Annotated in this window: 97 protein-coding genes and 1 pseudogene (1 of these 98 running past the window's edge); 42 read left to right on the plus strand and 56 right to left on the minus strand. The window is 71.0% G+C overall.

Annotation, left to right across the window (positions count from 1 at the left end):
• The first annotated feature begins 48 nt into the window (after positions 1-48).
• The 8 genes from VFV67_RS08405 (at position 49) to VFV67_RS08440 (ending at position 7,194) form a co-directional block, all read left to right on the plus strand.
• Positions 49-975, plus strand: a complete 927-nt coding sequence (locus VFV67_RS08405; protein ID WP_326468565.1) for a hypothetical protein — start codon at positions 49-51, stop codon at positions 973-975.
• Complete coding sequence (locus VFV67_RS08410; protein ID WP_326468566.1) at positions 975-2,102, plus strand: hypothetical protein; 1,128 nt, start codon at positions 975-977, stop codon at positions 2,100-2,102. The genes VFV67_RS08405 and VFV67_RS08410 overlap by 1 nt, the downstream gene beginning before the upstream one ends.
• Before the next feature lies 1 nt (position 2,103).
• Positions 2,104-2,772: an ABC transporter ATP-binding protein gene (locus VFV67_RS08415; protein WP_326468568.1), complete on the plus strand. Its 669-nt coding sequence runs from the start codon at positions 2,104-2,106 to the stop codon at positions 2,770-2,772.
• Positions 2,769-3,986 (plus strand): ABC transporter permease, encoded by a 1,218-nt coding sequence (locus tag VFV67_RS08420; protein ID WP_326468569.1) that lies wholly within the window; start codon positions 2,769-2,771, stop codon positions 3,984-3,986. The genes VFV67_RS08415 and VFV67_RS08420 overlap by 4 nt, the downstream gene beginning before the upstream one ends.
• Positions 3,987-4,736: 750 nt before the next feature.
• Complete coding sequence (locus tag VFV67_RS36740) at positions 4,737-5,936, plus strand: S8 family serine peptidase (RefSeq protein ID WP_414636207.1); 1,200 nt, start codon at positions 4,737-4,739, stop codon at positions 5,934-5,936.
• Positions 5,937-6,067: 131 nt separating this feature from the next.
• Entirely contained in the window at positions 6,068-6,394 is a 327-nt protein-coding gene (locus tag VFV67_RS08430; RefSeq protein ID WP_326468687.1) for a metalloregulator ArsR/SmtB family transcription factor, read from the plus strand.
• A complete protein-coding gene (locus VFV67_RS08435) occupies positions 6,391-6,828 on the plus strand; it encodes an SRPBCC family protein (protein WP_326468571.1) in 438 nt (145 codons plus the stop codon). Before VFV67_RS08430 ends, VFV67_RS08435 begins: the two co-directional genes overlap by 4 nt.
• Positions 6,829-6,846: 18 nt before the next feature.
• A complete protein-coding gene (locus VFV67_RS08440) occupies positions 6,847-7,194 on the plus strand; it encodes a VOC family protein (RefSeq protein ID WP_326468572.1) in 348 nt (115 codons plus the stop codon).
• Positions 7,195-7,200: 6 nt separating this feature from the next.
• Here the strand turns inward: VFV67_RS08440 and VFV67_RS08445 are convergent, their stop codons facing one another.
• The 3 genes from VFV67_RS08445 to VFV67_RS08455 form a co-directional block, all read right to left on the minus strand.
• The gene (locus VFV67_RS08445; RefSeq protein WP_326468574.1) at positions 7,201-7,509 is read right to left on the minus strand and encodes a hypothetical protein; all 309 of its coding nucleotides are present in this window, start codon (positions 7,507-7,509) and stop codon (positions 7,201-7,203) included.
• A gap of 76 nt (positions 7,510-7,585) precedes the next feature.
• On the minus strand, positions 7,586-8,236 hold the full coding sequence (locus VFV67_RS08450; protein ID WP_326468576.1) for an RraA family protein: 651 nt from the start codon (positions 8,234-8,236) through the stop codon (positions 7,586-7,588).
• Between the two features lie 10 nt (positions 8,237-8,246).
• A complete protein-coding gene (locus VFV67_RS08455) occupies positions 8,247-8,831 on the minus strand; it encodes a TetR/AcrR family transcriptional regulator (protein WP_326468577.1) in 585 nt (194 codons plus the stop codon).
• Positions 8,832-8,851: 20 nt separating this feature from the next.
• Here VFV67_RS08455 and VFV67_RS08460 point away from each other — a divergent pair, with 20 nt between their 5' ends.
• A complete protein-coding gene (locus tag VFV67_RS08460) occupies positions 8,852-9,493 on the plus strand; it encodes a class I SAM-dependent methyltransferase (protein ID WP_326468578.1) in 642 nt (213 codons plus the stop codon).
• 6 nt (positions 9,494-9,499) lie between these two features.
• Here VFV67_RS08460 and VFV67_RS08465 read toward each other — a convergent pair whose 3' ends face one another.
• From VFV67_RS08465 to VFV67_RS08480, 4 genes are read right to left on the minus strand one after another with little or no spacing between them, the layout of a single operon-like run.
• Positions 9,500-11,731 (minus strand): heavy metal translocating P-type ATPase, encoded by a 2,232-nt coding sequence (locus tag VFV67_RS08465; protein ID WP_326468579.1) that lies wholly within the window; start codon positions 11,729-11,731, stop codon positions 9,500-9,502.
• Positions 11,728-12,591, minus strand: a complete 864-nt coding sequence (locus VFV67_RS08470) for a hypothetical protein (RefSeq protein WP_326468580.1) — start codon at positions 12,589-12,591, stop codon at positions 11,728-11,730. Before VFV67_RS08470 ends, VFV67_RS08465 begins: the two co-directional genes overlap by 4 nt.
• Entirely contained in the window at positions 12,588-12,803 is a 216-nt protein-coding gene (locus tag VFV67_RS08475) for a heavy-metal-associated domain-containing protein (protein ID WP_326468581.1), read from the minus strand. Before VFV67_RS08475 ends, VFV67_RS08470 begins: the two co-directional genes overlap by 4 nt.
• Before the next feature lie 27 nt (positions 12,804-12,830).
• On the minus strand, positions 12,831-13,112 hold the full coding sequence (locus tag VFV67_RS08480) for a metal-sensitive transcriptional regulator (RefSeq protein ID WP_326468582.1): 282 nt from the start codon (positions 13,110-13,112) through the stop codon (positions 12,831-12,833).
• A gap of 107 nt (positions 13,113-13,219) precedes the next feature.
• On the opposite strand from VFV67_RS08480, the gene VFV67_RS08485 reads away from it, so the two are divergent.
• The gene (locus VFV67_RS08485) at positions 13,220-13,759 is read left to right on the plus strand and encodes a DUF2218 domain-containing protein (RefSeq protein WP_326468583.1); all 540 of its coding nucleotides are present in this window, start codon (positions 13,220-13,222) and stop codon (positions 13,757-13,759) included.
• Here VFV67_RS08485 and VFV67_RS08490 read toward each other — a convergent pair.
• Complete coding sequence (locus VFV67_RS08490; protein WP_326468584.1) at positions 13,749-15,227, minus strand: ABC transporter substrate-binding protein; 1,479 nt, start codon at positions 15,225-15,227, stop codon at positions 13,749-13,751. The two genes, VFV67_RS08485 and VFV67_RS08490, sit on opposite strands and share 11 nt — an antisense overlap.
• 44 nt (positions 15,228-15,271) lie before the next feature.
• On the opposite strand from VFV67_RS08490, the gene VFV67_RS08495 reads away from it, so the two are divergent.
• The 3 genes from VFV67_RS08495 (at position 15,272) to VFV67_RS08505 (ending at position 18,570) form a co-directional block, all read left to right on the plus strand.
• Entirely contained in the window at positions 15,272-16,642 is a 1,371-nt protein-coding gene (locus VFV67_RS08495; protein WP_326468585.1) for a hypothetical protein, read from the plus strand.
• A gap of 308 nt (positions 16,643-16,950) precedes the next feature.
• The gene (locus VFV67_RS08500; RefSeq protein ID WP_326468586.1) at positions 16,951-17,175 is read left to right on the plus strand and encodes a hypothetical protein; all 225 of its coding nucleotides are present in this window, start codon (positions 16,951-16,953) and stop codon (positions 17,173-17,175) included.
• A gap of 147 nt (positions 17,176-17,322) precedes the next feature.
• On the plus strand, positions 17,323-18,570 hold the full coding sequence (locus tag VFV67_RS08505) for a pectate lyase (RefSeq protein WP_326468587.1): 1,248 nt from the start codon (positions 17,323-17,325) through the stop codon (positions 18,568-18,570).
• A gap of 651 nt (positions 18,571-19,221) precedes the next feature.
• On the opposite strand, the gene VFV67_RS08510 is transcribed toward VFV67_RS08505, so the two are convergent.
• From VFV67_RS08510 to VFV67_RS08525, 4 genes are read right to left on the minus strand one after another with little or no spacing between them, the layout of a single operon-like run.
• The gene (locus VFV67_RS08510) at positions 19,222-20,997 is read right to left on the minus strand and encodes a beta-galactosidase family protein (protein WP_326468588.1); all 1,776 of its coding nucleotides are present in this window, start codon (positions 20,995-20,997) and stop codon (positions 19,222-19,224) included.
• Between the two features lie 5 nt (positions 20,998-21,002).
• Complete coding sequence (locus VFV67_RS08515; protein ID WP_326468589.1) at positions 21,003-22,349, minus strand: sugar ABC transporter substrate-binding protein; 1,347 nt, start codon at positions 22,347-22,349, stop codon at positions 21,003-21,005.
• Positions 22,350-22,377: 28 nt separating this feature from the next.
• Positions 22,378-23,235, minus strand: coding sequence for a carbohydrate ABC transporter permease (locus tag VFV67_RS08520; protein WP_326468688.1), 858 nt, complete (start codon positions 23,233-23,235; stop codon positions 22,378-22,380).
• A gap of 4 nt (positions 23,236-23,239) precedes the next feature.
• Entirely contained in the window at positions 23,240-24,187 is a 948-nt protein-coding gene (locus tag VFV67_RS08525; protein WP_326468590.1) for a sugar ABC transporter permease, read from the minus strand.
• A 133-nt stretch (positions 24,188-24,320) separates the two neighbouring features.
• On the opposite strand from VFV67_RS08525, the gene VFV67_RS08530 reads away from it, so the two are divergent.
• A complete protein-coding gene (locus VFV67_RS08530; RefSeq protein WP_326468689.1) occupies positions 24,321-25,304 on the plus strand; it encodes a LacI family DNA-binding transcriptional regulator in 984 nt (327 codons plus the stop codon).
• On the plus strand, positions 25,301-27,379 hold the full coding sequence (locus VFV67_RS08535; RefSeq protein WP_326468591.1) for an alpha-galactosidase: 2,079 nt from the start codon (positions 25,301-25,303) through the stop codon (positions 27,377-27,379). The genes VFV67_RS08530 and VFV67_RS08535 overlap by 4 nt, the downstream gene beginning before the upstream one ends.
• A gap of 7 nt (positions 27,380-27,386) precedes the next feature.
• On the opposite strand, the gene VFV67_RS08540 is transcribed toward VFV67_RS08535, so the two are convergent.
• From VFV67_RS08540 to VFV67_RS08550, 3 genes are all read right to left on the minus strand, one after another.
• Positions 27,387-29,246: a peptidoglycan-binding domain-containing protein gene (locus VFV67_RS08540; protein ID WP_326468593.1), complete on the minus strand. Its 1,860-nt coding sequence runs from the start codon at positions 29,244-29,246 to the stop codon at positions 27,387-27,389.
• A gap of 161 nt (positions 29,247-29,407) precedes the next feature.
• A complete protein-coding gene (locus VFV67_RS08545) occupies positions 29,408-29,791 on the minus strand; it encodes a CPCC family cysteine-rich protein (protein ID WP_326468594.1) in 384 nt (127 codons plus the stop codon).
• 3 nt (positions 29,792-29,794) lie between these two features.
• Positions 29,795-30,985 carry an esterase-like activity of phytase family protein gene (locus tag VFV67_RS08550; RefSeq protein ID WP_326468595.1) on the minus strand — a complete coding sequence of 397 codons (1,191 nt, stop codon included), beginning with the start codon at positions 30,983-30,985 and terminating at the stop codon, positions 29,795-29,797.
• A gap of 148 nt (positions 30,986-31,133) precedes the next feature.
• Here VFV67_RS08550 and VFV67_RS08555 point away from each other — a divergent pair, with 148 nt between their 5' ends.
• Together VFV67_RS08555 and VFV67_RS08560 are read left to right on the plus strand one after the other, a co-directional pair.
• The gene (locus tag VFV67_RS08555; protein ID WP_326468596.1) at positions 31,134-32,252 is read left to right on the plus strand and encodes a hypothetical protein; all 1,119 of its coding nucleotides are present in this window, start codon (positions 31,134-31,136) and stop codon (positions 32,250-32,252) included.
• Entirely contained in the window at positions 32,203-33,459 is a 1,257-nt protein-coding gene (locus VFV67_RS08560) for an MFS transporter (RefSeq protein WP_326468597.1), read from the plus strand. The genes VFV67_RS08555 and VFV67_RS08560 overlap by 50 nt, the downstream gene beginning before the upstream one ends.
• Here the strand turns inward: VFV67_RS08560 and VFV67_RS08565 are convergent.
• The 6 genes from VFV67_RS08565 to VFV67_RS08590 all read right to left on the minus strand — a co-directional run bounded on the left by VFV67_RS08565 (position 33,438) and on the right by VFV67_RS08590 (position 37,542).
• Positions 33,438-34,202, minus strand: coding sequence for an ABC transporter permease (locus VFV67_RS08565; protein ID WP_326468598.1), 765 nt, complete (start codon positions 34,200-34,202; stop codon positions 33,438-33,440). The two genes, VFV67_RS08560 and VFV67_RS08565, sit on opposite strands and share 22 nt — an antisense overlap.
• Before the next feature lie 9 nt (positions 34,203-34,211).
• The gene (locus tag VFV67_RS08570; RefSeq protein ID WP_326468599.1) at positions 34,212-35,000 is read right to left on the minus strand and encodes an ABC transporter ATP-binding protein; all 789 of its coding nucleotides are present in this window, start codon (positions 34,998-35,000) and stop codon (positions 34,212-34,214) included.
• Positions 35,000-35,332, minus strand: coding sequence for a DUF1048 domain-containing protein (locus tag VFV67_RS08575; protein ID WP_326468600.1), 333 nt, complete (start codon positions 35,330-35,332; stop codon positions 35,000-35,002). The genes VFV67_RS08570 and VFV67_RS08575 overlap by 1 nt, the downstream gene beginning before the upstream one ends.
• Before the next feature lie 38 nt (positions 35,333-35,370).
• Positions 35,371-35,700, minus strand: a complete 330-nt coding sequence (locus VFV67_RS08580; RefSeq protein ID WP_326468602.1) for a PadR family transcriptional regulator — start codon at positions 35,698-35,700, stop codon at positions 35,371-35,373.
• Positions 35,701-35,936: 236 nt separating this feature from the next.
• Positions 35,937-36,389: a peptidase inhibitor family I36 protein gene (locus VFV67_RS08585; RefSeq protein WP_326468604.1), complete on the minus strand. Its 453-nt coding sequence runs from the start codon at positions 36,387-36,389 to the stop codon at positions 35,937-35,939.
• Between the two features lie 157 nt (positions 36,390-36,546).
• Complete coding sequence (locus tag VFV67_RS08590) at positions 36,547-37,542, minus strand: winged helix-turn-helix domain-containing protein (RefSeq protein ID WP_326468605.1); 996 nt, start codon at positions 37,540-37,542, stop codon at positions 36,547-36,549.
• 280 nt (positions 37,543-37,822) lie between these two features.
• On the opposite strand from VFV67_RS08590, the gene VFV67_RS08595 reads away from it, so the two are divergent.
• A complete protein-coding gene (locus VFV67_RS08595; protein ID WP_326468606.1) occupies positions 37,823-38,698 on the plus strand; it encodes a hypothetical protein in 876 nt (291 codons plus the stop codon).
• Here the strand turns inward: VFV67_RS08595 and VFV67_RS08600 are convergent.
• Both VFV67_RS08600 and serS read right to left on the minus strand, forming a co-directional pair.
• Positions 38,616-39,383 (minus strand): hypothetical protein, encoded by a 768-nt coding sequence (locus VFV67_RS08600; RefSeq protein ID WP_326468608.1) that lies wholly within the window; start codon positions 39,381-39,383, stop codon positions 38,616-38,618. The two genes, VFV67_RS08595 and VFV67_RS08600, sit on opposite strands and share 83 nt — an antisense overlap.
• Positions 39,384-39,480: 97 nt before the next feature.
• Positions 39,481-40,752 (minus strand): serine--tRNA ligase, encoded by a 1,272-nt coding sequence (serS, locus tag VFV67_RS08605; RefSeq protein WP_326468610.1) that lies wholly within the window; start codon positions 40,750-40,752, stop codon positions 39,481-39,483.
• 108 nt (positions 40,753-40,860) lie between these two features.
• Between serS and VFV67_RS08610 the strand changes: the two genes are divergently transcribed.
• Entirely contained in the window at positions 40,861-41,712 is an 852-nt protein-coding gene (locus VFV67_RS08610; protein ID WP_326468611.1) for an alpha/beta fold hydrolase, read from the plus strand.
• On the opposite strand, the gene VFV67_RS08615 is transcribed toward VFV67_RS08610, so the two are convergent.
• On the minus strand, positions 41,649-42,269 hold the full coding sequence (locus VFV67_RS08615; RefSeq protein WP_326468612.1) for a TetR/AcrR family transcriptional regulator: 621 nt from the start codon (positions 42,267-42,269) through the stop codon (positions 41,649-41,651). The two genes, VFV67_RS08610 and VFV67_RS08615, sit on opposite strands and share 64 nt — an antisense overlap.
• Before the next feature lie 89 nt (positions 42,270-42,358).
• On the opposite strand from VFV67_RS08615, the gene VFV67_RS08620 reads away from it, so the two are divergent.
• Entirely contained in the window at positions 42,359-44,092 is a 1,734-nt protein-coding gene (locus VFV67_RS08620; protein ID WP_326468613.1) for an ABC transporter ATP-binding protein, read from the plus strand.
• Between the two features lie 97 nt (positions 44,093-44,189).
• Positions 44,190-46,040, plus strand: a complete 1,851-nt coding sequence (locus tag VFV67_RS08625; protein ID WP_326468615.1) for an ABC transporter ATP-binding protein — start codon at positions 44,190-44,192, stop codon at positions 46,038-46,040.
• A 10-nt stretch (positions 46,041-46,050) separates the two neighbouring features.
• Here VFV67_RS08625 and VFV67_RS08630 read toward each other — a convergent pair whose 3' ends face one another.
• Complete coding sequence (locus tag VFV67_RS08630) at positions 46,051-47,559, minus strand: amidase (protein WP_326468616.1); 1,509 nt, start codon at positions 47,557-47,559, stop codon at positions 46,051-46,053.
• Positions 47,560-47,636: 77 nt separating this feature from the next.
• Positions 47,637-48,866: a YncE family protein gene (locus tag VFV67_RS08635; RefSeq protein ID WP_326468618.1), complete on the minus strand. Its 1,230-nt coding sequence runs from the start codon at positions 48,864-48,866 to the stop codon at positions 47,637-47,639.
• Between the two features lie 126 nt (positions 48,867-48,992).
• Between VFV67_RS08635 and VFV67_RS08640 the strand changes: the two genes are divergently transcribed.
• The gene (locus VFV67_RS08640; RefSeq protein ID WP_326468619.1) at positions 48,993-50,255 is read left to right on the plus strand and encodes a helix-turn-helix domain-containing protein; all 1,263 of its coding nucleotides are present in this window, start codon (positions 48,993-48,995) and stop codon (positions 50,253-50,255) included.
• Between the two features lie 30 nt (positions 50,256-50,285).
• On the opposite strand, the gene VFV67_RS08645 is transcribed toward VFV67_RS08640, so the two are convergent.
• From VFV67_RS08645 to VFV67_RS08660, 4 genes and pseudogenes are all read right to left on the minus strand, one after another.
• A complete protein-coding gene (locus tag VFV67_RS08645) occupies positions 50,286-51,035 on the minus strand; it encodes an STAS domain-containing protein (protein WP_326468621.1) in 750 nt (249 codons plus the stop codon).
• An 83-nt stretch (positions 51,036-51,118) separates the two neighbouring features.
• Positions 51,119-51,997: a sugar phosphate isomerase/epimerase gene (locus VFV67_RS08650; protein ID WP_326468690.1), complete on the minus strand. Its 879-nt coding sequence runs from the start codon at positions 51,995-51,997 to the stop codon at positions 51,119-51,121.
• Positions 51,971-53,818 (minus strand): annotated as a pseudogene (locus VFV67_RS08655) (bifunctional sugar phosphate isomerase/epimerase/4-hydroxyphenylpyruvate dioxygenase family protein); the annotation flags it as partial. The gene VFV67_RS08650 and the pseudogene VFV67_RS08655, both read right to left, overlap by 27 nt.
• On the minus strand, positions 53,805-54,695 hold the full coding sequence (locus VFV67_RS08660) for a shikimate dehydrogenase (protein ID WP_414636208.1): 891 nt from the start codon (positions 54,693-54,695) through the stop codon (positions 53,805-53,807). The pseudogene VFV67_RS08655 and the gene VFV67_RS08660, both read right to left, overlap by 14 nt.
• A gap of 290 nt (positions 54,696-54,985) precedes the next feature.
• Between VFV67_RS08660 and VFV67_RS08665 the strand changes: the two genes are divergently transcribed.
• Positions 54,986-55,633 (plus strand): TetR/AcrR family transcriptional regulator, encoded by a 648-nt coding sequence (locus tag VFV67_RS08665; protein ID WP_326468622.1) that lies wholly within the window; start codon positions 54,986-54,988, stop codon positions 55,631-55,633.
• A gap of 111 nt (positions 55,634-55,744) precedes the next feature.
• Here the strand turns inward: VFV67_RS08665 and VFV67_RS08670 are convergent, their stop codons facing one another.
• Positions 55,745-57,838 carry a PQQ-binding-like beta-propeller repeat protein gene (locus VFV67_RS08670; protein WP_326468623.1) on the minus strand — a complete coding sequence of 698 codons (2,094 nt, stop codon included), beginning with the start codon at positions 57,836-57,838 and terminating at the stop codon, positions 55,745-55,747.
• 118 nt (positions 57,839-57,956) lie between these two features.
• On the opposite strand from VFV67_RS08670, the gene VFV67_RS08675 reads away from it, so the two are divergent.
• Complete coding sequence (locus VFV67_RS08675) at positions 57,957-58,925, plus strand: ThuA domain-containing protein (protein WP_326468624.1); 969 nt, start codon at positions 57,957-57,959, stop codon at positions 58,923-58,925.
• Between the two features lie 7 nt (positions 58,926-58,932).
• Here VFV67_RS08675 and VFV67_RS08680 read toward each other — a convergent pair whose 3' ends face one another.
• The 3 genes from VFV67_RS08680 to VFV67_RS08690 all read right to left on the minus strand — a co-directional run bounded on the left by VFV67_RS08680 (position 58,933) and on the right by VFV67_RS08690 (position 60,945).
• The gene (locus tag VFV67_RS08680) at positions 58,933-59,250 is read right to left on the minus strand and encodes a hypothetical protein (protein ID WP_326468626.1); all 318 of its coding nucleotides are present in this window, start codon (positions 59,248-59,250) and stop codon (positions 58,933-58,935) included.
• A 640-nt stretch (positions 59,251-59,890) separates the two neighbouring features.
• The gene (locus tag VFV67_RS08685) at positions 59,891-60,079 is read right to left on the minus strand and encodes a DUF397 domain-containing protein (protein WP_326468627.1); all 189 of its coding nucleotides are present in this window, start codon (positions 60,077-60,079) and stop codon (positions 59,891-59,893) included.
• Positions 60,076-60,945, minus strand: coding sequence for a helix-turn-helix transcriptional regulator (locus VFV67_RS08690; protein WP_326468628.1), 870 nt, complete (start codon positions 60,943-60,945; stop codon positions 60,076-60,078). Before VFV67_RS08690 ends, VFV67_RS08685 begins: the two co-directional genes overlap by 4 nt.
• Positions 60,946-61,121: 176 nt before the next feature.
• On the opposite strand from VFV67_RS08690, the gene VFV67_RS08695 reads away from it, so the two are divergent.
• The 4 genes from VFV67_RS08695 (at position 61,122) to VFV67_RS08710 (ending at position 62,908) form a co-directional block, all read left to right on the plus strand.
• Positions 61,122-61,589: a hypothetical protein gene (locus VFV67_RS08695; protein ID WP_326468629.1), complete on the plus strand. Its 468-nt coding sequence runs from the start codon at positions 61,122-61,124 to the stop codon at positions 61,587-61,589.
• Positions 61,590-61,665: 76 nt separating this feature from the next.
• Complete coding sequence (locus VFV67_RS08700; protein WP_326468630.1) at positions 61,666-62,118, plus strand: SRPBCC family protein; 453 nt, start codon at positions 61,666-61,668, stop codon at positions 62,116-62,118.
• Complete coding sequence (locus tag VFV67_RS08705) at positions 62,115-62,462, plus strand: metalloregulator ArsR/SmtB family transcription factor (protein ID WP_326468631.1); 348 nt, start codon at positions 62,115-62,117, stop codon at positions 62,460-62,462. Before VFV67_RS08700 ends, VFV67_RS08705 begins: the two co-directional genes overlap by 4 nt.
• Positions 62,463-62,464: 2 nt before the next feature.
• Positions 62,465-62,908 carry an SRPBCC domain-containing protein gene (locus VFV67_RS08710; RefSeq protein WP_326468633.1) on the plus strand — a complete coding sequence of 148 codons (444 nt, stop codon included), beginning with the start codon at positions 62,465-62,467 and terminating at the stop codon, positions 62,906-62,908.
• An 89-nt stretch (positions 62,909-62,997) separates the two neighbouring features.
• Here the strand turns inward: VFV67_RS08710 and VFV67_RS08715 are convergent, their stop codons facing one another.
• The 6 genes from VFV67_RS08715 to VFV67_RS08740 are packed head-to-tail and all read right to left on the minus strand — an operon-like array spanning position 62,998 to position 70,848.
• Positions 62,998-63,777 carry an ABC transporter ATP-binding protein gene (locus VFV67_RS08715; RefSeq protein WP_326468635.1) on the minus strand — a complete coding sequence of 260 codons (780 nt, stop codon included), beginning with the start codon at positions 63,775-63,777 and terminating at the stop codon, positions 62,998-63,000.
• A complete protein-coding gene (locus tag VFV67_RS08720) occupies positions 63,774-65,579 on the minus strand; it encodes a branched-chain amino acid ABC transporter ATP-binding protein/permease (protein ID WP_326468636.1) in 1,806 nt (601 codons plus the stop codon). The genes VFV67_RS08715 and VFV67_RS08720 overlap by 4 nt, the downstream gene beginning before the upstream one ends.
• Positions 65,576-66,445 (minus strand): branched-chain amino acid ABC transporter permease, encoded by an 870-nt coding sequence (locus VFV67_RS08725; RefSeq protein WP_326468637.1) that lies wholly within the window; start codon positions 66,443-66,445, stop codon positions 65,576-65,578. Before VFV67_RS08725 ends, VFV67_RS08720 begins: the two co-directional genes overlap by 4 nt.
• A gap of 5 nt (positions 66,446-66,450) precedes the next feature.
• Positions 66,451-67,599 (minus strand): ABC transporter substrate-binding protein, encoded by a 1,149-nt coding sequence (locus VFV67_RS08730; protein ID WP_326468639.1) that lies wholly within the window; start codon positions 67,597-67,599, stop codon positions 66,451-66,453.
• A gap of 37 nt (positions 67,600-67,636) precedes the next feature.
• Complete coding sequence (locus VFV67_RS08735) at positions 67,637-69,367, minus strand: thiamine pyrophosphate-binding protein (RefSeq protein WP_326468641.1); 1,731 nt, start codon at positions 69,365-69,367, stop codon at positions 67,637-67,639.
• 5 nt (positions 69,368-69,372) lie between these two features.
• Entirely contained in the window at positions 69,373-70,848 is a 1,476-nt protein-coding gene (locus VFV67_RS08740) for an aldehyde dehydrogenase family protein (protein ID WP_326468642.1), read from the minus strand.
• A gap of 137 nt (positions 70,849-70,985) precedes the next feature.
• Here VFV67_RS08740 and VFV67_RS08745 point away from each other — a divergent pair, with 137 nt between their 5' ends.
• The 4 genes from VFV67_RS08745 (at position 70,986) to htpG (ending at position 75,712) form a co-directional block, all read left to right on the plus strand.
• Entirely contained in the window at positions 70,986-71,789 is an 804-nt protein-coding gene (locus VFV67_RS08745; protein WP_326468643.1) for an IclR family transcriptional regulator, read from the plus strand.
• A gap of 4 nt (positions 71,790-71,793) precedes the next feature.
• The gene (locus tag VFV67_RS08750; RefSeq protein ID WP_326468644.1) at positions 71,794-72,990 is read left to right on the plus strand and encodes a CoA transferase; all 1,197 of its coding nucleotides are present in this window, start codon (positions 71,794-71,796) and stop codon (positions 72,988-72,990) included.
• Positions 72,990-73,772: a citryl-CoA lyase gene (locus tag VFV67_RS08755; RefSeq protein WP_326468646.1), complete on the plus strand. Its 783-nt coding sequence runs from the start codon at positions 72,990-72,992 to the stop codon at positions 73,770-73,772. Before VFV67_RS08750 ends, VFV67_RS08755 begins: the two co-directional genes overlap by 1 nt.
• A gap of 77 nt (positions 73,773-73,849) precedes the next feature.
• A complete protein-coding gene (gene htpG / locus VFV67_RS08760; RefSeq protein WP_326468647.1) occupies positions 73,850-75,712 on the plus strand; it encodes a molecular chaperone HtpG in 1,863 nt (620 codons plus the stop codon).
• Here the strand turns inward: htpG and VFV67_RS08765 are convergent.
• The 5 genes from VFV67_RS08765 to VFV67_RS08785 all read right to left on the minus strand — a co-directional run bounded on the left by VFV67_RS08765 (position 75,675) and on the right by VFV67_RS08785 (position 79,291).
• Positions 75,675-76,211 (minus strand): hypothetical protein, encoded by a 537-nt coding sequence (locus VFV67_RS08765; protein WP_326468649.1) that lies wholly within the window; start codon positions 76,209-76,211, stop codon positions 75,675-75,677. The two genes, htpG and VFV67_RS08765, sit on opposite strands and share 38 nt — an antisense overlap.
• An 809-nt stretch (positions 76,212-77,020) precedes the next feature.
• Complete coding sequence (locus VFV67_RS08770) at positions 77,021-77,800, minus strand: alpha/beta hydrolase (protein ID WP_326468651.1); 780 nt, start codon at positions 77,798-77,800, stop codon at positions 77,021-77,023.
• Between the two features lie 11 nt (positions 77,801-77,811).
• Complete coding sequence (locus VFV67_RS08775) at positions 77,812-78,246, minus strand: SRPBCC domain-containing protein (RefSeq protein WP_326468652.1); 435 nt, start codon at positions 78,244-78,246, stop codon at positions 77,812-77,814.
• The gene (locus tag VFV67_RS08780) at positions 78,236-78,574 is read right to left on the minus strand and encodes a metalloregulator ArsR/SmtB family transcription factor (RefSeq protein WP_326468692.1); all 339 of its coding nucleotides are present in this window, start codon (positions 78,572-78,574) and stop codon (positions 78,236-78,238) included. The genes VFV67_RS08775 and VFV67_RS08780 overlap by 11 nt, the downstream gene beginning before the upstream one ends.
• A gap of 60 nt (positions 78,575-78,634) precedes the next feature.
• Entirely contained in the window at positions 78,635-79,291 is a 657-nt protein-coding gene (locus VFV67_RS08785) for a TetR/AcrR family transcriptional regulator (protein WP_326468654.1), read from the minus strand.
• A gap of 124 nt (positions 79,292-79,415) precedes the next feature.
• Here VFV67_RS08785 and VFV67_RS08790 point away from each other — a divergent pair, with 124 nt between their 5' ends.
• The 3 genes from VFV67_RS08790 to VFV67_RS08800 are packed head-to-tail and all read left to right on the plus strand — an operon-like array spanning position 79,416 to position 82,549.
• On the plus strand, positions 79,416-80,207 hold the full coding sequence (locus VFV67_RS08790; protein ID WP_326468656.1) for an enoyl-CoA hydratase-related protein: 792 nt from the start codon (positions 79,416-79,418) through the stop codon (positions 80,205-80,207).
• Positions 80,208-80,219: 12 nt separating this feature from the next.
• Positions 80,220-81,434, plus strand: a complete 1,215-nt coding sequence (locus VFV67_RS08795) for an acyl-CoA dehydrogenase family protein (protein ID WP_326468658.1) — start codon at positions 80,220-80,222, stop codon at positions 81,432-81,434.
• Positions 81,431-82,549: an acyl-CoA dehydrogenase family protein gene (locus VFV67_RS08800; protein ID WP_326468659.1), complete on the plus strand. Its 1,119-nt coding sequence runs from the start codon at positions 81,431-81,433 to the stop codon at positions 82,547-82,549. The genes VFV67_RS08795 and VFV67_RS08800 overlap by 4 nt, the downstream gene beginning before the upstream one ends.
• 41 nt (positions 82,550-82,590) lie before the next feature.
• On the opposite strand, the gene VFV67_RS08805 is transcribed toward VFV67_RS08800, so the two are convergent.
• The 4 genes from VFV67_RS08805 to VFV67_RS08820 are packed head-to-tail and all read right to left on the minus strand — an operon-like array spanning position 82,591 to position 86,071.
• Entirely contained in the window at positions 82,591-83,610 is a 1,020-nt protein-coding gene (locus VFV67_RS08805; RefSeq protein WP_326468661.1) for an FAD-binding oxidoreductase, read from the minus strand.
• 57 nt (positions 83,611-83,667) lie between these two features.
• On the minus strand, positions 83,668-84,714 hold the full coding sequence (locus VFV67_RS08810) for an HAD-IIIC family phosphatase (protein ID WP_326468662.1): 1,047 nt from the start codon (positions 84,712-84,714) through the stop codon (positions 83,668-83,670).
• A complete protein-coding gene (locus tag VFV67_RS08815; RefSeq protein ID WP_326468663.1) occupies positions 84,711-85,805 on the minus strand; it encodes an acyl-CoA dehydrogenase family protein in 1,095 nt (364 codons plus the stop codon). Before VFV67_RS08815 ends, VFV67_RS08810 begins: the two co-directional genes overlap by 4 nt.
• A gap of 5 nt (positions 85,806-85,810) precedes the next feature.
• Positions 85,811-86,071 (minus strand): acyl carrier protein, encoded by a 261-nt coding sequence (locus VFV67_RS08820; RefSeq protein ID WP_326468664.1) that lies wholly within the window; start codon positions 86,069-86,071, stop codon positions 85,811-85,813.
• Positions 86,072-86,276: 205 nt separating this feature from the next.
• On the opposite strand from VFV67_RS08820, the gene VFV67_RS08825 reads away from it, so the two are divergent.
• From VFV67_RS08825 to VFV67_RS08835, 3 genes are read left to right on the plus strand one after another with little or no spacing between them, the layout of a single operon-like run.
• Positions 86,277-93,977 (plus strand): non-ribosomal peptide synthetase, encoded by a 7,701-nt coding sequence (locus VFV67_RS08825; RefSeq protein WP_326468666.1) that lies wholly within the window; start codon positions 86,277-86,279, stop codon positions 93,975-93,977.
• A gap of 12 nt (positions 93,978-93,989) precedes the next feature.
• Positions 93,990-100,766, plus strand: a complete 6,777-nt coding sequence (locus VFV67_RS08830) for a non-ribosomal peptide synthetase (RefSeq protein WP_326468668.1) — start codon at positions 93,990-93,992, stop codon at positions 100,764-100,766.
• On the plus strand, positions 100,763-101,755 hold the full coding sequence (locus tag VFV67_RS08835) for a 3-oxoacyl-[acyl-carrier-protein] synthase III C-terminal domain-containing protein (RefSeq protein ID WP_326468669.1): 993 nt from the start codon (positions 100,763-100,765) through the stop codon (positions 101,753-101,755). The genes VFV67_RS08830 and VFV67_RS08835 overlap by 4 nt, the downstream gene beginning before the upstream one ends.
• A 263-nt stretch (positions 101,756-102,018) precedes the next feature.
• Here VFV67_RS08835 and VFV67_RS08840 read toward each other — a convergent pair whose 3' ends face one another.
• Together VFV67_RS08840 and VFV67_RS08845 are read right to left on the minus strand one after the other, a co-directional pair.
• Positions 102,019-103,719 (minus strand): sulfatase, encoded by a 1,701-nt coding sequence (locus tag VFV67_RS08840; protein ID WP_326468670.1) that lies wholly within the window; start codon positions 103,717-103,719, stop codon positions 102,019-102,021.
• Positions 103,716-104,480 (minus strand): CDP-alcohol phosphatidyltransferase family protein, encoded by a 765-nt coding sequence (locus tag VFV67_RS08845; protein ID WP_326468671.1) that lies wholly within the window; start codon positions 104,478-104,480, stop codon positions 103,716-103,718. The genes VFV67_RS08840 and VFV67_RS08845 overlap by 4 nt, the downstream gene beginning before the upstream one ends.
• A gap of 147 nt (positions 104,481-104,627) precedes the next feature.
• On the opposite strand from VFV67_RS08845, the gene VFV67_RS08850 reads away from it, so the two are divergent.
• Together VFV67_RS08850 and VFV67_RS08855 are read left to right on the plus strand one after the other, a co-directional pair.
• Complete coding sequence (locus VFV67_RS08850; protein WP_326468693.1) at positions 104,628-105,416, plus strand: SAM-dependent methyltransferase; 789 nt, start codon at positions 104,628-104,630, stop codon at positions 105,414-105,416.
• Between the two features lie 385 nt (positions 105,417-105,801).
• Positions 105,802-106,752 carry a hypothetical protein gene (locus tag VFV67_RS08855; protein ID WP_326468672.1) on the plus strand — a complete coding sequence of 317 codons (951 nt, stop codon included), beginning with the start codon at positions 105,802-105,804 and terminating at the stop codon, positions 106,750-106,752.
• Between the two features lie 97 nt (positions 106,753-106,849).
• Here VFV67_RS08855 and VFV67_RS08860 read toward each other — a convergent pair whose 3' ends face one another.
• The 5 genes from VFV67_RS08860 to VFV67_RS08880 are packed head-to-tail and all read right to left on the minus strand — an operon-like array spanning position 106,850 to position 111,750.
• Entirely contained in the window at positions 106,850-108,046 is a 1,197-nt protein-coding gene (locus VFV67_RS08860; RefSeq protein WP_326468674.1) for a cytochrome P450, read from the minus strand.
• 7 nt (positions 108,047-108,053) lie between these two features.
• Entirely contained in the window at positions 108,054-108,263 is a 210-nt protein-coding gene (locus VFV67_RS08865) for a DUF5988 family protein (protein ID WP_326468675.1), read from the minus strand.
• Positions 108,264-108,287: 24 nt separating this feature from the next.
• Entirely contained in the window at positions 108,288-109,511 is a 1,224-nt protein-coding gene (locus tag VFV67_RS08870; RefSeq protein WP_326468676.1) for a nucleotide disphospho-sugar-binding domain-containing protein, read from the minus strand.
• A gap of 19 nt (positions 109,512-109,530) precedes the next feature.
• On the minus strand, positions 109,531-110,283 hold the full coding sequence (locus tag VFV67_RS08875) for a thioesterase II family protein (protein WP_326468677.1): 753 nt from the start codon (positions 110,281-110,283) through the stop codon (positions 109,531-109,533).
• Positions 110,284-110,307: 24 nt separating this feature from the next.
• A complete protein-coding gene (locus VFV67_RS08880; protein ID WP_326468678.1) occupies positions 110,308-111,750 on the minus strand; it encodes an acyl-CoA carboxylase subunit beta in 1,443 nt (480 codons plus the stop codon).
• Positions 111,751-111,934: 184 nt separating this feature from the next.
• On the opposite strand from VFV67_RS08880, the gene VFV67_RS08885 reads away from it, so the two are divergent.
• Entirely contained in the window at positions 111,935-113,161 is a 1,227-nt protein-coding gene (locus VFV67_RS08885) for a cytochrome P450 (protein ID WP_326468679.1), read from the plus strand.
• A 20-nt stretch (positions 113,162-113,181) separates the two neighbouring features.
• A protein-coding gene (locus VFV67_RS08890; RefSeq protein WP_326468680.1) for a type I polyketide synthase crosses the window boundary here: on the plus strand, positions 113,182-115,343 show its beginning. Its footprint extends 8,152 nt past the window's final position; 2,162 of the gene's 10,314 nt are visible here — the first part of the coding sequence; it begins with the start codon at positions 113,182-113,184; the stop codon falls past the right edge of the window.

The raw sequence follows: 115,343 nt of genomic DNA on the forward strand, positions 1-115,343 counted from the left end.
CCCCCCCCCCCCCCCCCCCCCCCACGGCCAGGGGGAAGGAACGTCCTCATGCGACACCGAACGGTGGCCGGCCGGTTGCTGCTCGCGCTGTGCGGCCTGGTATTCACGATGACCGGCTGTAGCACGGATCCCGCCGCACCCGGTCAGGGGCAACCGGACGGGCCGGACGCCAAGCAGCCCTTCGACATCGTGCGCAGCGAGCAGGTGGGCCTGATCGACCATGCGCAGCAACGCATCCGGAACACCTGCCTGGCCGATGCCGGCTACCCGCACGACCGCGACCATCACCTGGCCCGGCCGCAGGACCCGTTCGGGTTCCTCACCGTCTCCGCCCGCGACTTCGGACCCACCAGCGAGGACGAGGCCCGGCGTACCGGGTTCGGCCGGGACTTCGGCGGCGAGCCCGCTCGGGTGGTGAGCACCGACCCGAACTACGACGCCGCGTCCGAGCGCTGCGCCCAGCTCGCCTGGGATCGCCTCGGCCCGGCCGCGCGGGAGGTCCGCACCGCCTACAGCGACCTGGTCAACGCGCTGGCCCCGTACCGGCGGGACGTGGACGCCGAGCTGCCGGCCGACCTCCCGGGCAAGCTGATGAACTGCATGGCCGGGCGCGGCTACGCCGTACCGGACCAGGACGCGTTCCGCAAGACGCCCAGCCACCGGCTGTTCGGGATCGCCTACGGCCACCTGGAAACCGGGGCCGAGGAGACCTGGGAACCGGTGCGCAGGCCGGGAACCGTTGAGGTGGGTCCGGCCATCCCGCCGCGAAGGTACATCCCGACGCCCGCGGAGTCCGAGCTGGCCGTCGCCTGGTTCCACTGCGGCCGGGAGACCGGCCGGGTGGACGCGCAACTGGCCGGGGTGCAACGGGTCCAGGCGCGCTACGTGGAGAAGTACCGGACCTGGATCGACGAGCTGAACCCGAAGGTCGAGGAGATGGCCCGCCACGCGGCCGGGATCGCGAGCGGATCCTGATGGCGCGCCGCCGCTTCCTGGTGACGGCCGGGGTCACCGCCGTCACGCTGGCCGCGCTGGTGCTGGCCGGTACCGTGCTGGGGCCCCGGCTCCGGTCGCCGGAGCAGGCCGCCGCCGACGCGGCGCCACCGCCAGCGTCGCCGGTCACCGCCACCGCCGAGCGGCGGGTGCTGGCCGAGCCGATCGTGCTGCGCGGGCAGGTGACCGCCGGTGCGAGCACCCCGCTGCCGCCACCGGCCGCCGCGGTCGGCGAGGACAGCGTGGTGACCAAGGTGTCCGTCCAGAGTGGACGGACGCTGGCCGAGGGAGACGTGGTGATCGCCCGGGCCGACCAGCCGATGTTCGCGCTGGTGCTGCCGTTCCCGCTCTACCGCGACATCGCGCCGGGGGACCGGGGCGCCGACGTGGTCGCGGTGCAGGCGGCGCTGCGCCGGCTCGGGCACGGCGCACCGCGCACCGGAGTCCTTGACGCCGCCACCCAGGAGGCCATCCACCGGCTGTACGCCGGCAGCGGGTGGGTCCCGCCGGCGGCCGGTCCCGACCCGGCCGCCGGCACGGGCCTGAAGCGCTCCGCCGTGCTGCTGATCGACCGGCCGGGCCGCACGGTCAGCGCGGTGCACGTGCGGGTGGGCAGCGTGCTGACCGACCCGAAGGCGCCGATCGTCTCGCTGGACGGGCAGCCCGACTTCGTCGCCGCGCGCACCACGGCGGAGCAGGCGAAGCTGCTCACCGCCGGGCAGCAGGCGACCGTGTTCGACGACGCCACCGGCCGGCGGGCCCCGGCCACGGTCGCCGCGGTGGGCACGGAGGTGGCGACCGGCCCGGACGGAACCGCCGGGGTCGAGGTGACCCTGGCGTTCGCCGGCGAACCGCTGCCCGGCACCGCCGGCCGCGCGGTCCGGGTGGACATCGCCGCGGCGGTCGGGACCGAGCCGGTGTTGGCCGTTCCGCTCACCGCCGTGCTGTCCCGGCCGGACGGAACCACGTTCGTCACCGCACTCCGTCCAAACGGGACGACCGCGGATCTCACCGTCACCACCGGCCGGATCGCCGGCGGTTGGGTGGAGGTCGCCGGCCCCGCCGAGCTGACCGCCGGTACCGCGGTGATCGTGGGGAAGGGCGGCTGACATGCTCGAGCTGACCGGCATCGACCGCACCTATGACGACGGGCATCCGGTTTCCGCGCTGCGCAAGGCGAACCTGACGCTCACCGAAGGGGAGTACGTCACGGTCACCGGGCCGTCCGGGTCCGGAAAGTCCACGCTGCTCAACGTGATCGGGCTGCTGGACCGGCCGGACGGCGGCTCGTACCGGGTATGCGGCGTGGAGACCGCCGGGCTCGGCGAGCGGGTCCGGGTCGGCATTCGCGGCCAGCTGTTCGGGTTCGTGTTCCAGGCGTTCCACCTGCTTGCCGGGCGCAGCACGGTGGAGAACGTCGAACTGGGCATGCTCTACGGCCGGCACGCCCGGCGGACCCGCAGGCGGCTGGCGGTGGCCGCGCTGGACCGGGTCGGGCTCGGCCATCGCCGGCATGCCGATCCACGCACACTCTCCGGGGGGGAACGCCAGCGGGTGGCGATCGCCCGCGCGGTGGCCGGCCGGCCCCGGGTGCTGCTGTGCGACGAGCCGACCGGCAACCTGGACAGCGCCACCACCGCGACCGTGCTCGCCCTGCTGCGCGAGCTGAACACCGCCGGCCTCACCGTCGTCGTGGTCACGCACGACGAGCGGGTGGCGGCCGAGGGCGACCGGGGCCTGCGGGTGGTCGACGGCACCGTCACCGAGGTCGTCCGGTGAGGGCCGGGCGGGCGGACCGGGCCCGGTTGGGCATCGCGGCGCCGCGGTTGCGCCCCGGCGACCTCGCCCGGGAGTCGTGGTTGTCGGTGACCCGCTTTCCCGGCCGGTCGCTGCTGACCGCGCTCGGCACGCTGCTCGCCGCCGCGGCGTTCGTCAGCACCCTGGGACTGGTTTCCACGCTGAGCCAACAGGTCTCCTCCGCGTTCGACCTCCGCCGGGCGACCGAGGTGGTGGTCAAGGCCGAGGATCCGGGGCTGGACAACGGTTGGCAGCACGCCGAACCGGTGGACCGGCTGCGCCGACTGGCCGGTGTGGTCGCCGCCGGGCCCCGGGTGACGCTGGCCGAGCGCCCGGTGACCCGGCTTGCCGGCGGGTCGGGTGGTCCGGCCGCGCGGATCATGGGTGCCGACCCGGAGGCGCTGCGGGTGCTCGCCCCGAACCTGGTGCAGGGCCGGCTGTTCACCGCGTTCGACGAGTCCGCCGCGGCCCGGCTGGTGCTGCTGCCCCGCGCGCTGGCCGGCGAACTCGGCCTGCACCGGACGCAGGCGGCCGTGTTCATCGACGACCGCGCCTACACCGTGGCCGGCATCTACGACGACGTGCGCCGCCGGCCGGAGGCCCTGCACTCGGTGATCATGCCGTTCAGCACCGCGAACCGGCTCGCCGACGCAACCCCGGACGCCGAACGCGACATCGTCGTCGAGACCGCGCCCGGCGCCGCGCAACTGATCGGTCACCAGGCGCCGCTGGCCCTGCACCCGGCGGCACCCGACGCGCTGCGGGCCATCGCCCCGCCGGATCCGCGCACGCTGCGCCGCGAGGTCGAGTCCGACCTGGCCCGGTCCACCCTGCTGATCAGCGCCATCTCCCTGGTGATCGGCACGGTGTCGATCGGCAACGCGGCCACCGCGAGCATCGCCGCCCGCCGGGCCGAGATCGGTCTGCGCCGGGCCGTCGGCGCCCGCCGCCGGCACATCTTCACCCAGTTGCTCTGTGAGACCACGGTTCTCGGGGCGCTCAGCGGTACGGCCGGTGCGTTCCTCGGCCTCGCCGTCACCGCGGGCGTCTCGTTGTGGAACGGCTGGCTGCCGGTGATCGATCCCGGTACCGCGCTGCGCGCCGCCGGCTGCTGCGCGGCCGCCGGTCTCCTCGCCGGCCTGCTCCCGGCGTTGCGGGCCACCCGGGTGCAGCCGGTGACCGCGTTGCAGCGCTGAGCGAACCCACCGTTTGCCCATCGGGTTCCCACCGCTCCTGGTCAGGGTTTGCGACCGCAGCAACAACGCGGACTGGGAGGGCAGCAGATGAGCAGACGTTCACTTGTTCGCACCGTGGCCGTGGTGGCGGCGGCAGCCGGGCTGGTCGCCTCCGGGCAACCGGTCGCGATCGGCGCGCCGGAGCCGGCGGGAGCCACGACGACCGTGCTGGGCTACCGGGTCGACATGCGCCCGGACGGAACGGTGGTGCGGACCAGGGTGGAGCGTTCGGTGCCGGTGTTCGCCGCGGAGCCGTACGCCAAGCCGGCGCAGGCCGAGCCGAAGCCCCCTGGCAAGATCGATCCGATGCTGGCCACGGCGCTGGCCGATCCCAAGGGCGGCGACCGGATCAAGCTGATCGTCGGGTTCACCGACGACGTGGTGATGCCCCGGTTCCCCGACGCCGATCCCGCGCTGGCCCGGGATTCCGGTGCCAACGCGCAGAAGCAACGGGACGCGGACGCGCTGGTGTCCGGCATCCGGAGCCGCCGGCAGGCGGAATACCAGGCGCTGGGCGCCGACCTGGCGCGCATGGACATCCACACGCTGAGCAGCTACTGGCTGGTCAAGGGCATGGTGGTGGACGCGCCGCGGTCGGCGGTGGCCGGGCTGGCCAAGCGCGCCGACGTGACCTACATCGAGCCGGTGCACACCGGCGAGGCGCCGCCGGACAGCGACCCGGCCAACGACGAGATCGAGGCCCGGATCCGGATGGGCACCGACCCGTTCTTCAACACCGGCGCGCTGAACCGCGGTTTCGCCGGGATCCTGGACACCGGGGTGCGCAGCACGCACACCATGTTCAACCCGCCGCGGCCGTGGCTGCTGCGCGACGAGACCGGCAGCGGCAGCATCAGCGACACCTGCGGCAACCACGGCACGTCCACGATGGCGATCATGACCGGCAACGCCAACCTCGGCGACCGGCTGCGCGGCATCTCCGCGATCACCACCGACAGCATCAAGGTCTACGACTGCATCGTCGATCCGGTGACCGGTCAGCTGCGGGCCGGACTGAACCGGGACGCCGCCATCCGCGGGTTCCAGACCGCGGTGAACATCATGGACCGGACGATCGTGGCCGAGATGCAGGCGGTGGAGAACGAGAACGGCCTGATCGCCGCCGCGGCGGACCGGGCCTTCGACGCCGGCGCGGTGGTGATCGCCGCGAACGGCAACTTCGGCGCGGACCAGAACGGCAACCCGATCCCGGGGTCGGTCCGGTCGCCCGCGGTGGCGCAGAAGGTGATCGGGATCGGCGCGTTCGACGTTCGCACCGGCATTACGTCGCTCAGCCAGGGCCGAGGCCCGGCGCCGGACGGCCGGACCAAGCCGGACATCCAGACCCCGACCAACACCGAGACCGCGAGCAATGTCAGCGACACCTCGACCCAGGTGTTCGGCGGGACCAGTTGCGCGACCGCGCAGGCCGGCGGTGCGGCGGCCTACCTGCGCAGCTTCCTGTTCGCTGCCAACGAAGCGCCGCCGGGGTTCGTCTACGCCCAGCTGATCGCGCGCGGCACGAGCACCTCGTTCCTGGACAACACGACCGGGGCGGGCCCGATCAGGCTGCCGGTGCCCGGCCAGAGCTCCAGCTTCCCGCAGCAGGTCACGATCGCCGGCGGCCAGTCGGTGGACATCCCGGTGTTCAACTCGACGGTGTTCTTCAACGGCCCGCTGCGCGCCGCGATCTGGTGGCCCGAGGCTCCGGCCACGCACAACGACATCGACCTGCGGCTGATCGCTCCCAACGGGGCGGTCGTGGGCAGCAGCCTCTCGATCGGCAGCGTCTACGAGAAGGTGTCGGTCACCGGACTGACCCCGGGTGAATGGAAGATCCGGGTCTCCGGGTTCAGCGTGCCCGGCGGATCCCAGACGGTGTTCGCGGGCGTGACGATAGACAACATCTGAGGATGGGGGAACCTGGCCGGCCCCAAGCCGCCGCTCCGGGCCGGCCAGGTGCATCCCAGGAACAATACTTAAGCACTTACTTGACTATGGGCATGGGACCGCCTATAGTCAAGTAAGTGCTTAACCATCAGCTGGACCGGGTGCTGCACGCGTTGGCCGATCCGACGCGGCGGGCGATCGTGGAACGGCTCGCCCGCGGTCCGGCCTCGGTGAGCGAACTGGCCCGGCCGTTGCCCATGTCGCTCGCGGCGGTCGTACAGCACCTGCAGGTGCTCGAGGCCAGTGGCCTGGTCAACTCCACCAAGGTCGGGCGGGTCCGAACCTGTCGACTGGAGCCCGCCGGGCTGCGTGCGGCCGAGGACTGGCTGCACGGCCAGCGCACCGCATGGGAGCGCGGCCTCGACCGGCTCGGCGACCTGCTCACCGGCGACGATCACCAAGGAGGAGAACCACGATGACCGTCCTGCACACCACGTTCACCCTCGAACGCGACTACCCCTGCACGCCCGAGCGGGTGTTCGCCGCCTGGGCCGACCCGGCGACCAAGGCGCGCTGGTTCACCGCGCTCACCGGCGAGCATCGACTCGACTTCCGGGTCGGCGGCACGGAAAGCGTGCTCGCGCCCGCGATCGAGGACCGTCCGGCGCTGCGGTTCGAGGCGGTGTACCACGACATCGTGCCCAACGAGCGGATCGTCTACACCGGTGTGCTGTACCAGGAAGCGGTCCCGGCCACCGTCTCGCTCACCACCGTCCAACTCGCCCCGACCGAGGCCGGCACCCGCCTGCTGCTCACCGAGCAGGGCACCTTCCTGGACGACCTCGAGCAACCCCGCTGGCGCGAACAGGGCACCGGCGACCAGCTCAAGGCACTCGCCGCCGAACTCTCCTGACCAGCAAAGGAAACCGCCATGTCCATCAGCAAGCTGCTCGGCGTCGTCCCGGTCGGCGACCACGCCGCCGGCACCGCCTGGTACCAGCGACTTCTCGGCCGCGCGCCGGACGCCCGGCCGATGCCCGGGCTCGCCGACTGGCACCTCACCGACACCGCATGGGTTTCGGTCTTCCACGACCCGGCCCGCGCCGGCCACACCGCGCTGAACTTCGCCGTGGCCGATCTGGCCGCACACACGTCGGAGTTGGCCACCCGCGGCATCACCCTCGGACCGGTCACCGCCACCGACAAGAACGCCCACCTCGCCTCGGTCACCGACCCCGACGGCAACGTGATCACCTTCATCGAGAACCCGTCCGTTTGACCGCGGTCAAGCGCGGTTCACCCGGATCGTGTAGCCACCGGCGGTGGTCCGGGCGAGCAGGTCGAACCGTGGGCCCGCGGCGCTGTAGCTGGATACCTCGCCGGTGCCGAGGTCGAAGGTGACGTCGTTGAAGGGACCTCCGCAGACGGTGCTGGCCGGGTGGGCGTCGATGATCCGGACCGGGCCGGAGCCGGAGTTGATCGCGGAGTCGATCTGGTAGATCAGCACACCGGTGTCGCTGTCCAGCCACCCGAGCTTCCACTTCTGCCAGACCAGGAAGTCCGGCGCCGGGCACGAGTGGGGATCGCATGGCACCCTCGCGGTTGTTCGATATACCGAACCATGTTCCAGATCCTGTACATCGCACCCTCGCCGGCCCGGCGCGGAAGTCCTAGTGCGCGAGGAAGGTGAGCGCGGACTGCTCGCCCCGGGTGCGCGCGGCGACGTGGTCGGCCAGGTTGAGCCCGTCGCTGAGGGTGCCGCCGGAGTCGAGCAGCGCGATCAGGCGGTGCTCCACCTCCTTGACGGCCGTGGCCGCGTCGAGCAGGGCGTCCACCCGGGCCGGGTCCACCACGACGATGCCCTCGTCATCGGCCATGATCAGGTCGCCGGGATGCACGGTGACGCCGCCGCAGGTGACCGGAACACCCAGCTCGCCGAGCGCGGACGCGGTGCCCGCCATCGGCGTGAGATAGCGGCTGTACACCGGGAGCGGGCAGCCCGACACGTACCCGGTGTCCCGGTAGCCGCCGTCCACGATGATCCCGCCGAGCCGCCGCACCAGGGCACCCCTTGCGAACAGCTCGCCGCCGAGCGCGACCTCCCTGGCGCCGCCGTCCACGACGATCACGGCACCGGGGGCGGCCGTCTCCACCGCGCGCAGCACCGGCAGGAAGTCGGCGTCGCAGCGCACCGTGTAGGCCGGGCCGCACACCCGGGTCTGCGCCGACCGGGGCCGGATCGCCGAGGTCATCACCCGCGTCGTCTTGTCGGCGTCGCACATCGCGGTCGTGTCCACCGCGCGGAACCGTTCCATCAGCATGCGCACCACCCTAGGAAGGGCGCAGACCGGCGAGCGTCAGGGTGACCAGGCGGCGCACCGCGGCCTTGGACGGCAGCGTGGCGGCCGCACCGAGCGCGTGCAGGCAGTACCCGGCCAGCTCGTCGGCACCGATGTCGGTGCGCACGTGGCCGGCCGCCGCGGCGTCGGCGAGCAGGTCACGGACCAGCGTCCGCAGCCGCTGCCCGACCGGCTCGAGGTGCTCGTCCCGATGCAGGAACGCGACCAGCTCCGCGGTCTGGTGCTCCTGGTGCCGGGCCCGCTCCTGCGTGCCGGCCGCGAACGCTTCGAGCACCGCCGCCAGCCGCCGGCCGGGATCCTCGGTCCGGTCCCGGATCCGGGCGAGCTGTTCGAGGTGGGCCCCGGCGTGCCGGTCGTGCCAGGCGAGCAGGATGGCTTCCACGTCGGGGAAGTACTTGTACAGGGTGGCCCGGCCGATGCCGGTGCGTTCGGCGATCTGCGACATGGTCACCCCGCGCAGCCCGTGCTCGGCCACCAAGGCCGCCGCGGTGTCCAGTGTGGCGTCGACGACCGCACGGCGGTGCGCTTCGATCGTCCCGGTCCACAGCTTGGGCACCAGCGGAGTTTACTGGGGCCATGAGCGATCTCTCCGGATTCCAGAATCCGCGGTTCGCGCGGATGTACGAACGGCTCAGCGCCGAGGCGGAGCGGCGGGGGACCGCCGAACACCGCGACCAGCTGCTGGCCGGGCTGTCCGGACGGGTGATCGAGGTGGGCGCCGGCAACGGCATGAACTTCGGCCACTACCCGGCCACGGTGGCCGAGGTGGTTGCGGTCGAGCCGGAGAACCAGTTGCGGGCGCTGGGGGAGCGGGCCGCGGCGACGGCACCGGTCCGGGTGCGGGTGGTGGCCGGACACGCCGACGCGCTTCCGGCCGAGGACGGTACGTTCGACGCGGCGGTGGTCTCGTTGGTGTTGTGCTCGGTGCCCGATGTCGGCACCGCACTGGCGGAGATCCGCCGGGTGCTGCGGCCGGGCGGCGAGCTGCGGTTCCTCGAGCACGTGCGGTCCGACCGGCGGGTCTTCGGCCTGCTGCAGGACGTGATCACGCCGCTGTGGAAGCGGATGGGCGCCGGGTGCCACCCGAACCGGGACACCAGCGCGGAGATCAGGGCCGCCGGCTTCGAGATCAACCAGCTGGACCGGGTCTACTACGCCCCGGTGCGCGGAATGCCGAAGCACGCGCACATCCTCGGCAGCGCCCGGCAGGTGGCCTGACCGGGTCTACAGTGGACGGTCCGGCTGCGCCCGGAACCGGCGCAGCCGCAGGCTGTTGCCGACCACGAACAACGAGGAGCAGGCCATCGCCGCGCCGGCGATCATCGGGTTGAGCAGTCCGAGCGCGGCCAGCGGCAGCGCGGCGACGTTGTAGCCGAACGCCCAGAACAGGTTGCCCTTGATCGTGGCAAGGGTGCGCCGGGACAGCCGGATGGCGTCGGCCGCGGCGCGCAGGTCGCCGCGGACCAGGGTCAGGTCGCTGGCCTCGATGGCGACGTCGGTGCCGGTGCCCATGGCCAGACCGAGGTCGGCCTGGGCGAGCGCGGCGGCGTCGTTGACCCCGTCGCCGACCATGGCGACCACCCGGCCCTGATCCTGCAACCGCTTCACCTCGTCGACCTTTCCGGCCGGCAGCACCTCGGCGATCACCTCGTCGATGCCCACCTCGGCGGCCACCGCCCGGGCCGTCGCGGCGTTGTCCCCGGTCAGCAGCACCGGCCGCAGCCCGAGGTCGCGCAGTTCGCGCACCGCCCGCGCCGACGTGGGTTTGACCGTGTCGGCGACGGTGAGCACGGCCAGCGCCACGCCGTCGGCGGCCAGCAGCACCGCGGTCCGACCGGCCGCTTCGGCCTCCCGGACGGCGGCGCGGAGCCGCTCCCCGGTGTCGACGCCGTCCAGCAGCGCGGCCCGGCCGGCGAGCAGGGTGCGGCCGGCCACCGTGCCGCGCACACCGAGCCCGGCCTCGTTGCGGAAGTCGGTCACCGGCGGCAGGGTGCCGAACCGGTCGGCCGCCGCACCGGCGATCGCCCTGGCGATCGGATGCTCCGAGGCGTGCTCGAGAGCACCGGCCAGGCGCAGCGCCTCGTCCCGGTCCACCCCGTCCGCCGGCCGCACGTCCACAAGGGACATTCGGCCGGTGGTGACCGTGCCGGTCTTGTCCAGCACCACGGTGTCCACCCGGCGGGTGGACTCGAGCACCTCGGGTCCCTTGATCAGGATGCCCAGTTGGGCGCCGCGCCCGGTGCCGACCAGCAGCGCGGTCGGCGGGGCCAGGCCGAGCGCGCACGGGCAGGCGATGATCAGCACGCCGACCGCGGCGGTGAACGCGGCGCCCGGGCCGGCGCCCGCGCCGAGCCAGAACGCCAGCGTGCCGACCGAAAGCGCGATCACCACCGGCACGAACACCGCCGAGACCCGATCGGCCAGCCGCTGCACGGCGGCCTTTCCGCTCTGCGCCTGGACCACCAGCCGGGCCATCTGCGCGAGCTGGGTGTCGGCGCCGACCCGGGTGGCCCGCACCAGCAGCTTTCCGCCACTGTTGACCGTGGCGCCCACCACCGGGTCGTCCGGGCCGACCTCGACCGGAACCGGCTCACCGGTGAGCATGCTGGCGTCGACCGCCGAGGAGCCCTCGGCCACGACGCCGTCGGTGGCGATCTTCTCGCCCGGGCGCACCACGAACAGGTCGCCGACCGCGAGCGCGTCGACCGGAACCCGGTGCTCGACACCGTCGCGGAGCACGGCCACGTCCCGGGCGCCCAACTCGAGCAGCGCCCGCAGTGCCGCACCGGCCCGGCGCTTGGCCCGGGCCTCGAAGTACCGGCCGGCCAACAGGAACGTGGTCACGCCGGTGGCCACCTCGAGGTAGATGGCATCGCCCGCGGACATTCGCTCGATGGTCAGCTCGAACCCGTGCCGCAGCCCGGGAACCCCGGCCGTGCCGAAGAACAGCGCGTACAGCGACCAGCCGAACGCCGCGGCGACCCCGACCGAGATCAGCGTGTCCATCGTGGCCGCGCCGTGCCGCAGGTTGGTCAGCGTGGCCCGGTGGAACGGCCAGGCGCCCCAGACCACGACCGGTCCGGCCAGTGCCAGCGAGAGCCACTGCCAGTAGGTGAACTGCAGTGCCGGAACCATGGCCAGCACGACCACCGGCACGGTCAGGACCGCCGAGACGACCAGCCGCTGCCGCCAGGACCGGACCGGATCGTCGGCACCGGTGTCGGCGTCCGGCTCCGGCTCCGGCTCGGTGACCGGAAGCCGGGCGGTGTAGCCGGTTTGCTCCACCACCCGCACCAGGTCCTCGGGCGACACCGACTCCGGGTAGCGCACCGTTGCGGTCTCGGTGGCCAGGTTGACCGTCGCGGTCACGCCCTCGACCTTGTTCAGCTTGCGCTCGATCCGCGCCGCGCACGACGCGCAGGTCATGCCGCCGATGGCCAGCTCCACCTGGCTCATGACCGGGCCTCCACGGTGAACTCGGCGGTGTGCACGGTATCCCGGTGCTGGAAGTCCAGGAACATCCGGTATCGGCCGGGTGTGGGGACCTCGACGGCGAACCGGGTGTCCGGCCCGCCAGGGGTGCCGCCGAGCGGATGGACGTGCAGGTAGCCCAGGTCGGCCGCGCGCAGCGTGACCAGATGGCCATAGGCGCCGAGGTACCGCTGCAGGTCGGTGACCGGCTGGCCGTCCTTGGTCACGGTCGCGGTCACAGTGGACTCCGCGCCGGCGACCAACTCGCCGTCCAACCGCACCTGGTACCCGGCCACCGTGAACGTCCGTTGTGGACTGTCGAAGGAGCGGGGCAGGTACTCGCCGGTGACGTGCAGGTCGGTGCCCAGCGTGGTGTCCGCCCCGCCGGCCGGCTTGAAGTCGGCGAACATCCGGTAGCTGCCCGGTTCCGGCAGGTTCAGGGCGATGCTCCAGGTGCCGTCCGGGGCCAGTTCCGGGTGCACGTGCCGGTAGTTCGAGCCATCCCGGCGCACCGTCACCAGGTGCATCAGCTTGTCCTGCTCCACCTCGAACCGGGTCACCGGCGCGCCGTCCGGCCCGAGGATCCGGTACCGCAGCGGCAGCACCTCGCCGACCGCGACCCGGTCCTGGCCCAGTTCGAGGCGGTAGCCGCCCGCGGCCACGGCCAGCCCGGGCAGCGCCTCCTCCGCGTGCGGGGCCGGGTCGCCGTGTGCCTGCTCGGTCATCGGGTGCCCGGCCTCGGCCGCGCCGTCCACCGGCCCGACCGCGGTGCCCACCGCCCAGGCCCCGGCCGCCACGACCGCCACGGCCAGCCCGTACGCGGTGAGCTTGGTCGCCGTCCTCATACCGGGTCGTCCCCAAGCGTGTAGCCGGCCTCGGTCACCGCGTCCCGGATCTCGGCGCGGGCCAGGGGCGCCTCGCTGGTCACCGTGACCGTGCCGGCCGCCACGTCGACCTCGACGGTGCGCACGCCGGACAGCCGGCCGACCTCCTCGGTCACCGCGTTCGCGCAGTGCCCGCAGGTCATGCCGGTAACGGAGTAGGTGGCCTGAGCCATCGAGCTTCCTCCCTGTCGTCGGGTCGGTCAGGAGCGGACCAGCCGGGCGATCGCGTCGCTCGCCTCGGTGATCTTTTCCTGCGCCGCGGCGCCGCCCTCGGCGATCGCCTCGGTCACGCAGTGCCGCAGATGCTCGTCGAGCAGCGCGATCGACACCGCTTGCAGCGCCCTGGTGGCCGCCGACACCTGGGTGAGGATGTCGATGCAGTACTCGTCGTTCTCGACCATCCGGGCCAGGCCGCGGATCTGTCCCTCGATCCGCCGCAGCCGCCGCAGGTGGGCGTCCTTGTTCTCCGTGTAACCCCGCATGCCTCCTTTATACCTATAGGGGGTATAGGTGTGCAACTCTTGCCCAACTCTCGCCTTTGCGATACACAGTGTCTGTATCAAGACGACCTGTCTCGCAAAGGGGAGCCATGCCGATCGCCGAAGCCCGGGTCCACACCGACCGGTCCAGCCGTTACCTGGTCCAACTCTGCCGCCACGCCGGCAAAATGGGCCGGCACGGCCGGGTCGACGTGCAGTGGTCCGACACCCGGGGCACCCTCACCATCGACGGCGACACCTGCACCCTGCTCGCCCTGCCGGACGCCCTCCTGCTCCGCGCCGAAGCCGCCGACGAACCCGGCCTGGCCCGCATCCAGGAGCTGATCACCGCCAACCTGCGCAGGTTCAGCACCCGCGACCCGCTCACGGTGCGCTGGCACCGCGGCGACACCCCCGCCGAGGCCGCCCCGACCCCCACCCGCCGCCACCGGCGCCCCTGGACGGTCCCGCTCGTGGTCCTCGCCGTCCTCGCCGTCGCCGCGCACGTGCTGCTGGGCAGCGCCGCCCTGGCCGCCCCGGCCTGGGCCGGCTGGCTCGCCGACGCCGTGCTGGTCCTCCTCCTGCTCAAGGCCGCCCTGGTCGGCCTCGGCTACCTCACCCACCGCCTGCGGACCAGAGCTACCCGGTGACCTCGACGGCGGCGAGTTCGAGGGCGCGCGCCGGGTCCGGCCGGCTGACCCGGAGCCGCTCGCTCCACACCGTGTGCGCGTGCCGGGAGAACAGCGGGACGACCGGCAGGTCACGCAGGATCTGGTTCTCGGCGACCCGGTAGAGCTGGTCGCGGCCGGCCGGGTCGGCGGCCGCGTCGGCGGTGGCGAGCAGCTCGGCGAAACCGTCGGGTGCGTAACCCGCGATGCCGGTCATCGGCTCGCGCGGGCTGGGGGAGAACAGTGGGCGGGACCCCACGAACGGACCGTCCAGGGTGTCCGGGGCCCGGCCGTCCGGCACCGGCCGGGCGTCCACGTCCAGCGCGAGCGTGCCGCCGAGCTGCTCGGCCACCGCCCGGGCCAGGGTCTCCTGCCCGGCGGCGTGGTAGACGTGCACCGGACCGGTGAACCCCTCGACCTGGCGCAGCAACGACTTCGCCGCCTCCGGGTCGTGGTTGCACGGTCGGCACACCCCCGACCGCGCGGGCAGCGCCACCGACGGCGGCAGCAGCGAGCGGGCCGGATCCACCTGGCGGTCGAGCGGTCCGGCCTCCAGCGCCGCCCGGTCCACGGCCAGCGCGAACGCATGGCGCACCACGGGGTCGCGGAACCGCTGGTCCGCCAACGGAAAGCTCAGGTAGGTCAGTTCGGGCAGCGGCCATTCGGCGTGCCGGTCGGCGAACTCGGTGCCCATCGCCTCGTGCCGGCCGCCGGGCACCGCGGTGGCCAGGTCCACGGTCCCGGCGCGGACCTGGTCGTACTGGTCGTCCAGCACCCGCACGATGATCTCGCGGGCCTTTCCCGGCGCGTCGCCGAGGTAGCCGTCGAACCGGACCAGCCGCACCCCGTCCTGCCACGGGCCGGACAGCCGGTACGGACCGGTGCCGACCGGTTCCCGGCCGAACCCGGCCCAGTCCCGCGTCGCCAGAACCTTGTCCGGCAGCGGAAACAGTGCGGTCGCGCCGAGCACCATGGGCACCTGGGTGAACGGCCGGGCAAGGAACAGCTCGATGGTGAGGTCGTCGACCGCGCGCATGTCCTTGGCGGCCAACACATCGGTGAGCACCGCCGCGCCCGGCCAGCGCTCCGCGACGGCCGCCTGCCAGGCGCCGGTGTAGGAGCGGGCGGTGACCGCCGACCCGTCGTGGAACCGCATTCCCGGCTGCAGCTTGACGGTCCAGGTCACCTGGTCGGGGCTGGTGACCGAGACCGCCGCGGCCGGCTTGACCTCCTGCGCGCCCGGATCCCGCACGGTCAGCGGCGTCCACAGCGCGGCGGTGACCAACTGCCCCGGCACGTCCACCACCCGTGCCGGCAGCAGGCTGACCGGCTCGCGCACGCCCACCACGAACGTTCCCGGCTCGGGCTCGGGCGCGGCGGCGTCGGTGCACGCCGCCGCCGTCAGCACCAGGGTGACAGCCAGCAGGCGAACCTTGAGTGTGCGGATCACCCCGGATACGGTAGGTGCCGTAGCCCGGCCATGGGGAGGCAATGGTGCGTACCTGGTTGCTCCGGTCCGGTGTCGTCGTCTCCGCCGTGATCGCCATGGCGCTCACCACCATCCCGGCGAACGCCTGCAACGAGGCCAGTCCCGCCGCGGCCGAGGCCGGGCACGTGCACGCCGCGACGGCAGCGGCCGCCGCGGGCGCGACCTCGGCCAACCGCAACGTGCGCCATCTGGCCAACCTGCCGGAGGCGGCCGGCGCGATCGCGATCAACTTCATCCGCTACGGGCACCGTGACGTCATGTTCGTCGCCGGCCAGTTCGGGCTGAAGTCCTACGACATCACCAGGGATCCGGCCCGGCCGCGGTTCCTGTCCGAGGTGTCGATGCCCGGCATGTGGCAGATGGAGGACGTCGACGTCGACCCGGTGCGCAAGCTGGTGTTCATGGCCAGGGACCCGCGGGCGTTCGGCGGCAACGTGCTCACCGGTGAGTCCGGCATCTACACGGTGGACGCGTCCCGCCCCGAGGCATTGGCCGTGATCAGCTACATCCAGGTGCCGGCCGGTCACACTTCCAGCTGTATCAACGGCTGCCAGTACCTGTGGACCGGCGGCCCGGCCAAGTCCGCCACCATGCCGGCGGAATGGGGCGGCCGCCCGATCTGGGTGACCGACATGCGCAACCCGCGCAACCCCGTCCTGTTCCCGGACCCGATCGACCTCGGCCGCAACGACGGCAAGACCGACTACTCGCACGACGTGCAGGTCGACGCCATGGGCATCGCCTGGGTGTCCGGCCGGGGGGGCACCCGCGGCTACTGGACCGAGGGCTGGCACCGCGACCCGCTGACCGACCGGATCCGCCGGGCCACCGCGCTCAACCCGATTCCCTATGCGGGCGGCGGAATCGACGAGTTGGCCGCGCCGTCCCGGTTCATGCACAACAGCTACCGGCCGGTCGGGAACCGCGCCGGCGACGGTGGCGGGCACGAGCGCTGGGGCCGGGGCGGCAACCTGATCTACGTCACCGAAGAGAACTTCGCCGACGGCTGCGCGAACGACGGCGTGCTGGTGATCGCCTCGCTGCGCGGCTCGTTCGACGGCGAGGGCTGGCGGTCCACCCCCGAGCAGCCGTTCCGGCTGCAGCCGGTCGGCACCTGGGGCGTGGCCGGCCAGGAGGGCAGCGACCCGGCAAGCGCCGACTGCTCCGCGCACTACTTCCAGGTCAAGGGCAACATTCTGGCGCAGGCGTTCTACGCACAGGGCACCCGGTTCCTGGACATCAGCGATCCCACCAACCCCACCCAGATCGCCTACTTCCGGCCCGCCGACGGCCGCGCCTGGGCCCCCTACTTCCACCGCGGCGTCGTCTACGTCGCCGACAACGTCCGCGGCGTCGACATCCTCAAGCTCCGCTGATCGGCGAAGATCGTCAGGTCGCTCGGCGCTGCCCGTTGCGGTGCGCTTTCGGGCGATCGGAACCGCCCGTCGGAATCGATGTTGAAGGGTGTTTGCTTCCTCCATTGAAAGGGATCTTGAATGCACCCGACCACCAACCCCGATTCCGTGTGGGCCACGCTGCCGGACGACGTGAAGTACCACCTGCTTGCCATGCTCGACCAGCAAGGACTGGGGCACATGGCCCAGGTGAACCAGGAGGGCCACCACCTGGTCGACACGATGAGGTCCGGGGCTACTGCGACAGCCTCGACGAGCACGTCCCGTACGTGCGCCAGTTCGTGGACATGCACATGGGCGACCAGAACAACGCCGCAGCGGCGCAGGCGGCCTTCGTGGCGCTCGGGGAGGTCCTCGCGCAGATCGAGCAGGAGTCCGGCGTCGACACCGCGAACTGGGACCAGTGGCAGAACGACGCCCACTACGACCCGGTGTACCAGCGCTGGGTGAACATGCAGGACATCTTCACCTGGTACCACAACACCTTCGACTGATCAGGCGGGGCACCTCCTCGGTCAGCACCGGGCAGTGCGCGGGAAAGTCCACGTGTTGGGCGCGATTGTCCACGTCTGCGTCGTCAGTCTGAAGATCGCGATACCCGGCTGTGCGCGTTCTCCCCCAAGAGATCGAGGAGACACTGCATGAAGCTGCTCACCAGAACCGGCCGGCGGACAGTGTTGTTGGCCGGCATCCTGGCCCTCGGGTCGAGCGTGGTCGGGGTCGGGACCCAGACCGCGTCCGCGGCCACCGTCGACCCCAACGCCACCTACGTCTTCGTCTCCCGGCACAGCGGCAAGGCGATGGACCTGTTCAACTTCGCCACCAACGACGGTGCCCCGATCGTGCAGTTCGCCCGCAACAACCTGGCCGTCCAGCAGTGGCGGTTCGTCGACGCCGGCGGCGGGTACTACAAGATCCGCTCGGTGCACAGCGGCAAGGTGCTCGAACTGCCCAACGCCACCGACGGCACCGGGCTGGTCCAGATGACCGACAACGGCAACACCCGGCAGCACTTCCGGCTGGCCGACTCGGACAGCGGATACGTGCGGTTCATCAACCGGCACAGCAGCAAGGCGCTGGACGTGTGGGAGTGGTCGACCGCCGACGGCGGCCGGATCGCCCAGTTCGCCGACCTCAACGGCTGGAACCAGCAGTGGCAGTTGGCCATCGTCGGCGGCAGCAACCCGCCACCGCCGCCGCCACCGCCGCCGGGCTCCTGGCCGACTCCGACCGGGCAGGTGTCGGTGAACGGCACCATCTCGGTGTCCGGCACGCTGGACGGCGGGATGCGCCGGTACTGCTGCATCGGTGACGGCGGTCAGGAGGAGGACCAGGACCCGATGTTCGAGCTGTCCTCCGGCGCCACCCTGCAGAACGTGATCATCGGCGGGCCGGCCGGCGACGGCGTGCACTGCTCCGGCCCGTGCACCCTGCGCAATGTCTGGTGGGAGGACGTCGGCGAGGACGCCGCCACCTTCCGCGGCTCCGGATCACCCGCGTTCCTGGTCGACGGCGGCGGCGCACGCAGCGCCTCGGACAAGGTCTTCCAGCACAACGGCCCCGGCACCGTCACCATCCAGAACTTCCAGGCGCAGAACTTCGGCACGTTCTACCGTTCGTGCGGCAACTGCTCCACCCAGACCCGCCGCAACGTCGTCGTCCGCAACGTCACCCTCACCCGCCCCGGCAACACCGTCGCGGGCATCAACACCAACTTCGGTGACACCGCCCGCTTCACCGGCATCACCATCATCAACGACGCCAGCCGCGCCATGGTGATCTGCCGCAAGTACACCGGCAACAACACCGGCGACGAACCCACCCAGATCGGCACCGGCGCCGACGGGGTGAACTGCATCTACAGCGCGTCGGACCTCACCTATCGTTAGTGTCGCAACCCACGAAGGAGCGCAACGAACCCGTTGCGCTCCTTCACTTTCTGTCTCGCGAGTTGCCGGTTCGGGCACCTGAGTCGTTGGTTCGGGCAGGCGAACTCGCTGATCATGTTCCGTTCGGGGTGGGCCGCGGAGCGGCCACCCCGAACGGAACATGGCTTGTGGGTGCCGCCACTTTCGGCGGCTGCGCCGCCCTGCGGCTCCGCACTGGCAATTCGGTTACCCGCAACCGGCAACTCGCCGACCCCGAACCGGCAACTCGCCGGACCGCAATCGGGAACTCGCCGAGGATCGCGGCCACGTTCGGCGAGTCGCCAGCTCGGGCAACCCGAATTGCCGGCGCGGCGCGTATGAGTTGCCGGTTCAAGCGCCGGATCGCCGGCCACGGCCGGGCCGGGCCCCGCCGCCGCCGCGCCTGCGACAGACCCGGCGCCTGCGGCAGGCCCGGCGCCGCAGGCGTCGGGTCCGCCGCCCGGCCCATCGGTCCGGACGCGGCAACTCGCCGACCCCGACCCAGCAACTCCTTGCCCCTCACTGGCGACTCGCCGGCTCGGAGTCGGCGATTCGCGGGGCTGGAACTGGCGATTCGCGGGGCTGGAACTGGCGACTCGCGGGGCTGGAACTGGCGACTCGCCGATGTCGTGGCTACTTTTCGGTGGGGCCGAGGTCGGGGTGGGGGAGGAAGCGGGCGGTGGGGGTGAGCATGGTGTCGGTTTCGAAGATGACGAGGTGGTTGGGGCCCGGGGTGGTGACCGGGGCGGGGATGTAGAGGGTTCGCTGGGGACCCCGGCGCCAGTAGCGGCCGAGGTGGAAGCCGTTGAGCCAGGCCATTCCCTTGCCCCAGGTGCTGGTGTCCAGGTGGAGGTCGGTGGGGGTGGCCAGGTCGAAGGTGGTGTGCAGCAGGGCGGGGCCGGCGACGGGGCCGGTCGGTTGGGGGAGCGGGATGGATGGGGTGGGCCAGGGGTTGGGTGGGGCGGACAGGTCGAGCGGCATGAGGTCCCAGCCGGTGACCGGTTGGCCGTGCAGCCAGGCACCGCCGATGATGCCCTTGGCTTCGCCGATGCGTGGGCCGTAGTTGACCCGGCCGAGGTCTTCCAGGAGCAGGGTGAGCTCACCGTCGGTGTGCGGCAACGGAAGGGCGCGTTCGTGGTGTTCGCGGTGCAGGACGCCGGCCGGTGCGCCGTCGAGGAAAACCGCCACGCGGTCGCGCAGCTCGCCGAACACCAGGACGCCGGGGCCGGTGCCGCGCAGCCGGGTGCGCAGCAGGGCGAGGCGGGGTGGGGGATCCAGGTCGTCGAGGGTGGGCAGTTGTTCGTGGTGCTGCCAGGTTCCCCATCGTTGCGGGGCGTCCAGCAGGAGCACCGGATCGCGGAGCGGCGCCAGGAGTTCGGGAGCCGGCGGCGCGGGCGGCGGCACCGGGCCGGGCACCTCCCGGTACCGGGCGATCACCTCGCGGAACGCGTGGTACTTGGCGGTGGGATGGCCGGCTTCGTTCAGCGGGGCGTCGTAGTCGTACGAGGTGATCAGCGGCCGGTAGACGCCCTTGTCGTTGGCGCCGTTGGTGAGGCCGAAGTTGGTGCCGCCGTGGAACACGTACAGGTTCACCGAGGCACCGGCGGCGAGCAGCACGTCGAGGTCGGCGGCGGCCCGGTCGGTGGGCGTGGTGTGGTGCTCCTCGCCCCAGTGGTCGAACCAGCCGTCCCAGAACTCCGAGCACATCAGCGGCCCGGTCGGCTGGTGGGCGCGCAGGGTGGCGAGGCGGTCGGCGGGGCGGCGGGTTCCGGTCGAACCGAACGACGCGGTCCGGTGCACGCCGTCCAGGCCACCGGCGGCGAGCATCTCGTCGTTGGGCTGGTCCACGGTGGTCAGCGGCACGGTGATCCCGGCGGCGCGGATGTAGTCCACCAACGCCGCCAGGTACCGCTTGTCGTCACCGAACGCGCCGTACTCGTTTTCCACCTGCACCAGCAGAACCGGGCCGCCGCGGTCGATCTGGTGCGGGGCGACCACCCCGAGCGCCTGCGCGAGGTAGTCCTGCACGGCCGCGAGGTAGCGCGGTTCGTACCGGCGCACACCGACCTCCGGATCGCGGAACAGCCATGCCGGCAGGCCGCCGTTGTCCCACTCGGCGCAGATGTACGGGCCGGGCCGGACGATGGCGTGCATCCCGGCCGCGGCGACCAGGCGCAGGAACCGGTCCAGGTCCAGACCGCCGGTTAGGTCGAACATGCCCGGTTTCGGCGAGTGCGCGTTCCAGGCGACGTAGGTCTCGATCGTGTTCAGCCCCATCCGCCGCGCCATGTCGATGCGGTCGGCCCACTGGTCCGGATGCACCCGGAAGTAGTGCAGCGCGCCGGAGATGAGCTGGATCGGACGGCCGTCGAGCAGGAAGTCGCGCTCGCCGATGATGAACCGCGCCACCGGGGCTAGCCGGCCTTGACCGAGAAGCCCTGCTGGTTTCCGTAGTCCACCAGCGCTTTCTGCCAGTCCATCAACCCGGAGTTGATGTCCGTGCCGGCCAGGTACGCCTTGCCGACGGTGTCGTTGTAGATGCTGTCGGCGTAGAGCTGGTACGGCAGGTAGGTCCAACCCTTCGCGACCTGATCCGCGGCGGCGGTGAGCACCTGGTTGATCTGCTGGCCGGCGAAGTACTCCGAGGGCTTGTCCCGGAACTCGGCTGAACCCAGGTCGGCCGTCGTGGCCGGGAAGCCGCCGGTGTCCAGGAAGATCTTGATGCTGGATCGGCTGTTGTTGAGCCAGCGCACGAACGCGGCGCCAAGGGCCGGGTTCTTGCTCTGCTTGAGCACCGACTGCGCGCTGCCGCCGCTCTCCGCCGTCACCGGCTGCCCGTCGTAGGTCGGCATCGGCGCCACGGCCCACTGGCCAGCACCCTCGGCGACCGAGGACGCCAGCACGCCCGGCCACCACGCGCCGGTGGGCGCGGAGGCGATGGTGCCGTTGCCCAGTGCCCGGTACCACTCCTCGTTCCATGGCGGGATCTGCGCGAGCAGCTTCTCGCTGAGCATCTGGTTCCACACGGCGGTCCACTTCTTGACCCCGGGGTCGGCCAGGTTGATCGAGACCGACTTGCCCTCCGTGTTGAACGGCCGGCCGCCGGCCTGCCAGATCATGCTCGTGGTGAAACCGGAGTCGCCGTTGTCGGCGGCCAGGTACTTGGTCGGGTCGGCGGCGTGCAGCTTCCTGGCCGCGGCCAGGTATTCGTCCCAGGTCTTGGGCACGGTGATCCCGTACTGGTCGAACACCTTCTTGTTGTAGAACAGGGCCATCGGGCCGGAGTCCTGCGGCAGGCCGTAGAGCCCGTCGCCGACCTTCGACGAGGCCCAGGTGGACGCCGTGTAGTCCTTCTCGAACGCCCCGAAGCCGTACTGGTTGAGGTCGACCAGCGCGTCGGTGAGGGCGAACTGGGGCATCGCCTTGTACTCGACCTGTGCCACGTCCGGCGCGCCGGAGCCGGCCTTGATCACGTTCTGCAGCTTGGTGTAGTGGTCGTTGCCGGTGCCGACGTTCTCCAGCTTCACCTTGACGTTCGGATGCTCCTGCTGGAACGCGGCGACCTGCTCCTCGGCCTGCGGGGTCCAGGTCCAGTAGGTGATCTCACCGCCCTGCTGCAGCGCCGCGTCGACCGCGTCCTGTGTTCCGTTGGCGGCCGGCGTGGATCCGTCCGACGACGAGCCGGACGAGCAGCCGGAGATCCCGAGCGCGAGGGCCGCGGCAAGCGCGACCGCCACCTTCCCGTGGCGCCTTGTTGTCATGTCTGTCCTTTCGCGACGGCCGGTCCGGCTACTGCTTGACGCTGCCCGCGGCCAAGCCTGATTGCCAGAATCGTTGCAGGAGAAGGAATGCGGCGATCAATGGGATGATCATGAGGAGCGAGCCGGTGATCACGAGGTCGTAGATCGGCCGGGCGTTCACCCCTTGGGCCTGTGCGCTCCACTGGCTCAGGCCCACGGTCAGCGGGAACAGCTTCTGGTCGCTGAGCATGATCAGCGGCAGGAAGTAGTTGTTCCAGGTGGCCACCGTGGTGAACAGCGCCACCGTGGCGATTCCCGGAGCCAGCAGGCGAAGCGCGACGGTGCGGAAGATCCGGATCTCGCCCGCGCCGTCGATCCGGGCCGACTCGAGCAGGTCGTCGGGGATCCCGTCGACGGCGTAGACCCAGATCAGGTAGAGGCCGAACGGATGGATCAGGGACGGGATGATCACCGCCCACGGGGTGTTGGTCAGGCCGAGCTCGGTGAACATCAGGAAGGTCGGGACGGCCAGCGCGGACGGTGGGATCGCGATCGCGCCGAGGACGACGGCGAACACCGCGCGGCGCCCGGTGAACCGGAACTTGGCCAGCCCGTACCCCGCGGCGGTGGCCAGCAGGGTCGCCCCGCCCGCGCCGAGCACCACGTACAGCACCGTGTTCCCGACCCAGCGCAGGAAGATCCCGTCGTTGTAGGACAACGTCTCGGCGATGTTGGCGAACAGCGCGAACTGGTCGCCGAACCACAGGCCCGGCGTGCTGAACAGCGCCTCCCGGGTCTTGCTCGCGTTGATCACCAGCCAGAGCAGCGGGATGAGCGTGTATAGCAGGTAGAGGCTCATCACGCCGGTGAGCAGCACCGACCGGCGCGGCCGTAGGAAGGTCGCCACCATGTCAGGCCTCCCTTCGTGCGCCGCGCAGCTGCACGAGGTAGGCGATGACGGCGGTGAGCACACCCATCACGATGGCGACCGTGGCCGAGTAGTTGTACTGCTGCCCCTCGAAGGACAGGTTGTAGGCGTACACGTTGGGCGTGTAGTGGCTGGTGATCACGTTGGGCGCCAACGGTCGCAGCAGGTTCGGCTCATTGAACAGCTGGAAGCTGCCGATGATCGAGAAGATCGTGGCGATCACCAGTGCCCCGCGCAGCGCCGGCAGCTTGATGCTGTGGATGATCCGGAACTGCCCGGCACCGTCGATCGCCGCCGCCTCGTACCGCTCGTGCGGGACGACCCGCAGCGCGGAGTAGAAGATCAGCATGTTGTAGCCGATGTACTCCCAGGTCACGATGTTGGCGATCGAGGTGAGCATCCAGCTGTCGGACAGCGGCTGGATGACCTCGGTGCCGAACAGCTTGTTCAGGTCGGCGGCCAGGCCGAACAGGTCGCCGTACATGAACCCCCACATCAGCGTCGCCACGACGCCGGGCACCGCGTACGGCAGGAAGATCACGATCCGGAACATGCCGGCGGCGTGCAGCCGGGCGCTGTCGATCGCCAGGGCGGCGAGCAGCGCGAGCAGGAGCATGATCGGCACCTGGACGGCGAGGAAGCGCAGCACCCGGCCGAACGCCTCCCAGAACTTGGCGTCGCCGAAGACCACGGCGTAGTTGTCCAGCCCGACGAACGCGGTGCCACCGAAGAACAACTGCTCGCGGAACAGGCTGAGCTGGATGCTGTAGACGATCGGCGCGATGAAGGCCAGCGCGAACACGAGCAGGAACGGCGCGACGAAGATCCAGCCGCGTTGGTCCCAGTGCCGGCGCGGCGTGCCGGGACGGCGGGCGCCTGGCATGCCGCTGGCCGGGGCGGGTGCGGACAGCACGGTCGCAGCGGACGCCATCGTCCCTCCGCTACCTCATGGGGACCGGGTATGCGGTGATCGATGTTAACGTCAACATCGACGAGCCGAAGGCTAGTGTGCTGACGTCAACATGTCCAGAACCGAGGAGAGCCCGGTGGAACGCGGCCCATCCATGGCGGACGTGGCGCGGGAGGCAGGCGTGTCCGGCCAGACCGTGTCCCGCGTGCTGAACGGCCGCGCCAACGTCGACGCGACGACCAGGCAGCGGGTGCTCGAGGCGATGCGGCTGGTCGGCTACCGACCCAACAGCGCGGCCCGGGCGCTGCGCAACGGCAAGTTCCGCAGCATCGGCGTGATCATGTCCGGGCTGTCCACGTTCGGCAACAGCCGTACCCTCGACGCGGTCGCCTCCGCCGCCGTGGCCCGGGGTTACTCGATCACGCTGATGCACGTCGGCCAGCCGACCCAGGGCGAGGTAGCCGGCGCGTTCAGCAAGCTCAACGAGCACGCGGTGGACGGCGTGGTGGTCCTGATCGAGCAGTACGAGCTGGACCAGAGCGAGATCGAGCTGCCAAGCCGGCTGCCGGTGGTGGTGATCGACTCCAACCCGCGCACCGACCACACCATGGTCAACATCGATCAGGCGCAGGGTGCCGTGCTGGCCACCAGCCACCTGCTCGAGCTTGGCCACGAGACGGTCTGGCACATCGCCGGGCCGGCGCACTCCTACGCGGCCGAGCGCCGCGAGCAGGCCTGGCGGGCCACGCTGCGCCGGCATGGCCGCCGGATCCCCCCGGTGGTCACCGGCGACTGGACGGCCGAGTCCGGCCACGCCCAGGGCGGCGCGCTGTGCCGCGACCCGGAGGTGACGGCGGTCTTCGCCGCCAACGACCAGATGGCCCTCGGGCTGCTGCGCGCACTGCACGAGCACGGCCGGGCGGTACCGGGCGAGGTCAGCGTCGTCGGCTATGACGACATGGCCGAGGCGGCGCACTTCTGGCCGCCGCTGACCACGGTCTGCCAGGACTTCGCCGCGATGGGCAGCCGGGCCGTGGACACCCTGGTCGCCGAGATCGGCTCCGGCGAACGCACGGTCACCTCGATCATCGTGCCGACCAGCCTGGCCGTCCGGGCGAGCACCGCGCCGCCGCCGTGATCGCCTTCGACGAGCCGACCGGCACCTGGGTCCTCAGCACACCGGCCAGCAGCTACGCGCTGCGCCGGGGCGAGGACGGACCGCGGCATGTCTACTGGGGACCGCGGCTTCCGCCGGAGCGGATCGCGCGGCTGCCGGTTCGGGCCCGGGCCCGGGACGAGATCATCGGCGACGAGCTGCCCGGTGAGGGCGGCGAGCGGTTCGGCCTGGCGGCGCTGCGGCTGGCGTTCGCCGACGGCACCCGGGCGGTCGACTGGGTCCACAGTGGACATGAGATCGACGGCGGGCACCTGGTGATCCGGCTGTCCGACCGGCACCATCCGGTGCGGCTCGAGCTGCACTACCGGGTGCACGAGGACACCGACGTGCTGGAGCGCTGGGCCGTGCTGCGGCACACCGGCACCGACGAACCCGTTGCGGTGGAACGGTTCGACGCCGCCGCGTGGACCCTGCCGCCGCGGCCGGACTACCGGCGCAGCCACGTGACGGGGGAGTGGTCGGCCGAGTTCCAACTGCACCGGGCGCCCGTGGCGCACGGCGAGACCACCATCGTCACCCGGCAGGGCACCGCCCGGCACCAGTCCAACCCGTGGCTGATGGTGGACACCGGCGAGGCGACCGAGGAGCACGGCGAGGTCTGGTCCGTCGCCCTCGCCTGGAGCGGCACCTGGCGGATCACCACCCGGCGCACCCCGGGCGACGACCTGGTGATCACCGCCGGGGCCGGGCACGACGGCACGGTGCGGCGCCTGGATCCCGGCACCGAGATCCGGACTCCGCCCTGTCTCGGCCTGTACTCCCGCGGCGGCTTCGGCGAGACCAGCCGACGCTGGCACTCCTTCGTCCGGCAACACATCCTGCCCCGGCCCGACGAGCCGCGCCCGGTGCTCTACAACTCGTGGGAGGGAACCTGGTTCGATGTCAACGAGGCCACCGTCCGCGAACTGGCAACGGCCGCCGCCTCGCTCGGCGTCGAGCTGTTCGTCCTGGACGACGGCTGGTTCGCCGGCCGCACCACGGACGCGGCCGGCCTCGGCGACTGGTGGCCGGACCCGGACCGGTTCCCGCACGGTCTCGGCCCGCTGATCGCCGAGGTGCACCGGCTGGGCATGCGGTTCGGGCTGTGGGTCGAGCCGGAGATGGTCAACCCGGACAGCGATCTGTACCGCGCACATCCCGACTGGGTGCTGCACATGCCGCATCGCCCGCGCACCGAGATCCGCAACCAGCTCGTCCTCAACTTCGCCCGCCCGGACGTGGTCACCTGGGCGCACACCTGGCTCGACCGCCTGCTCCGGGACAACGCGGTCGATTTCCTCAAATGGGACATGAACCGCCCGTTCACCGAGGCGGGCTGGCCCGCCGGCCCCGACCCGCAACGACTGTGGTTCGCCCACACCGAAGGCGTCTACACGATCCTCGACCGGCTCCGGGCCGACCACCCCCGCCTGCGCATGGAAACCTGTGCCAGCGGCGGCGGCCGCGTCGACCTCGGCATCCTGCGCCGCACCGACCAGGCATGGACATCGGACAACACCGACCCGGTCGACCGGATCGCCATCCAGCACGGCTTCTCCCAGCTCTACCCCGCCCTGATCATGGGGTCCTGGGCCAGCCAAAGCCCCAACCCCCTCAACAACCGCCCCACCCCGTTGCGATTTCGGATGCACGTCGCCATGGCCGGTGTCCTCGGCATCAGCGGGGACCTCCGCACTTGGTCCACAGTGGACATCGCGGAGGCCGCCACGCTCATCGCCCAGTACAAGCAGATCCGCCCCATCGTCCAGCACGGGCACTTGTACCGGCTGACCCCCACGGACCACGATGTGACCGCCGTCCAGTACGTCACCGACGACCGTGCCGAAAGCGTCGTGCTGATCTGGCGCCGATTCTCCCGGCCGAGCCGCGCCACGCGCCCGCTACGCCTGGCCGGCCTCGACCCGGCCGCCACCTACACCACGCCCGACGGCAGCCACCACGGTGGCGACGTGCTGCTGCATCACGGCATCGACCCCGACCTACCCCCTGGGGACCACGCAAGCACGCTGGTCCGCCTGCGCCGGTCAGGTTCGTGAGCCGGGTTTACCGCACCACCACCTCGCGGGCGGTTTGGTCGCCGCCGAGTTCGGCGGGGAGGTAGGCCTCGATGAGGTAGCTGCCGGGATCGAGGCGGCGGCCCAGGGAGGTCTCGAAGAAGACCAGGTTGCCGGGGAGGGACGGCTGGCCGCCGTTGGTCAGCGGCACGGCGAAGGTGTGCTGCTCACCGTCGGGGAAGGTGATCCGGGCGGTGACCTCGAACTGGCCGGGGTGCAGCGGTTCGTCGCCGGTGTTGGCCGCGGTGATCAGCAACTGGTCCTGCTCGGCGAAGTAGTCGATCGCCGAGTCCTCGGTGAAGAACCGCGCCTCCGCGCCCTGCTCGACGTAGGTGTGCGGCTCCCGGCCGTCGGTGCTCGGCGGGCGCGGATCCTCCTCGCGCAGCGCCGCCCAGGTCTGGTTGCCGACCACCCCGTCCACCAGCAGTGGCGGCCGCTGGTCCCCCTGGAAGGCCACCACGGCCGCGCGCACCGCGTTGTCGAAGTTGCCGTCCACCGGGAGCGGGCCATACCCCAGGGTGTTCAGCCGCATCTGCAGGTACTCGACCCAGCCGTCCACGCTCTGATCGCCCAGTCGCAGCGTCGGTTCGTCCGTCTCGCCCGGCGGGGCGAACTCCGGCTCGTCGGTGCCACCGCCGGTGATGGTGAACAGCGCCGCCGCCGCGTGCTTGTCCGGGGTGATCTCGCTCGCGGAGCTGAACGACCCGGCCGCCGGCCCGTCCAGCGAGGCGCTGCTGGTGTTCTCGCCCTCCTCGGGGTTGTCCCACAGCAGGGTCCAGAGCGCGCCACCGGCTTCGCCCACGTGGTAGCGCACGAATCCGGAGCAGCCGGTCCTCTTGTCCTCGGTCTCCGAACTGGTGAACGCGAAGGCCTCGCCGGGCGGGATCTGCTGGGCCACCTCGGACTGGAACCTTCCGGTGAAGCTGCCGCTGTCCAGCAGGAACAACGGCTCGCTGCTCTGGTTGCTGATGGCGACATCGACGAAGTCCTCAGCGGTCTCCGGCTTTCTGCCACCGCCGCGCCGCCGGGAGATCGTGTAGACCGCCGGCACGTTCTCCTCGCCAGCACCGATCTGGTCCAGTGCGAGGAAACCAGCCGCACCCGCACCGTCCAGTGTGGACTCGCTGGTGTTGTCCGCACTTTCCGGGTTGTCCCACCCGATGGTCCACTCGCAGTCGTCGCCGACCTGGTACTTCAGGAACCCCTTGGAGCCGGGCGCGCCGCGGTCGGTCTCGAACGAGGCGAACGAGTCCGAGTCGCCGGCCGGGATCTCCAGCGCCGGCTGGGTGACGAAGCCGCCGTGGTCGTGACCCTGGTCGAGCAGGGTCAGCGGCACGTCGGTGCGGTTGCGGACCTCGATCAGCACGGTGCTCTTGAGGCCGGCGTCCGGGGTCTCCTTCTTCTTGGTGCCTCCGCCGCCCCCCGGGCCCTCCAACTCGAACTTCGCCTCGGTCTCGTTGCCGTCGCCGATCCTGGCGCGGGAGACGAACGTCGCCGGGTCGAGGCCCGCCATGTCCCCGCTGCTGCTCGGGGTGCCGACCTCCGGGATGCTCCACTTGATCGTCCACGTGCCCTGCGGGGTCGTCGCGCCCTCCGGGAACACGCCGTAGGTCACCTGCCCGACCGCGCCGCGCAGGAAACCCGTGTCGTGCGAGACGAAAGCGTCGGCGCGGTTCGGCGCGATCTCGTCCTCGGGCAGCGTGGCGAACCCGCCGCTGGAGTGCTCGTCGCTCATCCGCTTGAGCGTGCTGCCGGTGTCGTTGATGACCTCGACCAGGCACTTCTGCTTGGAGTCCAGGCTGGTGAAGACCTCGAACACCTTGCCGGCGATGTCGGTCGGGCTGCCCATGGGCACCTCCCTGCGCACACGTTCCCGAACCTGGAGTCTCGTGCGTGCCCGCCGGCCGCCCGAGGTCCGAGAGGGCAGCCAATCGGGCGGGATGTCAGGCGATTCCGCCGCCGGGCCAACCGGGGTGCGGGTGACCAGCCCGGATCAACCACATCAGCGGTTCAGGATCGAGCACGCCAATAGGTTGCTCGCCACCAGTAAAGTACGGTCCGGTCAGCCGGCCACGGTGCGTCTTTCCCACCCTCCGCTTCAAAGTTGTCTATTTCTGGATCGGCCGGTCGAAAGCCGGTATCGAACGGCTCGTCCTGACTCGGCTGCCGCACCGATTCGCGGAAGCGCAGATCGCTCGCTCCATGCTTGACATAGTTCGCTTGCGCCGCCAGAAGTGACGCCTTGTTGGCGCCTCCTGAATACGACGGCCAGCGAAGCTGAACTACGTCATCCTCCCAGAAACATATGGCACATACCCGGTGCGATCCCGGTGGATCACTATGCACCATATGGCCGCAGCAAGGGCATGGAAACCGACTGATCTGGCGGTTCATGTCTCAGCGGGTGGCGCGGGGATCGGCGTGTAGGGAGCCGTCCAGGCGGATGGTGATGAACTCGTTGTCGTCCGGCTGACCGGGGGTACGGCCGGAGGAGAACGGGAAGTTGTTGTCGTTGAGGACGCCGAGGGTGCGGTCGTCGAGGATCACGATGTCCTCGATGGTGGTGAACGGGAAGCGGAACGGGTCGCCGAACCCGCCGATGCCACGCGGGTTGGCCAGGTTGAGCAGGTCGGCTACCGGCGTCTTGTCGAGTTTGCCGTCGCGGTCGCGATCGCGCTTGTCGGCCAGGTAGATCTTCTTGACCCGGGCGTCGGCACCCTGCCCGCCGTCCCGCTCGATCACCAGCAGGCGGTGCCGGTCCACGGTGACCGCGTCGCCGACCGCGAACGCCGGGTCGTCGAGCCGGTAGGACCAGCGGCGGCCGGTGTAGCGGCCGGTGGCCAGGTCGAACTCGTTCAGGCGCAGGCTGCCCGGCTCGTCCCCGGCCACCGTGCCCTCAAGCAACGCGTCCAGGGTGCGCCCGTCGACCGACCGGGCGAGGCCCTCGAATCCCTTGCTGCTGGCCAGGTTCGGCGGTCCGGCCGGATTCTCCGGCGCGATCACCCCGGGCAGCGGCACGGGCGGGGCGAGCAGCCGGCCGGCCCGGTCGAAGTGCAGCAGGTACGGCCCGAACTCGTCGCCGATCCAGTAGCTGCCGTCGGCCAGCCGCACGATCGACTCGGGGTCGAGGTCCGCTCCGGTGAGCACCCGGTCCGGCCGGGTCAGCGGGAACGGGACGTGGCCGTGCGGGTCGGTCAGGTTGATCCCGCCGAGTACATCGACGCTGCCGGAGCCGAAGTTCGGCCCGATCCGGTGGATCCGCAGCACGAAGTCGGCGCTGTTGGCCCGGTTGCCGTAGCCGTTGTCGGACAGCACCTCGAACGTGCCGTCGGCGTTGCGCACGACACCGCTGAAGCCCTGCACGGGCTGGTCGGCGAACGGCAGGGGCACACCGTTGACCGGGGCCGTGCCCAGCGCGGCGCCGGACGGCTCGCTGGCCGGTACGAAGGTCGTGGCGGGCAGCGCGGCGAACTGGGTGAGGACGGCCCGGCCGAACCCGCCGTGATCCGTTGGGGCGGCGGCCGACCCGGGCGTGGTCAGGAGCACCGATGCGAGCGCTACGAGCCCGATGACCAGCGGCTTCCTCATGATGATCTCCCTACTGCGATCGGCTGCGCGACACGGTAGGCCAGCCGGGTGAACGCGGAGTGGACGCGACGTTCGACCCGGATGACGTCATACCCCTGGTGGTGAAACAATCTCGACATATACATACATCGGGTGAAAGGGTGACGACATGCGCCGGTTGCTCGCCCTGTTCCTGATCCTGGCCGGCCTCGCGGTCGCGGTGCCGGCCTCCGCCGATGTCGACGCCGTGGCGTACGGGGCGTTCCGGATCGTCCGGTCCGTCCCGGGCACACCGGCGACGCCGGAGATCATGCTGCCCGAGGGGTACACGTTCGTCGCCGGCTCCCAGTATCGGGTGGCCAGCCGCGCCGAGTACTACGCCTTCATCCAGGGTCCGCCGAGCGGCGTAGTGCCGATCTCCGTGCGCTGGCCCGGAGTCGACGTCGGCACCGTGGTCTCCGGCAAGAACCGGCTCATCCCGACCCCGGATCCGAACGACCCCGGGCTGCTCGGCTTCACCGTCCCGGTCACCGCCAGCACCATCAACGCGTTGCAGCCGACCCTGCAGGTGTTCAGCTATCCCAGCGCATCCACCGAAAGCGGGATGTACTGGCGGATCGAGCACAACGACCCGGACCGGGCTGCCGGCGTGTGGACCCAGGTGCGCTGGCCGGCCGCCGAGGCCCGCACGTTCCTCAACCACCAGGTCGCCGTGGCCGAGGTGCTGCGCGACGCCGGCCTCGCCGCGGAAGCCGCCCGGCGCGGGCACTTCTACGCGCTGATGGGCTTCGAGACCAACAACACGCTGCACCAGGACAATCCCCCGCACTGGCACCTGTCCTACTACCCGGGCCGGGACTTCAGCGCCCCCCGCGCGCACGTGCCGCACTTCTGGATGGATGCCGCCGGTCGCACCTTCTACAACGGCATGGACATCCAGGGGCAGGGCCGAAGCCGTTACTACGCCGGAGATCCGGCGCCCATCCGGGACGTCGAGGGCAGCACCCTGGTCACCCTCACCATCCGCGCGGACGGGGGCCTGGACATCGACCCGCCGGCCGGTCCGCGCTACTCGCTGTCCACCGGTGCCGGGTTCCCGACCGAGGTCGTGGTGTCCCGGGCCGGGGTGCCGTGGCTGTCGGTGCGCGCCAACGACGATGTGCGGACCGGCATCCTGGTCATCCGCACCACCGGGTTGGTGCCCGGCGCCGAGTTCCGGCAGAGCACGATCTACACCTATGACCCACTCACCGGCGCCATCCTCGGCAGCACCACGAAGCGCGACTGACCGCGACTTCACCGTTTTCTGGTTCGGTCAGACGCTTTCCGAACTGGGCAACGCGTTCGCGCTGGTGGCGTTGCCGCTGCTGGTGTTGCACGCCACCGGTTCCGTGGCGCAGATGGGTCTGCTGACCGCGGTCGCCGGAGCCGCCTCGATCGTCACCGGCGTGTTCGCCGGCTCGGTGGTCGACCGGCTGGACCGCAGGCGGCTGATGATCGGTTGCGATCTGGCCAGGATGGCGCTGTTCGGCCTGATCCCGGTGGTATGGGCGGTCAGCCCGCAGGTGTGGCTGCTGTTCGTGGTGATGGCGTTCAACTCGGTGTTCGAGATGACGTTCAGGATCGCGTACGTGACCGCGGTGGCGAGCCTGGTCGACGCCGACCGTCTGGTTGCCGCCAACGGCCGGTTGGAGACGACCAACGCGGTCGCCTTCATCGCCGGTCCGGTGCTGGCCGGAGCGGTGTCCGGCTGGTGGGGCCCGACCGTGGCGATCGCGGTGAACGCCGGGAGTTTCGCGGTGTCGGCGCTCGCGCTGGCGGCGATCCGGTTGCGCCGCGGCCAGCCGGCTCCGGCACCGGATGCGGGGTCTGTCCGGGAGGGTTTCCTTGTGGGCTTCAGGTTTCTGTGGCGCACGCCGGTGCTGCGCGCGGTGACGCTGCTGCTGACCATGATCAGCTTCGTCAGCCTCGGCCTGATCGACGTGGTGATCTACCACCTGCGCACCGGGCTCGGCGGCACCGACGGGGTGGTCGGCCTCGCGCTCGGCGCCGCGGGCGCGGGCACCGTGGTCGCCGCCGTGCTGGTGCCGGGACTACGCCGCAGGCTCGGGTTCGGCCCGTGCTGGCTGGGTTCCTATGTACTGTGCGGAATCTCGGTGGCGCTGCTGGGGTTGTCGGGCAGCGTGCCGGCGGTGGCCGTGCTCGTCCTGCTCTACACGGTGGGCATGGGGGTGGCCGGGATCTGCTCGATGTCGCTGCGCCAGGCGATCACCCCGGACCACCTGCTCGGCCGGGTCACCTCGGCGTTCTGGACCCTGCACACCGCGCTCGCCCCACTCGGGGCCGCCGCGCTGACCGCACTGGTCGGCGCGGTGGGCGTACGCGGCCCCCTCCTTGCGGTCGGCGGCGTGTTCCTCGCCGTCGTGGTGATCGGCCTGGCCACCCCGATCCGCCGGCGGTTCCCCGAGCACGGTCAGGAGATCCTGCGGCGGTAGAGGACCATGGCGACGAGGTAGGCGACGATGAGGATGGCGACGCACCAGGTGAGGGCGATCCAGATGTCGGTGCCGACCGGTCGTTGGGCGAACAGGTCGCGGATGGCGTTGACGATGGATGTGACCGGTTGGTGTTCGGCGAATGCGCGGACCGGGCCGGGCATGGTGCCGGTGGGCACGAAGGCCGAGCTGATGAACGGCAGGAGGATGAGCGGGTAGGAGAACGCGGTCGCGCCGTCCGCGGATTTCGCCACGAGGCCGGGGATGACGGCGATCCAGGTCAATGCCAGGGTGAACAGGACCAGGATGCCGGTGACCGCGAGCCAGGCCAGGAATCCCGCTCCGGTGCGGAAACCCATGAGGAAGGCGACGCCCACGACGATCACGAGCGAGATCAGATTGGCGACCAGCGAGGTCAGCACGTGCCCCCACAGCACGCCCGACCGGGCGATCGGCAGGGACTGGAAGCGCTCGAAGATGCCGCTCTTCATGTCGTTGAAAAGTCGGAAAGCGGTGTAGGAGACGCCCGACGCGATCGTGATGAGCAGGATGCCGGGCAGCATGTAGTTCACATACGAAACCGAGTCCGTGTTGATCGCGCCGCCGAAGACGTAGACGAACAGCACCATGATGGCGATCGGCATGATCGCGGTGGTGATGATGGTGTCCGGGCTGCGCGTGACGTGGCGCAGGGATCGTCCCAGCAGGACGGCGGTGTCGCCGGTGAAATGCGTGGTGGCCATCGTCGGTCCTCAGTTCTCGGCGCTGCCGTTGCTGTCTTCGCCGACGAGGGCGAGGAAGACGTCCTCCAAGGTCGGCTGCTTCTCGATGTACTCCACCTTGGCGGGTGGGAGCAGTTTCTTGAGTTCGGCGAGGGTGTCGTTGACGATGATCCGGCCCTTGTGGAGGATCGCGATCCGGTCGGCGAGTTGTTCGGCCTCGTCCAGGTACTGCGTCGTGAGCAGCACCGTCGTGCCCTGCCCGGCCAGCTTCTTGACGCTGTTCCACACCTCGATGCGCGCCTGCGGGTCTAGCCCGGTGGTCGGCTCGTCGAGGAAGATCACCGGCGGGTTCCCGATGAGGCTCATCGCGATGTCCAGGCGGCGGCGCATCCCACCCGAGTACGTCGACACCCGCCGCGCGGCCGCGTCGGTCAGCCCGAACCGCTCCAGCAGGTCATCGGCGATCCGGCCGGGATCCTTGAGATGCCGCAGCTGGGCGATGAGCACGAGGTTCTCCCGCCCACTGAGGATTTCGTCGACGGCGGCGAACTGCCCGGTCAGGCTGATGGACTCGCGCACGTCCGCCGGTTGCCTTGCGACGTCGAAGCCATCGACGCTGGCCATCCCCGCGTCGGCCTTGAGCAACGTGGCCAGGATCTTCACGACCGTGGTCTTGCCGGCCCCGTTGGAGCCGAGCAGCGCGAAGATGCTGCCCCGCGCCACGTCGAAATCCACGCCGCGCAGGACATGCAGCTTCTGATACGACTTTTCCAGGCCCTGCACCTGGATCGCCGGCTCGGAGGTCGGGCGCGCGGTCATCAGGGCCGCTCCTCCGCTGCGCGCGCGATGGCGTCGGTCAGCCGCTTGCGCTCCCGGTTGGTGACGTAGCCGCCCGTGGTGTAGTTCTGGACGAACGCCTCGACGAACTCCACCGGGTCGTTGCCGACGATCTCGCGGATCGGTGTTCCGTTCGCCGCGGCCTGTTCGAACAGGTCGGCGAGGTCTTCGAACATCGACCCGACGCTGCCGGCATCGGTCGGCACGAAGTGCATCAGGTACCGCTCGATCGCTTCGACCGCCGCGCCGTAGTTCGGCGGAAGTCGCTTCACCCGAGCCTTGTACTCTCGCCATTGCCGCTTGGGCCCGATCACCCGGGAGATGAAGCCGCCATTTTCGACACCGGACAGGGTTACTTTCCTCCTTCGCGGAGCTGTTCCAGACGTTCCGTGAGGAAGCTCCACGTCCTCCAGAACTCATCGAGGTATTCCCGTCCCGCGGCGTTGAGCGAATACACCTTGCGCGGCGGTCCCTTCTCCGACGGCACCTTCTCCACGTCGACGAAGCCGCGCTGCTCGATCCGGACCAGCAGCGCGTAGATCGTGCCCTCGGCGATGTCGGAGAAACCCTGATCCCGCAGCCACGCCGTGATCTCGTAGCCGTAGGCGGCCCGGCCGGACAGGATCGCCAGGACGATGCCCTCCAGCACGCCCTTGAGCATCTCCGTCGCCTGCTTGCCCACCGAACACGCTCCTCGGACTACTCAGTTGCATTGAGTACCGGTAGATAGTATCACCGAATAGCGAGGGCGCAAGCCAGCCTGGCCACCCGTCACGAACGCGCGACTGGTCACCACTCCGCCGTGGCCCGCCACGCGGTGCCCCTGAGGCCGGGTGTGGCAGCGGCGAGCCACCGCATTGATCAGCCAGCGGTCGCTGGCCAGGGTGGTTTCCCGGCCAGCGACCGCCGTTGATGGAGCTAGCCGCAGCTTCCACTGATCCATTTGTGTGAGCGGAGTTGATATGTTCCGGCGAGGTTGCCCCCGTGCTGGTTACGGGTGCAACCGATACGGGAGTTGTAGTTGGTCTGTGTGTAGTAGGCCACGCCGGTGGATCCGTCGCTGCTGGTGCCGAGGTTCATGACCGACGCCACGTTCTTGGTTTTCGCCCAGGAACACACGACGCCCCCGCTGGTCCAGTCCGGGTCGGCGATGTCCCAGATGCACCGAGAACCGGTCCCGTTCCTTCCGGTCCAGAAACAGATGTGGAACTCGCTGCATTCCCACGCTTGCAGCCCCGCGCCGGTCTGGTCATCCCAAGCCACCAGTTGGCTGCCGGGTGCGGCCGGGGCGGCGGCGGCCTGGGTGACCGGCGCGATAACGGCAGCCATGACGATGACCGCCGCCATGATCCCCCTTCGCAAGATGTTCATGTGAATTTTCCTTTCCTTCCAGTACGAACAGCATTCTCATGGTGCTCAATATCGCGGCCCTCCGGCGCGGAGGCCTGCCACGGTATTGGCGCCGCTCAGCCTGTCCGTCGCCCGTGGTTTGGCCCGATACCTTTGCCCTGCAGGGAAAACGGTCCGATTAGGAGCAGGGAAGGGCACCCACCAGCAGCGCGCGGCCCAGTGCGGTCGTAGCGTGCAGAACACTGCTACCGGTCCGGGTGCTGGTGATCAGGCCGGCTTCCCGCAACACTGTTGCCTGTTTGCTCGCCGTACCGACGGACGTGCCCAGCAGTTGGGCGAGATCGCTTGTGCTGCGAGCTTCAAGCAGGGCTCTGAGACATTCCGCGCGAGTACGCCCGAGCAGGGAGACCACGGCGGGCGGCACATCCACGTCGTGAGCCAGGTCGCCACGCTGCCATGCCTGATATACCAACACCGGAGGAAGTGCCGGATCAATCCAGGTAATGGGATTACCCCAACAGAAATAGGACGGCACCAGGATGATGCCCCGTCCGTTGAGCTGCACGGTACGCATCTCTGGATACCGGGTCCGCAACACCGCACCGTCCCAACCGAGTACTCCGGGAAGTCCGGCTAACAGCGCGCCGACCCCCTGGGTGGAGAGCACGTTGGCCCGCCGCGCCCGCTCGGTGGCCACCCGTTCGCGCACCTGCATCCATACTGGCTCAAGCAGTAGGTGATGGGTCGCCCGAACTCCGCCGACCAGCTCAAGGAGCGCGCTGCGGTCGGCACGCATCAACGAGCGTGTCCACGACGTTGGCCCGCGGTGGGTGAAAGCGGCCGCCACGTCCGCACCGACCCGGGCGGGCGACACGCTCGACAGGAGTTCGCAAGCCGTATCGAGGTCAGTGACGCTTTGGTGCGGAGTAAGGAAATCCGGGAAGTCGCCAGCTGCGGCTACCAGCGACCGCAGCGGTGTCGTCGCACGCCACCGGCTATCGGCTACCGCCGTGGCGAACCACCCGAGGCGTTGGCGCCAGGCCATGAACGGAACAGGGACCCGGACCTCCTGCGCCAGTTGCAGGCTCAATATCAGTTCCCACATGAGGTCGACGTCGTCGGCAAGCCGAACCCGCTGCAGATCCTCACGGCCGAACACCAACCGCAGCGTCACCCGATCCCTCTCGTCGCCACGACCACGTAGTGATTAGGGAGCTGCCAACGTGGGCACGTTTCCTCGATGGCTAACCCCGCCCCCGCAGAACGGCACACGGTTTGTCGGAGGTGACCAGCCAACGTTACCGGACACCGTGTGACTTCACCGGCATGGAGTAGCGACAATCATTTGGCCAGGCGCGCTGCCGGGTGTGCGGGCCTTGTCGGGCTTATCGTGGTTCGGGTGGAGGCTCGTGATCGCGGTGCAGCGGGTCGTCCTCGGCTGAGGAATGCTGGTCATGTCCGCGGTGTCCGAGCCGTCGCTGTGCCGGAAGCAGTTCCTGGTGGCGTGGGTCGAGCGGCAGCGCCGGATCGTCCTGCGGGGCATTCTGCTGCTGGTTTGTGCGAACATCCTCGGCTTTACGTCACGACTCTTGTATCTGGTGCCGCGACCGGAGCTGCGGGATCAGGTGCAGGCGGCCGACTGGGTGGTTGTGGGGCTGGCGTTGCCGGCGGCCCTGGTGATCGTGTGGGTGCGCTTCGGCCGGTCAGGATCGGTGCTGCGACCGCGGTTGCTGGGGTATGCGGGCTTGTTGGTGGTGGCGTGCGCCGGTGCCGGATTCGTGACGGCTCCGCCGAGCGGGGACGGCGCCGTGCTGGGGTCCGCCGCCGTGGTGGCGGCGTTGTGGCTGCCGCCGGTGCTGTCGTGGCTGTTCGGGCGCCGGGCGAAACCGGCGGCGCCGTCGCGTCCCGCGCCCGGTTCGTTCCGGGGGAGGGCGGAGCCGGCGCCGGGTCATGTGTGGTTCGCCGAGGTTCCGTTTGATGACGTTCCCGGGGCCAAGGACCGTCCCTGTCTGGTTGTGCGGACCTTCGCCCATCACGCCGAGGTACTCAAGATCACTAGCGTCGACAAGCGGGGACGGTCGGAGTACGTGCGCATCCCGACCGCGACCTGGGACCGGCGAGCCGATCGGGACAGCTGGCTGGAGCTACCCCGTTGCGCACACTTCCCTACACCGTCTTCCGCCGCCCCGCGGGACGCTGTGACACCCGGCTCCGGCGCAAGGTCCGCCAGTTGTACGGCGTATCGCTCTAGCGCCGGCCTGATCGGCGCGGGCGCCGGGCGGGCGGCATCTGCCGGCGCGGCGGCAACGCCGGCCGCTTGCGGGGGGTGATCGAGGTGGGCGGTGGTGGCGCCGGCCGAACCGGGACCGACCGGACCGGGATGGGCGGCGGAACCATGCGCGGCGACTCGGGCGGCGGCGGGCTCGGCCGGGCGCGGCGGCGGCGCGGCTCGGGTGCGAGCAACCGGCTGGTCACCGGTACCGACGGCGCGAACTGTTCGACCACCGTCCGGAGCTGCGTGACATCCCGGTCGTCGTCCAGCCACCGCCGGGCCTTGCCCCGGGCGAACCGGAACTCGACGGAGTGGGCGGAGCGCCACCGCAACACCCGCCGGTCCCGGAACCGGAGCCGGGTGACCAGCGTGACCCCGGTGATCTCCGCCCAGTCGTACCGGCGCGGCCGGAGCCGGACCAGGTAGACCCCGGCCTCGTCGACGATCAGCGAGATCCCTTCCCGGTCGCTGCGCCGCCGGGAAAGCAGCCTCGGCACCAGCCACGAGGCGGCGATCGCCGCTCCGAGGGCCACGGCGGCGGACGCGACCCAGACGATCGCCGACCACCGGTTGACGAGCATGTCGACGACGCCGAACCGAATCGTGCCGCCGATGATCACCAGCGTCGAATTGACCGCCGCAAGGGCAGCGCAGAAGACGAACAGCCAGCCCCAGTCGTTGGGCCGCACCTGCCTGGCCCGCTGCACGAACACCTCGCGGCGAACCGGTGTTCCGCCTGCCATGCCTCCGCCCTCGATGCCGGACCGTCGAAGCCATGCTGGCTCGGCCCGGCCGGCCGCACAACCGCGACGGACCGGAAACCTCCGGCAGCCGACCGGACTATCGCCGGTTGGGCTCCAAGATTCCCTTGCCCAGATAGCGATGCAGCACCTCGGGCAGCTCCACCGTGCCGTCCGGGCGCTGGCCGTGCTCGACCAGCGCGGCCCACACCCGCGGGGTGGCCACGGCCGAGCCGTTGAGCGTGCAGACCGCGGCGGTGCGCCCACTCTCCGGGCGGTAGCGGATGTTGCCGCGCCGGGCCTGGAAGTCGGAGCAGCTGCTGACCGAGGAGACCTCGAGCCACTTGTCCAGGCCGGGGGAGTAGACCTCGAGGTCGAAGGTCCGGGCCGAGGAGAACGTGAGGTCGGCCGTGCACAGATCGACCACTCGGTAGGGAAGCCCCAGCGCCTGCAGCGATTTCTCCGCGTTGGCCAGGATCTGGTCGAACTGCTCGCCGAGCTGTTCGGGCCGGCACAGGTGCACCAGCTCCACCTTGTGGAACTCGTGCAGCCGCTGCATGCCCCGGGTGTCCTTGCCGGCGCTGCCCGCCTCACGCCGGTAGCACGCGGTGGCGGTCACGTACTTCAGCGGCAGGGCGTCGAGCAGCTCGTCGCGGTGCAGGCCCATGAGCGGAACCTCACCGGTGGGAATCGCCCACAGGTTGTCCAGCGTGGTGTTGTAGGCGTCGTCCTGGAACTTGGGCAGGTGTCCGGTGCCCACCATGATGTCCTGCCGGACGAAGTGCGGGACGATCAGCTCCTCGTACTCGTCGCGGTGCAGGTCGAGCCCGAAGTTCACCAGGGCGCGCAGCAGCCGGGCGCCGTCGCCGCGCAGCACCGAGAATCCGGAGCCGCTCAGCTTGGCCGCCCGGTCCGGGTCGAAGAGGCCCAGCTCGCCGGCGATCTCCCAGTGCGGGCGGGCGTTCGGGTTCGGCACCGCCTCCGGGCCGCGGTAGCCGACGATGACGTTGGCGCTCTCGTCGGTCCCGACCGGGGCGTCCGGCGAGGGCAGGTTGGGCAGCAGCAGCAACAGGTCCCGCTCGTGCTGCTCGGCCTCCCGGGACGCGGTCTCCATGGTGGTCAACCGGCTCTTCAGGTCGGCGACCTCGGCCCGGGCCCGCTGGCCGGCCTCCGGGTCGGTGCTCATCAGCCGGCCGACCTCTTTGGACCGGCGGTTCATCTCCGCGCGCAGGTCGTCAAGTTCCTTGCGCAGCGAACGCCTGCGGAGCACCGCGTCCCGGGTGGCGAACACCGCGGACTCGTCGGTTCCCTTGGTGGCTAGGCGCTTGGCAACGTCGTCGGTATCGTCCAGCAGGACGGTGAGATCAAGCACGACACTTCCCGTTTCCTGGGTGCGGCGACACCCCGAGATGAACGCCGGAAGCATAGCGGACACGCTGAGTAACCCGCTCGGCTTATCCGGCTGGCTAGGCTCACCCGGGTGGAGCAAGTGATGTCCAAGGACGGGACGACGATCGCGTTCGACCGGAGCGGCGCCGGTCCCACGGTGATCCTGGTCGGCGGGGGTCTGGACGATGGCACCGAGAACGCGGCGCTGGTTCCGGTGCTGGGCCGGTGGTTCACCGTCTACAACTACGCACGCCGGGGCCGCGGGGCGAGCGGCGACACCGCTCCCTACGCCCTGGAACGGGAGATCGAGGATCTCGACGCGCTGGTCCGCGTGGCCGGCGGCCCGGCGCACGTGTTCGGCGCTTCGTCCGGCGGCGCCCTGGCCCTGGAAGCGGCCGCGGCCGGACTGGCCTTCGACCGGATCGCGGTGTACGAGGTGCCCTACGCCACCGATGCCGAAGCGGTGCGGCGCTGGGCGGAGTACACCGCCGAACTGGCCGCGGTGCTCGCCGAGAACCGGCGCGACGAGGCGATCGCGCTGTTCATGCGGCTGGCCGGGTCCTCGGACGAGGAGATCGCAGGCGCCCGCGCGTCGACGTTCTGGCCCGGTCTGACCGCGCTCGCGCCCACCCTCGCCTACGACGCCGCCTGCCTCGGCGACGGCCGGCCACCGGCCGACCGGCTGGCCACCGTCCGCCAGCCGGTGCTCGTCGCCACCGGCGGGCGCCCCGACCCGCACATGTCCGGCCTGCAACCGGGTTTCTTCGACGAGGCGGCGGACGCGATCACGGCAGCGCTGCCCAACGCCGAACGCCGCATCGTCGAGGGCGTGTCGCACGTCGCCGATCCGGAGCGACTCGGCGCGGTGCTCGGCCGGTTCTACACCGCGGGCGCGGCCGCCTCCGGTGGGCTGACGGCAAGACCGCGCAGCAGCGGAAGGTAGATCTCGTCGACCAGTTCGACGACCGTCTGCTCGGTCAGCGCGGCGCGCTGCAGGATGGCCTCGGAGCGGATCAGGTCCAGGGGCAGCCGGGCGGCCCGGCCCGGTAACGGCACGTCCGGCAGCTCGCCGCGCTCGGCGGCGCGGTGCACCATCCGGGTGATGGCCTCGGCCAGCGGCGTGGACCGGAGCCGTTCCTGGAGCAGGGCGACCACTGCCGGGTCGCGGAAGGCCTCACCCATCACGCCGGCGATCATCTCGTTCATGATCTGGTCGGTGCGCTGGGCGATCCTGGTGAACAGGGCGAGCAGGTCGGAGCGCAGCGCACCGGTGTCGATCGGCTCGTTGGTGGACGGCTGGCGGCTGGTCCATGCGGCGAGCACCAGCGCGGCGCGGTTCGACCAGCGCCGGTAGATCACCGGTTTGCTGGTCCCGGCCCTGGCGGCGACGCCCTCGATGGTCAGCCCGGTGTAGCCGACCTCGTCCAGTTCGGCCCAGACGGCATCGAGGATCGCCTGTTCCAGCTCCTGGCCCCGGCGCCGGGTTCGCCCTCGGGTCACCCAGACTCCTTAAACACGTTGCGTATCTTAAGAGGGTAGCCTACGTTGACCATGTTGGAAACGGATCGTTTCTCTGGAGGGGGAATCTCGTGCTGATCCGTCTGCTGCGCTCCTACCTGCGCCCATACCGGCGCGAGCTGACGGCCGTGCTGGTGTTGCAGCTGATCGGAACCATCGCGTCGCTGTACCTGCCCAGTCTCAACGCCGACATCATCGACTTCGGCATCGTCACCGGGGACACCGGCTACATCGTGGCCACCGGTGGCTGGATGCTCACCGTCACCACGCTGCAGATCGTCTGCTCGGCCGGCGCGGTCTTCTTCGGCGCCCGCACCGCGATGGCGTTCGGGCGGGACGTCCGGGGCGAGATCTTCCACCGCGTCGGCCGGTTCTCCGCACGTGAGGTGGCCCAGTTCGGTCCGCCGTCGCTGATCACCCGCACCACCAACGACGTGCAGCAGGTGCAGCTGCTGGTGGTGATGTTGTGCACGATGTTCGTCACCGCGCCGATCATGTGCGTGGCCGGGGTGATCATGGCGCTGCGCGAGGACGTCGGGCTGTCCTGGCTGCTGCTGGTCTGCGTGCCGGTGCTGGTGATCGCCATCGGGCTGATCGTGGTGCGGATGGTGCCGCAGTTCCGGAAGATGCAGGACCGGATCGACCAGGTCAACCGGGTGCTGCGGGAACAGCTGTCCGGCATCCGGGTGGTCCGGGCGTTCGTCCGGGAGCCGGCCGAGACCCGGCGGTTCGCCGACGCCAACACCGCGCTCACCGACACCGCGCTGCGGGTCGGCCGGTTGCAGGCGTTGATCTTCCCGACCGTCATGCTGGTCCTCAACGGGTCCAGCGTCGCCGTGCTGTGGTTCGGCGCGTACCGGGTCGGCGCGGGGGAGATGCAGATCGGCGCGCTCACCGCGTTCCTGAACTATCTGATGCAGATCCTCATGTCGGTGATGATGGCGACGTTCATCTCGATGATGATCCCGCGGGCCGCCGTGTGTGCCGAGCGGATCAACGAGGTGCTGGACACCGAGCCGTCGGTGAACCCGCCGCCGGAGCCGGTCCGCGAGCTGCCGGCCCGGGCCGAGCTGGAGTTCCGCGGCGTGGAGTTCCGCTACCCGGGTGCGGACGAGCCGGTGCTGCGGGACATCTCGTTCCGCGCCGAGTCGGGCCGGACCACCGCGATCATCGGCAGCACCGGATCGGGCAAGACCACGCTGCTCTCCTTGGTTCCCAGGCTGATCGACGTCACCGGCGGGGAGGTGTGCGTCGACGGCGTGGACGTCCGCGAGCTGGACCCGGACGTGCTGCGCGACCGGATCGGCCTGGTGCCGCAGCGGGCATATCTGTTCACCGGCACCGTGGCCAGCAACCTGCGCTACGGCAATCCGGACGCCACCGACGAAGACCTGTGGCAGGCCCTCGAGATCGCGCAAGCCCGCGACTTCGTCGAGGAGATGCCCGGCGGGCTGGACGCGCCGATCGCGCAGGGCGGCACCAACGTGTCCGGCGGCCAGCGGCAGCGGCTGTCCATCGCAAGGGCGCTGGTTCGCCGGCCGGAGATCTACCTGTTCGACGACGCGTTCTCGGCGCTGGACCTGGCGACCGACGTGGCGTTGCGGGTGGCACTGCGGCCGCACACCCGGAAATCCGCCGTGGTGATCGTCGCCCAGCGGGTGTCGACCATCCTCGACGCCGACCAGATCATCGTGCTGGACAACGGATCCGTGGTCGGCATCGGCAACCATCGCGAGCTGCTCGGCAGCTGCCCGACCTATCGGGAGATCGTCGAGTCGCAGCTGACCCCGGAGCAGGTGGCCTGAGTGAGCGAGCTTGCGAGCGAACCATTGAGCACAGCACCGGCGCCGAGCCTGCGAGGCGGCGGGCCGGCCAGCACCGAGCTTGCGAGGTGATGGGGAGATGACGACGCAGACAGCGAGTCCGCGGCCGCAGCCGTCCCCGATGGGCCGGGGCTTTCCCGGAATGGGTATGCCGGTCGGCAAGGCGGAGAACTTCGGCGTGTCCGCGCGGCGGTTGCTGGACCGGATGCGGCCGGAGCGGTACGCGCTGACCGCGGTCGTCGCGCTGGGCGTGACCAGCGTCGCGTTCGCCGTGGCCGCGCCGAAGATCCTCGGGCACGCCACCGACATCATCTTCGCCGGGGTGCTCGACCCGCGGGCCGGGATCGACTTCGGCGAACTGGCCGAGGTGCTCGCCTGGGTCATGGTGCTGTTCCTGGCGTCGTCGCTGTTCGCCTGGGTACAGGGCCGGCTGCTGAACAACGTGGTGCAGCGGGTGGTGTTCCGGCTGCGTGAGGACGTCGAGGCGAAGCTGCACCGGCTTCCGTTGCGCTACTTCGACGGTCAGCCTCGCGGCGAGCTGCTTTCCCGGGTCACCAACGACATCGACAACGTCTCGATGACGCTGCAGCAGACGCTGAGCCAGATGCTGACCTCGCTGCTCACCGTGGTCGGCGTGCTGGTCATGATGTTCACGATCTCCTCGCTGCTGGCACTGATCGCGCTGGCCGTGATCCCGCTGTCGGTGATCGTCACCGGTCAGATCGGCAAGCGCGCGCAGAAGCTGTTCATCGCGCAGTGGCGGCAGACCGGTGCGCTCAACGCGCACATCGAGGAGGCGTTCACCGGCCACCAGCTGGTCACCGTGTTCGGCCGGCAGCGCGAGTCCGAGACGGAGTTCCGGCGCCGCAACGAGGAGCTGTTCGAGTCGGCGTCCGGCGCGCAGTTCATCTCCGGGCTGATCATGCCGTCGATGATGTTCCTGTCCAACCTGAGCTACGTCGTGGTCGCGGTGGTCGGCGGGCTGCGGATCACCTCCGGCGCGATGACCCTCGGCGAGGTGCAGGCGTTCATCCAGTACTCCCGGCAGTTCACCATGCCGCTGACCCAGGTCGCGTCGATGGCCAACCTGATGCAGTCCGGGGTCGCGTCGGCCGAGCGGGTCTTCGAGCTGCTCGACGCCGAGGAGCAGGAGCCGGATCCGGTGGACGCCGCGGAGATCGCGGGCCGCCGGGGCCGGGTCGAGTTCGAGAGCGTCAGCTTCGCCTACCGCCCCGAGGTTCCGCTGATCGAGAACCTGTCCCTGGTGGCCGAGCCGGGCCACACGGTGGCGATCGTCGGTCCCACCGGAGCCGGCAAGACCACCCTGGTCAACCTGATCATGCGGTTCTACGAGCTGGACGCCGGCCGGATCACCCTGGACGGGGTGGACATCACCCGGTTGCGCCGGGACGACCTGCGCTCGCAGACCGGCATGGTGCTCCAGGACACCTGGCTGTTCGGCGGCACCATCCGGGACAACATCGCCTACGGCAGGCCGGATGCGACCGAAGAGGAGATCGTCGCCGCGGCGAAGGCCGCCCATGTCGACCACTTCGTACGGGTCATGCCGGACGGCTATGACACCGTGATCGACGAGGAGGCCACCAACGTCAGCGCCGGCGAGAAGCAGCTGCTCACCATCGCCCGCGCCTTCCTGGCCAGCCCCTCGCTGCTGATCCTCGACGAGGCCACCAGCTCCGTGGACACCCGCACGGAATCCCTGGTGCAACACGCGATGGCGGCCCTGCGCTCATCCCGCACCAGCTTCGTCATCGCGCACCGGCTGTCCACCATCCGCGACGCCGACCTCATCCTGGTGATGGAGTCCGGCCGGATCGTCGAACAGGGCACCCACACCGAACTGCTCGAACGCCGCGGCGCCTACCACCGCCTCTACGCCGCCCAGTTCGCCGCCCCCGACCCGACGTAGCCGGGACCGGTCAGGGTAGGTCGGGCTGGCGGGTGTGCCAGTCGGTGGCCTGCTGGTAGGCGTGGGCGACGGCGGTGAGCAGGGGTTCGGACCGGGCCGGGCCGATGAGCTGTGCGCCGATCGGCATGCCGGATTCGGTGAAGCCGCAAGGGAAGGCGATGGCGGGCAGGCCGGTGAGGCTGGCCGGCAGGGTGTACGGGGTGAGCAGCGGGATCAGCGGTACGCCGTCCCATTCGGAGATGCCGTGCGGCAGGTCGGTGATCGGCGACGTGGGAAGCAGGATCACGTCCACCCGGCCGAACAGCTCGGCGTAGTCGCGCCGGATGGCGGCGCGGACCCGTTGGGCGTGCAGGAAGTCGGCGATCGGAACGGTGAGGCCGGCTTCCAGCACCGACTGGATGTCCTGGGGGAACGGGGCATCCCGCAGCACGTGCGCGCGGAACTGGGTGGCGGCCTCGGCGAAGGCCAGGACGGTGGCGGCCGCCTGGCTGATCTGCGGGGACGGGAGCGTCACGTTGATGAGTTGGGCGCCCTGGTCGCGCAGGACGTCGGCCGCCGCGTGCTGGTCCGGGGTGGCCACGTCGGCGACGCCGATCCGGACCCGGCGCGGGTCGACCGTGACGATCGCGGGTTCGGCGGGGGCGGTTCCGGTCAGCACCTGGAGGAGCAGCCAGCAGTCCTGGGCCGTGCGGGCCATCGGGCCGACGGTGTCGAACGAGGCCGCCAGCAGCATCACGCCGGTGCGCGGGACCAGGCCGAAGGTGGGTTTGATCGCGGTGGTTCCGCAGAACGCCGAGGGCAGCCGCAGCGAGCCGCCGGTGTCGGTGCCCAGCGCCATCGGAACCTGGCGGGCCGCCAGCGCGGCGGCCGAGCCGCCGGACGATCCGGAGGTCATCTTGGCGGGATCCCACGGGTTGCGTACCTGGGGAGTGGACACGCCGTAGGCGATCTCGTGCGTGGCGGTCTTGCCGACCAGGATCCCGCCTGCCGACCGGATCCTGGTGATGACCGTGGCATCCCAGCGCGGCATCCGGCCGGCGAAGGCCTGGCTGCCGTACTCGGTCGGGGCGTTCACCGTGTCGATGAGATCCTTGGCCGCGAACGGAATCCCGTGCAACACGCCGGTCGGCGGGCCGGCGGCCAGCCGGGCCTGCGCGCGGGCCGCGTCGTCGGTCAGTCGCACGAACGCGCCGAGCAGCCGGTCGGTCCGCTCGATCGTCTCCAGGCACGACTCCAGCAGCTCCGCCGGCGCCAGCTTGCCGTTTCTGATGGCCAGCGCGGCATCGATCACTCCCAACTCCGCCGGCCGCGTGCCCGCGACCGCCCCGGCCGCAGCCGCCTCGACCACCACGAGCCGCTCGTCCACCGCAGCCTCGGGCACCTCGTCATCCCCGATGCCCTCGACCTCCGCGATGGCCCGCGACGACTCGGTGAGAAACGGAGCCGCCCAGGCCAACCGGTCGAGACGCTCCGCGGTCGGCTCCATCCCCACCCAGGTAGCGATCGGCTGCAGATCCATGGCAGCACTGTAGCGGCGCGGCTCCGATCCTCGACGCATCCATTGCGAGCGCCGAGGATCGGAGCGTGGGGCCGGGGTCAGTTGGGCCAGTTGCGGGAAACGAATCCGAGCCGCATGCGTTGCGGATGGTCGCCGACGTCGGCGCGGGCGACTTCCTGTCCGGTGGCGTAGGAGATCGCGGAAATGGTGTCGGTGCCGCTCCAGGAGACGAAGCACAGGTTCCCGTCCGCGCTTCGGGTGGCCCAGTACGGCTTCTGGCCGGCGCGGACCAGTCCCTGATTCTGGAAAGTGGTTCGGGACACGATGGTCGCGTAGTCGGACATCGTGCCGGCCACGCAGATCTTCGTACCGGCGGTGTTCATGACGATTCCGTGATGCGCCGAGTCGAGCAGGTAGGACGAGCGCGGCAGGTTCGGGACGAGGTTGGGCAACTCGGCGACCCTGGTCACCTGGTCCAGTTGCAGGTCGTACTCGACGAACCCGTGGAAGAACGAGACCTGGAAGTACACGAACCGCTCGTCCGGGGAGAACGTCATCGGCCGCACCGCCGCGCTCATGTTCGGGTGACCGGCCGCGGCGAGCTTCGCGCTCATGTCGATGCGCTTGACCACCTGGTTGGTATCGCGGTCGTAGATCTGGAAGAACCGCTCGCCCTTAGTGGTGTCCAGCAGCGGGTGGTCCAGCGGGGTGTAGACGGTGCCGATGCTGGCGTTGACGATGTGCCGGCCGCCGCCGATGTAGGTGTTCTCGTGCGGCGAGTCGCCGGTGGGGAACCGGCCGACCTCCCGTCCGGTGGCCACGTCGAGCAGGTGCACCACGTTGCCGGTGGATGCGGAGACCGCGACCTGCCGACCGTCCGGGGACAGCGCCATGTGGTCGGACCGCAGCCCGGAGACCGGGAACCGCCAGGCGAGCCGGCCGGTCCGGATGTTGATCGCGGCAACGTCGGCCAGGCTCGGCCGGGAAACGATCAGCAACTGGCCGTCCGGCGAGGTGTACATGTCGTCGACGAACTGGTCGTTCCCCTCGCCGATGAGCTGCCGGATGGCCAGGAAGAACACCAGGCGAATGGGATTGAGATAGATCTCGATGAGCCGTTGGGTGCGGTCCGGCACGACGTTGAGCGAGCCGACCCGGTCCAGCTCACCGTCCGCGGTGAGCACGTCGACCGTTCCGTCCCAGTTGTTGCCGACGAACAAGACTTGGCGGAGCTGGTCGTTCTGTGCGGTCGCCGCCGGTGTGGCCGGGCCGGCGAGCAGTGCCGCCGCCAGGGTTGCCACCAGCGCACCTGCCCCGATCCTGCGCATGGCACGGTCCTTTCTCCGGTCTCGCGTCGCGGTAGGTTACTGAGAAGTAACCGGGATGCGTACCATGATGGCGGCCGATTTCCCCGCAGCAGGCTGGAGTTTTCCCAGACTTGGAGGGAAGGCGTTGTGACGCAGCACGATCTGGCCGAGGCCCGGCTCCCGTTCGGGGGTGTCCCCGGACACCAGCGCCTCGCCGAGGCCGCCGGCGAGCTGGTGCCGCGGGTGTTGGAGCGGGTGGTCGCGGAGCTGCCGGCCTATGCGCGGCTGCCTCGGGAGGAGCTGCGCGGCGACATCGTGCGGATCATCGAGCGCGGCATCCAGTCGTTCGTGCACATGCTGCGCACCGGCCAGCCGCCGTCCGCGGGGCTGCTCGCCGCGCTGCACGACGACATCGTGCAGCGGGCCGAGGAGGGCATCCCGGTGGAAGCGGTGCTCAGCGCTCACCACATCGGAGTCCAGGTCTGCTGGGACCACTTCAGCGACCAGGCCCGGCCGGAGGAACTGGCGACCGTGATCGAGGTCAGCAAGCTGCAGCTGCGCTACCTCAGGGACGTCACGGCGGTGGTGTCGGCCGGGTACTTCCAGGAGCGGCAGCGGATCTTCACCGAGGAGCACGCCGCCCGGCAGGCACTGCTGTCCGCGCTGCTGGCCGGCGAGCGGATCACCGACGCCGCGGCGCACGCCGGCATTCCGCTCGCGCCCGCCTACGTGGTGCTCGGTCTGCGGGTGGCCGCGCACGGCGATGAGCAGTGTCCGGAGGTGGACGCCGCAGTGGCCGCCCGTCGCAAGATCCGCAAGCTGCGCACCGAGCTGGAGCGCACGGCCGGCGACCCGGTGCTGTCCCGGCTCACCCCGGCCGGGGGTCTTGTGGTGCTGCCGGCTGCCGACGAGGACCACGAGCCCGGCTGGGCCCGGGTCGCCAAGATCGTGCTGTCCGCCAGCCACGCCGCGGGTGCGGCGATCACCGCGGGCGCCGCGCTGGCCGCACCCACCTCGGTGGGACCGGCCGCCGACATCGCCCGGGAGGTGCGCGAGATCGCCTTCGCCGCCGGGTTTCCGCCCGGCGTGTACGACCTTTCCGATGTGGCGCTCGAGTTCCAGCTGTCCCGCCCGGGCCCCGCCCGGGAGATCCTCGCCGCGCTGGTGCAGCCGCTCACCAGAACCCCCGAGCTGCTGCAGACCCTGGCCTTGCACGTCCACTGTGGACTGAACCGCCGCCGCACCGCCAAGGAGCTGCACGTCCACCCGAACACCGTCGACTACCGGCTGCGCAAGATCGGTGAGCTGACCGGGCTGGACCCCACCCACCCGGACCAACTCGCCCGGATCCGCGCCGCCCTCGTCGCCCGCCAGGCCCTGCATCCCGCCGACCCGCCGCTCACCGACTGAAGCCGACGGCCCTTGCCGGGGGGCGACGTTTCACCGCCGGTAGGGGAGGACGGCCCAGACGATCTTGCCGCCGGTCGGCGCCGGGCAGCTGCCCCAGACGACCGACAGCGCCTCGACGAGCATCAAGCCGAGGCCGATCGGAACGTCCCGGCCGGCGGTGCCGGGCGACATGAACTCCGGGCCGTCGTCGGCGACCGCGAGGGCGAGCCGGTCCGGGCTCAGGTCCAGGCGCAGCGACGGCATCCCGTTACCGTGCCGAACGGCGTTGGCGACCAGGGCGTTGGCGATCGCGGTCGCGTCCTGGTCGAGGGCGTCACCGTCGCCCCACCTTCGCAGCGTCCGGTGGATGAAGCCGCGCGCGGCCACGCAGGACCGGGCGCCGTTCGGGAGCACGATCACCGCCCGCCGGTGCGGCGACGGCTCGTCGAGCACACCTAGCGCCTCGGCGACGGTGGTGAAGACCGGCACGGCGTGGCTGACCCCGAGCCGGCTCAGCCGGCCGCGGCGGACCGGATCGGGCTCCACCAACAGGACCGGCAGTCCCGGCCAGTCCGCCATGCGCAGCCGGACCGTGGGGAACACGGACAGGGTGGCGGGGGTGGGGATCCGCAGCGCGCCGATGTCGGCCACCACGGCGCGGGTGGACTCGATCAGATACCTGATCAGCGTGTCGCGCAGCACCGCGTACGAGGCCAGGTCCAGCGTGCCGGACACGGTGAGCACCGCGACCTCGTCGAACTGCTCGGCCTCGATGAGCAGCGACCCGTGCGCGGTGACCATCCCTGCCTCCCCGGGACCGACTAGCCCCGGATACCCCGCCGCGCCGCAACCAAAGCGGGAACTTTCGGTCACCGTGGGTAGCGTTACTCCCTTGGGCGAAGGAAATGCCGGGTGGCGCGCAGCGCGAGCCGGACGCTTTCCTGGGCACCGACCTGGATGGCCAGCGTGGTGCGCGGAATCTCCAGTGCGTAGGGGATGTCCGGGGGCAGCGCGGCGAGGATGCCCCGCACGTCGATGCCGCCCTCGCCGGGGAACAGCCGCTCGTGCCGGGCGGTGTGGATCAGTTCGTCCCGACTGGACGGTATCCGCGCCGGGGCGTCGCAGACGTGGGCGAAGTGGAACCAGTCGCGGGGGAGCCGGCGCAGTTCCTCGATGCTGGACCGGGACCGGGCGAAGTGCAGCAGGTCGACCAGGATGCCGGCGTTGGGCCGGTCGGCGGCGCGCAGCACCCGGCTGGCCGCGGCGAGATCGGGCGTCTCGGTCCAGGACGGGAACTCGAGGTCGACGGTGAGGCCGAGCGGGGCCGCCAGGTCGCACAGCTCGGCGAAGTTCGCGGTCTTGCGGGCCGGATCGGGATCGGGCAGCTGGGTGATCACGTGCCGGGCGCCCAGCTCGGCGCCGACTTCCAGCACCCGCAGGAAGTCCCGGACCTTCTCCGCCGGGCCGATCCGGGCCAACTCGACGTCCAGCACCCCGACGCCGGTACCGGCCAGCCGTGCTTTGGTTTCCCGCAGCAGCACCGGATCGCCGGCCAGCGGGTAGTGCGGTTCGTCCGGGGTGACCCGGGTCAGCCGCAGGCCGACGTAGCGGTAGCCGGCGCCGGCGGCGGCCTCGATCAGCTCCGGCGGGGACAGGCTCAGCGCGGACAGGTGGGCGAGCGAGTAGTCGGGTACCGGCTGGGCGCGGGTGGCCGCCGGCCCGGGCTCCCGGGTGCGCAGCCGGCTGCGCCGGTGTGCGGCCATCCGGACCGGCGCCGTGCTGGTGGCCCCGTACCCGGCATACCCGCCGATCCGTTGCACCACTTCGAAGAACACTCGGGATCCGAGGATCTCGGTGTAGAAGTGCAGGTACTCGCCGTGCTCGTCGCGGTCGTAGAGCACCGAGTGCTCGCGCAGTGCGGCAAGTAGCTCCGGCGCAAGGGTTTCCCGCGCGTCGAGGTCATCGTAGTAGTTGTCCGGAATGGACAGTAGCGGAGCGCCGCGCGCCCGCATCGCCTTGGCGCTTGCGATCGCGTCGGCGGTGGCGAACGAGACGTGCTGCGGCTCGGGAACGGCCGGCGCCCAGTCGCCCCGGCGCAGCAATGCCGCGTTGAGGGTGATCCGCACGTGGTGCGCCGGGTCGGTCGCGGCGCGGGTGCGGATCAATCCGTACGGCGCGGCCAACTCGGTGGGCGGCTCGGGACGCAGGCCGAGCACCGCACGGTAGAACAGGTAGGACCGGTCGAAGTCGTCGAACGGCTCGGTGAGCGAGACGTGGTCGGTGCCGGTCACCAGCCCGGCCCGGCCCGGCGGCGCACCGGTGGGAGCGAAGTCCGCCAGCCACCCGGTGTCCCGGGTTTCGGTGCGGCAGAAGAAGATGGCGGTTCCGTCCGGGGCGGCCACCGAGCAGAGGTCCGCCTCGGTGGGTTGCCGGGCGCGCGGCAGAACCGGCGCGAGCAGCCGCTCGGCCCGGCCGGCCGAGGCCGCCGGGTCGGGGCTTTCCACGGCCAGCGCGCAGATCGCGGCGGTTGCCGGCGACGCGCCGGGCCGCGGTGCGGCGTTGAGCAGGATCCGGGCCTCGCCCTGCTGCCAGAGCTGCACCGGCTTGGACCTGTGCTGTCCGACGTGGGTGAAACCCAGCGCCGCCAACGTGTTCGCCAGCACCGGCCCGGAGGTCTCGTCCACGGCAAGTTCGGTGAACACGTGCCCGCCAAGCTCCGGGCCGACGGTCTCGTCGAGCGCGAGCAGCGAGCGCATGGCGTCCACCGCGGCCGGCCGCGGGTCGGTCTGCCGGAAGATGTCGTTGAACACCTCCAGCGACACCGGGCCGGCGTACCCGGTGGCCCGTACCGCTCTGGTGAACCCGGTCAGGTCGAACGATCCCTGTCCGGGGAAGAGCCGGTGGTGTCGGCTGGCGTGCAGCAGGTCGGTACCCACCGGCGCCGCGTCGGCGAGCTGCACGAAGAAGATCTTCTCGCCGGGAATGGCCGCGATCCCGGCCGGATCGCCGCCTCGGGAGAGCACGTGGAAGCTGTCCAGGCACAAGCCGAGCGCGGGATGGCCGGCCCGGGCCACGATCCGCCAGGCGTGCTCGTAGCTGTTGACGAACCGGCCCCAGGCCAGTGCCTCGTAGGCGATCCGCAGACCGTGTTCCGCGGCCCGGGCGGCCAGCGTGTGCAGCTGCTCGGCGGCCAGGTCGTCGTCGTCGATCGCGTCCTCGGACACCGACGAGCAGACCAGCAGGGTGCCGGCGCCCAGCCGTTCGAGCACCTCGAACTTGCGCTCGGCCCGGCGCAGGTTGGCCGCGAGCACGCCGGGCGGGACCGCCTCGAAGTCGCGGAACGGCTGGTAAAGGTCGATGGCGAGACCGAGCCCGGCACAGTGCTCGCGGACCTGACCGGGGGACAGCGGTGACATGATCAGGTCGTGCTCGAAGATCTCCACCCCGTGGAAGCCGGCCGCGGCCGCGGCGGCGAGCTTCTCCTCGAGCGTGCCGGACAGGCACACGGTCGCGATGTCCAGGCGCGGACCCGTGGTCCGGGGCCGGTCGGCGATTGCGGTCGCGGTGCGGTCAGCCGTGCGCATGGGCCCCATGCCTCCCTTGATGGACGAGTTCGTCGAAGTGGCGCAGCATCCGGTCGGCGTCGGGCTGCCGGCCGGTGAAGATCCGCAGCGCGTCGGCGGCCTGGTGGACCAGCATCCGGCCGCCGTGCAGGACCCGGCAGCCGCGCGCCCGGGCGGTGCGCAGCAGTTCGGTGTCCAGCGGGCGGTAGACGACGTCGGCCACCCAGAGCCCGGGCCGCAGCAGCGCGGCGGGCAGCGGCAGGCCGGGGTGGCCGCGCATACCGGTCGGGGTGGCGTGGGCCAGGCCGTCGGCCGCGCGCATCGCCCCGGCCAACTCCTCGCGGGTCAGCGCTCGGGCCCGGCCGCTGCCGAACCGGCCGGCCAGCGCGGCGGCCAGCGTCTCGGCGCGCCTGCGGTCGGTGTCGAGCACGCTCACCGTCCCGGCGCCCAGGGTGAGCAGGGCGTGCCCGACCGCCGCGCCGGCGCCGCCGGCGCCGAGCAGTACGACCCGGTCGAGCGCGGCGTCGGGCAGGCCCTGGGCGACGCCGCGGGCGAAGCCGGACAGGTCGGTGTTGTAGCCGATCGCCCGGTCGCCGGTGAACCGCACGGTGTTCACCGCGCCGACCGCAGCGGCCTCGGGGGAAAGTTGGTCGAGGTGGTCCAGCACGAGTTGCTTGGCCGGATGGGTGATGTTGAGCCCGTCGTAGCCGGCCAGCCGGGCGGCGGCCAGCACCCGGCCGACCAGCGGGCCGGTGGCGGGTCCGGCGTGGTCGTCCAGGTCGAGCGTGCGATACAGATAGCGGATGCCGAGCGCGTCGGCCTCGCGTTCGTGCAGCGCGGGGCTCAGCGAGGTGCCGATGTCCGAGCCGACCAGGCCCACCAGGTAGCGAGCGGTCACCGGCACGGTGTCCCCGAAGGGAACGTCGTCCGCCAAGGGAACGTCCTCCAAGTCCTCCAAGGGAACATCCGCCAAGAGAACGTCCTCCCAGTCCTCAAGGGGAACATCCTTCAAGTCCTCCAAGAGGAACATCCTTCAAGAGGACATCCGCCAAGAACTTGGGGATTGTTGAACAATCCCCTCTTCCTAGAATGTACGAACTAGTTAGTTATACGCCGAGCGGGTCGGACATGGGAAGGGCCGCTGGCTAAAGTGGTGCGTCTCGTTACCCCGCCCCGAGGGGGAACTCCTTGGCCGCACAGCCGACCGGCCCGCCCGCCGCCGAGCGCGACGCCGACCGGACCCGCGAGGAGATCCTGGCGGTCGCCACCCGCGAGTTCGCCGACAAGGGCTACGACGGCGCCCGGGTGGACGAGATCGCGGCGAAGATGAGCACCACCAAGCGGATGCTCTACTACTACTTCGGCGGCAAGGAACGCCTCTACATCGCGGTCCTGGAGCGCGCGTACACGGTGATCCGCTCCCTGGAACAGCAACTGGACGTCGAGCACCTCGATCCGGAGGAAGCCATCCGCCAACTCGCCGAGCTGACCTTCGACCACCACGAGTCGCACCCGGACTTCATCCGCCTGGTGTCCATCGAGAACATCCACCGCGCCGAGCACATCGCCCGCTCCGACACCCTCTCCGGCCTGGCCAACCCCGCCCTGGACGTGCTCACCCGCATCCTGGAACGTGGCCGCGCCGCCGGCGTCTTCCGCCCCGACGCCGACCCCCTCGACGTGCACATGATGATCAGCGCGTTCTGCGTGTTCCGCACCGCCAACCGGCACACCTTCAACGCCATCTTCCGCCGCGACATGCTCGACCCCACCCGACGCGCGCACTACCGCGCGATGCTCGGCGAACTGGTGCTGAGCTACCTCCGCCCCCACTAGACCGGGCGGCTGGGACGGTCGCCCGCCCAACCGCCCCAGCCCGCCGAACCACGGACCGCTCCCGGCAACTCGGTGCTGGAGCCGGCGACTCGCCTTGAACGGTCGCCGTGCTCAGGAGACCTCGATCTTCCCGGTGGAGCGGGGACTGTGCGGGTCGTTGAAGAAGTACTCGCCGGGCTCGGGGAAGGTGTGGGTGTAGGACTCGCCGGGGGCGAGGCGGATGTCGAACAGGCCCTCGAAGAACTGGGTGGCACCGCGGACGTTCGCGTTCTCGGGGTGGTTGGTGAAGGTCACGGCGGTGCCGGCCGGAACCCGCAGGTGCGTCGGAGCCATCGCGTTCACCGCGGTCGACTCCGTCGCCCCGATCTGTCCGGTGGCCGGATCGTAGGTGCGTCCGATGATGACCGTGTTGCCGACCACGCCGCCCTCGACCGGACCGCCGGAGACCGGCCGGCGCACCACCGGTGGTGGAGGTGTGGGGGCCGGTGCGACCGTGCCGCCGATCCGGAACGCCCAGAGGAAGTCGCCGCGCGGCGCGGAGTTCCCGTACGGGATGCTGGTGCCGCCGGCGTACACGGCCAGGTACTGCTCACCGTCCACTTCGTACATGATCGGGCTGCTGCTGATCGCCGCGCCGGTCTGGAACCGCCACAGCTCGCGGCCGGTGCGGGCGTCCAGGCCGAGCAGGTTGCCGTCCGGCTGGCCGATGAACAGCAGATCACTCGCGGTGGTGAGAATTCCGTTGCCGTGCGCGAGCGAGTAGGGCATGCGTTTCTTCCACCGGACCCGGTTGGTGCTCGGGTCGACCGCGACGATGCCGCCGGTCTGGTACTCGCCCGGCGGGCGCAGACCGTTGCTGGCCTCGGTCAGCGAGTGCGCGGCCGCGACGTAGCCGAATCCGGTGTAGACCAGCCTGGTGCTGTGGCTGAACGACTGGTGGCTCCAGTCGGCACCGCCGCCGTGGCCCGGAATCGACAGGATCGGGATGTCCCAGTGCGGGTCGTATAAGGAGCCGCGGACGTAGTTGGGCACGGCCCGGTTCGGGTCGCCCGGTACCGCGGTGCCGAGCGGCTGGTCCACCACGGTGGTCTCGGTCCAGGCGCCCTGGCGCGGGAACGGCTGCGTGGGCCAGGTCTTCTGGCGTGCGTCCTGGGGGACCGGCCGCTCGTCGATGCCGAGCGGCGCCGAGCCGTCCCGCCGGTCGAGGATGTAGTACATGCCGGATTTGCTGCCGTAGATGACGACCTTGCGCAGCCGGCCGCGGATCCGCACGTCGGCCAGTACCGGCGCCATGGTGTTGTCCATGTCCCAGATGCCGTGGTGGATCGACTGGAAGTGCCACCGGTACGCGCCGGTCGCCAGATCCATGGCCACGATCGCGCTGGAGAACAGGTTGAGCCCGTCGCGCTCCGAACCGTCCTGTGAGGACCGGGCGCCACGGGCGTTGCCGAACGCCCAGTAGACCAGCCCGAGCTCGGGGTCGATGGCCGGGTGCAGCCACGGGGTGGCGCCGCCGGTCCGCCAGGACTCGCCCGCCCAGGTGTCGTTGCCGAACTCGCCCGGTCCGGGCGCACCCCAGAAGTGCCACACCACATCGCCATTGCTCGCGTCGAGCGCGAGGCCGGCGCCGCGGTCGCCGTCGTGCGTGCCGCAGTAGAGCCGGCCGTCGTGGTAGGTGACCGCGACCTTCTCCATGTTGCCGAAGTCGCTGATCTGCCGTTCCCACACGACCTGACCGGTCTCCTGATCCAGCGCGATGATCCAGTCGCCCCGACCGTGGGTGAACACCATGCCCTGGCCGACCGCGACGCCGCGGCGGGTCAGCGTGCCGCGGGTCTGCCGGTAGACCCATTTGGTGACGCCACTGCGTCCGTCGACGGCATGCACGTTGCCCAGTGCCGACTCGATGTAGAGCACGCCGCCGACCGCGACCGCGGTGCTCTGGTTGGTGCCGGTGGTCAGGCCGCCCTCGATCCGGTTCACCCAGACCGCACCGAGCCGCCGGATGTTGGCCGGCCGGATGTGCGCCAGTCTCGTGTAGTTCTGGTTGCCGAGGTTTCCGCCCACCTTCGGAAAGTCCCGGCCACCCGGCGTGGTGCACCGGACGCCGGGCTCGGCCGCTGCTGGGATGGCCGGGAGCAGGGCTCCGGCGGCCGCGGTCGCGGCGGCACCCTTGATCAGGTCTCTGCGCTGAAACTTCGCCATGCGGATCACTCCGGTCCGTCTAGTGGACCTAACGATCTGTGCAATGGTCCAGTAGTGTACTGCTCGCCTTGTATTTGGTGCTATAGGTCCATCTAGTGGACCAGAAGGGTCGGGCACCGTGAACAGACGATCATCAACCTGGCTGACCGCCCTGGCGAGCGCCGCCGTTGCCTGCCTGGCCACCGCTCTGGTGGTCGAGGCACCCTCGGCGGCGGGCGACCGCGACCGGCCCGGCGCGACCGAACTGGGCAACCCGGACTACGGCGTGTGCCGTGGCGACCGGCCGCAGTGCTATCACGACTGGGGCAACTTCGATCTCTCCAACGGAATCCGGGTGCTGATCTTCTCCCGCACCGCCGGACCCCGGCACGCCAACCTGGGTCCGGCCCTCGCGCCCGGCCTCAACCCACCGCTGGCCGACGCCAACGTGGCTCAGCGCGCCATCGTGCGGCTGGGCCAGGAGAACGGGTTCACCGCGGACTGGACCGAGGACATCACGCAACTCGCCACACCCGCCCGACTGTTCAACTACAACACGGTCATCTTCCTCAGCACCTCCCGCGACACCCTGGACGACGCGGCGCAAACCGCGCTGCGCCAGTACATTCGCGGCGGTGGTGGGTTCGTCGCCATCCACAACGCGTTCGGCACCGAGTACAACTGGCCGTGGTACGAAGGACTGCTCGGCAACGCCAACTTCTACGACCACGGCCCCAGGCAGCCCGGCACCATCCGCACCCTGTCCCGCCGCGACGCGTCGACCCAGAACCTCCCGTCCCGCTGGACTTTCACCGACGAGTGGTACAACCTCATCCCGTTCCCCACCAACGTCCGCATCCTGGCCACGGTCGACGAGTCCTCCCTCGCCGAAGGCGTACGCGGCAACCTCGGCCACCCCGGCCACGGCGACAACCACCCCATAGCCTGGTGCCAGTACTACGACGGTGGCCGCTCCTGGGTCACCACCCTCGGCCACGACGCCACTGCCTTCACCAACCAGTCCACATCGGACGGATCGGTGTACTTCCAGAGCCTGATCGTCGGCGGCATCCGCTCCACCGCAGGCGCCACCCCGTTCTGCCGTTAACCCCGCCTCACGCCGAAGGTCCGCCGCGCTGCGCGCGGCGCACCTTCGGCGAGTCCCCCATTCCGAACCGGCGAGTTTCCCGTTCTGGCACCTGAATCACCAGTTTCGGGTGCGTGAACTGCCGGTTGAGGACCATCAGGGGGTGACCGCGCTGCGCGCGGCGCGCCGCCGCGCGCAGCGCGGCGGCGCCCGCTCGGTGCACGGCTCCACCCGAGAACTCGACCACCTTGAACCAGTGACTCCGCGGCTTGAACTCGGCACTCACCCCACCGGAACCAGCAACTCGCCCGTCCCGAATCGGCAACTCGCCGAGGAACGCCGCCACGCTCGGCGAGTTTCCAGCTCGGGCACACGAGTTGCCGGGGACGGCACATGAATCACCGGTTCACGCCGGAGCGCCCGCCAGCGCGCCCGGCCGCGCCTGCGGCGCGGCCGGGCCGTGGGCCTGGCATGAGCCGCCACGGCAACGGACAGCCCGAACCCGCTCTCGCCGGACCCGAACGGGGACTCGCCGGGCTGGGGCTGGCGACTCGTGGGTGCTGAACGGGGGACTCGCCGGGCTGGGGCTGGCGACTGGCGGGTGCTGAACGGGGGACTCGCCGGGCGGGGGCTGGCGACTGGCGGGTTCCGAAGCGGGGACTCGCCGGGCTGGGGCTGGGGCTAGCGACTGGCGGGTGCTGAACGGGGACTCACCGGGCCGGAGCCGGCGATTCGCGGGTTCCGAACCAGGGACTCGCCGGGCCGGGGCTGGCGACTGGCGGGTTCCGAATCGGAGACTCGCCGGACCGGGACCGGGGACTCGCCGGACTCGAACGGGGACTCGCCGGACTCGAACGGGGACTCGTGGGTGCTGAATCGGGGACGTGCCGGGCCGGGGTGGCGACTGGCGGGTTCCGAGGCGGGGACTCGCCGGGCCGGGGACTCGCCGGACTGGAACTGGGGACTCGCCGGGCTTTGGGTGGTGGTCAGGTGGTTGGGGTCTTGATCATGGTGAGGAACGTGTTGGCGGCGTGCCTGCGGAACAGGAGGGTGGGCGGGTTGGACAGGGAGGCCTGTTTGGTGTCGCGGTAGCCGACGAGGGTGTCGGTCCAGCCGGTTTCCACGCACGACGCGTTGTTGACGCTGTACGTGGACTTGCGCCAGTTGTCGATCACTGGACTTCCTTTCTCAGCTTGGCGAACAACGCCCGCGACCGCTTCGGGTTGAGCGCCAGGTGACGAAGGTGGTTCATCACCTTTCCATAGTCCTCCACGGCATCGGGTGCGTCGTAGTAGTACGCCGACCGCCGTGTCTCCTCGTAGGCCACCCGCCAGTCGTCATCGAATCTGAGCAGGAAGAACGCGCCAGAGAGCGCGGGATGCACGCCGACGTCGCGCGGGATCACCTGGACGTTGATGTTGGGACGGCTGGTCATGTCCAGCAGATGATCGAACTGGGCGGCCATCACCGCAGAATCGCCGACGGGCCGGTGTAGCGCCTGTTCCTCCACTACCCACCACAGCTCGGCCGGACTCTCCTCGCGGGTGATCACGGACTGCCGGCGCATCCGTAGCGCCACACTCACCTCGATGTCCACGCCCAGCGTGATCGAGGCGTGGTAGGCGATCAGCTCACGCGCGTACGCCTCGGTTTGCAGCAGGCCGTTGACGACCATTGGGTCGAAGACCTCGATCCCGTTGGCGACGGCTTCCAGCCCGACAGCCAGCTCGAAGTCGTTCAAGGAAGACGACGATTCGATGTCCTGTCGCACCGTGCTCTGCTGGTCGGGCTTGAGCTTCGCCACGGTCAGCAGCTCGAGCATCATGGGGATGCGGTCGGGGCGGCCGAAGAAGTCCAGGAGGATTTCGAGGGCGGGTCGGGACGGGAGGTTCTTGCCGCTGACCAGGTGCGTGAACCCGACCCGGGACACGCCGAGGCGTTCGCCGGCCTGGGTGTGGGTCTTGCCGGCCTGCTCGCACAGCCGGTCCAGCTCGTAGCGGAGCACCCGGCGCGCGACCTGGGGACCGAAGGTCACCTGCACGTCGTCGTTCCTTCCGTGTGTGTCGCACACCGTAGCCGGTCCGGTCGACGCTGGGTATTCGGTGATCGTTACCCGTTCCGCACCGTCTCATCACTGGCGGTTACAGTGCGCCGGTCGTAACATGTTCCCGACATTGCGGAACATGTTCCGTACGGTACTGGTAAGGAGGCTGGCTGATGAGTATCACTTCGTTCGGGGTCACGTTGGAGCCCGGGGACACGATCGAGTTCTGGGCCAGCCGGTCGGAGGAGACCGCCTGGGTCGCGATCCAGGTCGCCGGTGCGCAGTGCGAGATCCGGATGGAGCGGCCGCATGTGGAGGCGCTGCGCGATCAGATCCCCGGGGTGCTGCTGGGGCTGGGTCGGGCCGCGGCGGACGAGGCGGTGTGCGGGCAGGCCGAGGTCGCGGCCGAGCGCGCCACGGATGCGGCGACCAGGGCGCTGGACCGGGCGCGGGTCGCCGAGCAGGCGGGCGCGCACGAACTGGCCGCGTCCCTGCGAGCGGCCGCGGCCGAGGCGACCGCCAGTGCGACCGCGGTGGACGCGGTCGTGGCGGCCTTCGTGGACGCGACGCTGCACGCCGATGCCGCGGCGGACCGGTTGATCTGCGCCACCTGGCGGGCCGACGCCGCGTTGGGCCGATAAGCAACCAATGGTTGCGCGATGGCGGCTGGCGGGCTAATGTGATGCGCAACCAAGAGTTGCGTATGGAGTGGAGCGTATGGAATACGGCAGCATCGAGCGGGAGATCCATGTCGACGCCACGCCCGAGGTGGTCTTCGAGGTGGTCAGCAGCCCCGAGCACATCGCGGAGTGGTGGAGCGACGACGCCGAGTTCGAGGCGCGGCCCGGGGCGGTCGGTGAGCTGGTCTGGGGCGACCGGGCGGAGGTCGTTCCGATCACGGTCGTGGCCGCCGAGCCACCCCGGCTGTTCTCGTTCCGCTGGTGCTACCCGGATCGCAGGGTCGACGAGTCCGCGCACACGCTGCTGGTGACCTTCGAACTGGCCCCGTCGGGCAGCGGTACCCGGATCCGGCTCACCGAGACCGGGTTCCGGGAGATGGGCTGGGCGGAGGCGAAGCTGGCCGAGCAGTACCAGGACCACGTCGTCGGCTGGGACACCTTCGTTCCGCGGCTCGGCGAGTACGTCATGCGGCTGGTGTCCACGCCGTGACCGCCGCCGTCGACGACGACCTGTGGTCCGCGGTCGGTGACCCGACCCGTCGGCGGATGCTCGACCTCTTGCTCGCCGACGGCGACGGCACGGCAACCAGCCTCAGCGAGCGGTTGCCGGTGACCCGGCAGGCGATAGCGAAGCATCTGGTCGTGCTCGACCGCGTCGGTCTGGTGCACGCCACACCGACCGGCCGGGAGCGGAGGTACCGGGTGGACGAGGCACAACTGGCCCGTGCGGTCGCGCAGTTGTCCGCGGTGGGCGCGGCGTGGGACGCCCGGCTCCGGCGGATCAAGCGGATCGCCGAAGCCATCCAGAAAACCAGAAACCAAAAGGAGAACTGACCATGGTGGACATCCTGCACAGCGTCGGAATCAAGTCGTCGGCGGCCGAGGTCTACACGGCCCTGACCACCGCCGAGGGCCTTGCCGGCTGGTGGACGACCGACACCAAGGGCGAAGGGAACGACATCGGCGGCACCCTCCAGTTTCGTTTCGGCGCAGGCGGCTTCGACATGAAGGTCCGCGAGCTCGACCCGGACCGGCACGTCCGGTGGGAGGTGGTTGACGGCCCCGAGGAATGGATCGGCACCCACGTGATCTGGGACCTCACCCAGACCGACGACTACACCAGGATCCTGTTCAACCACCAGGGCTGGAAAGAGCCCGTCGAGTTCATGCACCACTGCAGCACCAAATGGGCCGTGTACCTGATGAGCCTGAAGTCCCTGCTCGAAACCGGCACCGGCGCCCCAGACCCACACGACATCAAGATCGACAACTGGAACTGAAACGTGGGTTGCTGGTTCGCCCCGGGTGGGGTGGGGTCGCGCGCAGCGCGGGCCCACCCCACCCGGGCAACCGGGTTCGGGCGCCGGAGTTAGAGGCCCAGGTAGATCTGGCGGACGCGGGGGTCGGCGCGGAGGGAGGTGGAGGTGCCGGTCATGGCGACTTGGCCGTTCTCGATGACCAGGCAGGTTTCGGTGGCTTCGAAGGTGAGTTTGGCGTTCTGTTCCACCAAGAGCAGAGCATGGCCGGCGGCGCGGAGGCGGTGCAGGACGGCGAGGATGTTCTCGATGAGTTTGGGGGACAGGCCCATGGAGGGCTCGTCGAGCAGGATGAGTTTGGGGCGGGACATGAGGGCCCGGCCGACCGACAGCATCTGTTGCTGGCCGCCGGAAAGGGCACCGGCCAACCGGTGGCGCATCTCGCCGAGCATGGGGAACAGGTCGAAGACCTCGGTCATGGTCTCCAGGGTCGGGCCGCGCCAGGGGCGGACGTAGGCGCCCAGCAACAGGTTCTTCTCGACGGTGAGGCCGGGGAAGACGTGCCGGCCCTCGGGGACGTAGCCGATGCCGCAGCGGACGATGTTGCGGGGGCGCACCCGAGTCAGGTCGTGCTCGCCGAAGCGGATCGCCTCGGCGGTGCGGGGGACCAGGCCCATCAACGCCTTCAGGGTGGAGGTCTTGCCGGCGCCGTTCGCGCCGATGATGCCGACGCACTGGCCGGTGCCGACCGTGAAGCTGATCGAGTTGACCGCTTGGACGCCGCCGTAGTGCACGGAAAGGCCCGACACGACCAGGCCGTCGGTCATCGGCTCCGCATCTCGTGGGCTCGGTGCCGGGACGGTGTCCAATGACTCGCTCGCTTGCTCGCTCATCGCAGGACCTCCGTCTCCACCTCGGCGGCGATCTCCGCGGTGTTCATCGAGTCGCCAAGATATGCCTCGATCACCTCTGGGCGCACGGCCACCTCGGCCGGCGTGCCTTCGGCGATCACGCCGCCGCTGGCCAGCACCGTGACCCGGTCGCACAGCGACATCACCAGGCCCATGTTGTGCTCGATCAGCACCACCGTCACCCCACTGTCCCGAATGGACCGAACGATCTCGCCGAGCTGCCCGACCTCCTGCCCGTTCAGCCCGGCGGCCGGCTCGTCGAGCAGCAGCAGGGTCGGGTTGGTCGCCATCGCCCGCGCGATCTCCAGCCGCCGCTGGATTCCGTACGGCAGCGCCCGCGGCGCCGCGGCGGCGAACTCGGCCAGACCGAACCGCTCGAGCAGATCGCCGGCCTGCCGGCGCAGGGCCCGCTCGTCGCGCCAGACGCCCACCGGCCACAGGGCATACCGCCACACCGACCGCATCGGCGAGCGGTCCAGCGCGACCAGAACGTTCTCCAGCACGGTCAGCTGTCCGAAGAGTCTCAAATTCTGGAACGTTCGGGCGATCCCGAGCCGGGAGAGCTGGTACGGGCGCCGGCCGGTCACCACCCGTCCGTTCACCGTCGCGCTGCCCGTGCTCACGCTGTAGATGCCGCTGACGATGTTGAACAGCGTGGTCTTGCCGGACCCGTTCGGGCCGACCACGCCGCGGATCTCGCCCGGCTGCACCGACATCGACACGTCGACGAGCGCCTTCAGCCCACGGAACTGTTTGCTGATCCCGGAGATCTCCAGGCTCGCCCCACCGGTGTCCGAAGCGGCGGGATCGGACCGGAACGAGCGCAGCTCGGCGCGCTCCTCGATCGGCGGAGTGCGGCGCAGTGCCCGGCGAAGCCGCACCGGAATGCCGGCCAGACCGGTCGGCGCGAACACCACCATCAGCACCACCGCCGCGCCGAAACCCAGCTGGGCGTAGACCGAGAAGTCGACCAGCGCCTCGCGCAGCAGGGACAGCGCCAGCGCCCCGACCACACAGCCGACGATGCTCTGCCGGCCGCCGATGATCACCATGGCGAGCAGCAGGAACATGTTGGCAATGCTGAAGGTTTCCGGAGCCACGTACCGGACCAGCCCGGCGTAGAGCACACCGGCGACCCCGCCGTACAGGCTGGCCAGGACGAACGCGACCAGCCGCAGCACCGGCACCGACGCCCCGATCGCACCGGCGGCCAGCGAGTCGTCGCGCATCGCCCGCATCCGCCGGCCCAGCCCGGTGTGCGCCACGAACAGGGCGAACGCCAGACCCAACCCGAACACGATCAGCTCGACGTAGTAGTAGAGGTACTCGTTGGTCAGGTCGATGCCGAACAGCGACGGCATCTCCGGCAGCCCGGAGATGCCGTCCGCGCCGCCGGTGAGCGTGCTGTTGGTGACCCAGTTGGTGAACGCCAGCGCCAGCCCGAGCGTGACGATGCCGAGATAGTGCGACTGCATCCGCAGCGCCGGGATGCCGACGAAGATTCCGGTCAGCGCCGCCGCGAGCATGGCCAGCACCGCCGAGGTCCAGAACCCGAACCCGGCGTTGGTGGTCAGGATCGCGAGCGTGTACGCGCTGACCCCGAAGAACGCCACCTGGGCCAGGTTGATCTGCCCGGCGACGCCCATCGCCAGGCCCAGCCCGATGGCCAGCAGGGCGAACACGATCGCGATGTCGACCACGTGGATGCCGTAGAAGTCCAGCTGGTACGGCAGAAACCAGGCGAGCACGGCGATCGCCGCGACTCCGATGATCCGCACTCTCATGCCCGGTTCACCGTCCGCTCACCGAACAGGCCGGTCGGCCGGATCATGATGATCACCGTGAACACCAGGAACACCACCAGCTCCGAGTAGGCCTGGAACCGGCCCGCCGCGAACGAGTCCAGCACCCCGATGGCCAGGCCGCCGACGATCGCGCCGGGGATACTGCCGAAGCCGCCGAGGATCGCCGCGGCGAACCCCTTGATGCCCAGCGACCCGCCGAGCGTCGGGTTCACGTAGAGCAGCGGCGCCACCAGCGCGCCGGCCAGGGCCGCCAGACCGGCGCCGATGGCGAACGCGATGGCGTTGCTGCGCCCCACGTGGATGCCGACCGCGGTGGCCGCCTCGTGGTCCATCGCGACCGCCTGCATCGCCACGCCGCGCTTGGTGCGCTGCAGGAACATCATCAGCGCCACCGTCGCGACCGCGGCGATGCCCAGCACCACCAGGCTGTACGTGCGGATCCGGATGCCGAACACGTCCAGCGGCGCGGTGTCCACCGGCGAGGGCACCGCGTGTCCGGTGGCGCCCCAGATGATCGTGGCCAGCGACTCGAGGACCACGCCGAACCCGATCGTGCCGATCAGCATCAGGTCGAAGTCCTTGTTCTCCAGCGGTCGCAGCACCCGTTCGATCACCAGTCCGATCAGACCGGTGACGCCCATCGCCACCGGAATGGCGAGGAAGAACGGGAGCCGCGCCGACATGTAGAACGTCGAGGCCGCGTAGGCGCCGATCATGACCACCTGGCCGTGGGCGAAGTTGACCAGGCCCATGGTCCGATACACGATCGAGAACCCCATGGCCACGAGGGCATAGACCGCGCCGAAGCTGAGCCCCCCGACCAACGTCTGGAAGAAGACCTCCATCTGTGCTAGCTGGTGGACTCGGCGACGAGCTTGCCGGACTTGATGATGCCGATCGCGGTGGCGTGGATGCCGACCCCGGTCTCGTCGTAGGCGAAGTTGCCGAGCAGCCCCGCGTGCTTGGTGGCCCGGATCGCGTCGGCCAGTTCCTGTCCGGTGGCCCCGTTGCTGTTCTTCAGCGCGGTGAACAGGATCTGTGCCCCGTCATAGGCCTTGGCCCCGTGCAACTCGGCCTCCTCGTTGAACGCCTGCTGGTAGGCCTTGGCGAACGCCCGGGAGGCGTCGCTGGTGTCGTTGCTCAGGTAGGGCGAGCTGACCACCGTTCCCTCCACATTGGACACTCCGGCGGTGTCGAAGTAGACCGGGGTGCCCATCGGCGCGGCCCCGGCGATCGTCACGGTCAGGCCGAGCTCGCGGGCCTGCTTGACGATCAGTCCGGCCGCGACCTCCTCGGCGCCGACGAACAGCACGTCGGGTGCCTTCTGCCGGATCGAGGTCAGCGCCGCGCTGAAGTCCTTCTGGTCGGTGGTGACCACTTGGTCGTCGACCGGGGCCACGCCACGGCTGGCCAGCGCCTTGGTGAACGCATCCCGCTCACCCTTGCCGAACGACCCGTTGTTGGTGATCAGCGCGATCTTCTTCAGGCCCTTCTGGTCCACCAGGTACTTCGCCAGCGTCTCGTCGTAGGTGATGCTGGTCGGCCCGTTGAGGAACGCGAACGGGCTCTTGGTGGCGGCGATCGCCGGCGACTGGCCGGAGGTGATGTTGGGAATCTTGGACTGTTGCAGGGTGGGGATCATGGCCACGGTGACCGCGCTCTCCGCGGTGCCGATCATCGCGATGAAGCCCTCACTGGAGATCTTGCGGGCGAGGTTCGTGCCGACCGTCGGGTCACCCTGGTCGTCGAACAGTTCGAGCTGGATCTGCCGGCCGTTGATCCCGCCGTTGGCGTTCCACTCGTCCGCGGCCAGCTTGGCGCCTTTCCACTCCCACTGACCCAGTGAGCTGAGCTGTCCGCTCTGCGCGTTCACCACCGCGATCTTGAACGGACCCTCCGAACTGGACGACTCGGAGGACGAGCCGCCCGGAGCGCTGCACGCCGAGCCCGCGGCGATCGCCAGGCCCGCGAGCAGTCCAACTATCCGTAACCTAGCCATGAGTTCTGTCACCTCGTTGTGCGGATTTTGTCGTGAACTACTCGAAAACACCCTGGTAGATGTCCTTGATGTTCCAGTGGCCCGGGGTGGGCACCGGCTCGTTGACCATCGGCACGTCCAGCACCGCCGGCCGGCGTCGCTGGACCGCCTCGCGCAGCGCGGCGGCGAGATCTTCCGGCCGCTCCACCGCGTAGCCGTCGGCCCCGCAGGCCCGTGCGAACGCGGCGAAGTCGGGGGAGTACGGGTTGCCGGCGGGATCGTGGAACTCGCAGCCGAAAGCGGTGCCGAAGTTGGCCGCCTGCAGGTCCGCGATCGTGCCGTGCGCCCGGTTGTTCATCACCAGGAAGATCACCGGCAGGCCCTGTTCGACGGCCATCGGAACGGCCGGCAGCTGCGCGCTCATCCCGCCGTCGCCGATCAGCGCGACGACCACCCGGTCCGGCTCGGCCAGTTGCACCCCGACCGCGGCGGCCGGGCCGAAGCCCATTGTGGACAGTCCGCCCGGGGTGATGAACCGGCCGTCCGGCGGCAGCTCGTAACACTGCGCGACGCCGTTCTTGTTCCAACCGACATCGGTGACCAGGACCGCGTCCGGCGGCAGCCCGGCGCGCAGGTCGGCGAGGATGCGTTCGGGCCGAAGCGGAAAGTCGTCCGAGCGGCCGCGCTCCCGGCTGGCCGCGAACAGCTCGCGCCGTTCGACGGCGATGCTGTCGCGCAGCTCGGGCCGCCGAAAACCGTTGGGCCGCAAGGTGGTCACCGCGTCCGCGATCGCCTCGACGGCCAGCGCGGCGTCGGCGACCGCGCCGATCTCCACCGGGTAGTTCCGGCCGATCTCGGCCGGGTCGATGTCGATCTGGATCAGCCGTCCGGGTGGGAACCGCCAGGTGTAGTCCGGGTTCCAGGAACTGGCGTCGGTCTCGGCGAACCGGGTGCCGATGGCCAGCACCACGTCGGCGCCGAGCGCGTACTTGTTGGTGAACTCCAGGCCCCAGAACCCGGTCATGCCCAGCACCAGCGGATGCCGGTCGGAGACGGTGCCCTTGGCCATCAGCGAGTGGGCGACCGGAATGTCCAGATGCTCGGCCAACCGCAGCAGCGCGCCACGCCCGGCGGGACCACGCAGCCCGCCGCCGACGTAGATCAGCGGGCGTTCGGCGGCGAGCAGTGCCTCGGCGATGCGCCGCGCGTCCGCCGTGGCGAGCGCCGGCACCGGTGCCTGGCCGGGCAGCGGTGCCGGCACGGTGCCGATCTCCCGGCAGAACACGTCCATCGGCACGTTGAGCAGGACCGCTCCGGGCCGGCCGGACGCGGCGGTCCAGAACGCCCGTTCGGTGAACCGGGGCAGATCCTCGGCCCGGCGCACGTGCCAGGCCCGCTTGACGAACGGCCGGAAGATCGCGGTCTGGTCGGCGTCCGTGTGCAGGTTCACCTCCTGGTGCGGATGCCGCCCGGAGAAGTACGACGGGACATCGCCGGCGATGGTCACCATCGGGACCGAGTCGAGCGCGGCGGTGGCGACGCCGGTGACCGCGTTCATCAGCCCCGGTCCCACGTGCACCAGCAGCACGCCGGGCCGCCCGGTCATCCGTGCGTAGCCGTCGGCGGCGTGCGCGGCGGCCTGCTCGTGCCGGGCGATCACGAACCGGATGTCGCTGCGCCGCAGCGCATCCAGGACGGCGATGTTGGTGTGGCCGCAGGTGCCGAACACGGTCCGCACGCCGTAGGACCGGAGTTGGGCCACCAGGACCTCGGCCGCGGTGCTGGTCATCTCGCTCAACTTTCCTCGCCCCAGATGGACATTCCGCGCAGGATCAGCGTCTTGACCACCGTGTAGTCCTCGATCATGTGTCCGGGTGACTCGCGGCCGAAGCCGGAGTCCTTGACCCCGCCGAACGGGACGTGGTCCAGGCGGTAGTTCGACGACCCGTTCACCACGAGGCCACCGACCTGTAGCTCCCGCCATGTGGTGACGATCGTGTTGATGTCGCTGGTGAACAGCCCGGCCTGCAACCCGAACCGGCTGCGGTTGCAGGTGTCGATCACGCCGGCCAGGTCGTCGAAGGGCAGCACGGCGACCAGCGCGCCGAACACCTCCTCGGCCACCACCGCGCAGTCCTGCGGCGGGTCGGCCAGCACGGTCGGGTGCAGGGTGGCCCCGTCCCGGGTGCCGCCGAGCAGCAGGGTCGCGCCCCTGGCGACCGCCTCGGCGGTCCACTTCTCCACCCGCGCGGCGGCGTCCTCGTCGACCATCGACCCCACGTCGGTGCTCTGGTCCAACGGGTCGCCCACTCGCAACCGGGCGACCTCGGCGCGGAACGACTCAAGGAACTCCGCATAGCGCGAGCGCTGCACGTAGACCCGTTGCACCGAGATGCAGCTCTGCCCGGAGTTGGAGTACCCGGTGCGGGCGCAGGTCCGGGCGGCGTTGGCGATGTCGGCGTCGGCGCACACGATGGTCGCCGCGTTGCCGCCGAGTTCGAGCACCAGCCGCTTGGCACCGGCCGCGCGGGCGACCGCCGCCCCGGTCGCGGTGCTGCCGGTGAAGCTGATCACGTCCACCTCGGGCGCGGCGCACAGGGCCGCACCCACCTCGGCGCCGCCGTGCAGCAACTGCACCGCCTCGGCCGGCAGGCCGGCCTCGAGCAGCAGCGCGACCACCGCGGCGGTGGTCGCCGGAGCCTGCGGCGGAGCTTTGACCAGGGTGCTGTTTCCGGCGGCGAACGCGGCGCCGAGCTTGTGCGCCAACAGGTTCGCCGGGGCGTTGAACGGGGTGATGGCCAGCGCCACCCCGGCCGGCGCGCGGAAGGTCAGCGCCGTGTCGCCGACACCCCGTGGCCAGCCGGCGACCGGGAGCGTCACGCCGCCGATCTGCCTCGTCTCGGCCGCGCACACGGCGAGCGTGTCGGCCACCCGGTCGATCTCGCCGCCGCCGTCCCGAACCGGTTTGCCCAGTTCCAGCGCGATCAGCCGGGCCAGGCCGGCGCGGTGCTCGGTGGCCAGCCGGGCGGCCCGGTCGAGGATGGCGGCGCGGGCGGCCGGGGCAAGCGCCGCGACGGTGCGGGCGCCGGACCGGGCGAACCCGAGCGCGGTGCGGATCTGTTCCGGTGCCGCTGGGTAGGACCGGGAGACCGTTTCACGGACGTAGGGACCGATCCGCGGCACCGGTTGGCCGTCCGCCACCCAGTGCCCGGCGACGAAAGCCGGTGCGTCCGCCGGTGACCCGGCCGGATCGAGAACCTCGTGCAGCACCCGTCTTCTCCTCGTGAACCATCTAGCGGTACAACTAGACCGCTCTACGGACTGCGTGTAACGTACGGCCAGCCACTACCGCTGGCAAGAGTTCGAGGCAAAGATGGTGGATCGTTGTGGCAAAAGGGGACAGCGCGGTGACCCAACCGGATCGGACCGCTGAGCGGCCCTGGGATGGCACCGGTGACGCCGGTGAGACGCAGGGCGTGCGGAGCGTGCAGCGCGCCATCGACATCCTGGGCCTGCTCACCGAGGCCCAGCCGGCGATCTCGATCGCGGAGATCGTCCGGGCCACCGGCCTGGCCAAGACCACGGTCATCCGGCTGGTGCAGACGCTTGAGCAGAACGGCCTGTTGTGGGCCACCGCCAAGGGGTACATGGCCGGGCCGAGCCTGTGGCGCTGGGCGCACCTGGCGCGGGGGAGCTGGGAGCTGCCGCCGGAGACCAAGGAGCTGATGCGCGGCCTGGCGGCGCGGGAACGCGAGACGGTCAACCTGTACGTGGTCCGCGACATCTACCGGGTCTGCGTGGCACAGCAGGAAAGCCCGCAGCCGCTGCGCCATGTCGTGCACGTCGGCGACGAGCTTCCGTTGTGGGCGGGCGCTTCCTCGAAGGTCCTGCTGCGCGACGCCAATCCGGCGCTGCTCGCCCGGATCGCGCGCGGCTCCCCGTACGGGGCGGACTACGACAAGGCCCTGCGGGCCCACGTCGACGAGGCCGCGGTCGCGGGGTACGCGGTCAGCCACGGCGAGCGCGAGGCGGGGCTGTCCGCGGTGGCGGTGCCGGTCGTCGGCCGCACCGGCTCGGTGGTGGCCGCGCTGTCGTTGAGCGGTCCCACGGTCCGGTTCCCGGACGAGCGGGTCAGCGAGTTCGTCACCGCGCTCACCGAGGTGGCCGGATACATGACGGAACGGGGATTCGACCACCCGTTCCGGGTGTAGTCCGATGGAAAAGCCTCCGCTGCGCGGAATCCGGGTACTCGACCTGACCAACGTGCTCGCCGGCCCGTACTGCAGCTACCAACTGATGCTGTTCGGTGCGGAGGTGGTGAAGATCGAGGTGCCCGGCTCCGGCGATCTGGCCCGGCACCTCGGCCCGGAGCCGGAACTGAACCGCGCCGGTCTCGGCGCCTCGTTTCTGGCGCAGAACGCGGGAAAGCGGTCGATCGAGCTGGACCTCAAGGATCCGGCGCAGCGGGAGACCTTCCGCGAGCTGATCCGCGGTGCCGACGTCTTGCTGGAGAACTTCCGGGCCGGCGTGCTGGACCGCCTCGGGTTCGGCTGGGAGGCCCTGCGTGCGGTGAACCCGGCGCTGGTCTACTGCGCGATCTCCGGGTTCGGCCAGACCGGGCCGATGAGCCAGGCCCCCGCCTACGACCAGATCATCCAGGGCCTGTCCGGAATGATGAGCATCACCGGCACCGAGGACACCGCACCGCTGCGGGTGGGCTTCCCGGTCTGCGACACGGTCGGCGGGCTGATGGCGGCGCTGTCCATCGCGGCCGCGCTGGTCGGCCGGGACCGCACCGGGCAGGGCTGCTTCCTCGACCTGTCCATGCTCGAGGCGTCCATCTCGGCGATGGGCTGGACCGTGTCGCACTACCTGATCAGCGGCACCCCGCCGGCGCCGATGGGGCAGCAGAACGTGACCGCGGCCCCGTCCGGCACGTTCAGCACCGCGGACGGCCCGCTCAACATCGCGGCCAACCGGCAGGCGCAGTTCGAGAAGCTGTGCGACCTGGTCGGCCGGAGCGACCTGATCACCGACCCCCGGTTCGCCGACCGTGAGGCACGCAAGCACAACCGGGAGGCGCTCAACCGGGAGCTGAACCGCGCGCTCTCCGTACGCACCGCCGCCGAGTGGGAGCGGATCCTGCCCGCGGCCGGGGTCCCGGCGGCCCGGATCCTGTCCGTGCCGCAGGCGGTCGAGTCGGAACAGTTGGCGCATCGGGGTTTCTTCACCGAGCTTCCGTTCCCCGGCGACCCGGCCCGGGTGGTTCGGGCCAGCGGCAACGGCGTGCTGGTCGACGGCGAACCGCTGCGCCCGTCCGGGCCGCCGCCGGTACTCGGCGAGCACAACGCCGACGCCGACGCCTACATCACCGCGTGGCGGCCGCCGCTGGTCGCCGGGGAGTTCTCCTGATGGCGACGACCGAGCACGAGGTGGCGGACTGGTGGGCGACCGCCATCTGCCGGATGGAGCCCGGCGTCGTCGAACTGCGCGGCACACCGATCCAGGACCTGATCGGCTCCGCCAGCCTTGTCGACGTGGTATGGCTGGTGACCAGGGGCCGGCGGCCCGACCCGCGCGAGTCTGCGCTGCTCGAGGCGGCCATGGTCGCCTCGGTCGACCACGGTCCACAGGCCCCGTCCATCGCGATCGCCCGGATGGCGATCACCTGCGGCGTCGCGCTCAACAACGCCATGGCCTCCGCGGTGAACGCGCTCGGCGACGTGCACGGCGGCGCCGGGCAGCAGTGCGTCGAACTGCTCAACACCGTCGTCGAGCGGGAGTCGGCCGGGCTCCCGCTGCCCGACGCGGCGCGCGCGGCGATCGGCGACCTGCGGTACGTGCCGGGCTTCGGCCACCGGTTCCACCCGGTCGACCCGCGCCGCGACCCACTACTGTCCCTTGTGGACGATGCGGTGGCCGACGGCGTCGTCGCCGGCGACCACATCCGCGCCGCCCGCGCGGTGGAGACCCTGCTCAAGACGGACCGCTCCCGCCCGGTTCCGATGAACATCGACGGCGCCACCGCGGTCATCTACGCCGAGCTGGGCTTCCCACCGCCGCTGGCCCGCGGCCTGTTCGTGCTCAGCCGCAGCGTCGGCATCCTCGCGCACGCGTGGGAGGAGAGCACCGAGGGCCGGCGCAACAAGGGCCCCATCCCGCCCTCGATCCTGCCCACCTTTCGGACCGACTGACGTCGTAGCCGTTCCCGGTCACCCACCGCCTCCGGGCCCGTGAGAAACTGGCGTCCACCTCACCGAAAGGAAAGATCGTGACCGGGCACGTCGAAACGCTGGAATTTCAGTCCGAGGCGCGACAGCTGTTGCAGTTGATGATCCATTCGATCTACTCGAACAAGGACACCTTCCTGCGGGAGCTGATCTCCAACGCGTCCGACGCATTGGACAAGCTGCGCCTGGAGGCGTTTCGGGACAAGGAGCTCCAGGTCGACACGGACGACCTGCACATCCTCATCGAGGCCGATCAGGAGGCACGCACGCTCACCGTTCGGGACAACGGGATCGGCATGAGCAGGGACGAGGTGGTCGGCCTGATCGGCACGATCGCGAAGTCCGGCACCGGGGAGTTCCTGCGCCGGTTGCGGGAGACCCAGGACGCGGCCGTGTCCCAGGAGCTGATCGGGCAGTTCGGCATCGGCTTCTACTCCAGCTTCATGGTGGCCGACAAGGTCACGCTGGTGACCCGGCGGGCCGGGGCGGACGAGGGCGTGCGGTGGGAGTCCAGCGGGGAGAGCACCTACACGATCGAGCCGGTGCCGGACGCCGCGCAGGGCACCGCGGTCACCCTGCACCTCAAGCCGGAGAACACCGAGGAACACCTCTACGACTACACCGACACCGCGAAGATCACCGAGATCGTCAAGCACTACTCGGACTTCATCACCTGGCCGGTGCGGCTCGGCGAGGAGACGATCAACTCGCGCAAGGCGCTGTGGGCCCGGCCGCAGAGCGAGGTCACCGAGGACGAGTACGCCGAGTTCTACAAGCACATCAGCCACGACTGGAACAACCCGCTGGAGACCATCCGGGTGCAGGCGGAGGGCACCTTCGAGTACCAGGCGCTGCTGTTCATCCCGGCCCAGGCGCCGCTCGACCTGTTCATGCGCGAGCGCAAGCGGGGTGTGCAGCTCTACGTCAAGCGCGTGTTCGTCATGGACGACTGCGAAGAGCTGATGCCGGAGTACCTGCGCTTCGTCAAGGGCGTGGTGGACGCGGCCGACCTGTCGCTGAACGTGTCGCGGGAGATCCTGCAGCGGGACCGGCAGATCCAGCTGATGCGCCGCCGGCTGGTGAAGAAGGTGCTGTCCACGGTCAAGACGATGATGGCCGACGCACCGGAGACCTACACCAAGTTCTGGGGCGAGTTCGGCCGGGCGGTCAAGGAGGGACTGCTCGACGACACCGAGAACCGGGACGCGATCCTGGACATCGTCTCGTGCGAGTCCACCCACGATCCGGAGCAGCAGACCACGCTGGCCGACTACGTGTCCCGGATGCCCGAGGCGCAGCAGGACATCTACTACATGACCGGCGCGTCGCGGACCGCCATCGAGAGCTCCCCGCACCTGGAAGCCTTCCAGGCCAAGGGCTTCGAGGTGCTCATCCTGACCGACCCGGTCGACGAGATGTGGGTCGACGCCGTTCCCGGCTACTCCGGCAAGCAGTTCCAGTCGATCGCGAAGGGCAAGGTCGACCTGGACTCCGAGGAGGACAAGGCCGCGGCCGAGGAGCGGCAGAAGGAGTTCGCCGACCTGCTCGGCTGGATGTCCACCGTGCTTTCCGAGCAGGTCAAGGAGGTCCGGCTGTCGTCCCGGCTGACCACCTCGCCGGCCTGCGTGGTCGGTGACACCTACGACCCGAGCCCCACCCTGGAGAAGCTGTACCGCAACATGGGCCAGGAGCTGCCCCGGATCAAGCGCATCCTGGAGCTGAACCCGACCCATCCGCTGGTGACCGGGCTGCACGCCGCGTTCGGTGAGCGCGAGGACCGCGATCCGCTGGCCGAGACCGCGGAGCTGCTCTACGGCTTGGCGCTGCTCGCCGAAGGCGGCGACCTCGCCGATTCCAACCGGTTCATCAAGCTGGTGGCCGACCGCCTTCAGCGGACCCTGTGAGTCGGCGCCGGAACCGCTTGCCGGGCTTGAAGACGCTGAGCACGGTGGCGAGGGTGAGCGCGGCGACGTCGTAGGCTGCCGCGCCGATCAGCCAGGCCGTGGTGTCGGCGCCGGTGGCTCGCATGGTTTCGGCGTTGGGGCCGATGATGAGGGCCCCGACCAGAATCACGGAGGCGATCAGCCCGAGCTTGATGGTGACCCACGGGTACCGGAACACGCCCCACTTGGTGCCGAGGCTGAGCGCGATGCCGCTGAGCAATGCGCCGAAGCTCAACGGAATCCCGAACACGGCGGAGAACATCTGCAACGTCTCCACCAGGTCCCCGGCATCGGTCGGGTCACCGGCGGCCCTGATCGCGACCGCCAGGAACCCGGCCGAGTCACCGAGCAGTCCCACCGAGAGCACGATGTGCGCCGTGAGCAGCCCCTGCCGCACCCGCCGCGACATGGGCATCCGGATGGTCGGTGCCGTGCGTGTCCTTTCCGCCGTGACAGTCATGCCACCCAGCGTGGCGGCGCGGCAGGTTTGAGACATCCGGGATCACCCCGACTCGCCCCCGGGGAATCCGCCACGGCACCCGGACCGGCGACTCAGGTGCCGCAACCAGCAACTCGCCGGCCCGGAACGGGCAACTCGCCGAGGATCGCCGCCACGCTCGGCGAGTCGCCGGCACGGGCACATGAACCGCCGGCTCGGGCAGACGAGTTGTCGGCTCGGGCAGACGAGTCGCCAGCGAGGGGCACATGAACTGCCGGTTCGGGCGGAGGGCCGGCCAGCGCGCCGGGCCGCGCCCGGCGCCGCAGGCGCCTGGCGCGGGCCTGGCTTGCGTGGCCATGGCACGGCCCCTCACTGGCAATTCACCGGACTGGAGGCGGGGACTCGCCGCGCCGGAACCGGTGATTCGGTTGCTGGGCGTGGCGGCTCGGGGGCTGGAAGTGGGGTTTCGGTTGCTGGGCATGACCCGCAGGCTCGGTCCGGCCTCGGGTGCTGGTGCTGGGGTTTCGGTTGCTGGGCTTGGCGGTTCGGGCTGCGGAGTGCGGCCAGCGCGCCGGGCCGCGCCTGCGGCGCGTCCCGGCGCCGCAGGCGCCGGGCGCGGGCCTGGCTTGCGTGGCCATGGCACGGCCCCTCACTGGCAATTCACCGGACTGGAGGCGGGGACTCGCCGCGCCGGAATCGGTGATTCGGTTGCTGGGCCTGGCAACTCGGGTGTTGGAGCTGGGGTTTCGGTTGCTGGGCCTGGCGGCTCGGGGGCTGGAAGTGGGGGTTCGGGTGCTGGAGGTGGGGGTTCGGTGGGCTGGCGCTGTTGATCAGGGGGTGAAGAACTGGGTGAGGGCTGGGGCGAGGGCGTCGGGGGAGACGTCGTGGGTTTGGTTGGGGAGGGTGTGGTGGTCGGCGTTGGGAAAGGCGTGGGCGGTGGATTTTGCCGCCTGTTGAAGGGTTTGCGGGCTGGCGCCGCCGGAGAGGAGAAGGGTGGGGATGGTGACGGGGAGGTGGCGGGGAATGGTGCTGTCGCCGAGGATCTCGTCGTCGTAGGCGAGGGTGGGGGCGATGGCCTCGAGGACGGGCCAGGCGGGTTGGGTGCGGATGTGGTCGATGGCCTGCGCAGGGATGCCGACGTGGGCCATGAACAGGGCGACGGCGTCGCCGCGGCGGCCGGCGGCGAGGAGGGCGCGCAGGCGGGCGGTGTAGTCGGCGAACCGGGGGTGGGGTTCGGCTTCGGCCAGGAACGGGGGCTCGTAGAGGGCGAGCCGGGTGATGCGTGGGGTGACGGCGGCGGTCGCCAGGCACAGGGCGGCGCCGGAGGAGATGCCGTAGATGAAGGCGGGGGCGGGGTCGGACACCGCGAGGACGGCTTGCAGGTCCTCGATCTCGCGGGCCGGGGAGTAGGGCGGTGTGTCGGCGCTGTCGCCGCGGCCGCGCCGGTCGTAGGTGTAGACGGTGAAGTGCTCGTGCAGGGCCGCGGCAAGCGGGCGTGCCGGACCGGCGGCGCGGTAGCACATGGCGCCGTCGACCAGCACCAGGGGCGGGCCGCTGCCGGTGCGTTCGTAGGCGATGGTGGTGCCATCGGCGGAGGTGACGGTGGGCATGAATGGCTCCTTTATCGGGCCAGGCCGGCGAGGTAGGCGTCGAACCGGTCCAGGCTGGTGGCGAACCCGGCCCTGGCCTCGGCGCTGAGGTAGGCCTCGGGAACGTTGGTCTGGTGGGTGATCACCTCGGTGTGGCCGTCGCCGCGGTCGGTGAAGGTGATCGTGGTGCGCATGCCGCCCTCGACGTCGGACTCGATCCACACCAGCCGGTGCGGGCGGTCGATCTCGACGTAGACGGCCCGCATGGTGTAGCCGCCACCGTCGGCGTCGACCATGGTGGTCTCGAACTTCCCGCCCGGCCGCAGGTCGACCACGATGCCGTCGACCGGCGTGCTGGTCCCGGCCGGGCCCCAGAAGTGGGCCAGGTGCTCGGGGTCGGTCATGCAGTCGAACAGCAGCTCCGGCGAGGCGCGGTGCACCCGCCGGTAGGTCAGCTCACCGGTCATCGGACTCTCCCCGGAGCAACGTGTGCAGGTGTGCCTCGAGCCGGTCGTGCCGGTCGGCCCACAGCTGCCGGTGCCGCTCGATCCATCCGGCGGCGTCGTGGAGCCGGTCGGCGTCCAGCACGCAGGGCCGGGCCTTCCCGACCCGGGTCCGCCGGATCAGCCGGGCCCGTTCGAGCACCTTGAGATGCTTGGACACCGCCTGCTGGGTCAAGGCGAACGGCTCGGCGAGCTGGTTCACCGTCGCCGCCCCGGTGGCCAGGCGGGTCACGATCGCGCGCCGGGTGGGATCGGCCAGCGCCGAGAACACCAGGCTCAACTCATCTTCGATGACAATCACGATCGCGACGGTACACACAACCATCGAGTTGTACAACCGAATAGTTGTGGCTTAGCCCTCGTCCACCTCGCGGTAGCTCAGGCCAAGGCCGAGGTCCCCGGTGAGCAGCGGTCGCATCCGCTTCAGCGTCTCGATCATGGCCTCGACGTCGACGGTGGCTTCCCGGGCGGTGCGAGCCTTGGAGATCTCTCGCCTTGCCTCGCCGAGGAAGCTGGTGACCAGCCAGATCAGCACCCGGTGCACGGGATCGTCGTCCGCGCCGAGCAGCTTGAAGTTGCGGTTGATCCACTCCCGGCCGTCCCGGTGCTGGATCTCGTGGAACCCCGGCGGGGTGTCGCCGACCTGGAAGATCCGCACCAGGTCTCGGCGGCTCCAGGTGGCTTCCAGGTAGGCCCGCGCTCCGGCGACGAACAGGTCGAACGGGTCGGTCACGCCGGACTCGCGGGCCCGGTCCAATCCGCCCCGGGCGATCCGCAGCTGCTCCTCGTGGTGCCGGCGCCACAGCGCCAGGAACAGATCGGTCTTGCTGCCGAAGTGGTGGTAGAGGCTGCCGACGCTGGCCCCCGCGCGCTCGACCACCTCGGTCACGCTCGCCTCGGTGAACCCCCGCCGGGCGAACACCGCTCGCGCCGCGTCCAGAAACTCCGCCCGCACGCCTTCGGTGCTGCTCCACTGCCGCCCCGCCGGCGTCGGCTTCCTCGGTGGCATGACCTTCCTTTCGATCACGCACATTATCGCGATCCCGGTGCCCATCCCGTTGACAAGTCCGCGCGGGGTCGTGTGTCATGACTTTCCAGAATGTAATTCTAGGATGCGCTGTGCTGGAGGAATGATGGACGACGCGGTCCAGTACCGGCTCGAGGCCGGGGTGGCGACCGTGGTGCTCAACCAGCCGGAATCGATGAACACGATGAACCCGGCGCTGCTGGAAGCGGTGACCGCCGCGCTGGAGCGGGCAAGCGAGGACGACGAGGTGCGCGTGCTGGTGCTGACCGGCACCGGCCGGGCGTTCTGCGCGGGCGGCAACCTGAACAACTTCGCCGCCGGTCAGGGCACCGACCTTCCGGTGGCCACCCGGATCAGCCAGCTCCGCATCGCCATGCGCACCTCGCAGCTGCTGCACGAGATGCCCAAGCCGACCATCGCCTCGATCAACGGTGCGTGCGCCGGTGCCGGGTTCGCCTGGGCGTGCGCCGCGGACCTGCGCTACTGCGCCGAGTCGGCCCGGTTCAACACGGCGTTCCTGACCGCCGGGCTCTCCGGCGACTTCGGCGGTTCCTGGACCCTGCCGCGGATCGTCGGACCGGCCAAGGCTCGTGAGCTGTACCTGTTGCCGGACAAGTTCGACGGACGCACGGCGGAGCGGATCGGTCTGGTCAGCCAGTGCGTCCCGGACGCCGAGCTGCCCAGGCTGGTGGCCGGCATCGCCGAGCGACTGTGCGCCGCGGCGCCGCTGGCGATCCGGGCGATCAAGCGGAACTTCAACGAGTCCGCGGCCAACGACTTCGCCACGCAGCTGGACCGGGAGGCCGACCGGCATGCCCGGTTGCAGTACACCGACGACGCCAAGGAGGCCGCGGCCGCGTTTCTGGCCAAGCGGCGCCCGGTCTTCAACGGCCGGTAGAGAGAGGTCCCGATGGATATCGATCTCGGGCCGGAGGCGGCCCGGTTCCGCCAGTCGATGCGGGAGTGGATCGCCGGCAACGCGCCGGACGGCCTCGCCACGTTGACCGACTGGAACGTCACCGGCATGACCGGCGGCAACCCGGTCAACGCCGAGGCCGAGCGGAGCCCGCTGTACGCGGAGTGGGAACGCCGGCTGCGCGCGGCGAACCTGATCTGCGCGTGGTGGCCGGAGAAGTTCGGCGGCCGCGGGCTGACCCCGGTGCAGCACGCCATCTTCACCGAGGAGCTGAGCCGGGCCGGGCTGCCCTACGTGCGGCGCGGGTTCGGCGAGGCCATGGTCGGTCCGTCGATCATGGCGCACGGCACACCGGAGCAGCAGGAGTACTTCCTGCCCCGGATCATCTCCGCGGAAGACGTGTACTGCCAAGGGTTCTCCGAGCCCAACCACGGCTCCGACCTGGCCGGCGTGCAGACCAAAGCGGTGCTGGACGGCGACGAGCTGGTGATCACCGGGCAGAAGGTGTGGACGTCGGCGTGGTACCGGGCCAACATGATCTTCATCCTGTGCCGCACCGACCCGGACGCCCCGAAGCACCGCGGCCTTTCCTACGTGCTCGTTCCGTTCCTGGACAACAACATCCTCGCCCGCCCGCTCAAGCAGATGACCGGTGCGGCGGAGTTCGGCGAGGAGTTCTTCGACGGCGCCCGGGCCCCGCTGTTCAACGTCATCGGCGGCCTGAACAACGGCTGGCGGGTGGCCATGACCACGCTCGGGTTCGAGCGCGGCGGTGGCGTCTCGACCGCATACCTGCGGTACGAGAAGCAGTTCTGGGATCTGGTCGAGCTGGCCAGGAAGGTCGGCCGGGAGCGCGATCCGGTCGTGCGGCAGGAACTGGCCTGGGCCTACAGCCACGTGCAGATCATGCGGTTCACCGGGTTGCGGGCGCTGGCCCGGCTCGCCTCCGGCCAGGAGCCCGGCCCGGAGGCGTCCACGACGAAGCTGTTCTGGAGCGAGTACGAGCGGCGCCTCGGTGAGATCGCCGCCGATCTGCTCGGCGCCGAGGGCATGATCCGGCCAGCCGGCGACGGTTACCCGATCAGCCCGTGGCAGGAGGTGTTCCTGGCCAGCCGGGCCGGGACGATCTACTCCGGTACCAGCGAGATCCAGCGCAACATCATCGCCGAACGCGCGCTTGGCCTGCCCCGGGCCGGAAGTGCGTCATGACCGCGCTGGTGTTCACCCCCGAGCATGACGAGCTGCGCCGCTCGGTGCGCCGGTTCCTGGAGGCGAAGTCGCCGAGCGCGGCCGTGCGCGCGCTGATGGCGGACGAGACCGGCTATGACACCGAGGTCTGGAAGCAGATGGCCAACCAGCTTGGCCTGCAAGGGATCGCCATTCCGGAACGGTTCGGCGGCAGCGGATTCTCCTTCGTGGAACTGGCGATCGTGCTTGAGGAGACCGGCCGCGGGCTGGTTCCGGCGCCCTACCTGAGCAGCGTGGTCATGGCCGGCTACGCCATCCTGGACAGCGGCGACGAGAGCGCCGCGGCCGACCTGCTGCCCGGCATCGCCGACGGCAGCCGGGTCGCCACGCTGGCGTTTACCGAGGACAGCGGCCGGTGGGAGCCGGACGCGATCACCATGCCGGCCACCGCAGACGGCGACCGCTGGCTGCTCAACGGCGCGAAGTCCTACGTGGTCGACGGCCACATCGCCGATCTCCTTGTGGTCGCGGCGGAAACGGCCGCCGGGCTGAGCCTGTTCGCCGTGGACCCCGCCACCCCCGGCATCACCCGATCCCTACTGCCCACCCTGGACCAGACCAGGAAACTGGCCCGAATCACCTTCGACGACGTGCCGGCCCGCCTGATCGGCACCCCCGGCGGCGCGGTCGCCACGCTGCCCCGCACCCTCGACAAGGTCGCCCTTGCCCTCGCCGCCGAGCAGGTCGGCGGAACCCAGCGGGTGCTGGACATGGCCGTCGAGTACGCCAAAGTCCGCCACCAGTTCGACCGCCCCGTCGGCAGCTTCCAAGCCATCAAACACAAAGCGGCCGACATGCTGGCCCGCCTCGAGTCCGCCCGCTCCGCGGCCTACTACGGCGCCTGGGCCGTTGCCACCGACTCCGACGAGGTCCCCACCGTCGCCAGCCTTGCCAAGGCCTACTGCTCGGACGCCTTCTTCTTCGCCGCCGCCGAGAACATCCAGATCCACGGCGGCGTCGGCTTCACCTGGGAACACGACGCCCACCTCTACTTCAAACGCGCCAAATCCACCCAGCTCTTCCTCGGCGACACCCCCTACCACCGCGAACAACTCGCCCAACGCATCGGCATCTGAGTGCCCTGTCCGCACAGTGGTCGAACCGGCGACGGCGAAGATCACGAACCAGGGCTGGAGTACGAGAAGCGGTCGAGGCGGCAGCCCGCCAGCGTCGGCTCGACGGTGCCCTCGACCAGTTCCCGCGCGACCAGGTGGCCTACGGCCGGGGCGAGCGTGACCGCCGAGTGCGTCACCGCGAGGTAGAGGCCGGGCACGTCGGGGACCGGGCCGATGATCGGCGCGCCGTCGGCCGGCATGGGGCGTAGGCCGACCCGGGTGCTGAGTAGTTCGATGTTCGCGGTGCCGCGGAAGGTGGACCGGATCGCGGCCAGCGTCCGTTCGGGGGAGTCGGCTGCGGCGTGGAGCCGGTCCGGGGCGATCTGCCGGAGATCGAAGTCGCGGTTGTGGACCACGGTGCGGACCAGACCGGTCGGGGCGCGCAGCCGGAACAGCGTCGCCGGTGACGTCTCGACCGGGACGCGGATGCGCAGCGGCGCGGCCAGCGCGGCCGTGGCCGCTCCGGCCGCGAGCACCACGGTCGCACCGGCGAGGGGGCCTGCGGCCGTCTCGACTCCGGCCACCCGACCCGCGGCGTCTCGGCGGAGCGCGGTGATCGGGGTGTGCGGATGTACTTGTGCGCCGTGGGCGCGGGCGCCCGCGACCAGCCGCTCGGTCACGCCTACCGGGTCGGCGGCGCCGTCACCGGGTGCCCAGACGGCCCGGTCCGGGGGCCGGCGCAGGGTGGGCTCGAGGCTCGCCACGGTGGCCGCGTCCACGATCTCCTGCCCGGGCCCGGCCTGCGGCGCGGTGTCCGCCGCGCCCCAGGACAGTGAGCCGGACCAGGTCACGGGCAGTCCCGGCAGCTCGGCCTCGAGCCGGCGGTACTCCTGCGTCGCGGTCACCCGCAGCCCGGCGGCCGGACCGGTGCGGACGCCGGCCGCTCCGATCCAGGCGAACGAGTCCGCCGTCACGCCCGCGCCCGGCCGCCCGGCATCGACCAGCGTCACCACGGCGCCGGCCCGAGCGGCGTGATAGGCCACCGAGGCCCCGACGATGCCGGCGCCGACGACCACCACCATCGCGCCCGAACCAGCCACTACCCCATCAACCCGCCAGTCCCGGAAGCGATTACCTCCTCAAAGTACTGGAGGCGTTGCCATTGGGTGGTTGATGTGGACGTGGGTGGGGGGAGGGGGTGGGGGGCGGTTGGGGTCGAAGGTGAGCAGGAGGTGGTCGGGTTCCTCGGTGAGGAGGGTGAAGCCGGCGAAGCGGAGGGTGATGAGCATGATGCGGTTGACCGGGGTGGGGACGAAGTGGGCCAGCGGGCGGCGGCCGGTGGCGAGGGTGGTGCGGATGAGGTGGGTGAGGAGTGCCGTGCCGACGTTGCGGGACATGACGCGGCAGGACATGAGTAGGAGGTCCAGCACGGCGTCGGTGCGGGTGTGGGAGAGGACGGCGAGGCCGATGGTGCCGTGCGGGCCGAAGCGGTCGGTGAGGGTGGCGACGAGGACCTGATGGTGGGGGGAATGGCTGAGGGTGCGTAGTTCGTCGAGGTCGAAGGTGCGGCCGGTGGTGTTGAGCTGGTGGGTGCGGATGGTCAGCTCGTGGGCGCGGGCGAGGTCGGCTTCGGTGGCGGGGCGGACGGTCATCGAGAGGTTCAGCCAGGTTTGGAACTCGGTGGGGGAGCCGGAGAACTCGCGTTCGGCGACGGTGCGGTGGCGGTTGGACTGGTAGTAGAGCCGGCGGTGGCGGGATTCGTCGGTGACGACGTCGGGTTGGAACTCGGGGAGGGCGGGCAGCGCGCCGACCTCCGCGGCGGGGTAGCAGCGGACCATGGGAAGTGCGGCGGTCACCTCGGCCCGCTCGACGGCGTCGTTGTCGGCGAAGGCGACGGTGTCCAGGCCGATGTTCAGCTCGGTGGCGATGCGGCGGATCGCCTCGGACTTGGCGCCCCAGCCGACCTCAAGCACGCAGAACAGGTCGGTGAGGTCGTGCGCGGCCAGGTGGGCGGCGGCGACGGCGTGGTCGCCGCGGCTGGCCACGGCGTGCAGAATGCCGCGCCGGTCCAGGGTGTGCAGGGTCGACCGGGCGGCGGGGAACGGGCGCGGGCGGTCGCCCTCGAGGACCACGCCGTCCCAGAGCGTGTCGTCCAGGTCCCAGACCAGGCACTTGACCGCGGTCATGTGCGCCGCCGCAGGGCGTAGTCGCCGAGATGTTGCTCGGCGACCTCGTCGGAGCCCTCGATGATCCGCATCACCCGGGCGTCCCGGAAGAACCGGCCGACCGGGCTGTCCGCCGCGCACCCGGCCGCGCCGTGGATCTGCACCGCCGCCTCGCTCACCGCCGACGCCGCCCGGGCCGCGGTGTACTTGGCCAGCACGGTCTGCACCACCGCGTCCGGCTCGGCGAAGTCGCGCACCGCGGCCGCATGAGCGCAGGCCCGCCGCGCCGCGCCGGCCTCGGCCAGGCAGCGGCCGAGCAGCGCCCGAACCGCCTGGTGCCCGGACAGCCGCACCCCGCCCTGGGTTCGGCGCGCGGCGTGTCCGGCCGCGAGGCCCAGGCACGTCTCGGCCATGCCGACGCAACCCCAGGCGACCGTGTACCGGCCGTGGTCCAGGGCCGTTCCGGTGACGTGGGACAGCCCGAAACCGGGCGGTGCCAACAGGTTCTCCGCCGGCACCGGCACGCCGTCGAACCGCACGTCGGCCAGGCCCGCGGCCCGCAGGCCGAGCTGCCCGCCGACCGGGCACACCTCGACGCCCGGCCGGTCGGCCTCGACCAGCACCGCGACCGGCTGCCCGTCCAGCATGGCCAGCACCAGGAACACCCCGGCGCACTGCCCGAACGTCACCCACAGCTTCTGACCGCGCAGCCGGAACCCGCCGGGGGCCACCTCGAGCGCGCTGGTCACGGCGGACAGGTCGCTGCCGGCACCGGCCTCGGTGGCGGCGAACCCGGCCACCGGCTCGCCACGGGCCAGCCCGGGCAGCCACCGGTCCCGTTGCTCCGGTGTGCCCCAGCGCAGCACCGCCGCGGCCACCATGCCCTGCACCGTCGCCAGTGCCCGCAGCGCGCTGCACACCCCGCCGAGCCGGGCGCACAGCTCGCCGAGCTCGGCCTGGGTCCGGGCGGTTCCGCCGTAGCGGACCGGCAGGTCGGCGGACAGGAAGCCGGCGCCGGCCATGGTCGTGACCACCTCGGCCGGCAGCGTCCCGGCCCGGTCCCAGCCGCCGGCCTCGTCTCGCACGGAATCGCAGAAGCTCGCGGTGTCCATTGTGGTCACCGGGACGGCACGGTCCGCTTCGTCCGAACGAACTCGGACACCCGGTTCATGGTGCGGAAGTTGTCCAGGTCGAGATCCTCGACCTCGACGGTGATCCCGTAGCGGCGCTCCACAAAGGCGACCAACTCCAACGCCAGCAGCGAGTTCACCAGGCCGAGCGCGAAATAGTCCTGGTCCGGCTCCGGCGCGTTTCCCGCCGTCACACCGGCGAAGAAGTCGCGCAGATCAGCGATGATCTCCGCAGGTGGACAGTCCATTTCCGAAAATTGTTCACCGGTCACACCAGACCTCCTTCCCGGGCGGAACGTAACATGCGGAACGGGAACCCGGCCAGCCTCCGTTCGGCGGCTTGTCTGTTCACATGGTGAGCTGTAACCATCCTTCACCTGGTAACCCTCCAGGAAAGACGTCCCACTATATGGACAACAGACCATGTTAGTCGCGAATGGACAGTGCAGCGCCGTGTCCGATCTGCTCGTGGAACGGGCAGATCAGGACCCCGACGCCACGGCCGTCGTGTACGGCCGGGACCGGTTGACCTATGCGGAACTGGCGGCCCGCAGTGCCGCGCTTGCCGCCCGGTTGATCGAGCACGGAGCGGGTCCGGAGACCATTGTCGGACTGCTCGTCGAGCGCGGTGTGGAAATGGTCGTCGCGGTGTTCGGGGTGCTCAGGGCCGGTGCCGCCTACGTCCCACTCGACCCGGACCACCCACCGGACCGGTGGCGGCTGCTGCTCGCCGACGCCGGTGCCCGGTGCGTCGTCGCCCACCCCACACCGGCCGGACCGCTGCCGCCCGGGGTGGACGTCCTGACCGTGCCTGCCCAGCCGTCCGCGGAACCGGTGCCGGCGCCGCGAATCCGGCCGGACAACCTGGCCTATGTCCTGTACACGTCCGGTTCCACCGGGACGCCCAAGGGCGTGCTGGTCACCCATGGCGGCCTGCGGAACCTGTTCGACAGCCACCGGCGGAACATGTTCGACCCGGCGGTCCGTGCCGCGGGTGGCCGGCGGCTGCGGGTCGCGCACACCGCGGCGCTGTCCTTCGACGGTTCCTGGATTCCGTTGCTGTGGCTGCTCGCCGGGCACGAGGTGCACGTGATCGATCGCGCCACCCGGCTCGATCCGGCCGCGACGGTCGGCTACCTGCGCCGGCACCGCGTCGACGTGCTCGACGAGTCGACCAGCTACCTGCGGATGCTGCTGCTCGCCGGCCTGCTGGACGGCGAAGCCCGGCCCCGGGTGGTGATCGCCGGCGGCGAGGCGGTCGACCCGGACCTGTGCGCGGCCCTGCACGCCGCCGGGGTGAGCGGTTACAACGGCTACGGCACAACGGAATCCACCGTGGAGAACCTGATGTGCCCGGCGGCCGAGGTCCGCGGCACGGTGCTCGGCCGGCCGATCGACGGGACCGTCGCGTACGTGCTGGACGCCGCCATGGCGCCGGTCCGGCCGGGTGGGACGGGAGAGCTGTACCTGGCCGGCGCCGGTGTCGCGCGCGGCTATCTCGGCCGCGGTGGGCAGACCGCGGCCGCGTTCGTCGCCGACCCGTTCGGCCCGTCGGGCACCCGGATGTACCGCACCGGTGATCTGGTGCGCCGCCGCGACGACGGCCTGCTGGACTTCCTCGGCCGGTCCGACACGCAGATCAAGATCAATGGCATCCGAGTGGAACCGGGCGAGGTCGAAGCGGCTCTGCTGCGCCATCCCCGGGTGGCCGCGGCGGCCGTGGTGGCCCGCGAGGACGGCCCCGGCCGCGGCCACCTGGTCGGCTACCTGGTGCCAGCCGATCCGGTGACCCCGGCCGAACTGCGCGCGTTCCTCGGCGCCACGCTGCCCGGTGCCCTGGTGCCGGCCCGGTTCGTCACGCTGGCCGAGCTGCCGCTGACCGCGAGCGGGAAGGTGGACCGGCGGGCGCTGCCCGACCCGGCCGCTCGTCCGGAGGGCGCGGAACCCTTTGTGCCGCCCGGAAACCCGGACGAGGAGCTGATCGCCGGCATCTGGCGTGCGGTGCTCGGCGTGCAGCGGGTCGGGGTCCGGGACGACTTCGTCGAGCTGGGCGGGGACTCGATCCGGGCCATGCGGATGATCTCCGCGCTGAACCGGAGCCGGGGCACCGCGCTGCCCGCCCAAGTGGTGTTCGAGCACCGCACGGTCGCCGCCCTGGCCGCGAGCCTGCCGGCCGGACGGTCCGGCCCGGCCGAGCCGCTGGCCGCCGCGCGCGGGTCCACCCTGCCGCTCTCGTTCGGCCAGCAGCGCCTGTGGTTCCTCGACGAGTTCCGGCCCGGCGGCGCGGAGTACAACACCCGGGCCGGCTACCGGTTGCGCGGACCGCTGGACCTGTCCGCCCTGAGGTCGGCACTGGACGCGCTGGTCGAGCGGCACGAGTCGCTGCGCACCACGTTCCACACCGTGGCCGGGCGGGGCGCGCAGGTGATCAACCCGCCGTACGCCGTTCCGCTCGAGCGGAGCGAGATCGCCGAGGCGGACGTCGACGCCGGGCTGCTGGCCGAGGCGGCCCGGCCGTTCGACCTGCACACCGGGCCGCCGCTGCGCGCGGTGCTGTTCCGGCTCGGCCCGGACGACCACCTGCTGGCGCTGGCCCTGCACCACATCGTCACCGACGGCTGGTCCATGGGAATCCTGGCCGACGAGCTGGGCCGGCTGTACTCGGCGGCGGTGACCGGCGAGCCGGCCCGGCTGCCGGCGCTGCCGTTCCGGTACGCGGACTTCGCCGCGTGGCAACGGGAACGGCTGGCGGGACCGGGCACGGACGCCCAGATCGCCTACTGGGAACGGCAGTTGGCCGGCCTCACCCCGCTGGAGCTGCCCACTGACCGGCCCCGGCCGGTGTTGCGCGGCACGGCCGGCGCGGTGCACCGGTTCACCGTTCCCGCGGAGTTGACCGCGCGGCTGACCGAGGTCGGCCGGTCCCGAGGCGCCACCCTGTTCACCACGCTGGTCGCCGCCGTGCAGGTGTTCCTGGCCCGGCACACCGGGCAGCGGGACATCGCGCTCGGCACGGTCACCTCCGGCCGCACCCGGGCCGAGGTGGAGAACCTGGTCGGGTTCTTCGTGAACACCGTCGTGCTCCGGGAAACGATCGACGCCGATTTGTCCTTTGTGGACCATCTGCGCCGGGTGCGGTCGACCGTGCTGGACGCGGTCGGCAACGACGAGGTGCCGTTCGACCGCCTGGTCGAGCTGCTGGCACCGGACCGGGACACCAGTCGCACCCCGCTGGTGCAGGTGATGGTGGTGCTGCAGAACGCGCCCGCCGCGCCGCCCGCGATGGCCGGCCTCGCCGTGGCCGAGGTGGACCTGCCGAGACGGTCCGCGCTGTTCGACCTGACCTGCGAGTTCGAGCCCCGGGACGGCGGGTTGCTCGGCAATCTGGAGTACAGCACCGAGCTGTTCGACCCCGGCACGATCGCCGCGCTGGCCGAGCGGCTCGTGGTGCTGCTGGAGGGAATCGCCGCCGACCCGGCCCGGCCGCTGTGCCGGCTGCCGGTGCTGACCGCGGCCGAGCGGAACCGGTTGCTGGTCGAGTGGAACGACTCGCCGCCGGCACCGGACCGGTGCGTGCACGAGATGTTCGCCGATCAGGTCCGGCTGCGGCCGGACGCGCCGGCCCTGGTCGCCGGAACCGGCACGGTGACCTATCGGGAGCTGGACGTCCGGGCGAACCGGTTGGCGCACGGGCTGATCGCCCGCGGCGCCGGCCCGGACACCCGGGTCGGCGTGTGCGCGCCGCGCGGCATCGACGCGATCGTGGCGATGCTGGGCGTGCTGAAAGCCGGCGCGGCCTACGTTCCGCTCGACCCCGGTGACCCGGACGAGCGGTTGTCCCTGCTGCTCAAGGACTCCGGGGCGGGCCTGGTGCTGCTCGGCCGGTCCGCGCGGGACCGGGTGCCCGGCGACGCCGAGGTGCTGCGGCTGTCCGGCGACTGGTACGCCGACCTGCCGGAGCACGCGCCGCGAACCCCGGTCCGGCCAGACAACCTGGTCTACGTCATGTACACCTCCGGATCGGCCGGAGCACCCAAGGGCGTGCTGGCCGAGCACCGGTCGGTGACCCGGCTGTGCGCCGACGGCCACGTCCGGGTCGGGCCGGACGACGTGCTGGCGCAGTATGCCCCGCTGTCCTTCGACGCCGCGACGTTCGAGGTGTGGGGCGCGCTGCTGTCCGGCGCCCGGTTGGCGATCTGCCCCGGCCGGGTGCTCGGCGTGCAGGAGCTTGGCGGGTTCCTGCGCGCCAACGGGGTGACCACGCTGTGGCTCACCGCCGGCATGTTCCACGAGATCGCCGCCGCAGACCCGGACGTGTTCGCCGGACTGCGCAGGCTGGTCTCCGGCGGCGACGTGCTCGCGCCGGAGCACTGCGCCCGGATCCGGGACCGGCTGCCGCACCTGGAGCTGATCAACGGCTACGGGCCGACCGAGGGCACCACGTTCACCACCTGCCACCGCGCAGGCGACGCCGAGCGGCCGGTGCCGATCGGCCGGCCGCTCACCGGAACCCGGTGCTACGTCCTGGATCCGGACCTGAACCCGGTCCCGGTCGGGGTGCCCGGCGAGCTGTACGCCGGCGGATCCGGTCTGGCCCGGGGCTACCTGGGCCGGCCGGGCCTGACCGCGCAGCGGTTCGTGGCCGACCCGTTCGGTTCGGGCACCCGGCTGTACCGAACCGGGGACGTGGCGCGCTGGCGGCCCGGCGGTGTGCTGGACTTCGTCGGCCGGATGGACGACCAGGTCAAGATCCGGGGTTTCCGGGTCGAGCTGGGCGAGATCGAGGCGGCGCTGCGCCGGCACCCGGACGTCGCCGAGGCGGTCGTGCTGGCCCGGCAGGACACCCCCGGCCACCGCCGGCTGGTCGGCTACGTGGTGCCCCGCAACACCGTGGACGCCGGGGAGCTGCGTGCCCATCTCGAGCGCACCCTGCCCGGTTACCTGGTGCCCGCGGCGCTGCTGGTCCTGGACCGACTTCCGTTGACCCCCAACGGAAAGGTCGACCGGGAGGCGTTGCCCGCGCCACGCGGCACCGGCCGGTCCTACGTGCCGCCGCGCGGCCCGGCCGAGGAGCTGCTCGCTCGGGTGTGGGCCGAGGTGCTCGGCGTGGAGCGGGTCGGGTCCGGCGACAACTTCTTCGACCTCGGCGGCGACTCGATCCTGAGCATTCAGGTGGTGTCCAGGGCCAGGCAGCTCGGCCTGCGGCTGACCTCCAAGGACGTGTTCCTCCGGCAGACGCTCGGCGCGCTGGCCGCGTGCGCCACGCCGGCGGAGGTCGCGCCGGGCGAGCCGGAACCGGTGTCCGGGCCGGCGCCGCTCTCGCCGATCCAGCGCTGGTTCTTCGACACGGTCACCGAGCGGCCGGGGCGGTTCAACCAGCGGGTGACGGTCCCGCTGGCCGGCGACGTCGACCCGGCCGCGCTGCGTGCCGCGGTGGAAGCCCTGCCCCGCCAGCACGACGCGCTGCGCCTGCGGTTTCGCCGGACCGAAGGGCGATGGCGGCAGGAGCACACCGAAACCGTCGCGGTCCGTTGGTCCACGGTGGACGAGTTCGATCTGGCCGCCGGACCGCTGTTCGCCGCCGGCCTGGCCGGCGACTCGCTCGTGCTGACCGCACACCACCTGGTGGTCGACGGCGTCTCCTGGCGGATCCTGCTCGAGGACCTGCGCACCGGATACCGGGCGGCGCTGGCCGGCAAACCGATCGAGCTCGGTCCGCGTACCACCCCGTTCGCCGGCTTCGCCCGCCGGCTGCACGAGCACGTGACCGCGGGCGGCTTCGACGACCAACTCGCCTACTGGGCGACGGCCACCGACCCGGCGGGCGCGGCGCCGGACCCCCCGGCCGGACCGCAGCGCACGGTGACCGTGCGACTTCCCGCCGGACCCACGGATGCGTTGCTGCGCAAGGCTTCCGGCGCCTACCGCACCCGCACCGACGACCTGCTGGTCGGTGCGCTGGCCCGGGTGCTTGCCGGGTGGACCGGGCGCGACCGGGTGCCGCTGGAGCTTGAGGGGCACGGCCGCGAGGAGCTGTTCGACGGCGTCGACCTGACCCGCACGGTCGGCTGGTTCACCACGCTCTACCCGGTCACCGTCGACGTGTCGGGAACCGGCTGGGCCGAACTGATCAGATCGGTCAAGGAGCAGCTGCGCGCCGTGCCGAACCGCGGCATCGGCTACGGCGCCCTGCGCTACCTGGGCAACGCCGGGCTGGCCGAGCACCGGCCGCTGGCCACGTTCAACTACCTCGGCCGGTTCGACCTGGCGGCGGACGAGCTGTTTGCCGGTGCCCCCACCGGAATCGAGCTGGACCGGGCCACCGGCGACGGCACCGCCCGGCTCGACGTCACCGCCTCGGTCACGCCGGCGGGCGAGCTGCAGTTCGAATGGACGTACTCGGCCGGGGCGCACGACGAGCCGACCGTCCACCGGCTGGCCACCGAGACATTGGCGGTACTGCGGGAGATCATCGACCACTGCGGCACGCCCGGCTCCGGTGGCCGCACGCCCTCGGACTTCCCGCTCGCCCGGCTCAGCCAGGCGGAGCTGGACCGGGCGATCGGCACCGGCGGCCATGTCGCCGACGCCTACCCGCTGACCGCCATGCAGGCCGGAATGCTGTTCCACAGCCTGTCCGAACCGGGCCTCTACCTCGAGCAGATCTGCCTCACCCTGACCGACGTGCCGGATCTGCCGGCGCTGCACCGGGCCTGGCAGCGGGTGGTCGACACGACACCGGCGCTGCGCACCGCGGTGCTCACCGACGGGCTGCGGGAACCGCTGCAGGTGGTGCACCAGGCCGCGACGCTGTCGGTGGCCGTGCACGACTGGAGCGAGCGCCCGGAGTCCGGGCACGCGGACGCGCTGCGCGAGCTGCTGGCCGCGGACCGGGCCACTGGCCTGGATCTGGCCCGGCCACCGCTGATGCGGGTGTCGCTGATCCGGTTGGCCGGCACCGCCGTCCGGGTGGTGTGGACGTTCCACCACGTGGTGCTGGACGGCTGGAGCACGTTCCAGGTGCTCGCCGACGTGCTCGCCGTCCTGGCCGGAACCGAGCCGCCGGCCCGCCGGCCGTTCGGCGACCACCTGCGCTGGCTGGCCGGGCAGGAACCGGCCGCGGCACAGGAACACTGGCGGGCCGTGCTTGCCGACCTGCGCGCGCCCACCCCGCTGCCCTACGACCGGCCACCGGGCCGGGCGCACCGGACCCGCTCGACGTCCATTGTGGACTTCGCGCTGTCCGCCATGGACACCGCACTGCTGTCCGGGTTCGCCCGCCGGCACCGGATCACGGTGAACGCGGTGGTGCAGGGCGCCTGGGCCCGGCTGCTGGCCCGGCACAGCGGGATCCGTGAGGTCTGCTTCGGCGCCGTGGTGTCCGGCCGCCCGGCCGAACTGTCCGGTGTGGACGCCATCGTGGGCATGTTCATCAACACCGTGCCGGTGCGGGTGTGCGTGACCGGCGACGAAGACCTGGCCGGCTGGCTGCGCCGGCTGCAGGCCGACCAGGTGGAGGCTCGGCGGCACGAGCACGTCTCGCTGGCGACACTGCGGCGCTGGACCGGTCTGCCGGCCGGCGCCAACCTGTTCGACAGCATCGTCGCGTTCGAGAACTACCCGTTCGACCAGGAGAACCTTGCCGGGCAAGGGATTCACCTGGACAACGTCACGGCCGTCGAGGTCACCAACTACCCGCTCAACCTCGTCGCGCACGGCGGCGGCCCGCACGGCGATGCACTCACCTTCCGGCTCGGCTACGACCCGGACCTGTTCGACGCCGGCACGGTCCGGGCGCTGGCCGCCGAGTTGGCCGGGCTGCTGGAAGACCTGGCACAGGACCGGAACCGGCCGGTTGCCGACCTGCCGCCGGTGCTCGCCGACCCGCCCGCGCAGCACGGTCCGGCCGCGCCGCCGGCCTACCGGGCGCCGCGCAGCGCGACCGAGCGGGTCCTTGCCCGGATCTGGGCCGACGTGCTCGCGGTGGACCGGGTCGGGGTGGACGACGACTTCTTCGCCCTTGGCGGGGATTCCATCCTGTCCATCCGGGTGGCGGCCCGGATGCGCGCGGACCTCGGCATCGACCTGCCGCCGCGGACCATGTTCGACAACCCCACGATCGGCGCGCTGGCGTCGGTGTACGACGAGCGGTAACCGGAGGACCCGGTGCGAAGCGAAGACGTGGCGATCATCGGCGCGGCCGTGCTGCTGCCGCAGGCACACGGCCTGGCCGCCGTGCACGAACTGCTGGCCGAGAGCCGGGACACGGTCGGCCAGCCGACCCCGGACCGCCTGCACCACAACGGCGGCGCGCCGGACACCGAGTACCTGTCGATGGGCTACCTGGACCGGGTGGATCTGTTCGACCACCGGTTCTTCGGCATCGCCCACCGCGAGGCCGAACTGATGGACCCGCACCAGAGACTCGTGCTGCAACTGACCCACGAGGCCATCGAGAATGCCTGCTACGCGCCGAAGGACCTGCGCGGCACCCGCACCGCCGTGTTCCTCGGCCACGCCCGCTCGGACTACGAGAACCTGATCGTCGACGACGACCCGCAGCAGGTGCTCGGCACCCTGCCGGCGGCGCTCGCGGCCCGGATCAGCTACCGCTACGACCTGACCGGGCCCGCGTACACGGTGGACACCGCGTGCAGCAGCAGCCTGGTCGCGGTCGTGCGGGCGGTGCAGGCGTTGCGTGCCGGCGAGGCCGCGCTGGCCATCGCGGGTGGGATCAGCGTCCGGCCGGTGCTGTTCCCCATGCGGGGCCACGTTCCGATGCGCGGTGTCGAGTCGCCCGAGGGCCGCTGCCGGCCGTTCGACGAGCAGGCCACCGGGGCGGCCGGCGGCGAGGGCGGCGGCGTGTTCCTGCTCAAGCCGCTGCCGGCCGCGCTGGCCGCGGGCGACCACGTGCACGCGGTGCTCAAAGGTGTTGCGGTCAACCACAACGGCTGCCGGATGGCCAGCATGAGCGCGCCCAGCCAGGCGGCCCAGACCGAGGTGATCACCGCGGCCTGGCGGGACGCCGGCGTCGAGCCGCGCACGATCGGCTACGTCGAGGGACACGGCTCGGCCACCCCGCTCGGCGACGTGGTCGAGGTGGACGCGCTGCGCCGGGCGTTCCTGGACGCCGGGGTGTCCACCCCGCACTGCGCGCTCGGGTCGATCAAGGGCAACATCGGTCACCTGGACAGCGCCGCCGGAATCGCCGGGCTGGCCAAGGTGATGCTCAGCGTCCGGCGCGGAATGCTCTATCCCACCGCGCATTTCCGCACGCCGAACCCGTTGATCGACTTCAGCGGGCCGGTCCAGGTCAACCCGGCGCTGCGGCCGTGGCCGCCCGCCGGGCCGCGCCGGGCCGGGCTGAGCTCGTTCGGGTTGACCGGCACCAACGTGCACGTCGTGGTGGAGCAGCCCGCGCAGGCCGAGGCGGATGCTGGTTCCGGGCGGACCGTCGAGCTGGTCACGGTTTCCGCGCGGTCGGCGGCCGCGCTGCGCCGCTACCGCGACCGGCTGGCCGATTTCGCCGAGCGGGCCGAGTACGGCCTGGCCGCGATCGGGCACGCGATGAACCGGGGCCGCGACGACTACCCGTACCGGATCGCCGTCACCGCAACGGATCCGATCGAGCTGGCGGCGGCGCTGCGGTCGGCCGCGGTGCCGGACACGCCGGCCCCGGAGGCGCCGCCGGTGGTGCTGCTGTTCTCCGGCGACGGGGTGCTCGACCCGGGCACCTGGGAGCGGTTGTGCACCGCGTTCCCGGTGCTGGACGAGGATCCCCGGCCCGAGCACCCGGCCGCCCGGCTGGTCGCCATCCAATGCGCGCTGTACGGCCTGGCCCGCTCGCTCGGGCTGCCCGGCACGCACCTGGTCGGGTCCGGCGCCGGCAACCTCGCGGTCCGCGTCGCCCGTGGCGAACTGTCCCGTTCGGACGGTCTGGCCGCGGCGGCCGGGATGGCGGTCACCGCGGAGGTGGACCGGGACCGGCTGTCCCGGGCGGTCGAGGGATTCGCCCGGGACGGTGCGGTTCTGGTGGAGCTGGGTGCGGACGGCGTGCTGTCCCGGCTGATCCGGGCGCAGGCACCCGCGCTCGGCTGTCTCGAGCTGGTCGGCGGCGCCGGGGAGCGGGGCGTGCTGCGCCAGCTCGGATCGCTGTACCGGCTGGGGATCCGGCTGGACTGGGACCGGTACTACGCGGGCACGGCAATCCCGCGGATCGAGGCGCCGACCTACCCGTTCGAGGAGATCCGGTGCTGGTGCGTCCCGCCGGGTGCGGCGACCACCCCGGCGCCGCCGGCCATCATCGCCCGGACACCGGCGCGGACGGTGGACTCCGGCGACACCGAGCGGCGGGTCGCCGAGGTATGGCAGCGGGTGCTCGGCACGCCGGACATCGGACCCGGCTCGGACTACTTCGCGCTCGGCGGGACCTCGATCGCCGGGATGAGCGCGCTGCGCACGCTGGAGCACGACTTCGGCATCGTGCTGACCTTCGCCGACCTCTACGCCTATCCGACCGCCCGGGAGTTCGCCGCGCGGATCACCGAACTGCGCGCCGGGCAGCCGGATGGGGCGACCGGCCGGGCGATCGAGCCGGTGCCGCGCGGCGGCCGGCTGCCGCTGTCGTTCGGCCAGGAGCAACTGTGGTACCTGGACCGGCTGAACCCGGGCAGCCCGCTCTACAACATCCCGCACGACCTGCGGCTGCGCGGCCCGCTGGACACCGGCGCGGTGGCCGCGGCGGTGCGCGATCTCGTTGCCCGGCACGAGGTGCTGCGCACCCGGCTGCCCAGCGAGGACGGCGAGCCCTACGTGGCGCTGCTCGCCGATCCGCCCGAGCTGGCCGTCGTCGACCTCACCGACATGTCCGAAGTGGACCGGGAGACGACCGCGCGCCGGCTGGTCGAGCAGGCGGCGGTCCGGCCGTTCGACCTGGCCACCGGCCCGCTGGTGCGGGCCACGCTGCTCCGGCTGGCCGAGGACGACCACGTGCTGCTGTGGACCTACCACCACATCGTCTTCGACGGCTGGTCCCCGACCGTGTTCTTCCGCGACTTCTCCGAGCTGTACCAGGCGCGGGTGTCCGGCCGGACTCCGAAGCTGCCCGACCTTCCGGTGCAGTACGCCGACTTCGCCGCCTGGCAGCGCGACCGGCTGCGCGGCGAGACGCTGGAGCGCGGCCTGGACTTCTGGCGGGCCGAGCTGTCCGGCCTGACACGGGCCGAGCTGCCGCTGGACCGGCCCCGCCCGGCCGAACACAGCTTCGCCGGCGACATCGTCGACTTCCCGCTGGACGCCGCGCTCACCGAACGGATCCGCGAGTTCAGCCAGCGCAGCGGGGTGACCACGTTCGTCACCATGCTCGCCGTCGCCGACGCGTTGCTGCACCGCTGGGCCGGGCTGACCGACGTGGTCATCGGCGTGGCCACCTCGGGCCGGACCAATCCGGAAACGCACGATCTGATCGGCTACTTCAACAACCTGCCGCCGTTCCGGACCCGGGTGAGCGGCGAGGTGACGTTCACCGAGCTGGTGCGGCGGTGCGCGAGCACCGTGGCCGGGGTGCTGGACCACGAGGAGATGCCGCTGGACCGGATCGTCGCCGAGCTGGCCGGGCGGCGGGACCCGGCCCGGCACCCGCTGTTCGACGTGGCCTACACCTATCAGAACGTGCCGCAGGACGGCGAGACGCTCGGCGGGCTGGACTGCACCCGCTACCTCGACGGTGCCCCGTTCGCCGGAATCGCTCCGGGCACGGCGAAGTTCGACCTCACCGTCGGCATCATCGACCAGCCCGGCGCGCCGATGCACGGCTATCTCGAGTACGCCACGGCGCTGTTCGACCGGGACACCATCGCCCGGCTGGCCGGTGCCCTGCCGGTGCTGATCGACTCGGTGCTGGGCCGGCCGGACCGCCCGTTGGCCTTCCTCGAGGTCCCGGCCGCCACCGCCGCGCCGGCGGATCCGGTGCGGTTGTTCGAGAAGTGGGCGGCGGACCGGCCCGACCACCCGGCCGCGCACTGCCAGGACGGCGCGGTGCGTTCCTACCGGGAGCTCAACCGGGCGGCGAACCGGTTGACCCGCAGGCTGATCCGGGACGGGGTCGGCCCGGACGTGCCGGTGCCGGTGCTCGCCGAACGCGGACCCGGCATGCTGGTGGGTTGGCTCGCGGTGGCCAAGGCCGGGGGAGCCTACGTGCCGATCGACCCCGCCGCCCCCGCCGCCCGCAACGACGAACTGCTCGCCGAGCTGGCCGCACCCGTCGTGCTGACCGGCGCGGACCTGGTCACCGGGGACACCGATGAGTCCGACGACCAGAACCCGCCACCCGCTGGCACGCCGGCGAACCTGGCCTACATCACCTACACCTCGGGCTCCACCGGGCGGCCGCAGGGCTGCGAGATCGAGCGGCACAACCTCGCGCAGATCGTGCGCTGGTACGCCGACACCGCCGGGATCAACGAGTCCGACCGGCACCTGCAGGCGGTGTCCCCGGCGTTCGACGCCTCGGTGCTGGAGGTGTGGGGCACGCTCGCCCGCGGCGCGACCCTGTGCTTCCTGCCCGACGTGCGCACCGAACCCGGCCTGCTGCTCCGCTGGATCACCGAGAACGGCGTCACGGTGGCGTTTCTGCCCACCCCGCTTGCCGAGGTCGTGCTCACCGAGGGCGGCTGGCCGGCCGGGCTGCCGCTGCGGCTGCTCTGCACCGGGGGAGACCGGCTGCGCCACCGGCCGCCGCGCGACACCCCGTTCCCGGTGCTCAACCTGTACGGGCCCACCGAATGCACGGTCGTCGCCACCGCCGGGCCGGTTCGCGCCGCGCCGCCGGACACCGTGCCGGACATCGGCCGGCCGGTCACCGGCACCGAGATCCACCTGCTCGGGGCGGATCTCCAGCCGGTCCGGAATGGACAGTGGGGCGAGCTGTGCATCGCCGGAGCGGGGGTGGGCCGGGGCTACCGGCGCAACCCCGGGCTGACCGCCACCCGGTTCGTCGCGGACCCGTTCGGCCGGCCCGGAACGCGGCTCTACCGGACCGGGGATCTGGCCAGGCTCGGCCCGGACGCGACCCTGGAGTTCGGTGGCCGGCTCGACGACCAACTCGAGGTGCGCGGCCAGCGGGTGGAGCCGGCCGAGATCGAGCGGGCGCTGGCCGGCCATCCGCGGGTGCGGGAGGCGCTCGTGGTGGCCGCGGCGGGCCCGAGCGGGTCGACCCGCCTGGTCGCCCACGTGACCGGTGACGCGCCCGACCCGGCCGAGCTGATCTCTTGGACGGCCGGCCGGCTGCCCGGCTACATGGTGCCGGGGGAGATCGTCGTCCGGGACCGCCTGCCCCGAACCCCCAGCGGGAAACTCGACCGGAGGAGCCTTGCGAAGATGTCCCTTCCGTCCACTGTGAACGGTTCCGGGTTGACCCGGGCCGAGCGGGTGCTCACCGAGATCTGTGCCGATCTCCTTGCCGTGCCGTCGGTCTCGCCGTCGGACAACTTCTTCGACCTTGGCGGCGACTCGATCCTCGGTGTCCGGGTCGCGGCCAGGGCGGCCAAGGCCGGTGTCCAGTTCACCCCGCAGCAACTGCTGCAGTGCCACACGGTCGGCGAGCTGGCCACGGTCGCGGTGCTCGCCGAACCCGATGCTTCGCCCGTGGCGCAACCGGAAACCCCGGACCGGCCGATCCCGCCGATCCCGATCATGCTCAGCTTCCTCGAGCGGGTACCGGACGCGGTCGCCGAGTTCGTCGACGTGCACACGCTGGAGACCGCGGAACCCGTGCCGGCGGACACCGCCCGGGCGGCCGTCGGCCAGCTGCTGGTCATGCACGAGGCGCTGCGCTACCGCTTCCCCCGCAACGGTCTCGGCACCCGGATCGAGTGCGGCGACCCGGATCCCGCGCAGGTGTTCGACTCCAAGGTGCTGCCGCCGCTGTCCGCCGAGGAACTGCTCGAGGTGATCGCCGACGACTGCGCGGCCGTCCGGGCCGGGATGGATCCGCAGCGCGGACCGGTGGTGCGGGTCCGGCACTACGACCGGGGCCGCACGATGGGCAGCCTGATCGTGTTGCTGATCAACCATTTCGTCTACGACAACATGTCCACGGTTGTGCTGCTCGACGACCTGGACATGCTGCTGACCAACCTGCTCGCCGGGCGCACGCCTGCGGTGACCCCCCGCCCACCCCGGTGGCGCGAGTGGTCCGAGCACCTGCGGGACATGTCGACCTCGGACGAGGCGGCCGCGGAGCTGACCTACTGGACGGCGACCATGCGCGCCGGCGCCGCCACCGGGTTGATCGGCGGGTCCGGCGCCGGCGGACTCACCGAGCGGACCCTCGACGGGGTTTCCGGTGTGCTCGCCGCGGGTGCCGCCGAGGGCCGGGAGGCGGCGCTGTGCGCGGCGTCCTACGGTCTGGCCCGCTGGCGCGGCACCGCCAGCGCGTACGTGATGACCGAGGGGGAGGCCACGCCCAACCCGTTCCGGCTGGCCGGCCGCGGCCCCTCGGTCGGCTGGTTCACCACGCTGCACCCGATCGTGCTGCCGGTGGATCCGGAGGTGGGCGTGCGGGAGTACCTGTCGGCCGCGGTCGAGCGGATCCGATCGGTGCCCAACGACGGTGTGGGGTACGGGATTCTGCGACACCTGTCGCCGGGCTCGGTTGCGGTGAACCGGCTGCGCGAACTGCCCGAGCCGCAGGTGGTGATGCTGCACGGGGTGAGCGACACGTCCGCGTTCGACTCCGGGATCCGGCTGCTGCGCACCCGGTGGGATCTGGCGGTCAGCCTCAAGAGCACGGTGGAGTCCTGGTTCCCGGTGCTGATCTCGACCGCGGTGCGCAACGGGTCGCTGCGCATCGTGGTGGGCGCCGCGGACGGGCTGACCCAGGACGACCTGGAAGCCCTGGCCGATGAGGTCGCGCGGGCGTTCGCCGAGCTGGCCGGCACATGATCGCGGTGTCGGCCGCGGCCTGCTATCTGCCGGCGGCGTCCGTCCCGGTCGCCGACCTGCTCGCCGGGCTCGACCCGGGGGAGCGGGAAACCTGTGCGGCGCTTGGCATCGAGCGGGTGCCCGCCGACGACACGCTCGGCCCGACCGAGCTGGCCGCCCGGGCCGGGCGCCGCGCCCTGGCCGAAGCCGGCCTCGACCCGTCCGACATCGACGTCGTGCTGACCGTGGAGTCCCGTGCCCCGGACACCCTGGTCAGCTCGGAGGCCACCCGGTTGCAGGCGGTGCTCGGCGCCGACCGGGCCATGGCGTTCACCGTCGGCGGCCTCGGCTGCGCCTCGCTCACCCCCGCGCTGCTCGCCGCCCGCGGCCTGCTCTGCGCCGACCCCGGACTGGCCAACGTCCTGATCCTGCACGGAAGCAAGCCCGCCACCCCGCACCGGTACCGCCATCCGGTCACGGTCAACGGCGACAGCGGCGCCGCTCTGGTGATCACCCGGGACGGTCCGGTGCGGGTCCGCGACATCCTGCTGGAGACCAACGGCGCCTATGCGGACCTGTTCCGGGTCCACTACCGCGACCGGATCGCCGCGCAGTGGCGCGAAGAATGCGCCGACCCACCCACCTACTCCTTCCGGTTGGCGGTGGAAACCCGCAACCGCCTGCGCTCCCTCACCGCCGCTCTGCTCACCCGCAACGGCCTCGGCCCGGACGACATCGCCTGCTACCTGACGCAGAACCTGTCCCAGGCCGCCTTCCAGAGCTGGGCGGAAGCCCTCGGCGTCCCGATCGCCAAGCCCTGCCTGGCGAATCTGGCCCAGCACGGCCACCTCGGCCCCAACGACCTGGTGCTGAACCTCGGTGCCGCGATCGAGACCGGCCACCTCGCCCCCGGCGACCGCGCCGTACTGCTCAACATCAGCCCCGCCGCCGCATGGAGCGCCCTGCTCGTCGAGACCGGCGCCCCAGCCGGCGGCGCGCACCACCTTTGAGCGGAACCAACGGCAACCGCTGACCGATCCCGAACCGGTTCCGGCGGTAACGGCCTGGCGAGTCGTCACCCTGCGATCCAACCTTCACGGTGTGAATGGCCCTGCACGACCGCACACACCAGGTTCGCCGTCCTGCCCGCCGGGGACCTCACCGGGGACACGGCCGTGATCGAGCTGGACGGCTGCCTGCGACTGCTGCGCAGGACTACACGCTCGGCCAACTCGACGCACGAACCGTGGCCATGCTGGGGTGACGGCGAGCTTCAGTGGTTGTCGTCGGGGGGTTGGGGGCCGAAGGTGGTGAGGAAGCGGTCGCGGAAGGTGTCCATGCGCCAGGTGGGGGAGTTGGCGGCGGGTTTGAGGCCGTCGTGCCAGTTCCAATCGGCGATGCGGTCGAAGATGGCGGGGTCGCGGGCGACGATGGTGATCGGGACGTCCCGGCTGGCGCCGTCGCCGGTGATCATGGGGGCCGGCTGGTGGTCGCCGAGGAAGATCAGCACGAGGTTGTCGTCGCCGTAGTTCTCCATGAAGGAGATCAGGCTGGAGACGGAGTATTCGATGCTGTGCGCGTAGGCGGCCCGGGACTTGTCGCGGTCGTCCCAGATGTCCTCGGGGTGCTCGAGGCTGGCCGGCATTCCATTGTAGACGGTGCCGTCGCCGATGGTGTTCCAGTCCAGCAGCGGGGGGACGGGCGCGAACGGGGTGTGACTGGACAGCATGGCGATCTCGGCCATCACCGGCGCGCGGTCGGTTCCGGCGCGCTCGTTGCGTTGCAGGGCGGCCAGCGTGTACTGGTCGGGCATGGTGGCGTAGAAGAACGGCGGGCCCTGGTAGCCGGAGTTGTGCGCGGTGTAGACGTGGTCGTAGCCGTAGAAGTCGCCTTCGGGCCAGGCTCGGGTGATCGCCGGCATGACGCCGACGGTGCGCCACTGCGCCCGCTGGAAGGCGCCGTTGAGGGTGAGCCGATCGCTGGTGACCAGAGTGCGGTAGCGCTGCTGGTTGTCGACCCACAGGCCGGACAGCAGGGTGCTGTGCGCGAGCCAGCTGCCGCCACCGGCGGTCGACGAGGTGAGGTAGGCGCTGCGGGAGGCGAAGCCGGCGGCCCGGAGGCGCTGGCTGCCGGCGTCGAGCATCGCGCCGACCTGCGGCCCGAACTCCGGGTCGTCGAGCGCGACGCGGCCGTAGCTCTCGACGAAGGCGAGGATGACGTCCTTGCCGCGCAGGCCGGTCAGCAGCTTGGAACCGGGGGTGTCGCGGAACGCGTCCACCGCCGCCTGCTCGGCGAAGGCGCGCTGGTCGGCGATGCCGGCGCCGATCATGACCACGCGGTCGCGGGCGATGGTGGCCGCGTCGTGCGAGGCGACCGGTCCGTCCCCGATCCGCACACCGAGCACCGCGCAGCTGACCCACACCACACCGAGCACGATCACCGCGCGGGTCGAGGTGCGGCGGTGCGCGGTGACCTGCCGGGCCAGGCGCAGCACCGCGAGCGGCATCAGCGCGAGCAGGACCAGCGCGAGCACGGCCGCCCCGACCGCGGCCGCGATCGCGCCGGCCTTGCCGACCGACAGCGACAGGAACTCCAGACCGAACTGGAAGAAGGCCCAGTCCAGCACCGGATCGAACGGCCGGTCGAGCACCGCGGTGAAGCCCATGTCGGCGAGCTTGATGATGATCAGCAGACCGAGCAGCACGCCGATCAGCACCGCGGCCACCCGGCGGGCCCGACCGGGCAGCACCAGCATGAGCCCGGCGACGGCCAGACCCTCGATCGGTACCCGCAGGAAGGCCAGCACGCCGAGGCGGTCCAGCTCGTTCGGCCCGACCAGGGCGAACAGCACCAGGAGAGCGGCCACGGCGGTGAGTGCCCAGGAGATCACCCGGCGCCAGCGCGGGCGGGGCTTCTCGGCCGGCTCCTCGAGCGCGGGTTCCTCGACCGTGGGTTGGTCGGTTTCGGTGGTCATGCGGCCAACTCCATCGCCAGTGTCGCGGGCATCCGGGGCGTCGGGTGGACCACCGTCGCAACGACCCGGTTGCGGTGCAGCCAGCGCACGTCCTGGCCGAACGACCAGATCAGCGCCGCCAGCGCCAGCCCGGTCATGGCCACCGCCGCACCGGCCGGGAGCAGCCCCGAGGCGACCACGGCCAGCACGATGCCCTGAGCCGCCGCCACCGTCTTGCGCATGATGCTCGACGGTAGCGCGGCGTTCAGCCAGGTCAACACCCGCCCGGCGGCCACGAAGCCGTACCGCATCCCGCCGATCAGCAGCACCCACGGTCCGAGCGAGGTGGCCACGTACGCGCTGAGCACCAGGATCAGGAACGCGTCGACCTCCATGTCGAACCGGGCGCCGAGCGCCGAGACCGTGCCGGTGCGCCGGGCCACCTGCCCGTCCACCGCGTCCAGCGCCAGCGCGAACCCGGTCACCGCGACCAGCACCGGGATCGACGCCGGCGCCCGGACACTGTCCACCACCAGCGCGGTCACGCCGCCCACCAGGATCGCCCTGGCCAGGGTGACCAGGTCGGCCGGCCCGAAGCCGCGCCGCACGGAGCGGCGCAGTCCGGCGGCCAGCGCCGTGGCACCGGTCACACCGAACGCGATCGCCGCCAACCAACCCCACATCCCGAGCCCGGTGACCAGGGTCAGCACGGCGAGCAGGGCCACCTGCGCCGTCGCTCCAGCTGCCAGCGTCCGCAGCGGAGCTGCTGTCTGCACGGTCACACGTCCTCCCAAAGGATCAGTTCAGGTCACCGTCAACACGGCCGTCCGGCCGGGACGGTTCAAAACCGTGATGAACTTTCTAGAGGCCGCTGGCGTGCTACGAATACACGCCGGGGGTGTAGACCAAAGGGAGGATGCAAGTTGACCATGCGCACCGAGTTCCCGCCGGAGTGGCTGGCGCTGCGGGAGGACGCCGACGCGGCGGCCCGGGCCGCCGACCTGCTCGAACCGCTGCGCGACTACCTCGGTGACCGGCCGCTGACCGTCCGCGACCTTGGCTGCGGCACCGGTTCGATGGGCCGCTGGCTGGTCCCGCGCCTGCCCGGCCCGCAGCACTGGATCCTCACCGACCGGGACCCCGAGCTGCTCACCAGGGCGGCTCGCGGCCTGCCCGCCCCGGCCACCGCCGGCACCGAACTGCGGGACATCACCGGCCTGCGCGTCGCCGACCTGGCCGGAACCTCCCTGGTGACCGGTTCGGCGCTGCTCGACCTGCTGACCGCGGAGGAGGTGCGCGACCTGGCCGCCGCGTGCGCCGGGGCCGGCTGCCCGGCGCTGTTCGCGCTGTCCGTGGTGGGCCGGGTGGAGCTGGATCCGGTCGACCCCCTCGACGCCGAGCTGGCCGCGGCCTTCAACGCCCACCAGCGCCGCACCACCGAGGGCCGGCGCCTGCTCGGACCGGACGCGGTCGCCGTGGCCGCCGAGGAGTTCGACCGCCTCGGCGCGGTCGTGCACCGCCGGCCCAGCCCCTGGCGGCTCGGCCCCGACCAGGCCGCCCTCGCCGAACAGTGGCTGCGCGGCTGGGTGGCGGCCGCCATCGAGCACCGGCCGGACCTGGCCGACGCCGCCGGGCCGTACCTGGACCGCCGACTCGCCGCCGGGGTGCACGCCACCGTGCAGCACGAGGACCTGCTGGCTCTCCCGGTCCTGCGGTGATCTTGAGCCTTCCCCGGGTGGCGGTTCTCGTATACGTCATCTGACGGATGTCTCGGAGTGCCTGAACGGCCAGTATCGGTGGCTGCTTCGACCGCCTCACAGAAACCCGATGCCCGTATTGAAGTGCCGGCCGTCCGAACTCCTCCATCCCCGTACAGGACGGTCCGGCCGCAGGGCATCGCCTGGGGGACGCGCCTGGCCGGCGGCCGCACTCAGCGGCCTGCACAGCGGCCGGTTTCGGCCGGCGCGAACGGTGGTGGCGGTGGCGATACCCCCGAGTCGTCACCGCCACCCACCACCAACTCGACCGACGCCGATACGGAAGCATGATCGGCGATCACGGTGGCCAGCCGCGCCAGCCCAGGACGAGGTGAGGAAATCTGCCATGGCCGAACTCATCAGTGAAATCGTCGCGATCATCCCGCGGGACGGGGCGCTGTACATGTTGATGGTCGAGTACGAGGAGGGCGACGGCGGCAACGGCGTGGGCCACATCATGCGCACCGACGGCTTGCGGACGACGGTAATAGACGGCGTGCTGAGCACGAACGACACCTTGCGTGCGTTCTGGATGTCCCCGACAGGCGCGCTCTGGGCTTCCAGCGAAGACGGCAACGTGTGGACCAGCGCCTCTGTGCGGTGGCCCGAGCCGCGCCACGACGACCTCGGCTCCATAGCCGAAGATCCGGCGTTGCGGTGGACCGTGACCACGTTGCCGGACCTGCGCGAGGAAGGCTATGAGCCTACGCTCGGGGCGCTGTGGGGCACGGGCGATGCGGACGTGTTCGTCGCCGCCTCTGGCGGACACATCTACCAGTGGAACGGCGAGGAATGGCGGCAGACGTTCACGGCACCGGGCGATGTCCGGGCCTTCGCCGGCACCGGGCCGCACGACGTGTACGCCGTCGGCGAGCAGGCAACGCTGCTGCACTACGACGGCAATGCCTGGAGCACGATGGAAAACCCCGCCGGTGGAACCCAGGCTGAAACCTTCACCGGCTGCTGTATGGGACCCGACGGGGCGCTGCTTGTCTGCAGCATGAAAGGAAGACTGCTGCACGGCACCGCCGGCGGCCTCACCGCGCTGGCCCGCGACGACGCCCGGCAACTGTGGGACGTCGCCATGCTGGACGACCGCATCATCCTCGCGGCCGGTCGGGACGGGGTGGTGGAGCTCCGCGACCAGACTCTCGTTTCGCTGCGCGACACCTTCCACGCCCACAGCGTGACGGCCGGCAAGGACAAGCTGTACTTCGTGGACGCGTCCGCCGAACCCGTCTACATCGAGTACGACCCGGTGCATCCCACGATGCCGTGGGCCCGCATCTGGTTCTGAGCGGCCCGTTGCCAGGGCTGGCCGGCGACTCGGGTACCGGGGCTGGCGATTCGGGTGCGTGAGCCGAGGATTCGGTTGCTGGGGGTGGGGTTCGGGTTCAGGGGGTGAGGCGGACGGGGAGGCTGGCGAGCATTTGGAGGTGCCAGTGTTCTTGGACGGGGGGGTTGGTGCTGGCCAGTTCTATGGTGCGGTAGCGGTGGAGGAGTTCGGTGAAGAGGGTGCCGGCTTCGACTGTTGCGAGGGTCTTGCCCATGCAGGCGTGGGGGCCGGCGCTGAAGGCCAGCGATTTCACCCCGGTGCGGGTGAGGTCCAGGTGGTCGGGGTTCGGGTAGCGGTCGGGGTCGCGGCCGGCGGAGTCGAACACGACGAAGACGCATTCGCCCGCGGGGATGGGGGTGCCGCCGATCTTGACGTCGGAAGTCAGTAGCCGGGCGGCGAAGCGGGCTGAGGGGTCGTAGCGGGAGAGTTCTTCGATGGCGGTGGGCATGATGTCGGGGTTGGCGCGCAGGAGGGAGAGGGCATCGGGGTTGCGGAGCAGGGCGAGGAGGCCGTTGCCGATGAGGTTGATGGTGGTTTCGTGGCCGGCGATGAAGAGCATGCCGACGGTGGCGACGATGTCGTCGTCGGTGTAGGGGGCGCCGGTGTCGTCGAGGCTGTGGACCATGGCGGAGATGAGGGTGTCCACGGGGGGCGCGGCGCGGGCGTCGCGGATGAGTTCCAGGCACAGGGCGCGGAACTTGGGGGCCAGGCGGTTCATCTCGATGAGGTTGGCGGGGGACACGCTGCGGTCGATGACCTGGCTGATCGGGGCGGTCCAGGCGCGGAACCGGGGGCGCATCTCGGACGGGACGCCCATCAGCTCGCAGACCACGGCGACCGGGAGCGGCATGGCCATGGTGCTCATGACGTCGACTTCGCCGGGGCCGGCGGCGTCCAACAACTCGGTGACGATCTGGGGGACGCGGATGCGGAACTGGTCGACGACGCGCCGGCTGAGCACCTTGCCGACGACGCGGCGCAGGCGTTTGTGGGCGGCGCCGTCCTGCAACAGCATGATCTTGCTGGTGAACCGGACCACCGGGCTGGACGGGCCGCCGCGGGCCCGGGCCCAGTCGGAGTTGGCCGGGAAGTTGCTGGACGCGTCCGGCGAGCGGAGCAGCTCGTCGATGTCGTCGTAGCGGAACAGAACCCAGTAGCCGTGCGGGGTCCAGTGCACCGGATCGTTCTCGCGGAAGTGCCGGTAGTAGGCGAACCGGTCGGTGCGCAGCTGCGGATCCTTGAAGTCGAAGTACACGGTGGACTCACTCGGCGATCTTGGTGGCGTAGCACCACTGGTACACGGGAACCGGCGAACCGTTGAGATTGTGGAAGTCGCCGGAGTGGCGGAAGTGCTCGTAGCCGTTGCCCCGGCTCAGGCTGATCTTGTCGGCCAGCACGTCGACCTCGCGGATCCGGTCCGCCTCGGACAGTCCGTCCGGACCGCCGACGAGCAACACCCTGATCTGGCGCATGGTGGTTCTCCTCTCGGGTTCACGTCAGCCGCAGGCCAACTTCTCCAGGCTTTCGACGAGGTTGACCATGGACGGTCGGAGGAGCACCTCGTCGCGCAGCTCGGCCGCGCGTTCTCGATGGGACGTGGCGGTCAGCAGCCCGGTCACGGCGGTTCGCACCGTGTCGGGATCGAAGAGGTGACCGGGGATGTGCCGCCCGGCGCCGGACTCGGCCAGCCGCGACCCGGTCAGCGCCGTCTCGGCGATGAACGTGATGGCCAGCTGGGGTTTCCCGGACCAGAGCGCGGTCATCGCGGTGCCGCTGCCGCCGTGGTGCACGACCGCGTCACAGCTGGGCAGCAGCAGCCGCACCGGCAGCCGGCCGAGCACCCGCACCGACGGCGGCACCCGGCCGAGCGCCGCGGCGTCCTCGGCCGTCGCGGTCACCAGCACCTCGGCGTCCAGCCCGGACAGCGCGTCGACCAGCGCGGGCAGCAGATACGTGTCCGGTCCGGACATCGTGGACAGTGCGGTGGACCAGGTGACGCAGATCCGCGGCCGCCGCGCGGGCGGATCCAGCAGCCAGGTGGGCGCCGGCGCGCTTCCGTTGTAGGGCACGTACCGGACCGGCAGCCGGGTCGCCGCGGTGCGTGGGGCGACACCGGCCGGGCAGGGGTCGACCACGTGCTCGATCATGTCCAGGGAGAACTCGCCGAGACCGTGCCGGGGAAACGCGCCGCTGGGATCGGCCGGCACGATCCGGAAGTGCTCGGCCTCGTGCGTGCCGACCGGTCCCCACAGGCACAGCGCGGCGGGTACCTCGGTCAGCCGCGCGGCGAGCAACCCTTCCAGGCTGGTCGGGTCGTGCAGCACGACATCGGGCTGCCACCGCCGGGCGAAGTCGGCGGCGGCGTCGAACCCGCGGTTGGTCCGGGCCATCAGGTCCGGTTCCACCTCCCGGCGGTACGCGCCGACGTCGAAGTCGCCGAGCGCGCCGAGTCGTTGGCCGGTCAGCGGATGCAGCGGTAGAAAGGGGTACGGCCACAGCCCGGACACCGCGTCCCGGTAGTACTGCATGCGGTTGCTGGTCACGATGTCCATGCCGTCCAGCACCGGCGTCGGGATCAGCCCGGCGGTGCCGATCTGACCGACCTGGGAGGCATGGCACAGCACCCGAACCTCGTGCCCCATGGCTTGCAACGCCCAGCCGAGCGGGATCATCGACGCGTAGTGCGTCGGCCAGGACGACACCGTGAACAGCACCCGCACCCCGACACCTCCGCCAACGCTATCCGGGCAGCCCGCCGGTGATCTTGTCGAGTACCGCGGTCACGTGCTGGTCGAGGAAGAAGTGCCCGCCGGGGAAGACATGCAGCGTGAACCCGGCGCTGGTGTGCTCGGCCCAGCGGCGCACCTCGGGGATGCTCGCCTTCGGATCCTCGTCGCCGACCATGGCCTGGATCGGGCTGCGCAGCGGCGGAGCGGGTTCGTAGCGGTAGGTCTCGATGGCCTTGTAGTCGGCCCGGATCGACGGCAGGGCCATGCGGATCAGCTCGTCGTCGGCCATGATCCGGGAGTCGGTCCCGTTCAGCGACCGGACCTCGTCGAGAATTCCGTTGTCGTCCTTGAGATGCACGGTCTCGGCGCGGTGCGTGCACGGTGCCCGGCGGCCGGACACGAACAGGGCGGCGGCGACCGTTCCGGTTCGCTCCAACCTGGTCGCGACCTCGAACGCCAGGACGGCGCCCATGCTGTGCCCGAACAGGGCCAGCGGCCGGTCGTCGAGCTGGCTGCCGATCGCGCCGACCACCCGGTCGGCCAGCTCCCCGATGGTCTCCACGAACGGCTCGGAACGCCGGTCCTGCCGTCCCGGATACTGCACCGCCAGCACCTCGACCCGCGGCGAAAGTGCCCGGGACACGCCGAAGAAGTAGGTGGCCGAGCCGCCGGCGTGCGGCAGGCAGAGCAACCGGCTGCGGGCATGCGGGGCCGGGTGGTAACGGCGGACCCACAGGTCGGTCTGGTCGGCTGTGCTGAGCATCCGTGTTCACGCCCCAATTCGTTGCTACAGAGGGATGTTCCCGTGGTGACCGCGGCCGGCGGGGGCGGCGGCCAGTGCCTCGGCCACCTGCCTTCTGGTCTGCTCCGGGGCGATCACCGCGTCCACCACGCCGATGCGCATGGCCCGGTCCACTCCGCCCGCGGTGCGCTGCTGCTCGACGATGAGCCGGCCGCGCAGCTCCGCGCGCTCCTCGTCGGACGCGGCGGCCGCGAGCTGCTTGCGGTACAGCACGCCGACGGCCGCCTCGGCGCCCATCACGGCGACCTCGGCGTGCGGCCAGGCGAGCACCCGGGTGGCGCCGAGCGAGCGCGAGTTCATCGCGATGTAGGCGCCGCCGTAGGACTTCCGGGTGATCAGGGTGACGCGGGGCACCGCCGCCTCGGCGAACGCGTGCAGCAGCTTGGCGCCGCGCCGGACCACCCCGCCCCACTCCTGCCCGACGCCGGGCAGGTAGCCCGGCACGTCCACGACCACCAGCAGCGGGACGCCGAACGAGTCGCACATCCGGACGAACCGGGACGCCTTCTCCGCGGACAGCGAGTCCAGGCATCCGCCACGCCGCAACGGGTTGTTGGCCAGCACGCCGATGGTGCGGCCGGCCAGCCGGCCGAGCCCGATCACCATGTTCGGCGCCCATTTGGCCTGCAGCTCCTCGAACCCGGTGCTCTCGTCCAGGATCGCCCGCACCAGCGGGCGCACGTCGTAGGCCCGCCGCGGCGAGTCCGGCAGCAGGTCGCGCAGGCCGGGCGAGTTGGTGACCGAGCAGACGTCGTAACGCCCGGGCCGGGTGAGCAGCGTGGTCAGGGCGCGGGCCCGCTGGCAGGCCTCGGCGTCGGTGCCGACGGTCAGGTGCGCAACGCCGGAGCGCCGGCCGTGTGCGTCGCACCCGCCGAGCCCCGCCATGTCCACCTGCTCGCCGGTGACGCTGCGCACCACGTCCGGTCCGGTGACGAACACCCGGCCGGTCTCCGACATGATGACGATGTCGGTGAGCGCCGGGCCGTAGGCGGCGGCGCCGGCCGCCGGGCCGAGCACCACCGAGATCTGGGCGACCTTGCCGGAGGCGCGGGTCATGGCGGCGAACATCCGGCCGACGGCGTCCATCGACTCCACCCCGTCGGCGAGCTTGGCGCCGCCCGAGTGCCACAGGCCGATGACCGGGATCCGTTGCCGCACGGCGTACTCGATCGCGTCGATGATCCGGTCCGCCTCGGGCGTGCCGAGCGAACCGCCCATCCGCCTTCCGTCGGTGCAGTAGGCGACCACCGCGGCGCCGTTGATCCGGCCCTGCACCGCGACCACGCCGCACGGCTCGCCGGCCGGTGGCAGCGCGGTGCAGTCGCGGAAATCGCCGTCCAGCAACAGGGATAATCGCAGCGCCGGATCACGGGGATCGACAACGGAAATGTCGACACCGGCCCGTGGATTGTCGGCTATTACCGTCATGCAACCACAGTGCGGCCGGCGAATCAGTGCCGGCAACCCCTAGTAGCCGCACGGCTCGGGGCGGGACGACCCCCTGGGTGCCGATAGGGGTTGTTCGCAGGGGTGGGCCGGTGGTTAGCGTGCCCCAAGGCCGGTGACCAGGCTAGACGCTGTCCACGGTGATTGCCCACGGCGGGAGTGGTTGATGGCACGGGACACCACCGCGCAGCTGGCGGTATGGAACGAGTATCTCTGGTCGGTGGGGGATCAGGGCGATCCGTACGCGCTGATTCTGCGCGCTCCGGACGATCCCTATCCATTGTATGAAGAGGTTCGCGCGCGCGGGCCGCTGCACCGCAGCGCATTGGGCACCTGGGTCACCGCGGACCACAAGTTGTCCAGCAAGGTGTTGCGCGACCGGCGGTTCGGCGTGCGCCAGTTGAGCGGCGAGAAGGCCATCGAGTCGATCGAGTTCGACAACTCCATGCTCGGCGTGGATCCGCCGGACCACGGCCGGCTGCGCAAGCTGGCCATCCCGGCGATCAATCCGGGTCAGATGGAGTCCTGGCGGCCCCGGATCGAGACCTACACCGAGGAGCTGGTCGAGAAGTTCCTGGCCGCAGGCGGCCGGGCCAACTTCATGACCGCGTTCGCCCAGCAGCTGCCCAACTACGTGATCAGCGAGCTGCTCGGGATTCCGGACCGGCACCGGCCGGCGGCGTTCCGGCTGACCAGGCGGATGGCCCGCATGATCGAGAGCGAGCCGACGCCGCAGCTGGTCGAGGACGTCACCGGTTCGGTCGCCGAGCTGTACCTGATGTTCGAGGACATCATCGCGCTGCGTCGGGCCGACCCGGGCGATGACCTGGTCACCCAGCTGCTGCCGGCGCTGGACGAGGGCCGGCTGAGCAAGGCCGAGTTGGTCGCGCTGTGCGCGTTCCTGACCCTCGGCGGGGTCGAGACCACGGTGAACCTGATCGGCAACGCCACCTTGCTGATGCTCGAGCACCCGGACCAGTTCGAGATGTTCAAAGGGGATCCGGGGCTCGCGCCCGCGGTCATCCAGGAGACGCTGCGGTTCGAGACGCCGACCCAGCAGTACCGCCGGATCGTGCAGGAGGACCTGGAACTGGCCGGGCAGGTGCTGCCGGCCGACAGCCAGGTGGCGATCTGCGCCGGCGCGGCCAACCGCGATCCCGAGGTGTACCCGGACCCGGGCCGGTTCGACATCACCCGCCCGCCCGGGCGCGAGCTGCTCTCCTTCTCCCTGGGAATCCATTTCTGCCTTGGTGCGGCACTCGCCCGGCTGGAGGGCGAGGTGGCGCTGGCCGCCGTGGCCCGGCGGTTGCCGAACCTGCGCCGGATCGGCCCGATTCGCCGCCGGAAGTCCTATGTGATCCGCGGGATGTTGCAGTTCCCGGTCGCCGCCTAGTCAGGTGAATGAGGTCCTCGATGGCAGACGAAGATACCCTCCGCGACTACCTGAAGCTGGTGACCGCGGACCTGCGGCGGACCAAGCAGAAGCTGCGGGAGATCGAGGACGGCGAGCGCGAGCCGATCGCGATCATCGGGATGGCCTGCCGCTATCCGGGCGGGGTGGCCTCGCCGGAGGACCTGTGGCGGTTGGTGAGCACCGGAACCGACGGCATCGGCCCGTTCCCGGACGACCGCGGTTGGGATCTGGCCGGGCTGTTCGATCCCGACCCGGACAACGCCGGCACCAGCTATGCCAGCGAGGGCGGTTTCGTGCCGGGGATCGCCGAGTTCGACCCGGTGTTCTTCGGGATCAGCCCGCGCGAGGCGGTGGCCATGGATCCGCAGCAGCGGGTGCTGCTGCAGGCCTGCTGGGAGGTCTTCGAGCGGGCCGGGATCGACCCGGAGTCGGTGCGCGGAAGCCAGATCGGCGTGTTCGCCGGCACCAACGACCAGGGTTATCTGGCCGTGGCCAACGCATCCCCGGTGGACGGGGAGGGCTACCTGCTCACCGGCGGCGCGACCGCCGTGGTGTCCGGCCGGGTGGCGTACACCTTCGGGCTGGAGGGCCCGGCCGTCACCATCGACACGGCGTGCTCGTCCTCGCTGGTGGCGCTGCACCTGGCCGCGCATTCGCTGCGTTCCGGCGAGTGCACGATGGCGATCGCCGGCGGGGTGACCGTGATGGCGACGCCGGGCGTGTTCACCGAGTTCAGCCGGCAGCGCGGGCTGGCCGCCGACGGCCGGTGCAAGTCGTTCGCCGCGGCGGCCGACGGCACCGGGTGGGCCGAGGGCGTCGGCGTCGTGCTGGTGGAGCGGCTGTCCGACGCGAAACGCAACGGGCACAAGGTACTGGCCGTGATCCGGGGCAGCGCGGTGAACTCCGACGGCGCCTCGAACGGCCTGACCGCGCCGAACGGACCGTCCCAGCAGCGGGTGATCCTGCAGGCGCTGGCCAACGCCCGACTCGCACCGTCCGATGTGGACGCCGTGGAGGCGCACGGCACCGGCACCCGGCTCGGCGACCCGATCGAGGCACAGGCACTGCTGGCCACCTACGGGCAGAACCGGGACCGGCCGCTGTGGCTGGGTTCGCTCAAGTCCAACATCGGGCACACCCAGGCCGCCGCCGGCATCGGCGGTGTGATCAAGACGGTGCTGGCGCTGCGGCACGGAATCCTGCCGCGCACCCTGCACGTCGACGAGCCGACCCCGGCCGTGGACTGGTCGGCCGGAGCCGTGTCGCTGCTCACCGAGTCGATGCCGTGGCCGGACACCGGCGCACCGCGGCGCGCCGGCGTGTCGTCGTTCGGGGTGAGCGGTACCAACGTGCACACGATCCTCGAGCAGGCACCGAACGAGGAGCCCACCGAGACCGCCGCCGCACCGGCGCCCGCGCTGGTGCCCTGGGTGCTCTCGGCCCGGACCGCGGATGGTCTGTGCCGGCAGGCCGAGGCGCTGATGTCCGTCGTGGACGAGGATCCGCTGGACGTCGGTTTCTCGTTGGCCACCACCCGGGCCGCGCTGGAGCATCGCGCCATGGTGCTGGCCGGCGACCGGGCCGGGCTCGCCGCGCTGGCCGCCGGCGCGGGTGCGGTGACCGGCGCGGTGCGGCCCGGCAAGGTGGCGTTCCTGTTCACCGGTCAGGGTTCTCAGCGGGCCGGCATGGGAGCTGAGCTGTACCGGGCGTTTCCGGTGTTCGCCGAGGCGCTGGATGCGGTGTGTGCGCGGTTCGACCTGGACCGGCCGCTGCGCGAGGTGATGTTCGGCGAGCAGGAGTTGCTCAACGAGACGGTCTACGCCCAGGCGGGGTTGTTCGCTCTTGAGGTGGCGCTGTTCCGGTTGTTGGAGTCCTGGGGTGTGACCCCGGACTTCCTGTTGGGGCATTCCATAGGTGAGTTGGCTGCCACATATGTGGCAGGCGTCCTGTCCTTGGACGATGTCTGCACCTTGGTCGCTGCCCGGGGCCGGTTGATGCAGGCGTTGCCCACGGGTGGGGCGATGCTGGCCGTGCGGGCGACCGAGGCCGAGGTCGCCGAGGCGATTGCCGGGCTCGCGGAGCGGGTGAGTATCGCGGCGGTCAACGGGCCGGCCTCGGTGGTGATCTCGGGTGATGCCGAGGTGATCGAGGAGCTGGCGCC

Origin of the sequence: Actinophytocola sp. (assembly GCF_035762905.1) — a bacterium.
GTDB lineage: Bacteria > Actinomycetota > Actinomycetes > Mycobacteriales > Pseudonocardiaceae > DASYTH01.

What these genes read in the sequence shown, in the direction of transcription:
- VFV67_RS08405 (WP_326468565.1), top strand. Translation starts at nt 49, where the DNA reads ATGCGACACCGAACGGTGGCCGGCCGGTTGCTGCTCGCGCTGTGCGGC.
- VFV67_RS08410 (WP_326468566.1), top strand. Translation starts at nt 975, where the DNA reads ATGGCGCGCCGCCGCTTCCTGGTGACGGCCGGGGTCACCGCCGTCACG.
- VFV67_RS08415 (WP_326468568.1), top strand. Translation starts at nt 2,104, where the DNA reads ATGCTCGAGCTGACCGGCATCGACCGCACCTATGACGACGGGCATCCG.
- VFV67_RS36740 (WP_414636207.1), top strand. Translation starts at nt 4,737, where the DNA reads ATGGGCACCGACCCGTTCTTCAACACCGGCGCGCTGAACCGCGGTTTC.
- VFV67_RS08435 (WP_326468571.1), top strand. Translation starts at nt 6,391, where the DNA reads ATGACCGTCCTGCACACCACGTTCACCCTCGAACGCGACTACCCCTGC.
- VFV67_RS08440 (WP_326468572.1), top strand. Translation starts at nt 6,847, where the DNA reads ATGTCCATCAGCAAGCTGCTCGGCGTCGTCCCGGTCGGCGACCACGCC.
- VFV67_RS08450 (WP_326468576.1), bottom strand. Translation starts at nt 8,236, where the DNA reads ATGCTGATGGAACGGTTCCGCGCGGTGGACACGACCGCGATGTGCGAC.
- VFV67_RS08460 (WP_326468578.1), top strand. Translation starts at nt 8,852, where the DNA reads ATGAGCGATCTCTCCGGATTCCAGAATCCGCGGTTCGCGCGGATGTAC.
- VFV67_RS08465 (WP_326468579.1), bottom strand. Translation starts at nt 11,731, where the DNA reads ATGAGCCAGGTGGAGCTGGCCATCGGCGGCATGACCTGCGCGTCGTGC.
- VFV67_RS08470 (WP_326468580.1), bottom strand. Translation starts at nt 12,591, where the DNA reads ATGAGGACGGCGACCAAGCTCACCGCGTACGGGCTGGCCGTGGCGGTC.
- VFV67_RS08475 (WP_326468581.1), bottom strand. Translation starts at nt 12,803, where the DNA reads ATGGCTCAGGCCACCTACTCCGTTACCGGCATGACCTGCGGGCACTGC.
- VFV67_RS08480 (WP_326468582.1), bottom strand. Translation starts at nt 13,112, where the DNA reads ATGCGGGGTTACACGGAGAACAAGGACGCCCACCTGCGGCGGCTGCGG.
- VFV67_RS08485 (WP_326468583.1), top strand. Translation starts at nt 13,220, where the DNA reads ATGCCGATCGCCGAAGCCCGGGTCCACACCGACCGGTCCAGCCGTTAC.
- VFV67_RS08505 (WP_326468587.1), top strand. Translation starts at nt 17,323, where the DNA reads ATGAAGCTGCTCACCAGAACCGGCCGGCGGACAGTGTTGTTGGCCGGC.
- VFV67_RS08515 (WP_326468589.1), bottom strand. Translation starts at nt 22,349, where the DNA reads ATGACAACAAGGCGCCACGGGAAGGTGGCGGTCGCGCTTGCCGCGGCC.
- VFV67_RS08525 (WP_326468590.1), bottom strand. Translation starts at nt 24,187, where the DNA reads ATGGCGTCCGCTGCGACCGTGCTGTCCGCACCCGCCCCGGCCAGCGGC.
- VFV67_RS08530 (WP_326468689.1), top strand. Translation starts at nt 24,321, where the DNA reads ATGGCGGACGTGGCGCGGGAGGCAGGCGTGTCCGGCCAGACCGTGTCC.
- VFV67_RS08540 (WP_326468593.1), bottom strand. Translation starts at nt 29,246, where the DNA reads ATGGGCAGCCCGACCGACATCGCCGGCAAGGTGTTCGAGGTCTTCACC.
- VFV67_RS08545 (WP_326468594.1), bottom strand. Translation starts at nt 29,791, where the DNA reads ATGAACCGCCAGATCAGTCGGTTTCCATGCCCTTGCTGCGGCCATATG.
- VFV67_RS08550 (WP_326468595.1), bottom strand. Translation starts at nt 30,985, where the DNA reads ATGAGGAAGCCGCTGGTCATCGGGCTCGTAGCGCTCGCATCGGTGCTC.
- VFV67_RS08555 (WP_326468596.1), top strand. Translation starts at nt 31,134, where the DNA reads ATGCGCCGGTTGCTCGCCCTGTTCCTGATCCTGGCCGGCCTCGCGGTC.
- VFV67_RS08560 (WP_326468597.1), top strand. Translation starts at nt 32,203, where the DNA reads ATGACCCACTCACCGGCGCCATCCTCGGCAGCACCACGAAGCGCGACT.
- VFV67_RS08565 (WP_326468598.1), bottom strand. Translation starts at nt 34,202, where the DNA reads ATGGCCACCACGCATTTCACCGGCGACACCGCCGTCCTGCTGGGACGA.
- VFV67_RS08570 (WP_326468599.1), bottom strand. Translation starts at nt 35,000, where the DNA reads ATGACCGCGCGCCCGACCTCCGAGCCGGCGATCCAGGTGCAGGGCCTG.
- VFV67_RS08585 (WP_326468604.1), bottom strand. Translation starts at nt 36,389, where the DNA reads ATGAACATCTTGCGAAGGGGGATCATGGCGGCGGTCATCGTCATGGCT.
- VFV67_RS08595 (WP_326468606.1), top strand. Translation starts at nt 37,823, where the DNA reads ATGTCCGCGGTGTCCGAGCCGTCGCTGTGCCGGAAGCAGTTCCTGGTG.
- VFV67_RS08600 (WP_326468608.1), bottom strand. Translation starts at nt 39,383, where the DNA reads ATGGCAGGCGGAACACCGGTTCGCCGCGAGGTGTTCGTGCAGCGGGCC.
- VFV67_RS08625 (WP_326468615.1), top strand. Translation starts at nt 44,190, where the DNA reads ATGACGACGCAGACAGCGAGTCCGCGGCCGCAGCCGTCCCCGATGGGC.
- VFV67_RS08630 (WP_326468616.1), bottom strand. Translation starts at nt 47,559, where the DNA reads ATGGATCTGCAGCCGATCGCTACCTGGGTGGGGATGGAGCCGACCGCG.
- VFV67_RS08635 (WP_326468618.1), bottom strand. Translation starts at nt 48,866, where the DNA reads ATGCGCAGGATCGGGGCAGGTGCGCTGGTGGCAACCCTGGCGGCGGCA.
- VFV67_RS08645 (WP_326468621.1), bottom strand. Translation starts at nt 51,035, where the DNA reads ATGGTCACCGCGCACGGGTCGCTGCTCATCGAGGCCGAGCAGTTCGAC.
- VFV67_RS08650 (WP_326468690.1), bottom strand. Translation starts at nt 51,997, where the DNA reads ATGGCCGCACACCGGCGCAGCCGGCTGCGCACCCGGGAGCCCGGGCCG.
- VFV67_RS08670 (WP_326468623.1), bottom strand. Translation starts at nt 57,838, where the DNA reads ATGGCGAAGTTTCAGCGCAGAGACCTGATCAAGGGTGCCGCCGCGACC.
- VFV67_RS08695 (WP_326468629.1), top strand. Translation starts at nt 61,122, where the DNA reads ATGAGTATCACTTCGTTCGGGGTCACGTTGGAGCCCGGGGACACGATC.
- VFV67_RS08700 (WP_326468630.1), top strand. Translation starts at nt 61,666, where the DNA reads ATGGAATACGGCAGCATCGAGCGGGAGATCCATGTCGACGCCACGCCC.
- VFV67_RS08710 (WP_326468633.1), top strand. Translation starts at nt 62,465, where the DNA reads ATGGTGGACATCCTGCACAGCGTCGGAATCAAGTCGTCGGCGGCCGAG.
- VFV67_RS08715 (WP_326468635.1), bottom strand. Translation starts at nt 63,777, where the DNA reads ATGAGCGAGCAAGCGAGCGAGTCATTGGACACCGTCCCGGCACCGAGC.
- VFV67_RS08720 (WP_326468636.1), bottom strand. Translation starts at nt 65,579, where the DNA reads ATGAGAGTGCGGATCATCGGAGTCGCGGCGATCGCCGTGCTCGCCTGG.
- VFV67_RS08725 (WP_326468637.1), bottom strand. Translation starts at nt 66,445, where the DNA reads ATGGAGGTCTTCTTCCAGACGTTGGTCGGGGGGCTCAGCTTCGGCGCG.
- VFV67_RS08730 (WP_326468639.1), bottom strand. Translation starts at nt 67,599, where the DNA reads ATGGCTAGGTTACGGATAGTTGGACTGCTCGCGGGCCTGGCGATCGCC.
- VFV67_RS08735 (WP_326468641.1), bottom strand. Translation starts at nt 69,367, where the DNA reads ATGACCAGCACCGCGGCCGAGGTCCTGGTGGCCCAACTCCGGTCCTAC.
- VFV67_RS08750 (WP_326468644.1), top strand. Translation starts at nt 71,794, where the DNA reads ATGGAAAAGCCTCCGCTGCGCGGAATCCGGGTACTCGACCTGACCAAC.
- VFV67_RS08755 (WP_326468646.1), top strand. Translation starts at nt 72,990, where the DNA reads ATGGCGACGACCGAGCACGAGGTGGCGGACTGGTGGGCGACCGCCATC.
- VFV67_RS08765 (WP_326468649.1), bottom strand. Translation starts at nt 76,211, where the DNA reads ATGACTGTCACGGCGGAAAGGACACGCACGGCACCGACCATCCGGATG.
- VFV67_RS08770 (WP_326468651.1), bottom strand. Translation starts at nt 77,800, where the DNA reads ATGCCCACCGTCACCTCCGCCGATGGCACCACCATCGCCTACGAACGC.
- VFV67_RS08775 (WP_326468652.1), bottom strand. Translation starts at nt 78,246, where the DNA reads ATGACCGGTGAGCTGACCTACCGGCGGGTGCACCGCGCCTCGCCGGAG.
- VFV67_RS08785 (WP_326468654.1), bottom strand. Translation starts at nt 79,291, where the DNA reads ATGCCACCGAGGAAGCCGACGCCGGCGGGGCGGCAGTGGAGCAGCACC.
- VFV67_RS08790 (WP_326468656.1), top strand. Translation starts at nt 79,416, where the DNA reads ATGGACGACGCGGTCCAGTACCGGCTCGAGGCCGGGGTGGCGACCGTG.
- VFV67_RS08795 (WP_326468658.1), top strand. Translation starts at nt 80,220, where the DNA reads ATGGATATCGATCTCGGGCCGGAGGCGGCCCGGTTCCGCCAGTCGATG.
- VFV67_RS08800 (WP_326468659.1), top strand. Translation starts at nt 81,431, where the DNA reads ATGACCGCGCTGGTGTTCACCCCCGAGCATGACGAGCTGCGCCGCTCG.
- VFV67_RS08805 (WP_326468661.1), bottom strand. Translation starts at nt 83,610, where the DNA reads ATGGTGGTGGTCGTCGGCGCCGGCATCGTCGGGGCCTCGGTGGCCTAT.
- VFV67_RS08810 (WP_326468662.1), bottom strand. Translation starts at nt 84,714, where the DNA reads ATGACCGCGGTCAAGTGCCTGGTCTGGGACCTGGACGACACGCTCTGG.
- VFV67_RS08815 (WP_326468663.1), bottom strand. Translation starts at nt 85,805, where the DNA reads ATGGACACCGCGAGCTTCTGCGATTCCGTGCGAGACGAGGCCGGCGGC.
- VFV67_RS08820 (WP_326468664.1), bottom strand. Translation starts at nt 86,071, where the DNA reads ATGGACTGTCCACCTGCGGAGATCATCGCTGATCTGCGCGACTTCTTC.
- VFV67_RS08835 (WP_326468669.1), top strand. Translation starts at nt 100,763, where the DNA reads ATGATCGCGGTGTCGGCCGCGGCCTGCTATCTGCCGGCGGCGTCCGTC.
- VFV67_RS08840 (WP_326468670.1), bottom strand. Translation starts at nt 103,719, where the DNA reads ATGACCACCGAAACCGACCAACCCACGGTCGAGGAACCCGCGCTCGAG.
- VFV67_RS08850 (WP_326468693.1), top strand. Translation starts at nt 104,628, where the DNA reads ATGCGCACCGAGTTCCCGCCGGAGTGGCTGGCGCTGCGGGAGGACGCC.
- VFV67_RS08855 (WP_326468672.1), top strand. Translation starts at nt 105,802, where the DNA reads ATGGCCGAACTCATCAGTGAAATCGTCGCGATCATCCCGCGGGACGGG.
- VFV67_RS08865 (WP_326468675.1), bottom strand. Translation starts at nt 108,263, where the DNA reads ATGCGCCAGATCAGGGTGTTGCTCGTCGGCGGTCCGGACGGACTGTCC.
- VFV67_RS08875 (WP_326468677.1), bottom strand. Translation starts at nt 110,283, where the DNA reads ATGCTCAGCACAGCCGACCAGACCGACCTGTGGGTCCGCCGTTACCAC.
- VFV67_RS08880 (WP_326468678.1), bottom strand. Translation starts at nt 111,750, where the DNA reads ATGACGGTAATAGCCGACAATCCACGGGCCGGTGTCGACATTTCCGTT.
- VFV67_RS08885 (WP_326468679.1), top strand. Translation starts at nt 111,935, where the DNA reads ATGGCACGGGACACCACCGCGCAGCTGGCGGTATGGAACGAGTATCTC.